Here is a 115,343-nt window from a genome sequence, read left to right on the forward strand (position 1 = left end):
TAGCATTCAACTTTATGTGTTTTCAGTCGAATGCACCTACTGAGGAAGATGTGAAAATGATTAATCAATTTGTAAACTCTATTGAAGAAGTGACCAATATAAGATTTAAAATCATATCAGGCGGGAATTCAAGTTTGTTAACGCAAATGGCTTATAGTGATTTAGGTAAAGTTAACGAACTGAGAATAGGCGAAACGCTCTTCAGAGGAATTGAGACCTCAACAAATCATCCAATTGCAATGTTATATCAAGATACAATTATTTTAGAAGCAGAAATAGTAGAGATTAAGCCACGTATAAACTATGATACAGGCAAACAATATTTACAAGCTATCATTGATATTGGTAGCTTAGATACGCATGTCGAAACAATTACGCCTGTGCATCATCAAGTGAAAATATTAGGCGCAACAAGTGATCATGTCATGATTGATTTATTAAATCAGGATTTTTATCAATTAGGAGACAAAATACAATTTAGTCTAGATTATAAAGCTTTAGCACAAAGTATGTATATGCCTAATATAGCAAAGGTATATATACATGATGAAGGTATTGAGCAAGCAATTACAAACATTAAAAATCAAGTGTTTAATTCATTGTAAAAAGCATTAAACATTAAAAAGATTTTATTATTTTCATCAGCTGCTTCAATTTCAGTCGTAGGAGGAATGCGTTTTTTTGGCTTATTGCATAGCATGGGGCACAAAAAATAGTCGAGCATAAGCACATCCATACCCTACTTATTTTAGGTTTGATTAGTGTACGCCTATTGACCATGAGTGATGTGTTAGCAAGAGATACGCACTAACTTATAGATATTACTGTCGATATAATTGTTGCTGCTGTCGGCACTCGATACGCTTTAATTTATTAAGAAAAATATAATTCAAAAATAAATTGCAAAAGTAAGCGTTTTCATATAAAGTGTAATTGACCCTAAATAAGATTAGGGTCAATTATTTTATTTATACATATACAAGAAGACAATAAAAACCTAAATTTATTGATTTACATATTTATACATAATAGGTTATAATTATTGCTGTTGCTTTTTTAAGTGTATATAAAAATATAAACACCTAAGGGGTGAATGAAATGAATAAATATAGTAAATCACAATTAGTGCGAGGTAGGTTAAAGTTCATAGTCATGTCATTGATTGGTATTATCTTGTTTTTGGTACCTATTACTGTGACTGAAGATGGTGTTAAACAAACCACATTACCCGTCGCGTTTTTAGCAGGACTATTGCAAGATGTACTCGGGGACGCCATGCCATTAATTATTGTTTTGATTATCACAATATCAGGCATATTATCAATTTTATGTTCCACAATATTGAAAAATAAATTAGAACCGGAAGGACTTTTATATAATGCATTTAATGTGAAAATCGTCTGGTTGTTATTAAGAATATTAGCAGTTGTTTTTGTATGGATGACTTATTTGAAAGTCGGTACTGAAGTAATTTATTCTGCAGATACTGGCGGGCTTGTATTTGAAAGTCTATTGCCAACATTAGTTGCTGTGTTCTTATTTGCAGCATTATTTTTACCATTACTTATGGAATATGGATTGTTAGAATTTTTAGGGCCAATCTTTAGACCTATTATGAGACCTTTATTCACATTACCAGGACGTTCTACAGTAGATAACTTAGCATCGTTTATCGGAGATGGCACAGTAGGGGTATTAATAACAAGTAAGCAATATGAAAGTGGTTTTTATTCTAGACGTGAAGCGACAGTTATTGCTACTACTTTCAGTGTAGTATCTATAACATTTGCAATCGTCATTGCAGAAACAGTACATATGCAAAACCATTTCTTCTATTTCTACTTCTCAGTTATTGTTTCGTGTATTGTTTGTGCATTGATTTTGCCAAGAATTTGGCCATTAAAATCTATCAAAGATGAATATTCAAAAGAAGTATCTGAAGAAATGAGAACTGAAAAATTACCAGAAAATAAAACTGCATTAGGTCACGGTTTTGACATGGCGACTGAAACAGGTATCAATGCGCCAGGATTCAAATCATTTTTCAAATCTGGACTTAAAACAGTTGTAGATATGTGGTTTGTTATTTTACCAGTTGTTATGAGTATTGGTACACTAGCGACAATCGTTGCGACATACACACCGATATTCGCAATTATTGGTAAACCGTTTGTACCATATTTAGAATTACTGCAAATTCCTGAAGCTGCACAAGCATCAGAAACAATATTAATAGGCTTTGCCGATATGTTTTTACCATCTATATTAATTGAAGGTGTAGGTAATGATATTACATTATTCGTTATCGGTGCATTAAGTATTAGTCAGTTAATCTACTTATCAGAAGTAGGTGGAGTGATACTAGGCTCAAAAATTCCAGTCAGTATCTTTAAACTGTTTGTTATTTTCTTAATCAGAACAATTATTGCATTACCAATTATAGCGTTGATGGCGCATCTGTATTTTAATTAGTTTAAAACAATATGAAATATGAATAAGCAACAATCGAATATGAATATAATAAAACACCCCAAAAGTTAGATGAAATCTAATTTTTGGGGTGTTTTGCAATATTGATTGTTTTCTTGATTTAAACTTACAAAATCATTTGATTAATTAAGTGTTGATAAAACATTAGCTTTAACAACTTTATTCCCTATGACTGGTGAATCTTCGCTTTTAGATTTTGACTTACCTGCGTGTGCTTCTTTAAAAGCATCACTCTCTAGCCATGCTTTGAAATTATCTTCAGAATCCCACCAAGTATTCACATACATCTGATCGTGGTCTGTTTCGTCTTCAATAAGCCAAACTTCAACTTTACGAAAGCCTTCTAATTCATTAATTTTGCCCTTTTTAGTAAAATTAGGCGCCATTTTCTCTGCAAACCCTTTTTTTACATCAATTCTATTCGTAACAACGTACATGATATGCACCCACTTTCTAAGATTTAGCTATAGTATATCATCATTGTGAATTAGAGGTTAATTGATATCCCTTATTCAAGTTAAATAGGTTTAAGACGTAATTAATATAAAAAAGACGAAATTCTAACGTGGGATTAGAATTTCGTCTTTTTGTTGTTAATTGTTTAATACTATTTTGTTACTTCATTATATACTTTTTGATCATTTTGCGTATAAATAATGTATTCATGGTCATTAGTGTCGATGATAACACGGTTCGTTTTTCCGAAAGTAGAACCAATTCTCGAAACTTTATTTCTATCTAATTTTGGAATTTCATGGATATTTTGATCTTGTGAAATGTTCTTAATATCACTTGTTGGAATCTTAATATCTGCAACTCTCCATTGAATTCTTACTTCATTGTTATCTTTTTTAACTGTCATTGCCATATCTAGAACACATCCTTTAATTAATTTATAGCTACATCATACAACAACATGCAATCGTTTTCAAGTAATTGTGTGATACTTTTTGTGAATATGTTATACTCAATGCTTTGTTACGAAAGTACGTTCGCATTGATATAAAAGATATGATAAAATATATTGCGATAAGGAGAAGTGAAAATGACAGGTAAAACCCACGCATCATGCGGTTTATTAGTAGGCGCATTAACTATAGAATATTTCCATACAGATTTGTTTACATCAATTACGGTTATAACGCTTGCAGTTATATCAAGTTTATTACCTGATATTTGTCATGCACAGAGTAAAATTGGTAGACGATTAAAAGTTTTGAGCTTTTTTATTAGAATATTATTTGGTCACAGGACATTTACACACTCACTATTATTTATTTCAATTATAATTTGTCTATTATATGCTATCCAAACACCAATTTATTATTTAATTACGATTATATTCGGATTGCTATCTCATGTTATACTAGATATGTTAACACCTAGGGGAGTTAAATTTTTATATCCTATCCCTATCAGTGTGAAATTCCCTTTGGTTTTTAAAACAGGTGGTCTCGTTGATTTATCACTTGCGAGTGCGTTAACTATAGGCGCAACTTATGTGTTTTTTCAACCGTTTATTAATCAACTGTTTTTTAAATGGTTATGATTAAGGTTGTGCATATAATCATAATAATATAAAGTACAAATAGTGAAATTATATATTCAAGTCAGTAATAAGATATTATTTTTATCTAATATTTGAATATTAAGGAGAGAGAACATGCTAGATAAGAAAGGTTTAGAAAAGTTTAATCAAGACCATTTAATTGAATTTGAAAAACTAATGAGTACAAATGAAAAAGAACAATTAGCTAATAAAGTAGACTCTTTAAACTTATCTGATATTCAAGATTTATATGAAGATTTATATGTAAATAAAAAAGTAATCGATGATGTTTCTTCTATTAATGAAGTGAAATATGAAGTTAAAAAAGAATTTACAGAAGAAGAAATCAAAAAATATGAAGAAGTTGGTTTAGACGCAATTCAAAAAGGCAAATTTGCAGTGTTATTAATGGCAGGTGGGCAAGGGACGCGTTTAGGTTATAAAGGACCTAAAGGTTCGTTTGAAATTGAAGGCGTTAGCTTATTTGAAATTCAAGCACAGCAATTAATAGCATTAAAAGAACAAACAGGTGTAGCTGTCGATTGGTATATCATGACTAGCAAAGTAAATGACAAAGAAACACAACTGTTTTTCGAAGCTAAAGATTATTTTGGATATGATAAATCACATGTGCACTTTTTCAAGCAAGAAAACATTGTTGCCTTATCTGAAGAAGGCAAGTTAGTTTTAGACGTAGATGGTAACATCCTAGAAACGCCTAACGGTAATGGTGGCGTGTTTAAATCACTCAAAAATTCAGGCTATTTAGATGAAATGACAGACAATGGTGTGGAATATATTTTCTTGAATAATATTGATAACGTTCTTGTGAAAGTATTGGACCCATTATTTGCAGGTTATACATTCCAAAAAAGTATGGATATCACTACAAAATCAATTCAACCTAAAGAGGGTGAAAGTGTAGGTAGATTAGTTACAGCTAATCAAAAAGATACTGTACTTGAATATTCAGAATTAGACCCTGAAGTTGCTAATGAATTTAATAACGCTAATATAGGAATACATACATTTAAACTTTTATTTATTAACAATGTGGTTGATCATGCATTGCCATATCATTTAGCGATTAAAAAATTAAAACAGCTAGATGATGATTTTGGCGTAATTGAGCAACCAACGCTTAAGTTTGAATTATTCTATTTTGATATTTTCCAGTATGCTAATAGCTTTATTACATTACAAGTACCGAGAGAAGAAGAATTTTCTCCTTTAAAAAATAAAGAAGGTAAAGATAGTGTTGAAACAGCTACAGCTGATTTGAAACGTATGAATTTGATTTAATAAAAGGGTGGTTACACTTATGTCTCATACAGTAGATGTAGATAATAGCAAAGTGGCTAAAACATTTAAAAATATTGTACCTTTAACGTTTGGTGAGGAAATTGGAAATGCAGTTTCACATGGGGTAGCTGCATTCATTGCTTTATGCGTATTGCCGTATGCAGCAATACAAAGTTTTATGGATCATGGCATATTAGGTTCGTTTAGCGTTTCACTATACGTGATCAGTATTTTTCTAATGTTTATATCTTCAACGGTTTACCATGCGATGCCTAATAATTCTTCACATAAATATATACTCAGAATTATCGATCACAGTATGATATATATCGCAATTGCTGGAACATATACACCAATATGTTTAGTGTTAATCGGTGGCTGGCTAGGATGGACTGCAATGGCAGTGCTTTGGGGTATTACACTCTGGGGCATTCTATACAAATCATTAGCTAAAAATGTTAGTCATAAATTAAGCTTAACAATGTATTTAGTTATGGGATGGATTGGCGTTTTATTTTTACCGACAATTATCTTCGATTCATCGGTAACATTTATGCTATTTATTCTATTCGGTGGGGTTGCTTATACGGTCGGAGCATGGTTCTATGCACAAAAAAATCGTCCATACTTTCATATGATTTGGCACTTCTTTATAGTGATTGCATCCGTATTTCATTTTATAGCTATTTTATATTTTATGTAATTTTTAAGAAAAATACATTGTGATTTAATAGTATCTAGAACATCAAGACAGGTTTTAGTCGCAGTTGTTATATTGGCGCTAGCTGTCTGATATCTAAATGAACTTATAACTAGTTTTTAAAGAACTACTGCTACATTTGTGAAGACGAGTAGTTCTTATGCAAGAACTTCAGTGCTTGTATTATTTTTTAGTAGGCTTTGTGGGGGCGGGAATATGAAATCAAATTTTAAATTTTGATTTCTATCCCGCTCTTTTTTTAAACAAATTATCATAAAGCATAGTTTTAATTTAACGAAGTAGATTTGAAACTGATTACAACATATTGATTTGATTATACTTGAAAGCATTTTAATTTGTTATGCAAGGAGGTAAATTATGAATGTTAAGTCTTTAGGTATCGTAGTTGCATTAATATTAATTATGTTTATGTCGGCCATAGAAACATCCATAGTTTCTTTGGCAATACCTACTATAAGAGATGACTTAAACGTTACTTCATCCATTTCACTGATTTTTGCAGTTTATTTTATTGCAATTGTCATAGCTAATCCGATTGTGGGAGAACTACTAGATAGAACGAAAATTATTTATATCACGCTTTTAGGATTATTGCTTTTTACTATAGGTAGTTTCTTATCCGGGATAAGTGGTACTTTCAGCATACTAATCATGTCCCGTTTCATACAAGGTTTAGGCGCCGGTGTAATGATGGCATTGAGTCAAATCGTACCTAAACTTGCCTTTGAAATTCCATTACGTTATAAAATTATGGGAATTGTTGGTAGTGTATGGGGGATTTCTAGCATTATTGGTCCAGTTTTGGGAGGAACTATTTTAGAATTTGCAACGTGGCACTGGTTATTCTTCGTGAATATTCCGATTGCAATCGCAGCTATGGTATTGGTGATAATCACATTCCATTTTGAAAATGAAAATACAACTACAACGAACAAATTAGACGTGAAGGGCTTAATGTATTTCTATGTATTAATCTTCTTTTTAATGTTTACAGTTATGAATAAAGCGAATTTATATTTAAACATAATTTCACTTATCTTAGCTTGTGTAATGGCAGTAGTTCTTTACAAAAATGAAAAAAACGTAAAAACACCATTTGTACCAGTTGCAGAATTTAATAAGACGATTATTTTAATATTCTTCACCGATTTTGCTTATGCAATTATTCTGATGGGTTACAACTTATATATGCCTATTTATTTACAAGAGGAAATGGGTCTCTCACCATTACAAAGTGGCTTTGTAATATTTCCAATTTCATTCGCTTGGTTAGCGCTTAATTTTTCATTAGATAAATTAGAGGTTAGAATGAGTAGAAAAGGATTATATATTTTTGCATTCACATTATTAATGCTATGTGGCATTTTAGTATTTATAGGCACCGAGTCGCCATTATTTATAGCATTTAGTTTATTACTTGCGGGAGTTAGCTTTGGCACAGTTTATACAAAAGACAGTGTTATTACTCAAGAAGAGACTTCATTAAATAACATGAAGCGGATGATGTCGTTCTATACATTAACCAAGAGTTTAGGTAACTCAATAGGTTCTACTGTGATGGGTTACATTTATGCACTATCATTTACTTTTATCAGTCTACAAATACACAATGTTATCTTACTTAGTTTAGTTATATTGATTATACTAATGGTTTTATGGGCTGTAATTTATAGAGAACAGAAATAAAACTCGCATTAGTAAGCTATATCTATATAATTAAAACATGATGTACTTCATTAATAAACGTTATAATTTGAATAGTAGAGCTTTGTGTTAATTTGTATTTGGTAGTGAGTTGTTATAATGGTAATATAGTTTATGCGATTATAGTTTTAATAATAAAAAACCAGCGAGATTGTAATAAAAGTTAGGTGATTATTAAGCGGAATATCGAAATAGAGTGAAAAGGGAGGACAGTAAGCAATGAAATATATAAAATATTTATTTACAACGCTTATTGTACTTTCGGTATTTATTATTTCTGGGGCTATATTTTTAACATTTTTAGGATTTGGATTATATGGCTTGAGTAGAATCCTTATTTATTTCCACCTTGCGTATTTTGGATATAATAAAAACTTTTACGATAACTTAATTTATTATGGCAGTTATATTGTATTAGGTTATTTTAATTTGTTTATAATAGAGAATTTAATGGATTACTTTAGAAAAAAAATACCAGATAACCCATATTTTAAAGGCATAACTTATCACTTAATTACTTTCACAGTAACAACTTTGTTATTTTACTTCATAGTGCATATCCATTATGCCTATATAAATATTGATTTTTGGGTGATTGTATTTATCATTGGACTCTTATTTATATGTAAGGAAATATTTTATCCAGATAGTGAAAACTTAAATGGAAAATAAGCAAGGTACTATAGAAAATCAATTCGGTTAATTGAAGTGTTTAAACTGTATTGATCATAAAGATTGAACATAGCATTAATATATATAGTAGAAACTGTAATATTGTAACCTTATCACTGATAATTAAAGTAACCATTTAAGAAGACAAGAATAATATCAATGAAATAGCAATTACTATAAGAAGTTAGTTTATTTATTCTTTAATAGAGAGTGAAGTGAGCTAACTTCTTTTTTAATAAGCTGATTATATTTATACTGAATATAAACTATTTAAAGCAAACTTAAGTTTTGTTTGTTAGAATATAAATAATGATTATTTTATAAAGAGGGGGACGCATTGTGTTAACGACTGAGCAAGTTAAAGAACTTGTTGGAGAATTAAAAGATCCAATAATAAATGTACCTTTAAAAGAAACCGATGGAATAGTAGAGGTTACTATTAAAGAAGAAATAGAGCATGTAAGTGTCAAAATAGCTATGGCTCAATTAGGGGGACAACCTCAATTAGATTTACAGATGGCCGTAGTTGAAGTGTTAAAAGAAAATGGGGCTAATACAGTTGGCATTAGATTTGAAGAATTACCATCTGATGTAGTAGAACAATATAGAGGTACGAGCGATGACGAGCAACAAACAATAGAAGGCTTATTATCTAAAGACAATCCTGTAGAGTTTATTGCCATCGCTTCTGGTAAAGGTGGCGTTGGAAAATCCACAGTAGCAGTCAATTTAGCAGTATCATTAGCTAGAGAAGGTAAAAAAGTTGGTCTAGTTGATGCTGATATTTATGGCTTTAGCGTTCCAGACATGATGGGAATTGATGAAAAACCAGGTGTACAAGGTAAAGAAATCATACCAGTTGAACGTCATGGTGTGAAAGTCATTTCGATGGCTTTCTTTGTTGAAGAGAACGCACCAGTTATATGGAGAGGCCCAATGTTAGGTAAAATGCTTACGAATTTCTTTGTTGAAGTGCGATGGGGAGATTTAGATTATTTGATTTTAGATTTACCACCAGGTACTGGGGACATTGCTTTAGATGTACATACGATGTTGCCATCAAGTAAAGAAATTATCGTAACAACGCCTCATCCTACTGCAGCATTTGTTGCAGCAAGAGCTGGAGCAATGGCAAAACACACTGAACACACGATTTTAGGTGTAATAGAAAACATGTCTTACTTCCAAAGTAAAGAAACTGGAAATAAAGAATATGTATTTGGAACAGGTGGCGGTGAAAAGCTTGCTGAAGAATTACAAACAGACTTATTAGGTCACCTACCATTAGAGCAACCATCATGGAATCCAAAAGATTTCGCTCCTTCTATTTATCAACCAGAGGATAGATTAGGAGAAATATACCAATCAATGGCACAACAAATCATTGAAAAGACTAGAAAATAGTAGCATTTAAGGAGTGGGTAGAAATTAATTTAATTTTTATCCACTTTTCTCTTGCAATTTTTTTGAATGGTGGTAGAATTATTTCTTGTGACCAACGAACGCATGATACAGCGTAAACGTAACAAATCACAATAAACAAAATAAAGTATTGACTTTCTCTTGTGAAATTGATATTATATAAAAGTCGTCAAAAACGACAAAAACATTATTTAATTCAATTTCGAAAAAGTGTAAAAAATATACTTGAAATTTTATAAGAAATACTTTAATATTATTAAAGTAATGTTAAATGATTGTTAAAGAATATTAATTTTTTATTGACACAACGTCAATTGAAATGGTATAGTAATAAAGCAATTATCCAAATGAACATTGAAAACTGAATTGCAATATGTCAACGTTAATTCCGAACGCAACATTAAATTGTTGGTTCAAACGTGTTAGAGATAACACACAAATTAGTATTTTATGAGCTAATCAAACATCATAATTCATTTATGGAGAGTTTGATCCTGGCTCAGGATGAACGCTGGCGGCGTGCCTAATACATGCAAGTCGAGCGAACGGATAAGGAGCTTGCTCCTTTGAAGTTAGCGGCGGACGGGTGAGTAACACGTGGGTAACCTACCTATAAGACTGGAATAACTTCGGGAAACCGGAGCTAATGCCGGATAACATTTGGAACCGCATGGTTCTAAAGTAAAAGATGGTTTTGCTATCACTTATAGATGGACCCGCGCCGTATTAGCTAGTTGGTAAGGTAACGGCTTACCAAGGCAACGATACGTAGCCGACCTGAGAGGGTGATCGGCCACACTGGAACTGAGACACGGTCCAGACTCCTACGGGAGGCAGCAGTAGGGAATCTTCCGCAATGGACGAAAGTCTGACGGAGCAACGCCGCGTGAGTGATGAAGGTTTTCGGATCGTAAAACTCTGTTATTAGGGAAGAACAAATGTGTAAGTAACTGTGCACATCTTGACGGTACCTAATCAGAAAGCCACGGCTAACTACGTGCCAGCAGCCGCGGTAATACGTAGGTGGCAAGCGTTATCCGGAATTATTGGGCGTAAAGCGCGCGTAGGCGGTTTCTTAAGTCTGATGTGAAAGCCCACGGCTCAACCGTGGAGGGTCATTGGAAACTGGGGAACTTGAGTACAGAAGAGGAAAGTGGAATTCCATGTGTAGCGGTGAAATGCGCAGAGATATGGAGGAACACCAGTGGCGAAGGCGACTTTCTGGTCTGTAACTGACGCTGATGTGCGAAAGCGTGGGGATCAAACAGGATTAGATACCCTGGTAGTCCACGCCGTAAACGATGAGTGCTAAGTGTTAGGGGGTTTCCGCCCCTTAGTGCTGCGGCTAACGCATTAAGCACTCCGCCTGGGGAGTACGACCGCAAGGTTGAAACTCAAAGGAATTGACGGGGACCCGCACAAGCGGTGGAGCATGTGGTTTAATTCGAAGCAACGCGAAGAACCTTACCAAATCTTGACATCCTTTGAAAACTCTAGAGATAGAGCCTTCCCCTTCGGGGGACAAAGTGACAGGTGGTGCATGGTTGTCGTCAGCTCGTGTCGTGAGATGTTGGGTTAAGTCCCGCAACGAGCGCAACCCTTAAACTTAGTTGCCGGCATTTAGTTGGGCACTCTAGGTTGACTGCCGGTGACAAACCGGAGGAAGGTGGGGATGACGTCAAATCATCATGCCCCTTATGATTTGGGCTACACACGTGCTACAATGGACAATACAAAGGGCAGCTAAACCGCGAGGTCATGCAAATCCCATAAAGTTGTTCTCAGTTCGGATTGTAGTCTGCAACTCGACTACATGAAGCTGGAATCGCTAGTAATCGTAGATCAGCATGCTACGGTGAATACGTTCCCGGGTCTTGTACACACCGCCCGTCACACCACGAGAGTTTGTAACACCCGAAGCCGGTGGAGTAACCATTTATGGAGCTAGCCGTCGAAGGTGGGACAAATGATTGGGGTGAAGTCGTAACAAGGTAGCCGTATCGGAAGGTGCGGTCGGATCACCTCCTTTCTAAGGATATATTCGGAACATCTTCCTTGAGAAGATGAAGAGGAATGACATTGACATATTGCATTCAGTTTTGAATGCTCATTACGAGTATTCATTGCGTTATTTTGTACATTGAAAACTAGATATGTAAGTAAAATTTATGATTTTACCAAGCAAAACCGAGTGAATTAGAGTTTTAAAAAGCTTGAATTCAAAAAAATAGAAATAATCGCTAGTGTTCGAAAGAACACTCACAGATTAATAACATTTTAGATTTTCAACCGATTTTTTTCGTGTTGAAGGTCGAAAAGATTAAGTTATTAAGGGCGCACGGTGGATGCCTTGGCACTAGAAGCCTACGAAGGACGTTACTAACGACGATATGCTTTGGGGAGCTGTAAGTAAGCTTTGATCCAGAGATTTCCGAATGGGGAAACCCAACACGAGTTATGTCGTGTTATCGATATGTGAATACATAGCATATCTGAAGGCAGACGCGGGGAACTGAAACATCTTAGTACCCGCGGGAAGAGAAAGAAAAATCGATTCCCTGAGTAGCGGCGAGCGAAACGGGAAGAGCCCAAACCAACGAGCTTGCTTGTTGGGGTTGTAGGACACTCTGTACGGAGTTACAAAAGAACAAATTAGACGAATCATCTGGAAAGATGAATCAAAGAAGGTAATAATCCTGTAGTCGAAAGTTTGTTCACTCTTGAGTGGATCCTGAGTACGACGGAACACGAGAAATTCCGTCGGAATCCGGGAGGACCATCTCCCAAGGCTAAATACTCTCTAGTGACCGATAGTGAACCAGTACCGTGAGGGAAAGGTGAAAAGTACCCCGGAAGGGGAGTGAAATAGAACTTGAAACCGTGTGCTTACAAGTAGTCAGAGCCCGTTAATGGGTGATGGCGTGCCTTTTGTAGAATGAACCGGCGAGTTACGATTTGATGCAAGGTTAAGCGACTAATGTGGAGCCGTAGCGAAAGCGAGTCTGAATAGGGCGTTGAGTATTTGGTCGTAGACCCGAAACCAGGTGATCTACCCATGACCAGGCTGAAGTTCAGGTAACACTGAATGGAGGGCCGAACCGACTTACGTTGAAAAGTGAGCGGATGAGTTGTGGGTAGCGGAGAAATTCCAATCGAACCTGGAGATAGCTGGTTCTCTCCGAAATAGCTTTAGGGCTAGCCTTAAGTAATGATTATTGGAGGTAGAGCACTGTTTGGACGAGGGGCCCTTATCGGGTTACCGAATTCAGACAAACTCCGAATGCCAATCAATTTTATCTTAGGAGTTAGAACGCGGGTGATAAGGTCCGTGTTCGAAAGGGAAACAGCCCAGACCACCGACTAAGGTCCCAAAATATATGTTAAGTGGAAAAGGATGTGGCGTTGCCCAGACAACTAGTATGTTGGCTTAGAAGCGAGCCATCATTTAAAGAGTGCGTAATAGCTCACTAGTCGAGTGACACTGCGCCGAAAATGTACCGGGGCTAAACATATTACCGAAGCTGTGGATTGTCCGTAAGGACAGTGGTAGGAGAGCGTTCTAAGGGCGTTGAAGCATGATCGCAAGGACATGTGGAGCGCTTAGAAGTGAGAATGCCGGTGTGAGTAGCGAAAGACGGGTGAGAATCCCGTCCACCGATTGACTAAGGTTTCCAGAGGAAGGCTCGTCCGCTCTGGGTTAGTCGGGTCCTAAGCTGAGGCCGATAGGCGTAGGCGATGGATAACAGGTTGATATTCCTGTACCACCAAATTTCGTTTTAAGCGATGGGGGGACGCAGTAGGATAGGCGAAGCGTACTATTGGATTGTACGTCCAAGCAATGAGACTGAGTGTTAGGCAAATCCGGCACTCTTAAGGTCAAGTTGTGATGGGGAGAGGAAATTGTTTCCTCGAGTCGTTGATTTCACACTGCCAAGAAAAGCCTCTAGCTAGAATTTTGGTGCCCGTACCGCAAACCGACACAGGTAGTCAAGATGAGAATTCTAAGGTGAGCGAGCGAACTCTCGTTAAGGAACTCGGCAAAATGACCCCGTAACTTCGGGAGAAGGGGTGCTCTTTAGGGTTAACGCCCAGGAGAGCCGCAGTGAATAGGCCCAAGCGACTGTTTATCAAAAACACAGGTCTCTGCTAAACCGTAAGGTGATGTATAGGGGCTGACGCCTGCCCGGTGCTCGGAAGGTTAAGAGGAGTGGTTAGCTTCGGCGAAGCTACGAATCGAAGCCCCAGTAAACGGCGGCCGTAACTATAACGGTCCTAAGGTAGCGAAATTCCTTGTCGGGTAAGTTCCGACCCGCACGAAAGGCGTAACGATTTGGGCACTGTCTCAACGAGAGACTCGGTGAAATCATAGTACCTGTGAAGATGCGGGTTACCCGCGACAGGACGGAAAGACCCCGTGGAGCTTTACTGTAGTCTGATATTGAAATTCGGTACAACTTGTACAGGATAGGTAGGAGCCTTTGAAACGTGAGCGCCGGCTTACGTCGAGGCGTTGGTGGGATACTACCCTTGCTGTGTTGGATTTCTAACCCGCACCATTTATCATGGTGGGAGACAGTGTCAGATGGACAGTTTGACTGGGGCGGTCGCCTCCTAAAGAGTAACGGAGGCGCTCAAAGGTTTCCTCAGAATGGTTGGAAATCATTCATAGAGTGTAAAGGCATAAGGAAGCTTGACTGCGAGACTTACAAGTCGAGCGAGGGTCGAAAGACGGACTTAGTGATCCGGTGGTTCCGCATGGAAGGGCCATCGCTCAACGGATAAAAGCTACCCCGGGGATAACAGGCTTATCTCCCCCAAGAGTTCACATCGACGGGGAGGTTTGGCACCTCGATGTCGGCTCATCGCATCCTGGGGCTGTAGTCGGTCCCAAGGGTTGGGCTGTTCGCCCATTAAAGCGGTACGCGAGCTCGGGTTCAGAACGTCGTGAGACAGTTCGGTCCCTATCCGTCGTGGGCGCAGGAAATTTGAGAGGAGCTGTCCTTAGTACGAGAGGACCGGGATGGACATACCTCTGGTGTACCAGTTGTCGTGCCAACGGCATCGCTGGGTAGCTATGTATGGACGGGATAAGTGCTGAAAGCATCTAAGCATGAAGCCCCCCTCAAGATGAGATTTCCCAACTTCGGTTATAAGATCCCTCAAAGATGATGAGGTTAATAGGTTCGAGGTGGAAGCATAGCGATATGTGGAGCTGACGAATACTAATCGATCGAAGACTTAATCAAATTTAAAAAGTGTTTTGTTTGGCATTATCAAATTTTACTTACTATCTAGTTTTGAATGTATAATTTTTATACAGTTCATTGTCTGGTGACAATGGCAAGGAGGTCACACCTGTTCCCATGCCGAACACAGTAGTTAAGCTCCTTAGCGCCGATGGTAGTCGGACTTACGTTCCGCAAGAGTAGGACGTTGCCAGGCAATTTAATTATTCCACAGTAGCTCAGTGGTAGAGCTATCGGCTGTTAACCGATCGGTCGTAGGTTCGAGTCCTACCTGTGGAGCCATATGGCCCCGTGGTCAAGCGGTTAAGACACCGCCCTTTCACGGCGGTAACACGGGTTCGAGTCCCGTCGGGGTCATACATATTGGAGGATTAGCTCAGCTGGGAGAGCATCTGCCTTACAAGCAGAGGGTCGGCGGTTCGAACCCGTCATCCTCCACCATTTTTAATTTAATAGCGGAGGGGTAGCGAAGTGGCTAAACGCGGCGGACTGTAAATCCGCTCCTTCGGGTTCGGCAGTTCGAATCTGCCCCCCTCCACCATTAATGGGCTATAGCCAAGCGGTAAGGCAACGGACTTTGACTCCGTCACTCGTTGGTTCGAATCCAGCTAGCCCAGCCATTTAGAGCCATTAGCTCAGTTGGTAGAGCATCTGACTTTTAATCAGAGGGTCAGTGGTTCGAGCCCACTATGGCTCACTCTATAGCATTTCTCATAAGAGAAATGCTTTTTTTGTGCTGAAAATTAAAACTTCTGAAAATCTTTAAATGATAATATAATAAAAAAAGTGAAAAAAATCCTATACATTTTTATGATTAGAATAGTATGTAAAAGGCAATATAAGGCCTTTTTATGAATTATAAATCATTATACTGGTTTTATATGTAAAATGATGATTTTATAAAAAAATGATGATATTACATTAACTTGAAACATAAAGCGCTTTCGATTATTCTAGTAACAGATGAAAACAAAGGGGTTTTTAACATGAATAAAAAAATAGAAATAATTGGAGCACCATCAACATATGGACAAAGGAAATTAGGGGTTAACTTTGGTCCAGATGCTATACGATACGCAGGCATTGTTGATCGTATTAGAGCGATAGGCTTATCCGTTGTAGATTCTGGTAATATTGAAGTACCAGCAATTGATTTAGATAAGTTTAATTCAGAGCAAGAGGGCTTACGAAATTTAGACGAAATTATTACTGTTTCTAACAACTTAAGTGAAGCAGTTTCAAATAGTATTGAAAAAAATAATTTTCCATTAATTCTTGGAGGAGATCATTCAATTGCTATAGGTTCAATATCTGGCGTAAGTAAACACTATGATAACTTAGGCGTTATTTGGTACGACGCACATGGAGATTTAAATGTACCCGAAGAATCACCATCAGGTAATATACATGGTATGCCATTACGTGTACTTGCTGGAGATGGGGATGAGCGCTTAGTTAATATTTCAAATTATACACCTAAAGTGAAACCAGAAAACATCGTTCTTATAGGGATGAGAGATTTAGACGATGGCGAACGCCGTTACATAAAAGAAAATAATATTAAAACTTATACCATGGCGGAAGTTGATAGATATGGTATTAACCAAGTTATAGATGAAACGATAGAATATCTAGAACCTAAAACAGATGGTATACATTTATCATTAGATGTTGACGCGTTGGATCCTGTTGAAACGCCAGGAACAGGCACTAGAGTCTTAGGTGGTTTGACATATAGAGAAAGTCATTTTGCATTAGAGTTATTACATAACTCGAAGTGTGTGACTTCTATGGATATAGTTGAAGTTAACCCATTAATAGATCACACCAATGATACAGCTAAACAAGCGGTTGGTTTAGTAGGTAGTTTCTTTGGAGAAACGCTTCTATAATTAGTAATGAAACTGATATGGATATAATCCATATCAGTTTTTTTAATTTTTATTATAAAATTAAATACTAAATATGACAGTTGGCTTTATGATTGGTATAATATATAACATGGGAACAGATAACCGGAGGAGATGTTATGGATTTATCCAACTTTTTTGATGACTGGAGTACAGTAAAAATAATTGCAAGTGTACTCGATTTGCTCATAGTATGGTATGTACTTTATCTTCTCATTACAGTTTTTAAAGGTACCAAAGCCATTCAACTATTAAAAGGAATTGTCGTAATAGTTATTGGTCAACAAGTGAGTAAAATGTTAAATTTAACAGCCACAGCCAAATTGTTTGATTTAGTTATTCAATGGGGTGTGTTAGCTTTAATCGTAATATTCCAACCAGAAATTAGACGCGCATTAGAACAACTTGGTCGTGGAAGTCTATTTAAACGCTATTCAACTAATTTAAATAGTGATGAAGGAAAACTTATATCTTCTGTATCCAAAGCAGTGCAGTATATGGCAAAACGACGTATTGGTGCATTGATTGTTTTTGAAAATGAAACAGGATTACAAGATTATATCGAAACTGGTATTGCCATGAACTCGGAAATATCACAAGAACTTTTAACAAACGTATTCGTGCCTAATACACCTTTACATGATGGCGCGATGATTATACAAGAAAATAAAATTGCAAGTGCTGCGAGTTATTTACCATTATCAGATAGTGCCAAGATTGCTAAAAGCCTAGGTACAAGACATAGAGCGGCAGTTGGTATTTCTGAAGTATCCGATGCTTTTACAGTTATTGTGTCTGAAGAAACAGGATCAATTTCTGTTACATTTGATGGTAAATTAAGAAAAGATATTTCTAACGAAGCTTTTGAAGAATTATTGGCTGAACATTGGTTTGGCACACACTTTAACAAGAAAGGTGTGAAATAATATGCTAGAAAGTAAGTGGGGATTAAGGTTAATCGCACTTGTATTAGCGTTAGTATTTTTCTTATCAGTTAATAATATGTTTGGTAATATTTTTAATGCTGATAACTTAGGACAGAAATCTTCAGAAACAATTGAAGATGTACCTGTTCAAGTGAAGTATGACAACACATCATTGTATGCGAGTGAAGTTCCAAATAAAGTAGATGTAGAAATATCTGGACCACAATCACAAGTACTGAAGGCTGAAAATGGTGAAAGTATCAAGGCCGTATTAGACTTGAGTGAAGAAAAAGCAGGTAAGCATACTACACAATTCCAAGTGAATGGGTTAAATAAAGATATTGATTATAATGTGAAACCGAAAGAAACAACAATAAATCTGGAAGAGAAAGTAAGTAAAACATTAAAAGTAGAACCAGATGTAAGTAATAATGATTTGGATCCGGAATATAAAGTAAGTGAACAGAGCGTGTCACCAGAAACTGTTAAAGTGACTGGCGGTAAAAATCAAATTGATAAAATTGCTTATTTAAAAGCAACATATAAAAACAAAAGTAAAATTTCTAAAGACACAACAGATGTTGCACAAATTACTGCATTTGATAGAAACTTAAATAAAATTGATGTGATGGTTCAACCAAATGAAGTCAATCTAAGTGTGAAAGTAGAAGACTATAGTAAAAAAGTGAAAGTAAAAACTAAAGCAGTAGGCTCATTATCAAATGGTCGTGAAGTAGATAATATCGAATTAGATAATGAGGAAGTTGAAATTTATGGTAATAAAGAAGATCTAGAAGATATTGATGAAATTACAGCCAATATTGATTTGGATAATGTGGCAGGTTCTACTGAAAAAGATATTACGTTTGAAGTGCCTGATAAGGTTACTAAAGTAAGTCCTAAAGATACAACTGCAACAATTACAGTCAAATAGATTTTTTTAAAATAAAGGAGATATATATAATGGCAAAATATTTTGGAACAGACGGCGTAAGGGGCGTAGCGAATAAAGAACTTACCCCTGAACTTGCATTTAAATTAGGACGCTACGGTGGTTACGTATTAGCACATAATGAAGGGGAAAAGCACCCTAAAGTACTCGTTGGTAGAGATACGCGTGTTTCTGGAGAAATGTTAGAATCTGCTTTAATTGCAGGACTTATTTCAATTGGTGCAGAGGTAATGCGTTTAGGTGTTATATCAACGCCAGGAGTTGCTTATTTAACTCGTGCAATGGAAGCTGATTTAGGTGTTATGATTTCTGCTTCTCATAATCCAGTTCCAGATAATGGTATCAAATTCTTCGGTTCAGATGGTTTTAAATTGTCAGACGATCAAGAACAAGAAATAGAAACACTTTTAGATCAAGAAAATCCCGACTTACCTCGACCAATTGGAGAAGATATCGTTCATTACTCTGACTATTTTGAAGGTAGTCAAAAATATATCAGTTATTTAAAATCAACAGTAGATGTAAATCTTGACGGTATGAAAATTGGCTTAGATGGAGCGAATGGCTCTACTTCATCATTAGCACCATTTTTATTCGGAGATTTAGAAGCAGATACTGTGACAGTTGGATGTAATCCAGATGGTTATAATATAAATAAAGAGGTTGGTTCAACACATCCTGAAACTTTAGCTAAGGAAGTTGTAGAATCTGAATGTGACTTTGGACTTGCTTTTGATGGTGATGGAGATAGACTTATCGCTATTGATGAAAATGGAGAAATCGTTGATGGTGATCAGATTATGTTTATTATCGGGCAAGCGATGTCTAAAAATCGTGAACTTAACAACAACATGATTGTTTCAACAGTGATGAGTAATTTAGGTTTTTATAAAGCTTTAGAAAATGAAGGTATTCAATCAAACAAAACTAAAGTTGGAGACCGCTATGTTGTTGAAGAAATGAGAAGAGGCAATTATAATTTAGGTGGCGAACAGTCTGGTCATATCGTGCTTATGGATTATAATACGACAGGTGACGGCTTATTAACAGGTGTACAATTGGCAAGTATTATTAAAATGACTGGTAAGAGTTTAAGTCAACTTGCAGGCCAAATGAAAAAATATCCTCAATCATTAGTCAATGTACGTGTTACAGATAAATATCGTGTAGAAGAAAATATTGATGTTCAAGAAGTAATGACAAGAGTTGAAGTAGAAATGAATGGCGAAGGCCGTATATTAGTAAGACCTTCAGGTACAGAACCACTTGTTCGTGTAATGGTTGAAGCTTCAACTGATGAAGATGCACAACGTTTCGCGCAAACAATTGCAGATGTTGTACAAGATAAAATGGGATTAGACGAATAAACAAATTCCAATTTTGATTAAAATAAAAAAGCTTGGAACAAGTGTTAAAACCCTTGTTCCAAGCTTTTTTTGTTACTATTTTACAGCAATTTCAAAATATTAAAGTACGTTGTATGCTTGAATAATTTCTGTAGTTAATTGATCATCGATTTTAGCATAATCTTTTAAGAATGATTCAACACCGTGTGCTTTAATATAATCATTTTTCTCTACTGTTTCTGGATCGTTTGTGTCATCATATTTTAACAACAATGCAGCTGCTTTAACTAAACCGTCATGGGCTAAATTATTTTGATATAAATAATTTAATGGTTTAATGATACGATCTTGAGGCCCTATTTTACGAATTGTGCCACGACCGACACGTGTAACTTCGTCCGATAAGTTAGGATTTTTAAAACGTCCAATAATTTTTTCAACGTACTGTGCTTGTTCATTTTCTGTGAAATCAAATTGACTTGTAATATACTGGCTTGTTTCTTTAAGAACTTTATCTAAATCATGTTTAATATGCTCATCGTTAATAGCATCTAATACTGTAGGTTGATTAAAGTATCGACCTGCGTAAGCTAAGTAAGCATGACCAGTATTTACAGTTAGCAGTTTTCTTTCAATATATGGTGTTAAGTTATCTACATATTTAATGTGATTTAATTCTGGACCGAACCATGCATCTTTTTCGATAACCCACTCATAAAATGGTTCAACTACGACATCTAAAATATTTTCATTCTTTTGCATTGGTACGATTCTATCAACTGCTGAATTAGCAAAATGGATATGGTCGTCTAAAGGACCAGTTATATCTAGAATCGCTTTTTTCAAAGTGTTCGTAGCCATAATAGCATTTTCGCAGGCCACAATATTTACAGGTGTTTCTTTTTCTTTTAAATAGGGCGCAAATGATTTAGCAATAATTGGTAAGATATTAACGCCAACAGCAGTTGTAATTAAGTCTGCTTCTAATACTGCTTCTTTCAAACTTTCGGAAAGGGAACCTGAATCAATTGCATCAACGTTATGCACGCGTGTTGTTGTATGAGCTTCATCAGCTAAAATGACATCATACTCTTGTTTTTCATCTAAAGCATTGATAATATCAGCGTTCACATCTGCAAATGTTACTTTAACGTCATTATCTGCTAAGATGTAACCGATAAAACCTCTACCTATGTTACCTGCACCAAAGTGTAATGCTTTCATTATGCATCAGCCTCCTCAAAGACTTGTTTAATTTCTTCTGCAGATGAAGCTTTAACAATACGCTCCACATTTTCTTCTTCACTAAACGTAATGGCAATTTTAGAAAGTAAGTCTAAATGTTCACCATCTTTACCTGCAATTCCGACCACGACTTTAACTTCTTCGCCATCCCAATCGACACCTTCAGGAATTTGAATTAATGTCAAACCTGATTTTAAGACACTTGCTTTAGCTTCGTCAGTACCATGTGGAATTGCTAAGCCATTACCCATGAAAGTCGTAACGACTTGTTCACGGTCTTTCATTGCTTGAATATAGGCTTCTGTCACGGCACCACTTGAAACTAAGGCTTGTCCCGCTTTTTCGATTGCTTCGTTTTGGTCTTTCATTGATTGGTTAATAAAAATGTTTTCGTTACTGAATAATTCGCTCATTTTCTTCACTCCAAGTTTAATAGATTTTGTAATTGTATAAGATAACTCTGCTTTAAAATATCTAACAATTGTTCTGGATGTTGCATAAATTCATCAATATTGTCTAAATGTTCAACCATTTTTCCTGATATGTCACTGACAAGTTGTGACATCGTATCATCATGCGGTACAAACATATTTAATAAATAATTTACTGATAGATCGTCATTTTGATTACTCTTTAGTGTGATAGGCTCATTTAAAATCGTAATTAAGATAAAAGGTTGTTGAATTATTTCATTCTTTAAATGAGGTATAGCTATCGGATATGGTTCCAAGACAAATCCTTGAGTATCCATATGATGCTTAATGAGTTCAGCGAATGACTGACCATCTGTAATAATTTGATGTGATAATAATGTTTCGGTTAAATAGGTGGTCCAATTAGAAACGCTTATATAGTCAATATATACTGAATCAATAAGTTCTAAACCTTTTCTGATATAAGATAGTTTAGCTTCAGGGTCTGGTATATTTTGATGTGTATAATCTAATGTGTCGCTTGGTTGTACGTCTTTTTGCATGTTTAGAAATGCAGCAACATGATTAATATCTGAATCAGGCAGTAGTGGATTTACAGTGATATAAGGTGTTGTAATGTCCAAATCTACCGTCGTGATAATCGCATCAAATTGTGTTGGATCTAATTCATTTAAATCTCCAACAGAAGCTTGTGTCGTTTTTTGAATCTCACTGAATGTTTGCTGTAATCGTGTAGCGAGCAGGCGACTTGTGCCAATACCACTACTACAAACAACTAAGACGCTATAAAATGGACTTCCTTGATTTTGAATAGCGCCACCAAAGTGCAACACAATAAATGCAATTTCACTATCTGGAAAATTAAAATCTGGCCAAATATGTGATAAACCTCGATGTACACTTTCAAAAAGTCTAGGGTATTTATGTTTAATCATTTCTGTTAATGGATTATATGTCTCAATGTTTGCGTTCAATCGATTAATTGCAGGGATAAGATGCAATTTCAAACCTTCACTCAGTGTATCCCAATCTTTAAAGTCTTGTTGTGAATATTTAGCAACAGAGTGAATAAGTTGATCTATACGAGCTTCGTCCTTATTATCTTTAAACACTTCTACGGATTCCTTACGTTTCGCACCGCGTAAATGGATTGTAATAAAGGTTACTTCTGCTTGATTAAACTGCACGCCATAAATGTGTTCTAAATGTAAGGCGAGTGCAGCAGCTACTTTATGTTCAAATGAATCTTTAACATTATTATAGATATCATTATTTAGCGCAACGTATTCACCATTGAGCATACGATCGATGCTTAATACGATATGCACAGTCAATGTGAGATAACTAGATTCAGTCAATGAATAGGGGAGTTGATCTAAATGATCCATAAGTATACGCTCTACTTGGAAAATCTTATCCATATCTACCATTGCCAGTTGAGATTGGTTAATGGATTGGTAGACAAAATGATTTTCAATCACTGAATAGACACTCGTACTATTTAAATTATTGACCATAAGTTGACTTAATAATTCACGTTTTTTTGATTCAGCACCATTTAAATGAATACCTTCACCGCGTTTTTTCTGTAATTTTAATTGATATTGGTCAAGCTCGATGTCTAATTCATCCAAAAGTTTGGTTAACGTCTGTGTAGATACACCAATTTCATGTGCTAAGCCATATTGCTTGATAGGTTCTTTAGCTTGAATCAAAGCATATAAAATAATAACTTTTTGTTCTTCTTGAGATAAATCAATTGTATTTTGTTGTGACAGTACATTTTTCAGTGAGGTCACTGCATGCTCATCTGCATCCAGTTGTATGCCTTTTTTAGTTACACGTTCTAAGTTAATATTAAAAGTATTTATAAATGACTCAATTGATTTTAACTCTCTATGAATAGTACGAGAGGATACAGCTAGATGTTGAGCTATGTCATAAATCGTGACATATTGACCGTGATACTTAATTAACATTTCGATAATTTCTTTTTCACGTGTACTCAAAAACATAGTCATACCCTCCAGTATTATTCTATATAGTTTTAATTAATTTTCGTCTTGTTTAAGATTTTCAAGTAATTCATCATATCTAGGTGAATTTAAGAAATTGTCTACTGAAATATGAATTGCATTAGGTGCTTGTTTAATTGCTCTATCAGTAAGTTTTTTCTGTGTAATAACAAGTTGTGCATCCTCAGGTAATTGATTGATTGCGGTATTTGAAACATCCACATCTTGGATACCTGCTTTTTTAAATTTATTACGTAACATACTTGCACCCATAGCACTTGAACCCATACCAGCATCACAAGCGAATATAGCATGGTTTACTTTACTATAATCATGCGCATGTACATTTTCTGTATCATAATTATCTAATAAGTCTTCTTCAGATTGTGCTTCACCGCTTTCAGTATCTGCAGATGTAGCTGCAGCACCAGAGCCAGTCGTTCCAACAGTATTATTATCTTTATTCCCTGTTAGTTTAGAAGATACACTTGATTTTTTACCTTTAGTAGATTCCATTTTTTCTGTCGCAGCTTCTAAATCTTCATCAGGTTCTTTTGTGAATTTCAAGATGATGGCAGCAACGATGAATGAAACTAAGGCTGCGAGTACTACACCGATAAGCATGTGTAAAAATTCGCCTTTAGGTGCGTTCAGAACATAGACAATAAAGGAGCCGGGTGAGGCTGGGCTCTTGAATCCAAAGTCAAATAGTGAATAAGTAGCAACGCCTGTCATACCACCTAAAATTACAGCTACGAATAGTAACGGACGCATTAATACGTAAGGGAAGTAAATTTCATGAATACCACCTAAGAAGTGGATAATACCAGCACCGTAAGATGTTGCTCTTGCAGTTCCAGTACCAAAAATCATATAAGCAACTAAAATACCTAAACCAGGTCCAGGGTTAGATTCAATTGTATATAAAATGGATTGACCAGCAGAAGCTGCCTGATCGGCACCAAGTGGCGTAAACACGCCGTGGTTGATTGCATTATTTAAGAATACGATTTTTGCAGGTTCTACTATAATACTCACTAATGGAAGTAAATGTGCATGTACTAATGTTTCAACTGCTAATGAAAGGATGTACATAATGAATTCCATAATTGGTGCTAAAAGTTTGAAACCTAGGATAGTCATTATAAAACCTAAAATACCAGCAGAGAAGTTATTGAATAACATTTCAAAGCCTTGTGGTGTTCTCGGTTGAATAAATTCGTCAGTTTTTTTCATTAACCAACCAACGAGAGGTCCCATAATCATTGCACCAAGTAACATTGGTGTATCCGGTAAAGCAACGATAACCCCCATTGTTGCTACAGCAGCAATAATACCGCCACGCATTTCATGAATTAAACGTCCACCACTATAAGCAATAAGTAATGGAATCAAGTATGAAATCATTGGTCCAGATAATTCACTTAAATCTTTATTTGGCCACCAACCACCATCAATGAAAATAGCAGCGATAAAACCCCATGCGATAAATGCGCCAATGTTTGGCATGATCATACTACTAAGAAACGACCCAAATGCTTGGACTTTGCGCCCAATACCTTTGTTTTCTTTAGTCTCTGTTTGTGACATAAATTGCACCTCTTTTTCTCTTTTTATTTATAAGTTCATTGTATGGCTGTTCACATTAATAAACAACTTAAAGTAATTTCAATTTTGTCATAGAGTTTTTGACAACTTTACGACAGTTATCTAATATGAAAAATAAAGTGAAATACGTAGTGTAACAACATATAAATAATTTTTTAAGTGGTTGTAAAAATAATGTTAATAAATGATTTGCAATCAGCATTGTTTACATTGTACAATAAGAATTATTGAGGGAAAGGAGGACAGTTAAATCGTTTAGTTCAATTATAGCGCCTGTGCAAGTGAAGTGATGAAATGTTAATTATTTAAGGTTTATAACAGAAATCTTAATAGACATGATATCAGTACTTGTAGACGAGGAGGATAGTTATCGAACCATCGGCGGATGCTATCCCGGATGTGGCTCATTCGTGAACTTATTAAGGAAAACATTAGGGCGACCTAGTGCACAAAGTTAATAAGATAGCCAAAAACAAAATAAAAATAATATTATAAGGTGTATGGGACTAATATGCCTATCTTAGACATGGATTCGCTTTTAAATAAACAAAGACACCAGTCCGTCTATGATGGCATATACGCAATTGAACAGGTTCGTACACGCTGAACGTTCGTTGCCCATCGCCATTACATTGGAGGAAAATTAAATGTGTGGAATTGTTGGATATATTGGGCATGATAATGCCAAAGAATTGTTATTAAAAGGTTTAGAAAAATTAGAATACAGAGGTTATGACTCTGCCGGTGTTGCAGTAGTGAATGACAAAGGTAATTCAGTATTTAAATCTAAAGGACGTATTGCTGAGCTTAGAAAAGTTGCAGATAGTGATGATACAGACGGTAATGTAGGTATCGGACATACACGTTGGGCGACACATGGTGTGCCGAATCATGAAAACTCACATCCGCATCAATCAACATCAGAACGCTTTACACTTGTACATAACGGTGTAATTGAAAATTATGAAGAACTTAAAAACGTATACTTAAAAGATGTTTCGTTTATCTCAGAAACAGATACAGAAGTGATTGTGCAATTAGTAGAATATTTCTCAAATACAGGACTTGCTACTGAAGCCGCATTTACAAAAGTAGTTTCTTTATTAGAAGGTTCTTATGCACTTGGCTTAATCGATAGTGAAGATAAAGATAAAATTTATGTAGCTAAAAACAAATCACCATTATTAATTGGCGTAGGCGATGACTTCAATGTGATTGCATCTGATGCAATGGCTATGTTACAAGTTACGAACCAATATAAAGAAATTCACGATCATGAAATTGTAATCGTTAAACGTGATGAAGTTATTATTAAAAATCAAGATGGCACTATTCAAGAAAGAGAAGCTTATACGGCACAAATTGATGCAGCTGATACTGAAAAAGGTGTTTATGACCACTACATGCTAAAAGAAATTCATGAACAACCAGCAGTAATGCGTCGTATTATTCAAGAATACCAAGATGAAGAAGGTAACTTGAAAATGGATGAAGACATCATCAAAGATGTTGCAGCAGCGGATCGTATTTATATTATTGCTGCAGGTACAAGTTATCATGCAGGTTTAGTAGGTAAAGAATTTATTGAAAAATGGGCTGGTGTTCCTACTGAAGTTCATGTTTCTTCAGAATTTGTGTATAACACGCCATTACTTTCTGAAAAACCATTATTTATTTATATTTCACAATCAGGTGAAACAGCAGACAGTCGTGCTGTATTAGTTGAAATGAACAGATTAGGTCACAAATCGTTAACAGTTACGAATGTTGCAGGATCAACGTTATCACGTGAATCTAACCATACATTACTATTACATGCAGGTCCGGAAATAGCTGTTGCTTCAACAAAAGCATACACAGCGCAAATTGCAGTACTTTCTATTTTTGCAAAAATCGTAGCCAGAGAACGTGGTAAAGAAGTAGATGTAAGTTTATTACGTGAATTAGCTAAAGTAACAACTGCAATCGAAGCGATTGTAGATGACGCAGATGTTATGGAACAAATTGCAACAGATTTCTTAAGAACTACGCGTAATGCATTCTTTATCGGTCGTACAGTAGACTATAATGTGAGTCTAGAAGGTGCTTTAAAACTTAAAGAAATTTCATATATCCAAGCAGAAGGATTTGCTGGTGGAGAACTAAAACATGGTACGATTGCGTTAATTGAAGAAGGCACACCTGTGATTGCATTAGCAACACAAGAAAAAGTTAATTTATCTATTCGCGGTAATGTGAAAGAAGTTGCAGCACGTGGTGCAAACCCATGTATTATTTCAATGGATGGTTTAAACAAAGACGGCGATACTTACGTTATTCCAAAAGTATATGAACTGTTAACACCATTAGTTTCTGTAGTAACAATGCAACTCATTTCTTATTACGCATCATTACACAGAGATTTAGACGTAGACAAACCACGTAACTTAGCAAAATCAGTTACAGTAGAATAAATAAAAATCAAATTATAAATCTTTGTTTATATAACAAAAGGCTGAATCTATTAGTGATTCAGCCTTTTTATTATGTAGTAAACTTAGTGAAATATATTGATTTTTTTCAAAAGAATTAGGCATAAAATAATTATAAACAATTGTAGCATAACTAAAACAAATGTAATGTTATTCCTGTATAATAGGAAATAAATAATATCATACAAAAATACATAAAAAGTTGTAAGTACTACAACGTTCGAGATTATAATTTTGAGGGTTTTGAATGATTAACAACTAACATAATAGGAGCGAACTAAAATGAAAAAAATAAAATATTTAGTCTTACTTTTAATGTCTGTTTTTATTGTTGGTTGTGCCAACGTAGAAAATACATCTTCTGCCGATAAAGAGACAGATGCTAAGGTAGTCACAGATTTAAAAAGTGAAAAAGAAGAAACAACTACTAAGGTAAAGAATGAAAACAAATCAGAAGAACCTCAAGTAGAAGGTGAAACGACAACTGAAGCTAGTGATGATACGTTTCCAGGCTACAAAAAAATTGAAGTCGATGGTGGTGATTTGTCTGGCAATCGTGACGCGAATGTCGTTGTAGATATCGGTTATGGCAATCGAAAATATTGGGCGTTCACTAACGAATACGGGCAATTGACACGAGTTATCGCAGATGAAATTAAAATACAAGATGATGAGACAGAGGATGTGTTATCCTCTGGTAGATATTATGCTGATGAGGCGAAGGTACCTGGTGTTGAAAGTGATGACTTAGACGAAGGACACATTATTGCTGACTCACTTGGTGGCGTGTCGAATGCTTATAATATTACTCCACAAGATAGTACGCTAAACCGACATGGTGATCAAGCTTATCTCGAAAAGACTATCCGAGAAGCGGGTGGAGCTACTAATTTTGAAGCTAATATTACTTATCCCGATACCGAAACACAAATCCCTTCTAGCTATCAATATACTTATACTATAAATGGAAACGAAGTAACAGATTCATTTGATAATGTGAACCCTGATGAATTAAATGAGTCACTTGGGTTAACTGGTAATAAGGAACCTGAGTCCGAGCCGGCAACTTCAACGGGGGATGAAGGAGCAGTTGCGGACGTTGATTCTGATGGTAATGGACAAGTGACAATAGCAGAGGCAGAAGCTGCAGGGTTCAGTATGCCAATAAATAGTGATCATTGGTTATATGCACATATGGACGATCGAGATAATGATGGGGTCGTAGGTGAATAGTATTTCATTGTTTTAGTGAAATATTAAATAAATGATATAAGTTTAATTCTATACTGATATTATAGTGACGATTAAAGAAAAGTTTGTTGCTGTATAGGCATTACTTTCATAAAAGGCTGGTTGCTTTTGCAAACCTGCCTTTTATTTTTGATTTTGAAAGGTATATAGTATTCATATTATTTTCAAATTATAAATTGTTCTATTATGCTAATATTATTATAAAAATTGTTAAGAGAAACTAAGAGAGGATTTTTAAAATGACGAAACCGAAAATATATACGATGGCTTTCGGCTCTGTATATCCGCATCTGATTAAAAAAGTTGAAAAGAAAGCAAGAACTAAAGCTGAAGCAGATGAAGTTATTCGTTGGATGACAGGATATACGCAAGCACAAATAGATAAACTTGTTGTTGACGGTACGGATTATGAAACATTTATTTTACAAGCACCAGAGTTAAATCCTAATAGAACTAAAATTACAGGTGTCATATGTGGTGATAGAATTGAAAATATGGAGCCGTCAGTTATGAAAGAAATTAGATATTTAGATAAAATGATTGATGAACTTGCTAAAGGCAAAACTATTGAAAAAATATTTAGAGTCTCTCAATCATAAAGTGATTTAAATAAGTGTTTTAAAAATCAGTTGAAGTAAATAGAATAGGGGTGATTTCATGCTTGTTGAGTTGAAAAACGTTGCAAGAAGAAAGCAAGGGAAAGAAATAATTGAAAATGTGAGTTGGCAAATAAACGAAGGTGAAAAATGGATGTTATATGGTTTAAATGGCGCAGGTAAAACAACATTACTAAACATCTTAAATGCTTATGAACCACATACATCAGGGACGCTATCATTGTTTGGTATGCAACCAGGGAACAAAGGTTATTCTGCAGATAATGTACGTGATCAAATCGGGTTTGTTTCAAGCAGTTTAATGAATCGATTTCAAGATGGTGAAATTGTATTAGATGTAGTCATCAGCGGTATTTTTAAATCAATAGGCGTTTATAAAGAAGTGAAACCGACTCATATTGAAATGGCTAAGCGATATTTAGAGCAAATGGGCATGCGTCAATTTGAAAATCAATATTATGGTTATTTATCAACGGGTGAAAGACAAAAAGTATTGATTGCTAGAGCATTAATGGGCGATCCTAAATTACTGATTTTAGACGAACCGGCTTCAGGATTAGACTTTATAGCACGCGAAGATTTGCTCAGTGCACTTGATAAATTATATAAACAAAATCCAAAACTTGCGGTGATTTATGTTACACATTTTGTTGAAGAAATCACACAAAATATTCAACGCGGTTTTTTATTAAAAGATGGTACATGTTATAAGCAAGGAGAACTACAGTCTGTATTGAACAGTGACACTTTAAGTGATTTTTTCAATAGAGATGTGAGTGTGGTGTATCAAAACCACCGCTACTCACTATTTTTAAAACGATAACGCGTTGCGGAAAAGGAAATATAATGCCATAATTTAATACGATAACATGTGATGGAGGATTATTTTAATGGATAATGTGAGAGCAATATTTTTAGATATGGATGGTACGATTTTACATAAAGATAACCGAGTAGATACGGAAACAACTGAAGTGATTCAACAATTACGAAACCTTGGTTATAAAGTGTTTTTAGCAACTGGTAGAGCACATGACGAAATTCATTATTTGGTGCCCGAAACTTTTGAAGTAGATGGCATTATAAGTTCGAATGGAACGTTAGGTGTAGTGGAAAAAGAGACTATTTTTAAACATGGTCTTTCATATAATACAGTAAGTGAAGTTATTAAACGTGCAAAACAAGAAGCTATATATTATGAAATCTTCCCATTTGGTAGTGACCGTGTCGTGCTTAAAGAAGACGAATCATGGGCGAAGGCATTATTTGAACCAGCAACACCACCAGGCAAAGTAGGAGAAAGTGAATGGACTTCTAGAAGAGAGTCTCTAAAAGGCAAAGTAGATTGGGAAGATGCTATTCCTGATACGTCATTTTCAAAAATTTATTTATTCTCACCTGATTATGAGAAAATTACTAATTTCCGTAACCAATTAATCGAGGATAAAACAGCATTACAAATCAGTGTATCAAATTCATCACGCTTTAATGCAGAGACTATGGCATTTAATACAGACAAAGGTACAGGCATTAAAGAAATGATCGAACACTTTGGTATTAATCAGGAAGAAACTTTAGTTATTGGTGATAGTGATAATGATAGAGCGATGTTTGAATTTGGACATTATACTGTTGCTATGAGAAATGCGAGACCTGAAATTCAGGCTTTAGCAAAAGATGTAACATCTTTAACAAATGAAGAAAATGGTGCGGCAGCATATTTAAAAGAACATTTCATAAAATAATTAATATAAAACAGATAGGTTTTCCTGAAAAAGGTTATCTATCAGTTTTTTAATATGTTCAAGAACTTTATAATACATGATATAGATAGAGCGCACATAATAGGGGTTTAAAACTCTGCGGATAAATAAGCGGTATGAATGTATCGAAATATAAAAATTGCCAATGTAGACATTTAAAATGCTACATTGGCAATTCGTGTTTGTGAAATATATTATTTATCTGTTTTGTTAATTTGATCTTTTAAATCTGAAGTTTTATCTTTTGTAGTATCTTGAATATTATTACTTTTATCGTTTAAGTTATCTTTTGCATTTTCTTGAATATTATTACTTTTATCACTTAGATTAGACTTCGTTTTTTCAGTAGTATTATTTACACTGTTTTCTATTTTTGAATCGTTGTTTGATTGTTTTTTAGAGTTCTTTTTATCTTTTTTAATTTCAGCTTTATCTATATCTTCACCATTGCGGTTATAATATTGAATAATCGCTAAAATATTCATATAGTAAACGGCTAATCTTACGATAATTACGATAATAGATACAATGTAAATTAAAATCATTGCGATAGTTTGGGAAATACCACCTGTTGAAATTGAAATTAATTGACTCACAGGGTTAGCAAGGATAATTACGATTAAGTTTAATAGTAATATACCAAGGTAGAATTTAAACCATGTTTTCTTACCATTTTTAACGCCCTTGAATCCACGTTTAACAGCTGCCCAAGCACCAACACTAGGATCTTTAACAAATGCTACAGTAAAGTTAATAATTACAATAGCAAAGAACCAGTAAATAAATGATTGAATAAAGACAGTGATTGTTGCTGCAATAATTTGGAATGTTAGTGAAAGACCAAGTGCATGATCAGAACTACTTAATGGACCTTGTAGTGCTTGGAATAATTGCATAATTCCTAAATTAAGCACTTGAGATATGAGTAAATTGAGCGCGAATAAAATTAGAATAAATAATAAAGTGAATAAAGCTAATTTTAAACTTTTAAGATATTTACCTTTTTTAAAGACAGAGAATAAATCTTTTAATTTAACCTTGTCTTTATTTAATGCTTTGTCTATAGTGTATATAGTTCCAGCTATTAAAGGGTAACCAATGAATACAAAAATCAACAGTGGAATCAGAATTGTTAGTATCAACATAAATATTGAACCACCAATTGGTTGTTGCATTGCCATCGACATTGCGAATTTATAAATTGCGGGTTGAACGGGTATAAACGATAAAATTGTTAAAGCAAATAATATGATAAAACTTACAATTGAAAACAGTATTGTTTTAGCATTTTGGGGTTTTACATTTTGCAAAGCTAGTTTATGATATTTAAACAAATTTTAAGCACTCCTTTTTAGTGATAACAATACGATATCAAAAAAATGAAGATTTTAAAATTAATAGGTAACAAATTGGCTATAAAATGTTAGAATATCCTAATGAGAAAAAGTTGAAAGGAGATATCATCATGAAATTTGCAATTATTACTGATGTACATGGAAATTTTGATGCATTAGAAACCGTTTTGGATGATATTGATAGAAGAGAAGGAATCAATAAAATATTTAATCTAGGCGATAATATCGGAGTTGGGCATGAAACAAATAAAGTGCTTGATGAAATTTTCGATAGAGATGATATGGAAGTCATTGCAGGTAATCATGATGAAGCGGTTATGTCGATCGTAAATGATACTCCTTATCCAGAAGACTTAAAGGATAAATTCTATGAGCATCATCAATGGATTGAAAGTCATTTAGATGAAGACTATTATGAGAAATTGGATGAATTACCACGCGTAATTGAGAAGACTTTTAATAATAAAAAAGTGTTGTTTATTCATTACGAAATCGCCAATGAGAAATTAAATACACCTATTGATGGGCAACCTTATAGTCCAATTGTTGAGCCGAGTGAAGAAAACGTTAAAGCATTATTTGAAGACAAGGATGCTGATTTAATTGTTTTTGGACATAATCATACAGTACATTTTTATGACGACAAATCTACTGTGTACTTTAACCCTGGTTCTGTAGGACTTAATAATGGCCCTTATGCAGTTTATGGTATTATAACGATTGATGAAAATGAATGCTCATGTGAACGTGTTAAAGTTCCATATGATAATGAAGAATTTATAAGAGGATTTAGTGAAAAGCAAGTACCAGCAAAAGATTTAATTTTTGATAAGTTCATTTAAATTATCAACGGTCTATTAAAAAATATAAGGTTTCATAAATAAAAAAGTGATTTTCCAATCGTATTTGGAAAATCACTTTTTTTAAATATTATTTAATATGAAAATTTAATGTGAGTGTGAATGATCAGTTGTTTGTTTTGAATAAATTGCAGAACATAAAATATTATTATCATGCAGATGATCAGTCGTTTCTAGTTGTATGGTCATATGTTGAATATTTAAGTGTTCTAATTTATGTTCTAATCTGTTTAAGAGCACTTCGCCTTCTTCAATAGTCATCGTATTTGGCACTACAGCATGACAACTTAAAGCATTCATTTCGTTTGAAATTGTCCAAATATGACAATCGTGGATATTTTTAATTTGTTCTTCTTTCGTAATCATAGAAAAGACTTGATTCAGATTAACATCACTTGGCGTACCTTCCATCAAGATATTGAGAGAAGACTTTGTGATGCCCCAGCTACTTCTAATAATCAGTACAGATACAATGATACTTGCAATAGGATCTGCGATTGTTAGGTTGAAACTCCATATAAGTACAGCAGCTATAATTGCACCAACTGACCCTAATAAATCTCCGAGTACATGGAGAAATGCGCCACGCATATTAATATTATGCGATGTGTCTCCGCCCTTAAACATTAAATAAGCGACTATAAGATTCACTATTAGTCCAGTAACACTAATTATAAACATTTCTGTGGATTGAACTTCTTGTGGATTAAAGAAACGACCAATAGCTTCAACAATAATAATAATTCCTATAACGAATAATGTGACTCCATTAAATAACGCAGCCAATATTTCAAATCTTTTATAACCAAATGTTTTATGACGATTAGCGTGTCTTTCAGCATAAATAAATGCAAGAAGCGCTACACCTAAAGAAATCGTATCACTAAACATGTGTAGACCATCGGAGAGTAATGCCAAACTATTAGAAACAAAGCCGCCAATAATCTCAACAATCATAAAGATTCCAATAATTAGAAAACTAATAAGTAATATTTTTTTGTTATTTGTGTGTACATGACCATGTGCATGATTGTGTCCATGGTGTTCAGATTCAGACATGTCAAACGCCACCTTTCCTTACTATTGATGTGTTGCGTGATGTATCGCTTGTTTTAATAGGGTAGTAACATGCGTATCATCTATGGCGTATATCATAGATTGACCATCACGATTTGCTTTCACTAAATGCGCTTGCTTCAGTACACGCAATTGATGAGAAACATTAGATTGGCTCATTTCTAATTTGTGAGCAATATGACCGACACTATTTTCGCCATGCGATAATAAGTGCATAATACGTAAACGATTGCCTTCACTTAATGCTTTGAAAATTTCAGTCACGTTATCAATTGTTTGAGAATCTAAGGATTCATTCATTATGTAACGCCTCCTTATATTAATATATGAACATTTATTCATATATTAATATAAGGAGGCGTTATTGTCAAAGTATAAATCGCTTTAGTTTTAAAATCCTACAGAAGTGGTAAACTTTTAAGTAGCAACTACCTTTAAGGAGGCAATAATTTATGAGTATATTAGTAATTGGAGCAAATGGTGGCGTTGGCCAACATCTAGTAAATCAATTAAAAGAACGTGGTGAAAGCTTTACAGCTGCTGTGAGAAAGCAAGAACAAGCAGACGCGTTAAAAGATAAAGGCATAGATGCAACTTTAATAGATGTAGAAACGGATGATATCAAAACATTGACTGAAAAGGTTAAAGGATTTGACAAAGTTGTCTTTTCTGTTGGATCCGGTGGTAACACAGGTGCAGATAAAACAATCAGTGTGGATTTAGATGGTGCAATTAAATCAATTAAAGCAAGTGAAGCCAACAACGTAAAACAATATGTGATGGTTTCAACTTATGATTCTAGAAGAGAGTCGTTCGAAGCAAGTGGAGGTTTAAAACCATATACAATTGCGAAGCACTATGCGGACGAATATCTTAAAAAAGCAGATGTAGGTTATACAATTGTGCATCCAGGCGGTTTATTAGATGATGCAGCTACGAATAAAATTGAAGTAGGTGCATTCTTTGAAGGTAGAGGATCAATTCCTCGTGAAGATGTAGCGTCAGTATTAACAGAAGTTTTGACTTCAGATGACTACTTAAATACTGAGTTCCAAATAGTTAGTGGCGATGAAGAAATTTCAAAAGCTTTATCAAATTTTAATAAATAATTATCAAAAATAGTACGGGTTTTAGAAGACCAATTTACATAAAAGTGTAAATTGGTTCTTTTTTTATTTGAAATATATAGCTTATAATATAAATATATAGCAAAAATTTGATACAATAATAGATATCGTTTGGAGGTAATTATGAAAATTTCAAACACGAAAATCTATGAACAAATCGCTGACATTATTTTAGAGAGTATAAAATCAGGGGAGTATCAAGTGGGTGATAAGCTACCTTCTATACAAAAACTTGGTCAACAGTATGGTGTAAGTGTTGCATCAGTGAGAGAGGCGTTAAATGCTTTAAGAACGATTGGCATTATAGAAATGAAACAAGGATATGGCACATTTATTAAGCAAATAGAACCTACCTTTTTTGAATTAGGTGATAAGTTCACGTCGTTAGATCAAATTACAGAACTTTTAGAGTTAAGAGAAATCGTAGAAAGCGCTACGGTAGAAAAAGCTGCCATACATCGCAATGAAGCAGATTTAGTAAGTTTAAAAAAAGCATTGGATGAAATGGGTGAAGCGGTAACGGATGGCACATCTGGTGAAAAAGCAGATTTACAATTTCATCTTTCGATTGCAAAGGCAGCAAAAAATTCATTGCTAGTTGAGCTACTAAATAACATTTCTGAATTAATGCAAGATTCAATGGAAGAAACAAGGAAGATATTTATTTATAGCAAACAAAAAACAATGAATAAATTACATGAAGAACATGTAATTATTTATAATGCAATCGTAGAACAAAATGCTACCAACGCAGTCAAAGCCATGGAATCTCACTTATTTGAAGTTAAAGAAACAATTTTAGCTAATTTTAAAGAGCAATAATATTTGATAAGTATCTGAGAGTGGGACAGAAATTTAATTTTTTAACCAGCTTTTGTTGTGTCAGTTTAGGTCGGCAAAGATGACTATAGATAAGAATACAAGAATTGAAATTTTTTAAATGCTTTAATATAGGCATATTTTCAATTTAGTCAGCTACTGCCAATATAACAATGTGGCTGAGACATGTATTTATGTTTCAGTCTTATTGAAAAAGCGCCAATTTCAATTTAAAAAATGAAATGGTGCTTTTATTATTAATTACGTTTATAGCACATGTTTTTCACTCTAGGTTGTTGAGCAATAATAAAAGCCCAAACTTCCGTAGTTTGGACTTTATCGCAAATTTTATATTTTTGAAAAAGTAATCAGCTTTTTCAAGTACATCATAACAATCTTTTAATAACCTTATATGTAAAACAGATAGAGTCCGTTTCCGTAACTCTATAGTAATTATAATATTTTTAGGTATATTATGGCAAGTATTTTTGTAAAAAATTTACAACAATACTATAAGTGTTCATTAATATGACTGAAAATGTAATTGAGTCAAATAAAATAATCTATTACGCTTTATAAAAACTTGATATAATAACAAGTGATTTTAGTATCGTTGAACGCTGAATTAGTCGTTTATAACGCGCATCGTTATATGATACAATCTTTATAGTTCAATTAAAAAATACAAAACTATACATAAAAATTTCCGTTGAAAGTATTTTATATAGAAAGACTTAAAATTTAAATGAAGCAACTTAAGAATTTGGAGGTGTGATTCATGCCATTATTTTTAAAACCAATTTTCCATGAAAAAATATGGGGTGGCAATAGATTAAAAGAATTAGGATATGATCTACCAAGCGATCGTATTGGAGAAGCATGGGGGATATCAGCGCACCCAAATGGCAAATGTGAGATATTAAATGGACCCTACCAAGGTCAGACTTTAGACCAAGTATGGAATAACCACAGAGAATTGTTTGGTGATTTTCCAAGTAAGGAATTCCCGTTAATGACTAAAATTGTCGATGCTAAAGAAGCATTGTCAGTACATGTTCATCCAGATGATGCATATGCTTATGAAAAAGAGAATGGTCAATATGGAAAGTCTGAGTGTTGGTACATCATCGACGCTAAAGAAGATTCAGAAATTATCTATGGACTTTCTGCAGAGACGAAAGAGCTGGCCATAGATAAATTAAATGACGAAGCGTATAATGGTTTATTTAATAAAGTTAAAGTTAAACCAGGAGAATTTTATTTTATTCCTGCAGGTACAATCCATTCCATAGGTGCGGGTATTCTTGTGTATGAAACGATGCAATCATCAGATGTCACGTATCGCGTGTATGATTTCGATCGTGAACATGACTCAGGTAATAAACGCGAACTTGACCAAGGAAAAGCTAAAGATGTCATTGAAATAGCCAATGAAAACATAAACATTTCTACAGATACTGAAATCATAGAAAATCACAAACGTACACAACTCGTATCTAACGATTTTTTCACAATAGTGAAATGGCAAATTTCAGGCACACTAAATTATATGAAACCAAGAGAGTTTGTTCTCGTATCAGTACTCAAAGGTGAAGGACAAGTGATTATTGATGGTGAAGTCTATGATTTAAATCACGGACAAAACTTTATTCTAACTTCAGACGACTTAGATACGATATTTGAAGGAGACTACGAACTAATAGTAAGCTACTTATAGAAAAAATGGAGTGTTTTGAAATGTATAAATTTTTGTATATCTCATTAGTTTGTGGAATGTTAGCAGGTGCAGGCATATTTTTAAAATTACCAATTTTTCCTTCTATGACATTTCCGGTAATTATAGGGGCAATTGGGATAATTTCAGCATTGATTACGATTCCTAATAAAGAGATAAGCGGATTATTAAAGCTTGGCGGGGTTATGATTAATATCATGCCGATTATGGCTGCGTTTGCAGTAGGTCAATAACCAGTAAGTTCAGTATCTTTACATTATTGTAGAAGATACTTTTTTTGATTTTATGAAAAGTATAAACATTTTAAAATTATTTTGAAATATATTTTAAGAAGCATCTTATGATTAGTTGTTTTTGTAGCTGTGGGAATTTAGCTGAAAATATTTAAATAAACATTATAAAATATAATATTTGTTTTTCCAGTTTTATGTCAAAAGAAATATGCTAAAATGGAACTAAATTAGGAGGTGGTAAGTGTGCACAATGTGCGAGGTATCATGATGACCTTGGTAATTGCAATGGTTGCAACAATATTAGGAAGTGAATTTCCAGTCATTGGCGGTGCAATTTTTGCTATTATTATAGGAATTATTATCAATAATATAATTTTAATTCCAAAAAAATATGAAGCTGGTATTAAGTATAGTAGCAAAAAGATTTTGCATTACAGTATTATCGTGCTTGGGTTTACATTGAGTTTTCAATCTATTGGAGCAATTGGATGGAAATCTTTACCAATCATTATCATTACTTTACTTGCTGCCTTTATAACTGTGTTCTTGTTAATGAAGTTATTTAAAATTAATGAACATCTAAGTATATTAATAGGGGTTGGAACAGCTATATGTGGTGGGTCAGCAATTGCTGCAACAAGTCCAGTAATTAAAGCGAAAGAAAGTGAAGTAGCATTCGCTATTTCTACGATATTTTTGTTCAATTTAATAGCAGTATTTATATTTCCACCATTAGGTCACGTATTAAATATGGGGCAAACTGCATTTGGATATTTTGGAGGTACAGCTATTAATGATACTTCAAGTGTGATTGCTGCAACTTCAAACTATGGCAATACGGCCTTAGAAACAGGCGCAGTTGTAAAGTTAACGCGTACGTTGATGATTATACCAGTAGTACTCTTTTTTACATATAGAACGATACGCAAAGAAAAAGCGAAACAAACTGATACATCTATCGCTAAAATATTTCCATGGTTTATTGTATGGTTTATCGTAGCATCTTTAATCAGTACTGTTTTTAATTTTTCACTTACAGTGATACATGTATTCCAACAAATTTCATTATTTTTAATTACAATGGCAATGGCTGGCATTGGACTAAGTGTTGATTTTAAACAATTTAAACAAGCAGGTATGAAACCGGTAATGCTTGGGCTAGTAACATGGATTGTCGTCATTATTTCAAGTTTAATTACGATGAAGTTGATAAACTTATTGTAATGTTTGTTCAGAAAGAATTTTTTGCATATAATAGGTAAGATAGAATTTTTATATGAGATAAGGAGTATCTAAATGGCAGAGGAAACAAGTTATTTTTGGTTAAACTGCGGATATAATCGTTGGAACCATAATGAACTATTAGTAGGTCAAACGACATTATTTGAATCAGGTGCACAATTTAATCCTTCACAAGGTTTCCGATCATTTAAACAAGCTAAAGTAGGAGACCGTGTTATCTTTTATCAAGTACAGATGGATACTGGTTTATTAGGTTTTGGTGAAATTACAAGTGTACAAACAGGTGCTCAAAATAAAATTCGTGTTCATTTTCAATTACAAGAACAGCTTAAACCATTAACTGCGGATTATTTGAAAAGAAGCGAACAATTAGAATTTAGAATGAGAAATATGAAAGAAACTTTATTTAATCAAATGACACAAGATGAATTTGAGTTAATTGTTAGTTTAGGTAAAGGAGAAACCAAAATTCCTCGATACTTTTTTATATCTGAAGAACAAGAGTTTGAACCTGAATCATACAATACAATATATACGCACACATATAACGGAATTAAACGAAATGGTTATCATTTTTACACGCAACTTGAAATAGGTGATCAACTTATTTTTTATAATAAAAATAGAGATCAGTCCGTCATTGGCGTAGGAGAAGTCAGCAAGCATATACATGAAAAAGCACCTATACCTGGAAGAACAAACAGTACTGCAATTGAGGTCTATTTTGAAAAAGAAATTGACCCTGTCTCATTGGGTACGTTAAACAAACATCCTAAATTAAAAAACTTATATTATCTTCAAGAAAACGCAAAGCAAGCTATTGCTAGCATGTCAAAAACACAATTTGATGCGATTCGTGAAATAAGTGAAAATGATGGTATGAAATCACAATTTGAAACTGTTAAAAGTGGTCAGATGATTGATGAACATACTGAAGATTTAAAGCCGTTTATCTTACTCGTAGTTGATAAAGGAGAAGGCTTAAAGGCAGCTGAAGATTTATTACAAAAAACGAATGCGAAACCAGTTATAACTTCTGGTCATCCTGACTTTTCCGAAGATATGTTGTATGGTAAATATTTACCAAATGAAACAGGTGCACTGTACTATAGAGAAGGATTCATAACGAATCTTATGCCACGTACAGATAAAAGCTATCTTGTTATAGATAACTTTAATCGCATTGATCCAGATATCTTCCAAACATATATCAATGTGCTAGAAGGTTATGAAATAACATTACCACGCTATAATAGAGACGGTAGTATGGTTAAATGGTCTAGAAAAAAAGATTCATTTTATCATTTTAATCCAAATTGGCATATTGTGGGTATCACATATGATGACTTAAATGAAATTAAGCAAAAATATACTGAGCAATTTTTGAAATACACAAGAATCGTGAAAGTAAATCAAGATTAATCTATCTTTAACTCATAGTGTATTTAAAGTAAATAATATAACAAAAGTGATGGGCGTGCCCATAGCTTAAAATAGAAGCATCAATTCATTACGTTTGATTAATGGATTGGTGCTCTTTTAAAATGCTTGGAGTTTTTAAGTGTTAGTCCAATTTAGTTTAAAATGTCCACATCGGTTATAATTAGAGTATAAATGACAATCAAATTGTAGAACGAGTGATATAATGATTTAATTTTATAATTTTAGGATATAATAATAGTGTGGAGAAATCATATTCACTTATGAAGTGACAATAAATTATTTTACTGTTAGGGGTGAAGTATATGCCAATAATATATTATGATGCCAATTGTGTATATTGCTATAATTATGCAATTTGGTTAATACAAAATGGTTTATCAAGACGTTATCAATTTGCTGAATTACAAGGTGAAACAGCACAAAATTTATTTGAAAATTATCCTGAAGCGAAACAATATGACAGTGTTATATTGCAAGAAGGGAATCATTTCGAATATAAATCTGATGCAATCACAACACTAATCACAACACTGACAAATTATAAATGGATCGGTATATTGCTACATTTGACGCCTAAACCACTTAGAGATTTAGGATATCAATTGTTTGCTGATAATAGAGATAAAATGTGGAAAACGCATTGGCATCAGCCTAATGCTTATGAGCAATCATTTTTTATTGATTGAATAGACGGAGGAAGCAAATATGGAGAACATTGTTGTAATAGGTAGTTCATCAATTGATTTAGTAGTGAAAACAGACGTGTTACCGCAAGCAGGTGAGACAGTTATGGGTAATTCATTTTTTACAACTACAGGTGGCAAAGGTGCTAATCAGGCTGTTGCAGCAGCACGTTTGAGTAATAAGGTCTACATGATAGGCGCTGTAGGTGATGATGATAATGGTAAACAGATTATTCAAAACTTAGAACAAAACAATGTAGATACAAGTTTTATGGACAAAATTGAAAATGAAACTTCTGGAACAGCGCATATTACACTGTTTGAAGATGATAATCGAATCATCGTTGTGCCTGCTGCTAATAATCATGTAACGCCTGAAAAAGTGTTGCCAAAACTCGAACACTTTGGTGCAGGAGATATTATTTTGATGCAACATGAAATACCAGAACAAACGATTAAAGAAGTGACAGACTATGCTGTGAAGCATGATATGAAAATAATATTAAACCCAGCACCATATCGTCATATTGACGAAGACATCATAGATAAAGTGACTTGGATTACGCCAAATGAATCAGAAAGTGAACTACTATTTGAAAACGGAGTAGATGAAGCACTGAAAGCATATCCGCGTAAGCTTATTGTAACTAAAGGCGCAGCAGGGGCTATGTTTTATAATGATTCTCAACAACTTGTCAAAGGATATACAAAGAAAGTTGTTGATACTACAGGTGCTGGTGACACATTCAATGGTGCTTTAGCTGTTGCACTAATTGAAAATAAACCTTTAGAAGAAGCTGTTGATTTTGCTAATTTAGCAGGTAGTTTTTCTGTAACTGGATTAGGTGCTCAAGGTGCAATGCCATACAGAAAAGAACTAGATTAATCCCCCTTAATTTGGGTATAATATAGTAAGGTTATGAAATGATGTCCTAGATTAAAATAATTCTAATTTAGGTAGCGAAATTACTTTACAGATTGTAATTATTATTATATAATAATAAATGTAATCAAGAACTCGAGTAGTCATTTTGTAATGATAATTAAACTTAAAGGAGAGATTTTAGCATGACAAACAGTAATAAAGACGTAGTAAAAGTATTAAATGAACAAGTAGCAAACTGGACAGTAGCATTTACTAAATTACACAATTTTCATTGGTATGTAAAAGGACCTAATTTCTTCTCACTACACACTAAATTTGAAGAATTGTATGATGAAGCAAGTCAATATATCGATGACTTAGCTGAACGTATTTTAGCAGCAGGTGGAAATCCAGTTGCAACATTAAAAGAAAGTTTAGACCTTGCAATCATTGATGAAGCTGGTAAAGGCTATAAAGCTGAAGAAATGGTAGAAGAACTATCTAAAGACTTTGAAAATATTACAAAACAATTAGAAGAAGCAATTGAAGTGGCTTCAGCTGCTGAAGATGATGTAACAGAAGATATGTTCATCGGTATGAAAACAAATATAGACAAACATAACTGGATGTTAAAATCTTATTTAGGTAAATAAGAGAATTCAGTCACATATATGAATATTATATTTTGATTGAGCAATAGGCTAGTGTATAACTAGCCTAATCTCAGATTAAAAGCAGTAATCTGTTGTTTTTAGTGGATTGCATAGTAGCTGTCTGTATCTGTATCCAGTCAGTATAATGAGAGCGGAAATAAGAAATCAAATTTTGATTTTTTTCGCTCTTTTTCTATTTAAAAAATCTGTACATTTATATAAAGGCTATGCATATAATTACTATCACAGTGAATCTATTTATTATCTATTCGAACTTTTTATGTCCCATAAATTTTTTCATTAAAAAACAGGTCCTCCAAAACAACGTATGTTTTGGAGGACCTGTTTTATTTAAATAATGATTTGAAATATCAATTACTCAGCCATTTCGAGTGCGACTTCCATCATTTGTGTGAAAGAATTTTGACGTTCTTCAGCTGTAGTTGCTTCATCGCGTAATATATGATCACTCACTGTAAATATACCTAACGCTTTTTTACCAGCGTAAGTTGCATTTAAATATAATGCAGCAGATTCCATTTCTATACCTAAGATGCCCATACGTTGCCATCTTTCATTAAACGTTGGATCAGCATTATAGAATGTATCAGACGATAATATGTTCCCTACATGTGTAGTTGCCCCAATTTCATCTGCTTTTTGTTTTGCTTTTAAAACTAAATCGAAATCAGCTAATGGTGCGTAATGACCTGGAATATTATATTGTTCTACATAACTAGAGTTTGTAGAAGCGCCTTGAGCAATAATTATATCGTAAAGGTTAACGTTTTCTTGTAATGCACCACAAGATCCAATACGGATAATTGTTTCAACATCAAAGAAATTATAAAGCTCATAAGAATAAATTCCAATACTAGGTACGCCCATGCCTGATCCCATTACTGATACTTCTTTCCCGTTATAAGTACCAGTATATCCAAACATATTTCTAACTTCGTTGAATTGTTCAACGTTTTCTAAATAGTTGTCAGCTATGTATTTTGCTCGAAGCGGATCTCCCGGCATTAATACTGTTTTTGCAATTTTAGTTCCATTGGGTTGAATATGAGGTGTAGATTTTGTCATAATCATCTTCTCCTTTATGTTCTTTTATCAATTTAAAGATAACATTTGTTTATTATTTTTGCGAATTTTTGTAATATAGCTAATAAGAGAGTGTTTATAAAGATATATATTCAATTTTGCTTTATAATAATAAGTGAAATGAATGTTTATTGTAAACAAAAATTAGGAGGATTTAATATGAATTATGCAAAATATATAGATCATACATTGCTTAAACCGGAGTCGACTAGAGCTCAAATCGACAAAATTATCGAGGAAGCTAGAGCATTCAATTTTAAATCAGTGTGTCTTAATCCTACACATGTAAAATATGCAGCTGAAAAACTTAAAGATACAGAAGTATTAGTTTGTACTGTAATAGGATTCCCTTTAGGCGCGTCTACTACAGAAACGAAAATGTTTGAAGTTGAAGACGCTGTGAAAAATGGTGCTTCAGAACTTGATATGGTTATCAATGTTGGTGCATTAAAAGATGGACGTTATGAAGACGTACAAAAAGACATTGAAGGCGTTGTCGGTGCTGCGAATGGTAAAACAGTTAAAGTAATTATTGAAACATGTCTATTAACAGACGAAGAAAAAGTTAAAGCAAGTGAACTAAGTAAAGCAGCAGGCGCTAACTTCGTTAAAACGTCAACAGGCTTTGCTGGTGGCGGTGCAACGCCAGAAGACGTGAAATTAATGAAAGATACTGTTGGAGATGACTTAGAAGTGAAAGCTTCTGGTGGCGTGAGAAACCTTGAAGATTTCAACAAGATGCTTGAAGCTGGTGCAACACGTATTGGTGCGAGTGCAGGCGTTCAAATTATTCAAGGCTTAGAAAGCGATTCTGACTACTAGAATAGTTAATATGCAAAAAAGGGATATATTATTAAGTTTGCATGATAGACAAACAGGGGAGGCCAACTCATATGAGAATGGTAGATATTATTGAAAAAAAGCGTGACGGACAAGTACTTACAAAAGAGGAAATTGAATTTTTTATAACTGGTTATACAAATGGTGATATACCGGATTATCAAGCTTCTAGTTTAGCGATGGCTGTATTCTTTCAAGATATGAATGATGAAGAGAGAGCTGCGTTAACTATGGCAATGGTTAATTCAGGTGATGTTATTGATTTATCAGATATTCACGGTACTAAAGTGGATAAGCATTCTACTGGTGGAGTTGGAGATACAACTACATTAGTACTTGCACCTTTAGTTGCAGCTGTAGGTGTACCTGTAGCTAAAATGAGCGGGAGAGGACTAGGCCATACAGGCGGAACGATTGATAAATTAGAATCAGTTGAAGGTTTCCATGTTGAAATCAGTGAAGAAAAATTCGTTAAGTTAGTTAATGAAGCAAAAGTTGCTGTCATTGGACAAACTGGTAACTTAACACCAGCAGATAAAAAATTATATGGTCTTCGTGATGTTACTGGTACCGTCAATTCTATTCCACTTATCGCTTCATCAATTATGAGTAAAAAAATTGCAGCAGGTGCTGATGCAATTGTACTTGATGTTAAGACAGGTAATGGCGCATTTATGAAGACGCTTGAAGATGCTGAAGCTTTAGCACATGCTATGGTAAGCATCGGTAATAATGTAGGTAGAAATACAATGGCTATTATTTCAGATATGGGTCAACCTTTAGGACACGCTATAGGTAATGCCTTAGAAGTAAAAGAAGCAATTGAAACATTACAAGGTAAAGGTCCTGAAGACTTAACCGAACTTGTAATGACTTTAGGTTCACAAATGGTTGTAGTGGGCGGCAAAGCAAAAGATTTAGAAGAAGCACGTGCATTATTAGAAACAGCAATACAAGATGGTTCTGCTTTAGAAAGTTTCAGAACATTTTTAGAGAATCAAGATGGAGATGGCTCAGTAGTAGACGACGTATCAAAATTACCACAAGCTAAATACCAAATAGAATTGCCAGCAAAATCATCAGGTTTCGTGACTGAAATTGTTGCGAATGAAATGGGTGTTGCCTCGATGATGTTAGGCGCAGGTAGACAAACAAAAGATGATGATATCGATTTAAGTGTTGGTCTTGTACTGCATAAAAAAGTAGGAGACAGAGTCGATGAAGGCGAACCACTATTAACAATACACAGTAATCGCGAAAACGTTGATGATGTAATAGAGAAATTGAACCAAAGTATCACAGTAAGTGAACAAGGTGCAGAACCAACATTGATCCATAAAATTATTACTGAATAGGAGTTGAGACAATGACTACACCATTTAAACGAGTACACTTAATTGTGATGGACTCAGTAGGCATAGGGGAAGGTCCTGATGCAAAAGCTTTTAACGATGAAGGCAGTCATACATTAAAACACACATTAGAAGATTTTAATCAGTCATTACCTAATCTTCAAAAGTTAGGTTTAGGTAATATTGAACCATTACCTGTAATTGAAAAAGAAGCAAAACCACAAGCATTTTACACTAAAATGAGTGAAGCTTCAGTAGGTAAAGATACCATGACAGGTCATTGGGAGATTATGGGCTTAAATATCATGCAACCTTTTAAAGTATATCCTGAAGGTTTCCCTAAAGAATTGATAGATGAAATTGAGTCTATAACAGGTCGCAAAGTAGTGGCTAATCGTCCTGCTTCTGGAACGCAAATTATAGATGAATGGGGAGAACATCAAATGAAGACTGGAGACTTAATTGTCTACACTTCAGCTGATCCAGTACTCCAAATTGCAGCACATGAGGATATTATTCCATTAGAAGAACTTTATGATATCTGTGAAAAAGTAAGAGAATTGACTAAAGATCCAAAATATTTAATTGGTAGAATTATTGCCAGACCTTATCTTGGTGAACCAGGTTCCTTTACAAGAACATCTAATAGACACGACTATGCTTTAAAACCTTTTGGTAGAACAGTTATGAATGAATTACAAGACGGCGGCTATGATGTTATTGCTTTAGGAAAAATAAATGACATTTTCGATGGTGAAGGTGTGACTGAAGCGGTTCGTACAAAAGATAATATGGACGGTATGGACAAATTAATAGAAACAGTACAACGTGATTTTAATGGACTAAGCTTTTTAAATCTTGTGGATTTTGATGCCTTATACGGACATCGTCGTGATAAAGCAGGTTATGCACAAGCGATTAAAGATTTTGATGAGCGTTTACCTGAACTTATGGAGCATTTACAAGAAGATGATTTAGTCATTATCACTGCTGATCATGGTAATGATCCTACTGCTGAAGGTACAGATCATACAAGAGAGTATATCCCAGTTTTAATGTTTAGTCCGAAAATTGCTGAATATCATGAATTATCGGTAGATACTACATTTAGTTCGCTAGGTGCAACGATTGCTGATAATTTTAATGTGAAATTACCAGAGTACGGAAGAAGCTATTTAAAAGAAATGGGCATTGAGTAATGAAGAAAATAATTAGAATTTTATTTGGCATTGGTTTTAGCGTAGCTGGCGTGCTTCATTTTAAAGATGAAGAAAATTTTAGAAATATTGTACCTGAATATTTACCATTTAGAAAAGCTGCAGTTTTAATCACAGGTGTGTTTGAAATCGTGTTTGGTTTATTATTATTAATCAAGCAGCCTTCAACATGTTTGAAAAAAACGATAAATGCTTTTTTATGGGCTGTATTCCCAGCTAATATTTATATGGCACGTAAAAATTTACCGCTAGCTGGTAAACAATTACCTAAATGGGCTTTGTATGGCCGTTTACCATTACAATTTATCATGATAAAAATGATTAGTAAGCTATGATAGGTTAAATAAAGAAAGTGGCTGTTAGTATCCTTATTGGAACTCTAACAGCCACTTTTTTATGCAACATAATTAAGTTTGGAATAAATGAACTCACAGTTATCTTAAGTTAATTATAGGATAGTATGATTATTTGTTTTCTCCGTATACATCTTGCCATACTGATTTTTGATCTAAGAAAGTTTGTGCAATTTCTTTAGCGCCTTCAAGAGAGTGACTTGCTGCCCAGCCACATTGTACTTCGTTACAAGCAGGTACTTCTGTAGCGTTTAATACATCATTGATTGTCTGTTCGATGATGTTTAAGACATCTTCATAATCATCATGGTTAATGAATGAAACATAGAAGCCAGTTTGACAACCCATTGGGCTAATATCAACTACTTTATCTGAATGGTTTCTGATATTCTCGGCCATCAAATGTTCTAGGGAGTGTAAACCAGGCATATCCATATGCTCTTTGTTCGGTTGTTTGAAACGGATATCATATTTATGAATAACATCACCGTTAGCGCCTTCCATTTTACCAGCTAGTCTGACAAATGGTGCAGATACTATCGTATGATCTAAATTGAAGCTTTCAACGTTCATTTTTGGCATGTCATATCCTCCTAATATTATAATTAAGTTAATTGTAACAAGACCGCAATGTATTTACAATTTCTGAAACGGGTATAAATATAAAGCGGTAAATACTAATTTATTTTAAAATTCAGAAAAGGAATGACAGAAGACGACAAACCCGATAGAATAAATAATAATTAAACACGATATAAATATTTAGCATGATATGTGGTGTTATCTATAAAATTACTTAATGCATAGCGTTTGGAAGTTGATAGTGTTTTGGTAATTCAGGAGGTAGAGTGCAAACGATGGAGAAAAAACAAATTATTTTAGATTATATAGAAAATGAAAATCATAAATACTTAGAAATGAGTCATCAGATACATCAAAGACCAGAATTAGGAAATGAAGAGATTTTTGCTTCGAGAACTTTGATTGAAGATTTAATAGCGCATGATTTTGAAGTAGAAACCGATATAGCAGGTCATGCAACAGGATTTATTGCACGATACGACTCAGGTATAGAAGGGCCGACAATTGGATTTTTAGCAGAATATGATGCTTTGCCAGGCTTAGGACATGCTTGTGGTCACAATATTATTGGCACTGCCAGTGTACTAGCGGGTGTTGCTTTGAAACAAGTGATTGATAAGATTGGTGGTAAAATTATCGTCTTAGGTTGTCCAGCAGAAGAAGGCGGTGAAAACGGCAGTGCTAAAGCGACTTATGTTAAAGCAGGTGTTATAGATGAGTTGGACATTGCGCTCATGGTCCATCCTGGGAATGAGACATATCGAACGATAGATACATTAGCAGTCGATGTTTTAGATATAAAATTTTATGGTAAAAGTACACATGCATCTGAAAATGCAGATGAAGCAAGAAATGCTTTAGATGCGATGATTTCTTATTTCAATGGGGTAGCGCAATTAAGACAACACATCAAAAGCCGCCAACGTGTGCATGGTGTGATACTGGATGGTGGTAAAGCAGCGAATATTATACCTGATTTTACACATGCACGTTTTTATACGAGGGCTACGTCTCGAAAAGAGCTAGATGTTTTGACTGAACGTGTTGGACAGATAGCAAAAGGCGCAGCGCTACAAACAGATTGTGACTTTGAATTTGGACCAATACAAAATGGAGTCAATGAATTTATTAAAACTTCTAAATTAGATGACTTATTTGCGAAATATGCCACTGAAATGGGTGAAGCAGTTATAGATGATGATTTTGGATATGGTTCCACGGATACTGGTAATGTCAGTCATTGTATACCAACAATTCATCCTCATATCAAAATTGGTTCACGAAATTTAGTTGGTCATACACATCGTTTCCGTGAAGCAGCAGGTAGTACCCATGGTGATCAAGCATTAATTAGAGGTGCCAAAATCCTCGCTTTAATGGGGCAAGAACTCATAGAAAACAAGCCATTGTTTGAAGAAATCATCGAACAATATCAATATACAAAGGGGCACAAAAAATGACAAATCAAAGCTCTCTAAGACCTACATTAACACTTAGTGATCTTTACGATTCACATATTGTTTATACTTCTAGACCATCTTATATATCAAATCCTTGGTTAGAACCCGAAGTACATCAATCTAATTTTTTGACTGGTAGAGAGCTGATTATTGCTAATGAGATGCCTGTAATCGTACATGAAGCAAGCGTAACGGATAAATTAAAAATGCTATTTGAAGCAATTGGTAAAGGTATGCCAACAAATATTCTTAAGTTTGAAGATCAAAGTAGCTATGAACAATTGATACAAGATTTGGCACATGATTATAAAAAAGTTTACTTTCAATACATTCATGGTGAAGATATTTTGAATAAAAAGTATTATGCCTTGGATAAGGATATTTTTGTAGCTTTAAATAATAAAGCACGCATACCAGAATGGACAAACCATAAATATCTACCTACAAGAGAAGTTGTTGATATAGATGATTTTGTAAAAGCAGTAGCAAAATGGGAGTATCCATTTGTATTGAAACCTGGAGACGACCTACCAACAGCGGGTGGATATGGTGTGATGATTTGTTATAATGAGGCTGATTTAGAACAAGCAAAGTTGCGCATTGAAAATGCTAAAAACGAAACTGATACGATGATCATCGAACAAAAAGTAGAAGCAGTTGCAAATTATTGTGTTCAATATGCATATTCAAAGTATACTGGTGTGCGTTATATTGGTACTTCTGAACAGTTAACCAATGAATATGGACATTATAATGGAAACGAAAATGTACAAGATGTGCCTGACGCTGTAATTCAAGCAGGGAAAGAGATTATGGAGGTCGGTGTGTCGAATGGATATTTTGGAATAGCGGGTTTTGACCTTTTGGTAGATAGCAACGATGACATTTTTGCGATAGATTTGAATTTTAGACAAAATGGCTCAACAAGTATGTTGTTGCTAGAACCGTTTCTTCAAGAAGGTTATCATAAATTTTATAGTTATTTGTCACAAGTAGATAATTCAAAATTTTTCAATACAATTATGAAGTATGTTAATAAAGGTGTATTATTCCCGTTATCTTATTATGACGGAGATTGGTTTGATAATGAAGTTGTTAAATCAAGGTTTGGTTGCATATGGCATGGGGAAAATAAAGCAAGTGTAGAAAAAATGGAGCAGCAATTTTTAAAAGATTTAGAAGCAAATTAGAACAACTATTCACAAATATAATGAATAACTCTAGTGAATTGCATTAGACGTTAATTGACTAGAGTATAAGAGTCATTTATATTTTAAGTATAGGTAAATATTATAAATGAATTGAAGGTGCTATGATGTCTTATAAACAAAATTCATTTTTCCAAGAAATTTTAGTCAATGAAGTCTTTTACGTAGCTACAAAATCAAAAGAATTAATTAGACATGAAGTATTGGGAAAAAACGTAGTGTGTGCGTGGTCAGAAAAATCAAAGGCGGAAACTTTTTTGAAGAAGCTTAATATTGACTACACCCATATAAAGAAAATTGATATAGACCGTTTTGTAACATATGAAATGGATAACTTATTTGAAGAAGGCGAAGAAGTACTCATTGATGCTACTAGTACTACAGATGGAGAATTGATTAATATTGTAGAAATTACAAATGAGTTAATGTCTGATTTAGACAATATTCGTTTGAAAGAATTTGTGAAAGATGTTTCTAAAGAGGATGCAGTATTTGGTTTATCTAATCAAAAAGAAAAACATTTTATATTGATTAGTGATGATGAACACCAAAGACCACAAATTATGCCTGTTTGGAGCATTAAAAGTAGAGCTGAAAAGGTAAGGGACGAAGACTTTGAAGAATGTGAAATTATCGAAATCGAAGGGGAAGTATTCGCTGAATGGTTGGATAATTTACGAGATGATGATAAAGCTGTAGCAATAGACTTAAAATCTGGGGTCGTAGGCACAGTTGTATCTGCTCAAAAAGTGATTGATCAACTTACATTTTAATTATTTCTAAATGCGTTTGAATACGCTAGTATTTTGTTTTTATATTATTTGAATAATGGTAATTATGATGGTTTGTTTTGAAAGTATAAATAGTAATTTGAACCATAAATATTTTGAATTACTAATAAAAGCAGTTTCTACTGAACAAGTAGGAAACTGCTTTTTTATGTTTAAATTTATAAATGAATTGCACCTAATGCACCAGAGAATGCACCATGTTCAATATAATAAGGTTTAAATCCACGAAGTATTGTATAATCTGTAACAACTTTTTTTAATAGATCGTTATTATGAAAAGATGAGCCAATATAAGCTACATTTTCAGTATTGTTTTCTCTAGCAACAGTAATAGACATTGTAGTAATAACTTCCCCGACAACACCTATAACAGAGGCTAATTTATCAGCATCTGTAAAATCAGCGTCCAAATTATGTAGGACGTGGCCAAAGTTTGCCGCTGTAAGGTCACCTGAAATCGGCGGTTCGCTGTCCTTATAAATATGTTTAACCTTCAAATCAATAATCTCTCTATTGCCGTTTTGAGCTGTATCAGTTAATTGCTTATAATCTTTAATACCAGTTAATAAATAACCAAGCCCTTGAATCATTCCGCCACCAGCGCCAACACCACCTACACGTTGTTGATGCTTACCGTCGGAAAAGTGTAATGAAGTGCCAGTACCGACGTTAGTGAAGATGTAATCATCTAATAAGTGCTCTTGTTCTACTAAAAGTATTTCTAAACCTTTTGCAGCTGCATCAAATTCGACAAAAATACGCGAAGGACAAGTCAAGTGTTCTTGTATTACTGCAGCTTGTCCACCGGTTAAACTAATGCTTTCACAATCTTGTTGATTTAACCATGAGATAACATCATCAATTTCAGTTGTTGATTTTGTTGTGTATACACGTTCCCCGTTATTGTCTTGAACTATTTTAATTAGAGTTCCACCAGCATCAATGCCAATCTTCATCTCTATTTCCCCCCAAATAAATTTACATTATAACTAATATTATAATAAAATGGGGGAAAATCAAATATGAAATTAAAAGGAGCGTTATTTCATGATGCAATTAAGCCCATTTATTAAAGTAGACGACGTTGATGAAGCGGTAAAATTTTATAAAAATGCGTTTGGTGGAGAAGAAAAAATATTAAACGAAACGAATGGACGACGACTACATGTAGAATTGCATATGAATACAACAGTGATATTACACATATCAAGTACATACGGAAAAGAATGCCGTAATGATAATACTAATATTATTTTGACCTTTGACGATTTAGAAGCGCAACAACAAGTGTATGAAGCTTTGAGTCAATCAGGTGACCCTCATATGCCACTTAAAAAAACATTCTTCAATGCCATTCATGGTCAAGTTAAAGATCAATTTGGCGTGAATTGGCTCATGAATTGCTTTTTAAACTAAACTGTTTAATATAGGTTATAATTAGTTAGAAAGTGGTATTAATAAATAATTACTAAGTTTTAAATAGGGGATTAGATATGTTTATTAAAAAACAATTTGAAGGAATTACAGTTCAAGTGTATGAAGATAAATATAAAGACGCACTTTATAATTTTAAATTGAACGAGCGCCAACAAATTTATTCATCTTTACCGAGTGAAGTATTGGAAGATGCATTGCAAGATAAAGATAGAATTGCAAACATTGCATTGAATAAAAAAGGGGAAGTTGTAGGATTTTTCGTTTTACATCAGTATTATCAACATGAAGGTTACGATACACCAAAGCAAGTGATTTATGTTAGATCATTATCTGTTAACCAAAATTTTCAAGGTTATGGTTATGGTACTAAAATGATGATGTATCTGCCACAATATGTACAATCTTTATTTCCGGATTTCAATCACTTATATTTAGTTGTTGACGCAGAAAATGAAAGTGCGTGGAATGTTTATGAACGTGCTGGGTTTATGCATACTGCAACTAAAGAAGAAGGGCCACTTGGGAAAGAAAGATTATATTATTTAGACTTAGATTCAAACCATGTATCGTCATTGAAGTTAAAGCCAAATACGGAAGATGTGCCTTTCAATATTCATATTATTGATTTATATAAAGATGGGAACAAAGTAGGATTTATCGCAGTAGAAAAACATGAGCAACGTATGAATATTTCTTCTGTAGAGGTTAATAAAGCAGAAAGACATCATGGTATTGCGGAAAGTGCTTTGAGACAACTTTCAACATATATTAGAAAACATTTTGACGATGTCAGTCTATTGACAATTACGCTATATGGTGAGAATAATGAATTAAAACCGTTATGTATCAATAGTAATTTTGTTGAAATTGAGTCTGCGGATGATTTTAAGGTATTTGAAAAACATATAAATTATTAATAGAGATTGCGAAATCACGAATTGTCATTTATAATTTACATTTGTTATTATTACTTAAGATGAACTTAGTACGGATTTGGATAAATGCCTTTGAAAGGAAGAATAAATAATGAGAATTCAAGATTATACAAAAGAAATGGTTGATGAGAAATCATTTATCGATATGGCCTATACGCTATTAAATGAAAAAAACAGTACTATGAATTTATACGATATCATCGATGAATTTAAAGCACTTGGACATTATGAAGACCATGAAGTAGAACAGAGAATTGTACAATTCTATACAGACTTAAATACTGACGGTCGTTTTTTAAACGTTGGAGAAAATATTTGGGGATTACGCGATTGGTATTCAGTAGATGATATTGAAGAAAAAATTGCGCCAACGATTCAAAAATTCGATATTTTGGATGATGATGCAGAAGAAGATAAAAATTTAAAATTACTTGGTGAAGATGAAGCTGATGACGATGATGACATCCCTGCTGTAACTGATGATCAAGAAACTTTAAATGATCCCGAAGAGCCAAAAGAGGACGAAGTTGAAGAAGAAGGCATTGTTATTGATGAAGAAGATGAGGACTTCGATGATGATGACGAAGAAGACGAAGAGGCCGAAGAAGAAACTAAAAAATAATTATTAGAGATTTAATTGACTTTTCTCGTGAAAATGATAAAATTTTATTCGGGCTCCTTTAATTAGGACGACGTGTATAAATATTATACGCTCCCCCTTACAACGATGTGAGAGGGAGCGATTTTTTTATTTAAATGACTATAAAAAATTTATAAATTCTTTGAAATTTGGTAGTTGCATAGAGCAACAATTTATACATATGAAAATAATAAATGATAATTATAATATGTAAAACACGCTATTACACAAAAAAATTAAGCAATTGAGTTTAAAAATTCGATGTCAATATCGGTATTGATTGAAAAAAACTGTTTTAATAACTAGGAGGCAGAACATGACAAAATTTATTTTTGTAACTGGTGGAGTTGTTTCTTCATTAGGAAAAGGTATCACAGCAGCATCTTTAGGAAGACTATTAAAAGATAGAGGGTTAAAAGTAACAATCCAAAAATTCGACCCATATTTAAACGTAGATCCTGGAACGATGAGTCCATATCAACATGGTGAAGTTTTTGTTACAGATGATGGTGCAGAGACAGACTTAGACTTAGGACACTATGAACGATTTATCGATATTAACTTAAATAAATATTCTAATGTTACAGCTGGTAAAGTGTATTCTCACGTATTGAAGAAAGAACGTCGTGGTGATTATTTAGGAGGAACAGTACAAGTTATCCCTCATATCACAAATGAAATTAAAGAACGTTTACTTTTAGCAGGTGAAAGCACAAATGCTGATGTTGTTATCACTGAAATCGGTGGAACAACAGGGGATATAGAATCATTACCATTTATTGAAGCTATTAGACAAATTCGCAGTGACTTAGGTCGCGAAAATGTAATGTATGTACACTGTACATTATTACCGTATATTAAAGCTGCTGGAGAAATGAAAACGAAACCAACACAACATAGTGTAAAAGAATTACGCGGTTTAGGCATTCAGCCTGATTTGATTGTGGTTCGTACAGAATATGAATTAACACAAGATTTAAAAGATAAGATCGCTTTATTCTGTGATATCGACAAAGCAAGTGTAATAGAGTGTCGCGATGCTGAATCACTATATGAAATTCCTTTACAGTTAAGCAAACAAGATATGGAAAACATCGTGATTGATCGTTTAGAGTTAAATCCAAAATACGAAACACAGTTAGATGAATGGCAATATTTACTAGATACAGTGAATAATTTAGATGGAAAAGTGACAATTGGCTTAGTAGGTAAATATGTTAGTCTTCAAGATGCTTATTTATCAGTTGTTGAATCATTAAAACATGCAGGTTATCCATTTAAAAAAGATATTGAAGTAAGATGGATTGATTCTAGTGAAGTGACAGACGAAAATGTCTCAGAAATATTATCAGATGTAGATGGTATTTTAGTGCCCGGCGGATTTGGCTTCCGTGCAAGTGAAGGAAAAATTTCTGCGATTAAATATGCACGTGAAAATAACGTACCGTACTTTGGTATCTGTCTAGGTATGCAATTAGCAACAGTTGAATTTGCTAGAAATGTACTTAACCTTGAAGGTGCTCACTCAGCAGAGTTAGATCCAAACACGCCTTATCCAATTATTGATTTACTACCTGAACAAAAAGATATTGAAGATCTAGGCGGTACATTACGTTTAGGACTTTATCCTTGTCATATTAAAGAGGATACATTAGCACACTCAATTTACAATGAAACTAATATTGAAGAAAGACATCGTCATCGTTATGAGTTTAACAATGAATACAGAGAACAGTTAGAAGCAAACGGTATGGTATTCTCAGGTACAAGCCCTGATGGTCGCTTAATTGAAATGGTAGAAATTCCTGAAAATGACTTCTTTGTAGCTTGTCAATTCCATCCTGAATTTTTATCAAGACCTAACCGTCCACAACCAATTTTCAAAGCATTTATTGAAGCTTCTTTAAAAAATAAACAAGCTAAATAAAAACATAAAATAAAAATGACGCATGTTAGCTAAGTAATTAAAGGTTATAGTTAGCAATGCGTCTTTTTTATATCACTTAATTGTTGAATAGCATTATGCATTAATAATTGAAGTTTTTATAAATGGTTCAAAATTCATATTATTTATTTTAAATGATTTCATAATTATATATTTATAATTACTGTAAAATAAGATGTATACTATAACAAATTCACAAAAATCAGCAGAAAAACGTCTATTTTTATGGTTTTAAAAAGAAAAAACAATTAAAAGCGCTTACAATTGTTTAGAATAATGCAAAAGTTTTCTAATTTTGATATAATTAGATTGTAAAAATATGTGCTTTAAGCACCAAGGAGGAACTTTCATGCCTTTAGTTTCAATGAAAGAAATGTTAATAGACGCAAAAGAAAATGGTTATGCAGTTGGTCAATACAACTTAAATAACTTAGAATTTACACAAGCTATCTTAGAAGCTTCACAAGAAGAGAACGCTCCAGTTATTTTAGGTGTATCTGAAGGTGCTGCTCGCTATATGGGTGGTTTCTACACTGTAGTTAAAATGGTTGAAGGGTTAATGCACGACAAAGAAATCACTGTTCCTGTAGCAATCCACTTAGACCATGGTTCAAGCTTTGAAAAATGTAAAGAAGCGATTGATGCTGGATTTACATCAGTAATGATCGATGCTTCTCATGGTTCATTTGAAGACAACGTTGAAATCACTTCAAAAGTGGTTGAATATGCGCATGAACATGGCGTATCAGTTGAAGCTGAATTAGGTACTGTAGGCGGACAAGAAGACGATATTATCGCTGAAGGTGTTATCTATGCAGATCCTAAAGAGTGTCAAGAACTTGTTGAAAGAACAGGCATTGATACATTAGCACCAGCATTAGGTTCAGTACACGGACCATATAAAGGTGAACCTAAATTAGGATTTAAAGAAATGGAAGAAATTGGTGCTTCTACAGGATTACCGTTAGTATTACACGGCGGTACTGGTATCCCAACTAAAGATATCCAAAAAGCTATTCCTTTCGGCACAGCAAAAATTAACGTTAACACAGAAAATCAAATCACTTCTGCTAAAGCAGTACGTGAAGCATTAGACAAAGATAAAGAAGTGTATGATCCTCGTAAATATTTAGGACCAGCACGTGAAGCAATCAAAGCAACGGTTATTGGTAAAATTAAAGAGTTTGGTACATCTAACCGAGCAAAATAATTTAATCTATATTACAAATGAGGCTGAGACATGTAATTATGTCCCAGTCTCATTTTTTTATGTTATAATTGCTATCGTTTGGTAAAGAGGTTATTATTAAAGCCAAACTATTTACATAAATCTCAAACAAAATATATATAATTATGATTTAAAACATAAAATAATGGGAAATAAAAACTATAGTAAATAATTTATATGTAACTTGCATCACTTAATTTTAATTTTAAAAAGTTTTAGTAGACTGATGTACTTTGCAAACTGGAAAAAAGTAATTTATAATGCAAATAATGATTGCAAGTCAAAGGAGAACAAGCGAATGGCTCAAGAAGTAATAAAAATTAGAGGTGGACAAACACTTAAAGGTGAAGTGGACATCCACGGTGCTAAAAACAGTGCAGTAGCAATTATACCTGCAGCCATCCTGGCTGAAGATAAAGTAACAATTGAAGGTCTTCCAGAAATTTCTGATGTAGAAACATTGGTTAGTCTATTAGGGGATTTAAATATTAAAACAGAATTAGATGGTATGACATTAAAGGTCGATCCTACTGACATTGAAAATGCACCATTACCTAATAATAAAGTCGAGTCTTTACGTGCCTCTTATTATATGATGGGTGCAATGTTAGGTAGATTTAAAAAATGTGTCATTGGTTTACCTGGAGGTTGTCCATTAGGACCAAGACCGATTGATCAACATATTAAAGGTTTTAAAGCTTTAGGAGCGAAGATTGATGAATCTAGTGAGACTTCTATGAAAATTGAAGCTGACAAATTAACTGGTGCAAATATCTTTTTAGATATTGTGAGTGTTGGTGCCACAATTAATATTATGCTTGCAGCTGTGCGAGCTGAAGGTCATACTGTCATTGAAAACGCAGCTAAAGAACCAGAAGTTGTAGACGTAGCAACATATTTAATTGGTCTAGGTGCTGATATTAAGGGTGCAGGTACAAGTACGATTAAGATTAATGGTGTGGATCATCTTCAAGGTTCTCATCATCAGGTTATCCCAGATAGAATAGAAGCTGGAACGTATATGTGTATCGCTGCAGCTTGTGGTGAGGATATTCAAATTAATAATATTATCCCAACACATGTTGAACCATTAACTGTAAAGTTAAAAGAATTAGGTGTTGATATTCAAGTCGGCGACGATAGTGCTAAGATTAAACGTAGTACGCCTTATTCAAGCGTTGACATTAAAACTTTAGTTTATCCTGGATTTGCTACAGACTTACAACAACCGATTACGCCGCTATTATTTATGGCAGATGGTGTATCATTTGTGACTGAAACTATATATCCAGCGCGTTTTAGACACGTTGATGAACTAAAAAATATGGGTGCCAATATCAATGCAGATGATGGTACAGCAACTATTAAACCATCTAAATTAACAGGAGCAGAAGTATATGCAAGTGACTTACGTGCAGGCGCATCTCTTATCGTTGCTGGTCTATTAGCAGAAGGTGTTACCACAATTTACAATGTAAAACATATTTATCGTGGCTACACTAATATTGTGAGCACTTTAGAATCATTAGGTGCAGATATTTGGACTGAAGAAATTTAAAAAATGTGGTATACTTAATATACTAAGTACTTGAAATATATTTTAGTAACTCAGATTATAGAATAAAAACGATATGAGGTGATGACCATGGAGGTTTGCCCTTATCTTGAAGAGACCTTTAAAATAGTAGGTAGAAGTTGGAATGGTCTTATTATTAATTATTTGTCTAGGTGTCCAGAAGAATCTGCTCATTTTTCGGATATGAAACGTGATTTGAAAACAATTACACCACGTGCACTTAGTATAAAATTAACAGACTTAAGTGAATGGGGTCTTGTAGAGAAAAAAATAGTTTCTACAAGCCCGATGAACATATTATACCAACTTACGGATAAAGGTGATGCACTAGCGGCAGCATTAGTACCAATGGAAAAGTGGGCGCAAGATTTTATTGAACTTGAAAATCAATAATATCAAAGTCTATGAACGAAGATTTAAAGCGTTATAATAAGAAAAGAAGTCTATGACATGTCATAGACTTCTTCAGAGTGTCGACAAAGTCTCCGACTTTGTTGGCACTTTTTTTGTGCACGCTTTCCGCGGGCACAGCCTCAGCCTGTAGTCTTCGGCTAGTGCTTTTCCCGCAGGAGTCGGCACAAATTACTGCCATTTTTTAAACAAAAATAATATAATATATTTAAATTAAACAGTGGTGGTGTTTGTAATGTTGAATAAATCAATCGATAAAAGAGATCAATATGAAATGATTTCAATATCGGAATTAGTTCCTAGTAATCACTTATTACGTAGAGTAGATAGTATATTGGATTTAAATTTCATTTATGAACTTGTCGAAGACAAATATTGTCTTGATAATGGAAGACCATCAATTGATCCTGTAATTTTAGTTAAGATATTACTTATTCAAAGATTATTTGGAATAAAGTCAATGAGACAAACGATAAAAGAAATAGAAACGAACGTAGCTTACCGTTGGTATTTAGGTTATAGCTTTTTAGATAAAGTACCTCATTTCGGTACATTTAGTAAAAACTATACACGTCGTTTTCATGATACAGATTTATTTGAACAAATATTTGAAAGAATTCTTAAAATCGCAATCAAAAATAATTTAATAGATCATTCATCTTTATTCATTGATTCAACACATATAAAGGCAAACGCAAATAAAAATAAATATATAACTGAATTAGTGAAAAAAGATTCACTTCATTTCCAAGAAGAATTAGATAATGAAATTAATGAACAAAGATTATCTCAAGGAAAAAAGCCTATAAAAAAGAAAAAGAAGGAGGAATACAAAAGTAAAAAAGTAAGTACGACTGATCCAGACTCTGGTTACTATGTAAAAGGAAAACGCGAAAAACAATTTGCTTATAGCTTACATGCTTGCGTAGATAGAAACGGCTTTATCATCGATAAACACGTGACACCTGGTAATGTTCATGATAGTACACAACTCAAAACAATGATTGAAAGATTAGAAGTGAAAAATATGTTGCCAATCACATTAGCTGTTGATTCTGGATATAAAACACCTTTTAACGCGCATTACTTACTTGAAAAAACGATTATCCCAGCAATGCCTTACACGAGACCTAAAGGAAAACCAGGTTATTTTAGAACTAAGGATTTCATCTACGATGAATACTATGATAATTATATTTGTCCTAACGATGAAACATTGATATTTAAACGAACAATGCCAACAGGTCACAGATTGTATGTATCCAATCCTAATAAATGCCGTCATTGTCCTTTGTTAAATCAATGTACAGAGAGTAAAGATGCTATCAAACAAATAAGACGACACGTATGGCAAAATGATTTAGATATAGTTGAAGATTTGAGATTTGTTGATACTATAAAAACTCAATATAAATTGCGAAGCCAAACAATTGAAAGAAGATTTGGAGATGCAAAAGAGCAGCATGGTATGAGATGGACACGATATAGAGGTATAAAAAAAGTTTCCATGGATACCACGCTGATTTGTGCTGCCATGAATCTTAAGAAAATGGCAATGTGGCTCATAAAAGGGCCAGAAATGGTCTGAAAGACCACTTTTTATTTTTAAAATTACGCTATATTTATAAAAAAATAAACCAAATGCCTTTACAGCAAATGGTTTGTCTACGTTCTGAAGAAGTCTATGACATGTCATAGACTTCTTTTTTGTTTCCAAAAAAAGAAAAAATTTTGTAACTTATAAATTGTGAGGTTCAAGGTTATTGTTAAGACTAATCATTAATGAAAAATGATTAGAAAACGCTTAATAACAACGTTTGTAGTCATATAGCGTGAGCATTAATGTTTAAAAATATAGAATCTCGGTTAGAATATAATTATCAACACAAATTAGGGAGTGAATTATTGATGAGAAATTTCACTAAACAATATATTAACGGAGAATGGATTGAAAGCACTAGTGGAGAAACACTAGAAGTGATTAATCCAGCAACAGAAGAAGTAGCAGGTACAATTGCGAAAGGTAATAAAGAAGATGTTGATAAAGCAGTAGACGCTGCAGAAAATGTGTATCTAGAATTTAGACACAGCTCAATAGAAGAAAGAAGAACATTATTAGATAAAATAGTACAAGAATATAAGAATAGAAAAGATGATCTTATAGAGGCAATTACTGACGAATTAGGTGCACCTCTATCAGTATCAGAAAAAGTACATTATCAAATGGGACTAGATCACTTTGAAGCAGCACGTGATGCATTAGATAATTTTGAATTTGAAGAACGTCGTGGCGATGATTTAGTTGTGAAGGAAGCAATTGGTGTTTCTGGCTTAATTACACCTTGGAATTTCCCGACAAACCAAACTTCATTGAAATTGTCTGCCGCTTTTGCAGCAGGTAGTCCAGTCGTATTAAAACCATCTGAAGAGACGCCGTTTGCCGCAATTATTTTGGCTGAGATTTTTGATAAAGTAGGTGTGCCAAAAGGTGTGTTTAACTTAGTGAATGGTGATGGACAAGGTGTAGGTAATCCATTAAGCGAACATCCGAAAGTAAGAATGATGTCATTCACTGGCTCTGGCCCAACTGGTTCAAGCATTATGAAAAAAGCAGCTGAAGACTTCAAAAAAGTATCACTTGAATTAGGTGGTAAATCACCATATATTATTTTAGATGATTCAGATATTGAGGGCGCAGCAAGTGCAGCAACTGGTAAAGTTGTTAGCAACACTGGTCAAGTTTGTACTGCAGGTACAAGAACATTAGTACCAGCAAGTCTAAAAGAAGAATTCTTAACAGCTGTAAAAGAAAAATTCAGCCAAGTTAAAGTCGGTGATCCACGCGAAGAGGGCACTCAAGTTGGTCCAATCATAAGTAAAAAACAATTTGACCAAGTACAATCATATATCGATAAAGGTATTGAAGAAGGTGCAGAATTATTCTATGGTGGACCTGGTAAACCTGAAGGCTTAGAAAAAGGTTACTTTGCACGCCCAACAATATTTAATAATGTTGATAATAGTATGACAATCGCACAAGAAGAAATTTTTGGTCCAGTAATGTCAATTATCACTTACAATGATTTAGATGAAGCAATTAAAATTGCAAATGATACTAAATATGGCTTAGCTGGATATGTTTACGGTAATGACAAAGACACATTACACAAAGTAGCACGTTCAATTGAAGCTGGTACAGTAGAAATTAATGAAGCTGGTCGCAAATCAGACTTACCATTTGGCGGTTATAAACAATCTGGTATTGGACGCGAATGGGGCGACTACGGCATCGAAGAATTCCTAGAAGTTAAGTCTATTGCTGGCTATTACAAATAATAAATTTTAGCAGTAATTAAATAATTTAAATGAAGCAAGGCAGTTTAACTGCCTTGCTTTTATAATTTATAAAAACTGAAATACATTTTGTAATTAAATAAGAAATTTGCTATAGTTATAAAAGTAAGTAGCGTAGCACGCTGCGTTATTTAAAAACTTATTTATGAAATGGGTGCAAGATAATGCCTGATAAAGTACGAACATCACCTCAGTATGAATCGTTCCACGAATTATACAAAAATTACACTACAAAAGATCTCACTCAAAAAGCAAAATCTCTAAAACTAACAAATTATAGTAAACTTAATAAAAAAGAACTTGTTCTTGCCATTATGGAAGCGCAAATGGAAAAAGACGGTAATTATTATATGGAGGGTGTATTAGATGACATCCAACAAGATGGTTATGGTTTCCTTAGAACAGTTAATTATTCAAAAGGTGAAAAAGATATTTATATCTCTGCCAGCCAAATACGTCGTTTTGAAATCAAACGCGGCGATAAAGTTACTGGTAAAGTAAGAAAACCAAAGGATAATGAAAAGTATTATGGTTTACTACAAGTTGATTTTGTAAACGACGAGAATGCAGAAGAAGTTAAAAAAAGACCTCACTTTCAAGCGTTAACACCATTATATCCTGAAGAGCGAATCGTTTTAGAAACAACGAAACAAAATTTTTCGACTCGTATTATGGATTTAATTACGCCAATTGGTTTGGGTCAACGTCGACTTATTGTTGCACCGCCAAAAGCTGGTAAAACGTCTCTATTAAAAGAGATTGCTAACGCTATTGCTATCAACAAACCAGATGCAGAATTATTTGTATTATTAGTCGGAGAACGTCCAGAAGAAGTAACAGATATTGAACGCTCTGTTGAATCTGCTGAAGTTGTGCATTCTACATTTGATGAGCCACCACAACACCATGTTAAAGTTGCAGAGCTTTTATTGGAACGTGCAAAAAGACTTGTTGAAGTAGGGAAAGATGTCATTATATTAATGGATTCAATTACAAGGTTAGCTCGTGCATACAACCTTGTCATACCACCAAGCGGACGTACATTGTCCGGTGGTTTAGATCCTGCGTCATTACACAAGCCAAAAGCATTTTTCGGTGCTGCTAGAAATATTGAAGCTGGTGGCAGTATGACGATATTAGCTACCGCGTTAGTTGATACAGGGTCGCGTATGGACGATATGATTTATGAAGAATTTAAAGGTACTGGTAACATGGAATTACATCTAGACCGTAAATTGGCAGAACGTCGTGTATTTCCAGCTATTGATATCGGTCGTAGTTCAACGCGTAAAGAAGAATTACTTATTTCTTCAAAAGATTTAGAGTCATTATGGCAATTACGTAATATGTTTACTGATTCAATTGATTTTACAGAAAGATTTGTACGTAAATTAAAACGTACAGAAAATAATGCAGAATTTTTTGAGCAATTACAAAAGGCTGCTAAAGAAAGCACTAAAACAGGCAAACCAATTATTTAAGTTGAAATTAGCGAAGTGTTATCAAGCTAATATATGATTTAGGGTTGCGTTTTGGTTTTAAAGCAATTATAATTATCAAGTATTGGGTAAAAACTCACAAACAACTCTGTTCCAGATGGTTCAGGGCAAAGGAGCTGAAAATAATGAGAAAAAATATTCATCCTGAATACCACAATGTAATCTTTTTAGATACAACTACGAATTTTAAATTCCTAAGTGGTTCAACAAAATCTTCAAAAGAGACTATGGAATGGGAAGATGGCAACGAATACCCAGTTATTCGTTTAGATGTTTCATCTGATTCACATCCATTCTACACAGGACGCCAAAAATTCGCTGCTGCGGATGGCCGTGTGGAACGTTTCAACAAAAAATTCGGAATCAAATCAAGCGACGAGTAATCGTTGTTATAAGGCATTCTCATTATATGAGAATGCTTTTTTGTTTTAGTTAGCGTTTTATAAATATAAGTCCCTAATTGAGAACATTACAATTTTAATAATTTTTATACATAAAATAACTCAATATCTTGAAGAAATAGCATATTTCAAATTAAAAAATATGCTATAATGAATCGATTATGTTTTGAAAAAGGTGGAACGCATAATGTATGAAACTTATCATTCCGGGTGGATTGAATGTATTACTGGAAGCATGTTTAGTGGTAAATCTGAAGAGTTAATTCGTCGATTAAGACGAGGCCTTTATGCTAAGCAAAAAGTAGTTGTATTTAAACCAGCTATAGATGACCGCTATCATAAAGATAAGATTGTTTCTCATAATGGCAACGCTATTGAAGCAATTAATATTTCGACAGCGGCTGAGATACTTAAGCACGATTTGTCAGATACAGATGTTATAGGCATCGATGAAGTGCAGTTTTTTGAAGAAGGTGTAGTTAATATTGTTGAACAATTAGCTAAAAAAGGCCATAGAGTCATTACAGCGGGATTAGATATGGATTTCCGAGGGGAACCGTTTGAACCTATTCCACACCTACTAGCAGTAAGTGAAGAAGTGACTAAACTACAAGCTGTTTGTGCTGTTTGTGGTGCATCTTCAAGCCGCACGCAAAGGTTGATTGATGGTAACCCAGCAAAAATAGATGATCCAGTTATATTAGTTGGTGCAAATGAAAGTTATGAACCAAGATGCAGAGCGCATCATATTGTCGCACCAAGTAATAATATGAAGGAGGAAATGTAGTGTTTGATCAATTAGATATCGTAGAAGAAAGATATGAACAATTAAATGAATTGTTAAGTGATCCAGATGTAGTAAGCGATCCAGATAATTTAAGAAAATATTCAAAAGAACAATCAGATCTACAAAAAACTGTAGAAGTATATCGCAATTATAAACAAGTTAAAGAAGACATCGTTGAAATAGAAGAAATGTTGAAAGAAACAAAAGATAGTGATGAAATTGAGATGTTAAAAGAAGAACATCAATCACTTAACAATCAAGTTCCTGCACTAGAAGAGAACCTTAAATTTTTACTTATTCCTAAAGACCCTAACGATGAGAAAGACGTTATTGTTGAAATACGTGCTGCTGCTGGTGGAGATGAAGCTGCAATTTTTGCAGGGAATTTATTTAGAATGTATTCTAAATACGCTGAAGCACAACGCTATAAAACAGAAATTGTAGAAGCTGCTGAAAGTGACCATGGTGGTTATAAAGAAATTAGTTTCTCAATTTCAGGATCAGGCGCATATAGTAAGTTGAAATATGAAAATGGCGCCCACCGTGTACAACGCGTACCTGAGACAGAATCTGGCGGACGTATCCATACATCAACTGCTACAGTCGCAGTACTACCAGAGGTTGAAGATGTAGAAATTGAAGTACGTAACGAAGATATTAAGGTAGATACTTATCGTTCAAGTGGCGCGGGTGGACAACATGTCAATACTACGGATTCAGCTGTACGTATTACACATATTCCGACTGGAATCATTGCAACATCTTCAGAAAAATCACAAATTCAAAACCGTGAAAAAGCTATGAAGGTTTTGAAAGCACGTTTATTTGATATGAAATTACAAGAAGAACAACAAAAATATGCAGCGCAACGTAAATCGGCAGTAGGTTCTGGTGATCGTTCAGAGCGAATTAGAACGTATAATTATCCTCAAAGTCGAGTGACTGACCACCGTATTGGTTTAACGATTCAGAAGTTAGATCAAGTAATGGAAGGGAAATTAGACGAAGTGATAGATGCATTAACATTAGCTGAACAAACTGATAAATTGAAAGAACTTAACAATGGTGAATTATAAAACACGACTGACTAATGCAAAAAATAAATGCATTGAACTAGACATTGAAACTACTCGAGCAGAATGGTTGATGTTAGATCTATTGCAATGGAGTAAAGCGGATTATTTGATGCATAAGGATGAAGTAATGTCGGATATACATTTAAATTTATATGACGACGCTGAAGTTCGAATGTTAAAAGGTGAACCGATTCAGTATATTGTTGGAAGCCAATCATTTTATGGTGAAACATTCAAGGTGACTGAAGATTGTTTAATACCTAGACCTGAAACTGAGGAAGTCATGTTACACTTTTATCACGAAATTCATTCGAATGATACAATTGTTGATATTGGTACAGGCAGTGGCAATATTCCAATTATACTCAAGAAGATGAATCGTTCATTAACTGTCTATGCTACAGATTTATATGATGCGGCATTAGCTGTAGCGCAAGAAAATGCGCTTAATCATCAAGTAGATATTCACTTTTTGCAGGGTGATGCATTAGAACCTTTAATAGAACAAGGTATAAAAGTAAATGGTTTAATTTCTAATCCGCCTTATATTGATGATAGTGAAGCTGCCCTGATGAATGACACAGTATTGAAGTATGAACCGCATTCTGCATTATTTGCAGAAGATAATGGGTATAAGGTTTATGATGCAATATTAAATCAATTACCGGAAGTACTTCTGCCGAATGCAAGGGTCGTTTTTGAAATTGGCTATAAACAAGGTCAAACATTGAAACAAAGAATACAATCTAAATATCCTTCATTAGATGTTCAAATTATAAAAGATATTAATAATAACGATAGAATTATTTCTTTCGAGTGGTAATAAGAAGTTATGTACTGAACATGATAAATCATGAGAGTGCATAACTTTTTATTTTATTCTAAAATGGATCATGAGAAGAAATGGAGGGACTAAATGGAAACGAAGATTTGGGATTTACAACAGTATAAAAATGAAATCAATCAATTTCCAGATATAAATGAAATCAAGCACATCTTTGAACAAGGAGGCTTGATTGCAATACCAACAGAAACAGTATATGGTCTTGGTGCAGACGCGAGAAATGCTGAAGCAATCAAAAAGATATATGAAGCGAAAGGTAGACCTTCAGATAACCCGTTGATTGTACATATACATGACTTAAAACAAATAGAGCATTTTACACAAGATATAACAGACGAAATTAAATTATTGATGAAACATTTTTGGCCTGGACCAATTTCTTTTATATTACCGCTTAAAAAAGGATACTTATGTGAAAGTGTAAGTGGTGGTTTATCATCAATTGCTGTTAGAATGCCAAGCCATTCAATCGGCAGACAAATTTTACAATTTGTAGACATACCAATAGCAGCACCGAGCGCAAATTTAAGTGGTAGACCTTCTCCTACAACATTTGAGCACGTTTATTCAGACTTAAATGGTCGTATCAATGGCATGATAAACGGTGATCAAAGTGAAGAAGGTTTGGAAAGTACTGTGTTAGATTGCACACAGTTTCCATTTAGAATTGCTAGGCCGGGTTCAATAACAAAACCGATGATTGAAGCGGTGTTACCTAATAGCGTATCTACAGCAAACACTTTTGATAACGATAAACCAATCGCACCAGGAATGAAATATAAACATTATGCGCCAGATACACCGTTACAAATTGTTCAAGCATTCAATGTAAAACCTTCAGAAGAAAAAGATTGGAGTCAAACAGCATTTATCGTTCCAAGTGATAAGCGAGCGCTTGTCCCTGAAGGGTCCGTTTTTATAGAATTGTGTAAAAATGAAAATGATATTAGAGGTGCGAATCATAACCTTTATAAAATATTGCATCATATCGACCAAAATGAACAAATTAAAACAGCATTTATTTATGGCTTTGATATCACTGATCATACCGTAGCGATTATGAATAGAATGATGAAAGCTGCAAGTCAAACCATTGTTAAAGGAGATCAACTATGAGAATAATTTTTGTTTGTACTGGTAATACGTGTAGAAGTCCAATGGCTGAAAGTATTGCCAAAGCAAAAATGCCTGAATATATCATAGAATCACGAGGTGTTTTTGCTCAAGAGGGTCAGCCTACGTCTCAGAACGCACTGAGCATTATAAATGAACATCATTTACCATTACCGAATAATGCTAAATGTTTTACTGTAGAGGATTTAAATGCTGATTTAATATTAACAATGTCACAATCGCACAAAGAAACGATACAACAAATATATGGAGAAGCAGGAAAAGTGTATACAATCACGGAATATGTTCAACAAGAAGGAGAAATCACTGATCCATATGGTGGAACGTTATATGATTATAATAAAATATATAATGAATTAAATTTGTTGATAGATACTTTAAAAAATAAAATATTAAAGTAATAATTTTGTTAAAGTAGTATGAGTGAGTAGCTAAATACGTTATAATAATATACGTATAGCGAAATTGCTATCGTCTAATCTTGTATGTCTCATAGCATCAAGGTGTTTAAATACTTTTTTTAAATCATTATTTTAAAAGGGGTGGGAGAATGGAAGATCTAAAGTTATTGTTAAATGAGTTAAAGACTAAGTCTTTCTTTAAAGCAGATGAATTATGTGTGATTGGTTGTTCTACATCCGAAGTAATTGGTGAGCGTATAGGTAGTGTAGGTTCTATGGATGTAGCACAAGAAATATTTGAAGCATTAAAGGAAATTGAGAATGATACAAATGTTTCTTTTGTATTTCAAGGCTGTGAACATATTAACAGGGCAATAACGATAGAAAGGTCTAAGTTCAATCCCCTTACAATGGAAGAAGTGTCTGTTATACCAGATGTTCATGCAGGTGGTAGCTTAGCAACTTATGCTTACCAACATATGCAAGATCCAATGGTTGTTGAACAAATAACAGTGCCAAAAGGTATTGATATTGGTCAAACATTAATTGGCATGCATATTGCGCATGTAGCCATTCCAGAACGTACAAGTATTAAACAGATTGGTGAGGCAGTTGTTACAATCGCTTCTTCAAGACCTAAGAAAATTGGTGGCGAAAGAGCAAAATATAACTAATACAGAACGAGGGGGATTTACCTATGTCATTTATTCAAGAGCAAGATAAAGAAATATATGAAGTGATTCAAAATGAATTTAACCGTCAAAATAACAATATCGAGCTGATTGCTTCAGAGAACTTTGTTTCTGAAGCAGTTATGGAAGCGCAAGGTTCAGTATTAACGAACAAATATGCTGAAGGCTATCCAAACAGAAGATACTATGGTGGATGTGAATACGTGGATGTGTCTGAAACATTAGCTATCGAACGTGCCAAACAACTTTTTGGTGCTGAACACGTTAACGTACAGCCACACTCTGGGTCACAAGCAAATATGGCTGTTTATCTAGTAGCATTAGAACACGGTGATACTGTATTAGGTATGAATTTAAGTCATGGTGGTCACTTAACACATGGTTCGCCTGTTAACTTTAGTGGACAATTTTATAACTTTGTTGAGTATGGCGTAGACAAAGAAAATGAACAAATTGATTATGATGAAGTGTTAAGAGTAGCTAAAGAAAATAAACCTAAATTAATTGTCGCAGGCGCATCTGCTTATTCTCGAACTATTGATTTCAAACGATTCAAAGAGATTGCAGATGAAGTAGGGGCAAAATTAATGGTAGATATGGCGCATATTGCAGGTTTAGTTGCAGTTGGTTTACATCAAAACCCTGTTGAATATGCAGATTTTGTAACTACTACAACACATAAAACATTACGCGGCCCTCGTGGTGGAATGATTTTATGTAAAGAAGAGTACAAAAAGCAAATTGATAAAAAAATCTTCCCTGGTATTCAAGGCGGCCCGTTAGAACACGTTATTGCTGGGAAAGCAGTTGCTTTTGGTGAAGCACTACAAGACGACTTCAAAACATATCAGCAACAAGTAGTTAATAATGCTAAAACGTTAGCAGATACATTAACTAAAGAAGGCTATAGAGTCGTTTCAGGCGGCACAGATAATCATTTAGTATCTGTAGATGTTAAAGGTTCAGTAGGTATCACTGGTAAAGTAGCTGAAGAAACATTAGATGCTGTAGGTATTACATGTAATAAAAATACAATTCCGTTTGATCAAGAAAAACCATTTGTAACAAGCGGTGTTCGTTTAGGTACGCCTGCTGCAACAACACGTGGATTTGATGAAGCTGCTTTTGAAGAAGTTGCAAAAATCATCAGTTTAGTTTTAAGAAATCCAGAAGATGAAAAAGCATTAGAAGAAGGAAAAGAAAGAGTTAAAGCATTAACTACAAAACATCCTTTATACAATTAAAATTGGAGGAAGTAAATTATGGGCAAAGTACATGTTTTTGATCACCCACTTATTCAACACAAATTAAGTTACATTCGAGACGTACATACAGGGACTAAAGAATTCAGAGAATTAGTAGATGAAGTAGGTATGTTAATGGCATACGAAGTAACAAGAGATTTAGAATTACAAGATGTAGAAATAGATACACCGGTTACTAAAATGGTAGCTAAAAGATTAACGGGTAAAAAATTAGCATTTGTACCAATTTTAAGAGCTGGGTTAGGTATGACACAAGGTATTTTAAACTTAGTACCAGCAGCGAGAATAGGTCACGTGGGTCTATATAGAGATCCTGAAACACTTGATGCAGTTGAATATTTTGTGAAATTACCCCAAGATATCGAAGAAAGAGAAATTGTAGTCGTAGATCCAATGTTAGCGACAGGTGCTTCAGCAATTGAAGCAATCAATTCTCTTAAAAAACGTGGTGCGAAAAACATTCGTTTTATGTGTTTAGTTGCTGCGCCTGAAGGTGTAGAAAAATTACAAGAAGCACATGAAGATGTAGATATTTTTATAGCTGCATTAGATGAGAAATTAGATAATCATGCATACATTACACCTGGTTTAGGTGATGCTGGAGACCGTTTATTCGGAACAAAATAGTTTTACCCAGGAGTGGAGTAGAATGAAGAAAATAATGACTGTGTTCGGGACACGTCCTGAGGCAGTGAAAATGGCGCCGCTTGTATTAGCATTGCGAGATGATGCTGAGTTGGAACCGATAGTAGTAGTTACTGCACAGCATAGAGAAATGTTAGATTCTGTATTGGAAAGCTTTCATATTACGCCAGATTACGATTTGGATATTATGAAACAAGGCCAATCATTATCTGAAATTACTTCTCGTATTTTGACTAAATTAGAGGACGTTATTAAGGAAGAGCAACCAGATATGATACTTGTGCATGGTGACACCATGTCAACTTTCGCTGGAAGTTTGGCAGCATTATATAATCAAATTCCTATTGGCCATGTGGAAGCAGGGTTAAGAACTTGGGATAAATATGCTCCATTTCCTGAAGAAATGAATAGACAAATGGTAGGGGTAATGGCAGATTTGAACTTTGCCCCTACTAATAATGCTGCAGAAAATCTTATTGCGGAAAATAAACCGTCAGATACTGTAGTAGTTACTGGGAATACTGCAATTGATGCCATGAAGACTACCATACATGAACATTATCAATCTGATATTATCGACAGACATAAAGATAAACGTATTATTTTACTAACTGCCCACAGACGTGAAAATATTGGATCGCCAATGGAGCACATTTTTAAAGCAGTAAGAGATATTGTTGATAAATATGAAGATGTAGTAGTCGTTTACCCTGTACATAAAAATCCAAAAGTAAGAAGCATTGCAGATTTATACTTATCTAATCATGATCGAATTGAATTGATCGAACCATTAGAAGTAGTTGATTTTCATAATTTTGCGCATCAATCTTATTTGATATTAACGGATTCAGGTGGAGTTCAAGAAGAAGCACCATCTCTAGGTAAACCGGTATTAGTTTTAAGAGAAGCAACTGAAAGACCAGAAGGTGTAGAAGCAGGCACACTGAAAATTGTTGGTACAAATACGCAAATGATTTTTGATGCTACGCAAGCATTATTGGAAGACAAGCAATTGTACAAATCAATGAGTGAAGCGCGCAACCCTTATGGTGATGGAAATGCATCAAATAGAATTTGTGAAAATATAAAGTATTATTTTCATCTAATTCCAAAAAAACCTAGTTTTTTTAAATATTAATAGTGGTAAATGTGTCGTTTTTGTGACAAGTGTATAAAAAATTAAACTACATTTTGAATAGAATTGACACCTTTACCGCCCTATATTATTATTAAAACTGTATGATTGAAATGGTTTTCATCATTGAATGAAAAAATGAAGTGAGGCACAGTAATGAAACGTTTCAACATCATTTTTCAACAGTATATACAATTTTATTTATATGGTATAGTTGTACTGTTATTTGTGTTTATTTTCACAAGTTCGCCATTTATTTTAGGACTTATCATAGGCATGATTGGATCACTTATTAATACTTTTACTTTCGAGTTTTACTTAGCGAAAGCTAAACAAAAAGATAATATACATATTTCAACGGGCAACGTTTGGAGATATTTGGTTGTGATTCTTGCATGTTGTATTTGGTATTTTTATAAGGACTATATAAATATAATTGGTGTGGTTATTGGTTTAATGATTTCTTATGTGTTAATGGTTTTGAAACCGTTTTTACACAAGGAATAAAATCTTAATATGAAAGAGGTGAGAAAGCATGGATCATAAAGACCCTCTAGTCAGTTGGAATGTATTCGGTCTAGACATCGTGTTTAACCTATCATCAATTATGATGTTGGTTATTACAGCGCTTATTGTTTTTGTCATAGCTATTATTTGTACACGCAACCTCAAGAAACGTCCATCTGGTAAGCAAAACTTTATAGAGTGGGTTTTTGACTTTGTAAGAGGAGTTATCGAAAGTAACATGGCATGGTCTAAAGGTGGTCAATTCCATTTCCTTGCTGTTACATTAATATTCTTCATATTTGTCAGTAATATGATTGGATTACCTTTTCAATTAATTTCAGGTCATACACTGTGGTGGAAATCACCAACAGCTGATGCAACTGTTACTTTGACATTGTCAACTTTAGTTATCCTTTTAACACACTATTACGGTGTTAAAATGAAGGGTCCAAAAGGATACTTCCAGAACTATACTAAGCCTATATTCTTATTACCTATTAATATCTTTGAAGAATTCACTTCAACATTGACATTAGGTTTACGACTATACGGTAATATCTTTGCAGGTGAGTTACTGCTTGGTTTATTAGCAGGTTTAGTTATCGGTTTCCCAGCATGGGGATGGTTGATAGGTATCCCAGGTTTAATTGTTTGGCAAGGGTTCTCAATATTTATTGGTACGATTCAGGCTTATATTTTTGTAATGCTTTCAATGGTATACATGTCCCATAAAGTTCAGGACAGTCATTAATTAAAAAATTTTAAAAAGAAAAATTAGGAGGATTTATAAATGAATTTAATCGCAGCAGCAATCGCAATCGGCTTATCAGCACTAGGTGCAGGTATTGGTAATGGTCTTATCGTTTCAAGAACAGTAGAAGGTGTAGCACGTCAACCAGAAGCACGTGGTCAATTAATGGGTATTATGTTCATTGGTGTTGGCTTAGTTGAAGCACTACCAATCATCGGTGTAGTTATCGCTTTCATGTCACTATAATTAAACCAGTTTTATGGCGAAGTCTTGTTGACTTTCGCCGTTCGTTTTTATCCATATGACTTATAATTATAATGAATGAAAGGAGTGTCTATGTAAGTGACTGCTACGACAAATATGTTCGTACTTGGTGCGGCTGACACTAGTGGTGTTCAGTGGGGAACAATTCTTGTTACCCTTGTAACTTTTCTTATATTAGTAGCTTTATTGAAAAAATTCGCTTGGGGTCCGTTAAAAGGTGTAATGGATCAACGTGAACATGATATTAATAAAGATATAGATGATGCTGAACAAGCTAAATTAAATGCACAGAAGTTAGAAGAACAAAACAAACAAACGCTAAAAGAAACACAAGATGAGGTTCAAAAGATTTTAGAAGATTCTAAAGTCCAAGCCCGCAAACAACATGAAGAAATTATTCATGAAGCAAACATTAGAGCAAATGGCATGATTGAAACAGCACAGAATGAAATCAACAGTGAAAAAGAACGTGCAATTGCTGATATTAATAATCAAGTTTCTGAACTTTCAGTACTGATTGCATCAAAAGTACTTCAAAAAGAAATTTCAGGCAAAGATCAAAAAGAATTAGTTGAAAAGTACATTAAAGAGGCAGGCGATAAATAATGGCTATCATAGCAAAAAAATATGCCAAGGCTTTATTTGATACTGCTAAAGACACAAACAATCTTGAAATGATGTACGAAGAATTTTCAACAATCAACGAAGCAGTACAACCTGAAACAAAAAAATTACAAGCATTGGATGCAGATCCACAAAAAGATGTACAACAGCGTCGTAGTTTTGCAAAAGTAGTGTTTGGTCATGCCAATCAATACTTACAAAACATGTTAACGATTCTTGCAAGTAACCGTCATCTTTCTTACATTCATGAAATATATATAGAATTTGAAGCTTTATTTAATCAACATCACAATCAGGAATATGCTGTAGTTGAATCAGTATATGAATTGTCAGATGAAGATTTAGAACGTATTGATACAATAATTAAATCACGTACAAATTACTCTAAAATCATGATTACAAATAAAATCAATCCAGACCTTATCGGTGGTGTCCGAGTTAAAGTTGGAACGAAAGTCATGGACGCAAGTATTAAAAATGATCTTGCACAATTAGAGAAACAATTTATTAGAGTGAAATAAAAATTTAAGGAGTGACATAGATGGCCATTAAAGCTGAAGAAATCAGTGCATTACTTCGCTCACAAATAGAAAATTATGAGTCAGAAATGGCTGTTACTGATGTAGGTACAGTACTACAAATAGGTGATGGTATAGCATTAATCCACGGATTAAATGATGTTATGGCTGGTGAGCTAGTAGAATTTAATAGCGGCGTTCTAGGTTTAGCACAAAACTTAGAAGAGTCAAATGTAGGTGTCGTAATTTTAGGCCCTTACGGCGACATTAAAGAGGGGGACGAAGTAAAACGTACTGGACGTATTATGGAAGTTCCTGTTGGTGAAGAATTACTTGGCCGTGTTGTTAATCCATTAGGACAACCAATAGATGGACAAGGACCTGCTAACACAACAAAGACACGCCCAGTTGAGAAAAAAGCAACTGGTGTCATGGATCGTAAATCAGTTGATGAACCATTACAAACAGGTATTAAAGCGATTGACGCATTAGTACCAATTGGCCGTGGTCAACGTGAATTAATTATAGGCGACCGTCAAACTGGTAAAACGACAGTTGCAATTGATACGATTTTAAACCAAAAAAACCAAGATACGATTTGTATTTATGTTGCAATCGGTCAAAAAGATTCAACTGTACGTACAAACGTTGAAAAATTACGTCAAGAAGGCGCGTTGGATTATACAATTATTGTTTCTGCTTCTGCAGCCGATCCAGCACCAATGCTTTATATTGCACCGTATTCTGGTGTAGCTATGGCTGAAGAGTTCATGTTTGATGGTAAGGATGTATTAATTGTTTATGATGATTTAACAAAACAAGCTGCGGCTTATCGTGAATTATCATTACTATTACGTAGACCTCCAGGCCGTGAAGCTTACCCTGGTGACGTGTTCTACTTACATAGTAGATTATTAGAAAGAGCAGCAAAATTAAACGATGAATTAGGTGGCGGTTCAATTACTGCATTACCAATTATCGAAACACAAGCTGGCGACATCGCAGCATATGTACCAACAAACGTTATTTCAATTACTGATGGACAAATTTTCTTACAATCAGACTTATTCTTCTCGGGTGTAAGACCTGCAATCAATGCTGGTCAGTCAGTATCACGTGTTGGTGGTTCTGCACAGATTAAAGCAATGAAAAAAGTTGCGGGTACTTTACGTTTAGACTTAGCGTCGTTCCGTGAATTAGAATCATTTGCTCAATTTGGTTCTGATTTAGATGAATTTACTGCACAAAAATTAGAACGTGGTAAACGTACAGTTGAAATTTTAAAACAAGATAAAAACCAACCACTACCTGTAGAGAACCAAGTATTAATTATCTATGCTCTAACTAAAGGTTATTTAGATGATATTCCAGTTGAAGATATCACTCGTTTTGAAGCAGAATTAAATCAATGGGCGAAATCAAATGCCTCTGAATTATTAGACGAAATCAAAACTTCTGGTGCTTTACCTAACGAAGATGCATTTGAATCAGCTATTACTGAATTCAAAAAAAAAGTTTCAGTAAAACAGAAGCATAATAGTTATAGTAAATAAAAGGTGGTGAGATAATGGGATCTCTTAAAGAGATTGATACACGTATAAAATCAACTAAAAAGATGAAACAAATTACGAAAGCAATGAACATGGTTTCAAGTTCGAAATTGCGTCGTGCTGAAAGAAATACAAATCAATTCAGACCTTATATGGAAAAAATGCAAGATGCAATTACTGCGGTTGCTGGTGCAGATAAAAATTCAAATCATCCAATGTTACAACAACGTGAAGTGAAGAAAAGTGGCTATATTGTCATTACAAGTGATCAAGGCTTGGCCGGCGCGTATAATGCAAATGTATTGAAGCATTTAGTTAACGATATTGAGAATAAACATGCTAGCAAAGATGAATATTCAATTTTAGTATTAGGGCAAACTGGTGTGGACTTCCTTAAAAATAAAGGTTATGAAATTCATGATTCACTTGTTGAAGTACCTGATCAACCTTCATTTAAAGAAATACAAGCGATCGCTAAAAAAGCGGTAGATTTATATAGCGATGAAGCAGTAGATGAGGTTAAAATCTACTATAGTCATTTCGTCAGTGTATTAGAAAATACACCTTCCATGAAAACCGTACTTCCATTGTCTCCAGAAGATTCAAGTTTAGGACATGGTCAAATGTCTTCTTATGAATTTGAGCCAGACAAAGAAGCAATCTTAAGCGTTATTCTACCTCAGTATGTAGAGAGTTTAATATATGGAACGATTTTAGATGCAAAAGCAAGTGAACATGCGACGCGTATGACTGCTATGAAAAATGCATCTGATAATGCGACAGAGATTATTGATGATTTATCAATTGAATATAACAGAGCTAGACAAGCAGAAATCACTCAACAAATTACTGAAATTGTTGGTGGATCAGTTGCGCTTGAATAATTATTAAAGGAGGCAAAAAAGCATGGGATTAGGCCGTGTAACACAAATTATGGGTCCAGTAATTGATGTTCGCTTTGAGCACAATGAAGTTCCAGAAATTAACAATGCTTTAACAGTCGACGTTGAAAGAGATGAAGGTACTGTCACGCTTACATTAGAAGTTGCATTACAACTTGGCGATAATGTAGTACGTACGATTGCAATGGATTCAACTGATGGTGTTAAACGTGGTACAGAAGTTCGAGATAGTGGTGAAAGTATCAGCGTACCAGTTGGAGATATTACACTAGGTCGAGTATTTAATGTACTTGGCGACACAATTGATTTAGATGAAAAAATTGAAGATTCAGTTCGACGTGATCCAATTCATAGAGAAGCACCTGCATTCGATGAATTATCTACTAAAGTTGAAATTTTAGAAACAGGAATTAAAGTCATCGATTTATTAGCACCATATATCAAAGGTGGTAAAATCGGTTTATTCGGTGGAGCCGGTGTTGGTAAAACTGTATTAATTCAAGAATTAATTAATAACATTGCTCAAGAACATGGTGGTATTTCTGTATTTGCGGGTGTTGGTGAACGTACACGTGAAGGTAATGACTTATACTTCGAGATGAGCGAAAGTGGTGTTATTAAGAAAACTGCAATGGTATTCGGTCAAATGAATGAACCGCCTGGTGCACGTATGCGTGTAGCATTATCTGGTTTAACAATGGCAGAATATTTCCGTGACGAACAAGGACAAGATGTATTACTATTCGTTGATAACATTTTCAGATTTACACAGGCTGGTTCAGAAGTATCAGCATTGTTAGGTCGTATGCCTTCAGCTGTTGGGTACCAACCAACATTAGGTACAGAAATGGGACAATTACAAGAACGTATTACATCAACAAACAAAGGTTCGGTTACTTCAATCCAAGCGGTATTCGTACCTGCCGATGACTATACTGACCCTGCGCCAGCAGCAGTATTTGCTCACTTAGATGCAACTACAAACTTAGAACGTAAATTAACTGAAATGGGTATCTATCCAGCGGTTGATCCGTTAGCATCTACTTCAAGAGCACTTGACCCAACAATTGTTGGACAAGATCATTATGAAATAGCACGTGATGTACAATCTACTCTACAAAAATATAGAGAGTTACAAGATATCATTGCTATTTTAGGTATGGATGAATTATCGGAAGAAGATAAACAAACTGTAGAACGCGCACGTCGTATTCAGTTCTTCTTATCACAAAACTTCCACGTAGCAGAACAATTCACTGGTCAAAAAGGTTCTTACGTTCCAGTTCAAAAAACTGTAGAAGGTTTCAAAGCAATTTTAGATGGCGAGTATGACCATATCCCAGAAGATGCATTCCGTCTTGTTGGTAGTATGGAAGAAGTAATTGCTAAAGCTAAAGACATGGGTGTTGAAGTTTAAAAATTAGGAGGTATGGATAATGAACACATTAAGCCTAAATATTGTCACTCCTAATGGTTCTGTTAACAACCGAGAAGATGTTAATCTTGCAGTGTTCCAAACAACTGCAGGTGAGATCGGTGTCATGTATGGACATATTCCAACAGTTGCAGCACTTGAAATTGGCTATGTCAAAATTAACTTTGATAATGGTTCAGAATATATTGCAGTGAGTGAAGGTTTTGTTGAGGTTAGACAAGATAAATTATCGGTTATTGTACAAACTGCAGAACCTGCTAACGAAATAGATGTAGCTAGAGCAGAATTAGCTAAATCTAGAGCAGAATCTCATATAAATAATGAAGAAGATAATAGTGACATTAGTAGAGCTAAGCGTGCGTTAGAACGCGCTAACAACCGTATTCGTGTCGCTAACTTACAATAAATATTATTTGAAATTTGAAGTTCCTAACAACAGGGACTTCATTTTTTTATTATAAAAAATTTCAACATGCTCATAGTTCGTAAATTTTATTGAAGGATGACCTATAAATAAATTGGCTTAATTACTATATAGAAAATTTTATCACGCGATATACATAAAATATTTTTATCTTTATATTTAATATGAATATCTTTTATGCTATTAGGGAATAGCAAAATATAACATTTAGTTATATTAGGGGTTTGATCGCTGTTCTTAAGTATCTTTTAGAGCCAATTTCGTGTAAAATAGTTGAATAGTATCAAGTGAGGAGTATGGCTTATGGAGTATTTAGGACAATTTTCAGTTGTACATCTTATCTTACATGTGCTTTGTATTTGTCTTGCTTATTGGGCACTTAACTCAATAAGGTTAGAGCAATTTTTTAAAAAAGGGTATCCAGCTCAAGTACAAATATGTATGATATTTTTAGCAATATTGTTAGGTACAGCAGTAAGTAATTTTATTGTAGATTTACTACAATTTTCAACTCAAATAAAATATTTAGCACAATAATTCAAATATCTGTATCTTTGTTTGGTTTACAGATATAATAATTTAAGAGTACATAAAAAAAGATGAATTTTAATGAAATATAAAAGTAGTTAAGTGGAGGATTTAAGATGGATATGATAGAGATTAATGGTGGAAATAGATTAACTGGTGAAGTGAAAGTATCAGGTGCAAAAAATGCTGTATTACCAGTATTAACTGCTTCACTATTAGCATCAAAAGGTGTTAGTAAACTTATGAATGTACCAGCACTTAGTGATGTGGAGACGATTAATAATGTGATTTCAACATTAAACGCAGATGTTTCATACAATAAAGAAGAAGAATCTGTCACTGTTGATGCTACAAAGGAATTAAATGAAGAGGCACCATATGAGTATGTGAGTAAAATGAGAGCAAGTATACTTGTAATGGGTCCATTATTAGCTCGTCTAGGTCATGCAAAAGTTGCATTGCCAGGTGGTTGTGCAATTGGTTCAAGACCTATCGAACAACATATCAAAGGCTTTGAAGAGTTGGGTGCCGATATCCATATGGACGGTGGTTTTATTTATGCCAGCACTGAAAATGGATTGAAAGGTACTTCAATTCACTTAGATTTTCCAAGTGTAGGAGCGACTCAGAATATCATTATGGCTGCATCATTAGCTGAAGGTAAAACAGTATTAGAAAACGTAGCACGTGAACCAGAGATTGTTGATTTAGCAAACTATATCAATGAAATGGGCGGTAATGTAGTAGGCGCCGGTACGGATACGATAACTATTCATGGTGTTGAAGCATTACATGGTGTGGAACATTCGATTATTCCTGACAGAATTGAAGCAGGAACGTTACTTATTGCAGGTGCAATTACACGTGGTGATATAATTGTAAACGGAGCTATCAAAGAACACATGACAAGTTTAGTTTATAAATTAGAAGAAATGGGCGTAAATTTAGATTATCAAGGTGATACGATCCGTGTTACAGCAGATGGTCCATTAAATCCTGTAGATATTAAAACACTTCCTCATCCAGGTTTTCCAACAGATATGCAATCACAAATGATGGCACTGTTACTTACAGCAGACGGCCATAAAGTAGTGACTGAAACAGTATTTGAAAATAGATTTATGCATGTTGGAGAATTCAAACGCATGAACGCTAAGATACAGGTTGAAGGTAGAAGCGCAAAAATTGAAGGTAAAAGTGAGCTTCAAGGCGCTCAAGTAAAAGCAACAGATTTACGTGCAGCTGCGGCACTTATTTTAGCAGGACTTGTAGCTGATGGCACAACCCAAGTTACTGAGTTAATACACTTAGATAGAGGTTATGTAGATTTACATGGTAAATTAAAATCTTTAGGTGCCGATATCAAACGTACACAAAAATAATACTTCAATGTATTAATATAGAACTCGCAACGAAAGAAGATTTGGAGGAAGCAAACGATGGAGACAATTTTCGATTATAATCAAATTAAAGATATTATTCCACACAGACAACCTTTTTTATTAATTGATCGCGTGATTGAATATGAAGAGGGCAAACGTTGTGTTGCTATTAAACAAGTTTCTGGGAATGAGCCATTTTTCCAAGGACATTTTCCTGAATTTGCAGTTATGCCAGGCGTATTAATTACAGAAGCCCTAGCACAAACAGGTGCGGTAGCTATTTTAAATAGTGATGCAAATAAAGGCAAGCTTGCATTATTTGCGGGTATCGATAAATGTCGATTTAAAAAACAAGTCACACCAGGTGACACTTTGCAGTTAGAAGTTGAAATAACGAAGATGCGTGGACCAATTGGAAAAGGGACTGCGAAAGCAACTGTTGATGGTCAACTTGCATGTAGTTGTGAATTAACATTTGCAATACAAGATAAAGCATAAATAAAGTGCCTTAAGGATTTGTGAATTTCACTAAATCCTTAAGGCATTTTTGCGTTTAGTATTTACTTTTCGAATCTTTCATCTTTAAGTCTTGGTTTAGATTGCATCATACGATTAAATGATTTTTTCAATTCTTCACCAGTTAGGCCTTCATCAATCAATTGTTCTAATAAACTTTCTGCATAAACTTGTCTCAAAGTATAGATGTGACACTCAAAAACTACAGAAATAGTGCCATCTAATTGACTAATGTTTTTAATCGTTGCGTCAAATAGCGCAGGGTCATTAGCAGGACGTGTAATGACAACGCGAATATCCAAGAGATCTTCATTGTTCATATGCTGTTTCATAGTTTCATAATGGAAGTCTGAAATGACGATTTCAAGCAACCAGCCAGTACCACTATTTTCTTTATTTATAATGACTCCATCTTCTAATTCATATTCAGTAACTCCGCCATTTTCTGATACGATTTGAAATCGAACGGCTTTAAATGTTTTCATCGTCTTCACATCCAATTGATTAATTTAAAATCTACTATAATTGCATTTATATAATCATTATAACGTAATTTCAAAAGAGAAAGGTGAAATTTGTAGAAATTAGTAGTAATTTACTTTTTAGTTTATGGAAAAGTGAGTTTTGACTCAATTTATAAATTTAATTATGATTAAAACACAAAGGAGGTGACCTATGATTAATAACATCGTCATTGTAGGACGATTAACAAAAGATCCCAAAATTTATGAAAAGGAGGGCAAGAAATTAGCTACCTTTTGTGTAGCGGTAAATAGAAACTATAAAGATAAAGATCAAAATACAGTCTGTGATTACTTGTATTGTAAAGCATTTGGTAAAATTGCTGACAATATTGAAAAGTATATCAATCAAGGATCACTTGTAGGTATTACGGGACAAATGCAATCACGTAAATTTGAAAAAGAAGGACAGATGCATTTTGTATCAGAACTTTATATTGAAACAATTAAATTCATGTCTCCACGAATTAAAAATGAAACTGATGAACTTTTTGAACCATTCCCATTAGAGCAAGAACATGAATCATTCAACGAAATTAATATTCAAGAAAATGATATATACGAAATTGTATAAACTCCCACTTAAAATTTATCCCACATTAAACTATTCCAATTAATATACATTAAATCCTACTATCAATTATACTTCTTTCAGGCTATTCCTCTTAATAATGCCCAATCTAGAGGAATAGCTTTACATATTATATCCATAAATATATGCGACAAAAAATAAAGGAATGTAAAAGCACTGTAAATTTCAATTCACAAAACATCTTAAAAATGCGAGTTATAGCATTTATATAATACAGAATAATCAGTTTAATTACGAAGATGTTACAAGGTTATAGGGCCAATAATAGTACAAAAGGTTATCATGATAGTGCTTATATGCTTAAATATACATAAAAATGAGTATTGTTGATGTAATTAGGTTGTAAAAAAAAGCTTATTTTTTTTATTTCACTGTAACCTACAAAGAATTTTTGAATGGTATAATTGTACTTGCAAATTAATCATAAAATAAATTAATCACCTTATAGGAGGACTTTTTAACAATGAAAAAAACAGTAATCGCATCAACTTTAGCACTAGGATTAGGCGTAACAGGAGCAGTAAATTCAGCTGACGCTTCAGAACAAGGCGTAGACAAAGCAGAATTAGCTCAATTAGCGCAATCAAATTCAGAACAATTAAATGAAGCACCTGTACAAGAAGGCGCTTATGACATAGATTTTAATTATAATGGTACAGACTATAGCTTTGAATCAGATGGTACAAACTTTAGCTGGAGCTTTGGTGGAGGATCAACTGAAGCACCTGCACAACAAGAAGCACCAGCAGAACAAGCAGCTGAGCCAGCTCAACAAGAAGCACCAGCTGAACAAGCTGCAGAGCCAGCTCAACAAGAAGCACCAAAAACTGAAACAACTCAACAACCACAACAAGAATCTGCTTCAAAAGAATCAAGTGAAGCTTCAAGTGGTTCATCAGTAAATGTTAACTCTCATTTACAAGCAATTGCTCAACGTGAATCAGGCGGCGACCTTAACGCTGTTAACCCATCATCAGGTGCAGCAGGTAAATACCAATTCCTACAAAGTACTTGGGATTCAGTAGCACCAGCAGCTTACCAAGGTGTATCTCCAACAGAAGCACCTGAATCAGTACAAGATGCAGCAGCAGTTAAACTTTATAACACTGCAGGCGCTTCACAATGGGTTACTGCATAATTTAGTCAGTAATTAATTATTAATAATATAGAACAGTGCCAACAAAGTCAGAAACTTTGTTGGCACTTTTTTGTGCATATTTTCTGCTGAGATAACTACACCTTCTAGTTAGTTAATGTACAATTTCTATGATATATACAACATAGACTTTTTATTGAAGTACGTTCTTTTGCAATGTCATACTACATTTGTTATGTTTAAAGAAATAATAATATATGAAAATCTACTAGGGGAGCCTTTATGGCTGAGATGATTTAGTTCAGACCCTTACGACCTGATTTGGTTAATGCCAACGTAGGAAAGTAGTTTAATTTATAATTGAATTGCTTAGCCTTTCTATTAATTAACTACATTCTTACTTGGAATGTAGTTTTTTTATATTTAGGAGGACTTAAAGTGTTATTTTCAAAAGAATTAAAAACAGATGCCAAGCCTATTATTGATGACATCTATAATGATCCATTTATACAAGAAATGTTACAAGGTCATTTATCGAAAGATGCTACTAAATTTTATTTAAGAGCAGATGCATCTTATTTAAAGGAGTTTGCTAATATTTACGCATTACTTATACCTAAAATGGAGCAAATGGAAGATGTGAAATTTTTAGTTGAGCAGATCCAATTTATAGTTGATGGAGAAGTAGAGGCACACGAAATATTGGCTGAATATGTAAATGAACCTTACAATGAAATAGTAAAAGAAAAAGTTTGGCCACCGAGTGGCGATCACTATATTAAACATATGTATTTTAATGCTTTTGCTAAAGAAAATGCAGCATATACAATTGCTGCCATGGCGCCTTGTCCATATGTGTATCAAGTTATTGCACAACAAGCGTTACAAGACAATACTTTGAATACCAATTCTATTTTGGCAAAATGGTTTGAATTTTATAGTACCGAAATGGATGAACTTGTGCATGTTTTTGATAATTTAATGGATAAATTGACACAAAATTGTACGAAACAAGAGAAAGATGATATAAAAGATTGTTTCTTACAGAGTACAGTTCATGAGCGTAAATTTTTTAATATGTCATTCACGGAAGAAGAATGGCCTTATGGAGGGGTTAATAATGAATAAACCTAAAATTGCTTTAACTATAGCAGGCACTGATCCAACGGGTGGCGCAGGCGTCATGGCAGATTTAAAATCATTTCATGCTTGTGGCGTATACGGTATGGCTGCGATTACGAGTATCGTAGCGCAAAACACAAAAGGCGTTCAACATATTCATAACATAGAAACAAGTTGGTTATCCGAGCAATTAGAAAGTATCTTTGATGATGAGTTGCCTCATGCGTTGAAAACAGGCATGATTGCTTCAAAAGAAATGATGGAATTAATACAATATTATTTAAAGCAATATCCAGAGATCCCTTATGTGATAGATCCTGTAATGTTAGCTAAAAGTGGTGACTCGTTGATGGATGAGGATGCTAAAGCTGACTTGCAAAACATTTTATTACCTTATGCTACTGTGGCAACACCAAACTTGCCTGAAGCAGAGGAAATAACAGGATTAACGATACAAGATGAAGCATCAATTTATAAAGCAGGTGACATTTTCATTAATGAAATTGGCAGCAAAGGTGTTGTAATTAAAGGTGGACATTCAGAGGATTTAGACTTCGCTAAAGATTATTTATTCACTAAAGAAAATGTATATACTTTTGAAGAACCTCGATATGATACAAAACATACGCATGGTACCGGATGTACTTTTTCGGCAGTGATTACTGCAGAATTAGCAAAAGGCAAAACAATATATGAAGCAGTGAATAAAGCAAAACAGTTCATTTCTTTAAGTATTAAACACACACCTGAAATTGGTCAAGGTAGGGGACCAGTTAATCATTTTGCATATATGAAAGAGGTAGGATTAGATGATGAATAATTTAGAAGCACTCAGAAATAATAACCCGTTAGTTATTTGTTATACAAACGATGTTGTTAAAAATTTTACCGCAAATGGCTTATTAAGTTTAGGTGCAAGTCCTGCAATGAGTGAAGCACCAGAGGAAGCGTCAGATATGTTAACACACGCAAATGCTTTACTGATTAATATTGGCACGCTGACTAAAGATAAAGAGTCAGATATTTTAAAAATTGCGAAGGTAGCTAATCAAATTGGAACACCAATCGTCTTTGATCCTGTTGCTGTAGGGGCATCACAATACCGCAAAGATTTTTGTGAGACATTTTTAAATGAAGTAAAGGTAGCAGTTATCAAAGGTAATGCATCAGAAATTTTAACACTTATTGATAATGATACACAGATGAAAGGTACAGATAGCGAAATGAATCTGGATGCTGTAAATATTGCTGAAAAAGCTCATAAACAATTTGGGACAGCAATTGTTATCACAGGTAAAGAAGATATTGTAGTGCATGAAGATAAAATTGTGAAACTGGCTAATGGTTCGCCTATGCTTGCAAAAGTGACAGGTGCAGGTTGTTTATTAGGTGCTGTGATAGCTAGCTTTTTAAAATCTAACCAGCAACCACAATTAAATCAATTGGTAGAAGCAGTTACTGTATATAATATTGCTGCTGAACAAGCTGAAAAAATTTCGGATAATCGAGGGCCTGGCGCATTTATGGTTGAATTAATGAATGCATTATATCAAGTCACATATGATGATTATTTGAATTTAATACGCAGTCAAGAGGTGCAATAATGTTTGATAAAAATAAACTAAAACTTTATTTTATTTGTGGAACGCAAGATGTTGCAGAAGATAAATCGATTATTGATGTTGTAACTGAAGCTTTAGAAGCAGGTATAACGCTATTTCAGTATAGAGAGAAAGGGGAAACTGCATTAGTAGGTGATGATAAAGTGAAGTTAGCACAACAATTACTTTCTTTGTGTCATCAATACGATGTACCTTTTATAGTAAATGATGATGTGAGTTTAGCTAAAGACATTGATGCAGATGGTATTCATGTAGGGCAAAATGATTTAGAAGTAAATGAATTTGCACAACAATTTGAAAATAAAATCATTGGTCTGAGTGTAGGTGATGTAGATGAGTACTTAAATTCTGATTTGAAATATGTTGATTATATAGGCGTCGGTCCAATGTTTGCAACGACATCTAAAGATGATGCAAGTTTGCCGGTTGGTCCAGAAATGATTACACAATTAAGACATTACGTTAATGATTTTCCTATTGTTGCGATTGGCGGCATCAATTTAGATAATACACCATCTATAATTCATGCCGGGGCAGATGGTATATCAATTATTTCGGCAATTGCTAAAAGTCAAAATATAAGTGAATCAGTGAGACAATTTTTACAAACTGTTGAATAATGTATAAAAATTTCTTTTTTTGTTTTCTACTTCCCTATGAGTATGATAAAATAAATTCTATGTGAATAAATCATTAGAGGTGGAAAAATGAAGAAGAAAGCGCTACTCCCTTTATTATTAGGTGTAATGGTCTTTTTAGCAGGTTGTGACTATTCTAAACCTGAAAATAGAGATGGGTTTTTCTATAATACGTTCGTAAATCCAATGGACAGTCTTATACATTGGTTAGGAACTAGTTTTAATAACGACTATGGACTAGCAATTATTGTCATTGTATTGGCGATGCGTATCATATTATTACCATTCATGTTATCGAATTATAAAAACAGTCACATGATGCGTGAAAAAATGAAAGTTGCTAAACCGGATATTGATGCAATTCAAGAAAAGGTTAAGCGTTCACGTACGCAAGAAGAAAAAATGGCAGCTAACCAAGAAATGATGGAAGTTTACAAGAAATATGATATGAATCCGATGAAGAGCATGTTAGGTTGTTTACCAATCTTGCTTCAAATGCCAATCATCATGGGTCTTTTCTTCGTATTGAAATATCCTTCAAGTGGTGGTTTCACTGAACACCCAGATTTCTTATGGTTTAACTTAGCTCAACCAGATATTTGGATTACGATTATAGCAGGTGTCTTATACTTCTTACAAGCTTATGTTTCAAGTAAGAGTATGCCAAACGAACAGCGTCAAATGGGTTATATGATGATGATTATTTCACCAATTATGATTGTGTGGATTTCATTAAGTTCTGCATCAGCATTAGGTCTATATTGGTCAGTCAGTGCCGCATTCTTGATTGTACAAACACAAGTAGCGAATATGCATTATTCTAAACTTGCTAAAAAAGAAGTTGCACCTATGATTGAAGCAATGGAGAAAAACAAAGCTGAAGCAGCAAGTAAAGGTAAAAACACACAAGTTGTTTCTAAGAAAAATAAGAAAAAATAAATTGTTTGAATTTTAAACAAATTTGTAATAAAAAGGCGTCGTAGTATAACTACGACGCCTTTTTTGTATTATTTGAAATACCATTCATTAAAAAATTGAGTTACAAATACTTCCATATACTCATGTCTTTGTTGTGCAAGCTGTTTAGCGGTTGGTGTATGCATTAATGCTTTAAGTTTAAACAGTTTTTCATAAAAGTGTTTAATAGCTGATGCTGGAACAGTATTACTATCGATTTCTTTGTTAGACAAAGTATCATTGTATTCTCCTTCTATCCACATGGGTTCTCCGAAATGGCCAGCAAATTGGAAAGTACGAGCAATGCCAATTGCACCAATAGCATCGAGGCGATCAGCATCACGTACAATTTGGCCTTCTATTGATAATGAAATATCATTATTTTCTCCATTTTTATAACTCATATGTTCAATAATATGTAGAATAGCTTCTTGCTGTTGTATTGGCAGCTGAAGTTGAGTCAGAAATTGTGTTAATTTAGGTTTTGCTTGGCTGGCATCAGTTAGTTTTGCGTCAATCGTATCATGTAATAAACTAGCTAGTTGAATGGTTAATAAATTTCCAACTTGCTCTTGTTGCGCAATGTATTTTGCCATTTTAACGACACGCAATACGTGAGCGACATCGTGGCCAGTTGCATCATCTTTATGAAATGCTTCCATATATATCTGCGCTGAATTGACTATCTCTTGTGGATTCATTTAAACGCCTCTTTTCATAGAAATAAAGTTATTTAAGCTAGTGATTTAATATGATTATTCACTTTATAATAAAGAAAGCCCAAAGCAATATTGATGTTAATCGATTACTTTGGACAGAGTTAAATTATTATAAAATAGGTGATAAGAGTCTTGCAATGCCTTCTTTAAATTTAATCCACAAACTTCTCTGCTCATAACGCTCTTTTGTTAGTCGATAGGATAAGGCTAAATCTTTTTCAAAAGTGGCTTTAAGTTCTTTCGTTATGAAAGTGTCATAAATAAAAGCATTAATTTCAAAGTTTAAAGTAAAGCTTCGGTGATCCATGTTTGTAGTACCCACACTTGCAACTTCGTCATCGATAAGCAGTATTTTTGAATGTAAAAATCCATTATCATAATGGAAAATATTCGCACCTGCATCTAAAAGTGATGCTACGTTATTATAGGTAGCCCAATATACAAACGGATGGTCAGGTTTATTAGGAATCATGATATTCACCTCGACGCCACCTAAAGCTGCGATTTTTATCGCGTCTAAGAATGATTGATCTGGAATAAAATAAGGAGATTGAATATGAATAGATTGTTTAGCAGAAGTAATCATTTTCAAATAACCATATTTGATTTGTTCCCACTCTTCATCTGGCCCACTAGATGCGATTTGGACACCTATTGTACCTCCAGAATCCACATCAGGAAAATAACGTTCAGCATATTTCAAATTATCACGTGTTGATTGAACGTTCCAATCGAGCATAAAACGTAATTGAAGTGCGTTAACAGCATCGCCAACGATGCGCAAATGTGTATCTCTCCAGTAACCAAATTTTTTCTTTAATCCTAAATATTCATCACCAACATTAAAACCGCCGATGTAGCCAATATGTCCATCAATGATTACTAACTTTCGGTGATTTCGATTGTTCATTCTTAAATTGATTAATGGCAATTTAGAAGGAAAAAAGGCTTCAACTTTGCCACCTTTTTTTCGAAATGATTTAAAATCTTTAAGTGATAAACTACGCGAGCCCATGTCATCATAAAGCATCTTCACTTCTAACCCTTGTTCAAGTTTTTGCTCGAGCGCTGTTAAAATTCGTTTACCTAAGTCATCATTTCTAAAGATATAGTATTGGATATGGATATAATCTTTTGCCTCATTTATATCTTTAATAAGTGCATCAAACTTTTCTTTACCGTCTGTAAAGATATCAATATCATTGTCTGTTGTTAAAAAGGCAGCATTATTGTATAACAACATTTGAACCATATCTTTAAATTTAACAATTTGATGATTACCTTTTGAAAATTCATCGTTCTTTAAGGCTTCTAATTGTTCATTAACAATCATTTCAATACCTATTTTATCTTCTTCATCTAAAGTGAAGATACGGTTGCGCTGAATTTGTCGCCCAAACAATAGATAGATGATAAAGCCTAATATAGGTATGAAAACTAACACTAACAGCCACGCCCACACGGCGCCTGCCGAACGTCGTTCCATAAAAATAATTGTGAAGGCAAAGATAAGGTTTAATATAAATGCGCCAAGAAAAATGATGTTAAGAATAACGTTTGTATTGTTAAACGTTAAAGAAAATATATCTATCATATTAAACCTCCAAAATGCGTTTCAGTTATTTAAAGTACTATAAAAGTCTTAATTATTGTAACATGAATATAAGGTTTTATCATTTGACTAATACCGCATAGGGGTATAACATATAATTGAAATTATTAGGAGGCGTGTAATATATGGCGGAAATACAAAAAGCGCATCACTCAGAACAAATTAAATCTAATTTAAAATCAAGATTAAATCGTATAGAAGGCCAAGTGAGAGCGATTAATCGCATGGTAGATGAAGATGTTTATTGTGATGACGTACTCACACAAATTAGAGCTACTCGTTCTGCTTTAAATAGTGTTGCTACTAAATTACTAGACCATCATATGAAAAGTTGTATTATGGATAAAGTAGAGCAAGGACAACAAGAGGAAGCTATGGAAGAACTATTGGTTACATTTCAGAAATTAATGAAGGATTAGGCAAGGTGAACGTAGTGGAAACAAAAGTGATTTATATTTCTGGTATAGAAAATGAAACACAGCAAAAACATATCAAACAGCGGCTTATGCAATTACACGGTGTAGACCAAGTTAATATCGAAATCAAGAGCAATAATGGCAAAATTTTCATTGATTTTGAAACCCCTGCAAGTTTAAATAATCTAGAAAAAGAAGTTTATGATTTAGGATATGAAATTTTATATTAAACTGAAATGCTGAAAACAGATTATAGTTTCACTTTAAGTGGTGTTTGTTATTTTTAAAAACTTATTTTACAAAGAAAAACTATTTTTACGATGTAATTATACAATAAAATTGACTAAATATTTGATTATAATAAAAAAATTTTGAATATAATGTAGTATTTAGTAATTAAATAGGGTAAGATATAGTAGAAGCAAGTAATTTAGGGGTGATGATATGAGTAAAGATAACGAAAAGATTCAAAATGTAGTTAAACTATTATCATCATTAGGGGTAAACATAAAGAAAACAAAATCAAGATTAGAAGTTATGCAGACTTTGCCGACAACTGTGAAAGCCGCTAACGAATTGAAATAGTAAAGTTACCCAACTAAGCGATTGGAGCAGTGTGTTCTAGTCGTTTTTTGTTATACAGAAAAGCTGTTTTATTAAATAATTGGTATAAAAAAAGAACTGTTATGATCATTGAGATGATTGTAACAGTTCTTTTTGTTGGAAGTAGAAATTAAAATGTAATCATTCTTTATTTTGTTTTTTGAATGTCAGGTGAGTACTGTTTCGGTTGATGATAAGAAATGGATAATAACACACCAACACCACACATTAAACTCCATAAGGAACTACCACCGTAACTTATAAATGGTAATGGAATACCAGTAATAGGTAATAACTGTATTGTCATACCTATATTTTGTAATACGTGGAATAGAATAAGTGCCGTGTAACCAATAATAAATAACTTGCTGAATGGTAATTCTATTTTAGTCGCAAGTCTAACTAAGTGGAACATAAATCCTAAGAACACTAGAATTAAAACGACTGAGCCAATGAAGCCAAACTCTTCTCCAATAACAGAGAAAATGAAATCAGTATGATTCTCAGGTATATATACTTCACCTTGATTGAAGCCTTTACCAAACAGTTGACCAGATCCAATGGCTTTAAGTGATTCTGTTAAATGATAGCCGTCGCCACTGCTATAAGTATAAGGATCTAGCCATGAACTAATACGTCCGAGTTGATAGGTCTTAATGCCCAAACTATTCTCAATAAGCGAGGGCTTGAAAATAATAGATAAGATGATACTTGAAGCTAAGACGAATACTGCAATAAACAATGGTGCAATTATTTTCCATGTGATACCACTTACTATAATTACACCAACAATAATGGCACATATAACAAGCGTTGTACCTAAGTCATTTTGTAGTAGAATTAGCCCCATAGGGATAACAGAAATACCAAAAATTTTCAGTAGTAATTTAAAATCTGTCTCCAATGATTTATTGAAAGTGAATTGATTATGCTTTGAAATTAGTTTAGCAAGCGCCAATATCAACACTATTTTCATAAATTCTGAAGGCTGTACACTGATTGGACCTAGTTTATACCAACTTTTCGCACCATTTATAATAGGTGTGAACGGTGTTTCTGGAATAATGATTAATATAAATAAGGCTGCACAAAGAAGAAAGTACAATAAATATGTATATTTCATTAGTTTCTTAGGTGAAATTAACATGATTAAAAATGCTATGAATCCACCAAAGACATAATACAGAATTTGTCTAATGCTAAAGTTGGCGCTATATTGGCCACCACCCATAGCTGAATTGATTATTGTTACACTAATAATTGCTAACAATACGAGGAAGCCTACTAAAGTCCAGTCGACCCGCCGTATCCAATGGTTGTTTTTTAATTGACGTGAAGTACTCATTTCTTACTCCTTTGAAAAGCTTAGTTTTCTTTAACTTTGTAATATATATAGATTTTACCGAACTTTTATGTATATTGCTAGAAGTAGGGTGCTAAATTGAAAAATTATAATAAGATAACCGTATATTGATAAGTTAAAGTTATTACTTTTAATCCATTGTAAAGTGCCATATACTAAATTGAAAAATAAAAAGTTTTTATACTACTAAACAAATGCAAAAAAATATTGAATCGTGATATGATGTAGTTTAAGAATTGTATATGGAGGCTAAAGTATGGCTAAAGAAAATGTATGTATCGTATACGGAGGAAAAAGTGCGGAACACGATGTTTCAATATTAACAGCACAAAATGTCTTGAACGCGATTGATAAAGATCAATATCAAATAGACATCATTTACATAACAAATGAAGGTGACTGGAAAAAGAAAGAAAATATCGTAGACACTATAAATGAAATAGACACTTTACGTTTAACAGATGTTGCTGCAGGTGAAATCTCTCAACTACTTAGTATTGGTAGCACAGGGAACGCCTATAGTGCAGTTTTCCCAGTATTACATGGACCGAATGGTGAAGATGGTACAATTCAAGGTTTATTTGAAGTATTAGATATACCATATGTAGGAAACGGTGTTTTAGCTGCCTCAAGCTCGATGGATAAACTTGTTATGAAACAATTATTCGCGCATAGAGGATTGCCTCAACTACCTTATGTGAGCTTTTTAAGAAGTGAATATCATAAATATGAAAATAACATTTTGAAACTTGTACATGACAAGTTAGAATATCCAGTATTTGTAAAACCAGCAAACTTAGGTTCTAGTGTTGGTATTAGTAAATGTAATAACGAAGAAGAATTGAAAGTTGGTATTGAAGAAGCATTCCAATTTGATCGTAAATTAGTAATTGAACAAGGTATTGATGCGAGAGAAATAGAAGTAGCTGTACTTGGTAATGATTATCCTGAAACGACTGCGCCAGGTGAAGTGATTAAAGATGTAGCATTCTATGATTATAAAGCGAAGTATAAAGATGGAAAAATAAAATTAGATATTCCTGCTGATTTAGATGAAGAAGTGCAAACAACATTAAGAAATATGGCTGTCGAAGCATTTAAAGCAACAGATTGTTCTGGTTTGTTACGAGCTGATTTCTTTGTCACTGAAGACAATCAAATTTTTATTAATGAAACAAATGCAATGCCAGGCTTTACTGCTTATAGTATGTACCCAAGACTTTGGGAAAATATGGGCGTAACATATGCGGAATTAATTGAAAGATTAATTGAATTAGCGAAAGAAAAACATGAAGATAAGAAACAAAATAAATACAAAATTGACTGAGGCGAATGAATAATGATTGAAGTAACTTTAGAACAAATCCAAGACTGGATTCCATGTGACATTGATAATGAATATTTAGATCATACGATTAAAGGTGTTTCTATTGATTCACGTGTAATCAACAATCAAAATTTATTCATCCCATTTAAAGGTGAAAATGTAGATGGACACAAATACGTCGCACAAGCATTGAAGGATGGCGCAGGTGCAGTATTTCATCAAAAAGACGTAACATTAGATGAAAATATAAACGGTCCAGTGATATGGGTAGAGCACACACTCAAAGCATTACAACAATTAGCTAAAGCTTATTTAGAATTTGTTGGGCCACAAGTCATTGCAGTGACAGGTTCAAATGGTAAGACCACGACCAAAGACATGATTGAAAGTGTTTTAAAGCCACAGTTTAAAGTTAAAAAAACACAAGGCAATTATAACAACGAAATTGGGTTACCATTAACAATATTAGAATTAGATCAAGATACTGAGATTTCAATTTTAGAAATGGGGATGTCAGGTTTTAATGAAATTGAGCTATTGTCAAAATTAGCGGAACCTAATATAGCGGTAATTACTAACATTGGTGAATCACATATGCAAGATTTAGGTTCTAGAGAGGGTATTGCCCAAGCTAAAGCTGAAATTACAATAGGATTAAGAAAGAATGGTGTCTTTATTTATGATGGTGATGAACCATTATTAGAATCTCACGTTGCGAAAATAGAAGATGCAGATATAGTAAGTATTGGTAAAGACAAAGACAACACACTCGTTTGTCAGATTGAAGATATTGAAAACGCAGGTATCGCATTTAATATTAACGGAGAAGAGAGATTCGAATTACCAATATTAGGTGAACATAATATGAAGAACGCAACAATCGCAATTGCTGTTGGTAAAAGATTAGGCTTAAGTTATGACACAATATTTAACAACTTACGTAAAGTAGAACTTACTGGTATGAGAATGGAACAACATTATACCAGTGACAATAGATTAGTCATTAATGATGCATATAACGCGAGCCCTACAAGTATGAAAGCAGCGATTGATACCCTTTCAGCTATGAAAGGGAGAAAAATCATCGTACTTGGAGATGTGTTAGAGTTAGGTCCTGATAGTCAGATGATGCATGAAAATGTAGGTCGATATTTAGAAGATAAAAATATCGATGCATTATTTACTTTTGGTCAAGCCTCAAAATATATTAGTAACGCGGCCAAAGCTTATGTAACGTATGCAGAGCATTACGACGATAAGCAGGCTTTGATAACAACTTTACAAGCTTATGTTCAACCTGATGATAAAATTTTAGTCAAAGGTTCTAGAGGAATGAAATTAGAAGAGGTTGTCGAAGCTTTAATTTAAACATTAACCAAAAACGAGCAGTTAGAATTCGATTAGAAATCTAACTGCTCGTTTTTATTTTGCTAAAACGGGAAAACTTATATAAGACAACAATTATAAATGTAACTCATATACTCTTGTTGAAAAAACGATGTTTCAAAAAGAACTTAGAGTTAAGCTTAACAACGATACCAATGCATTGTTCAGTTAAAGAAGATTTAAAATTTAAGTTAAATAAGGGGTGAATAAGCCATATCTTACAAGTAAAATATTCTGACAATTAACAGAATAAATAAATTAATAAATTTTTTTAAGAGAGTATAAAGTAAGTTTATGAAAGAAAGTTAAACGCTTACAACCTATATATTTCGGTATTTTTGCTGTTTTAAAAGATTTTAAAACTAGTAAAGTTATTGCATTTAATCAAATTTGGTTTATTGCGATTATATACTTGAGGTGGTACTATTAAGAAGTTGAATAAACTTAAGTGAACATATATGTATATAAATACAGATAAATAAAGGAGAATTATATTGCAAAAATTTAAAGAATTAGGGCTCTCAGATAAGATGGCAGAAACCCTAGCATCAATGGGGTTCGATGACGCCACTCCTATACAAAAAGAGAGTATCCCTCTTGCCTTAGAAGGCAAAGACGTTCTTGGTCAAGCGCAAACAGGTACAGGTAAAACTGGCGCGTTTGGTATTCCACTAGTTGAAAAAGTGACAGGCCAAGAAGGCGTACAATCATTAATCCTTGCACCAACAAGAGAATTAGCTATGCAAGTAGCTGAATCAATCAGAGAATTTGCTAAAGGTCTAAACGTACAAGTTGTTACTGTATTTGGTGGTATGCCGATCGACCGTCAAATCAAATCGCTTAAAAAAGGACCGCAAATCGTTGTAGGTACGCCAGGTCGAGTGATTGATCACCTTAACCGTCGTACATTAAAAACTAATGACATCCATACGCTTATATTAGATGAAGCGGATGAAATGATGAACATGGGCTTCATCGATGATATGAAATTTATCATGGATAAAATTCCAGCTTCACAACGTCAAACAATGCTATTTTCAGCTACAATGCCAAAAGCTATTCAAACATTAGTTCAACAATTCATGAAAACACCAGTAATTGTTAAAACAATGAATAATGAAATGTCTAATCCACAAATCGAAGAATACTATACAATCGTAAAAGAATTAGAAAAATTCGATACATTTACGAATCTATTAGATGTACACCAACCAGAATTAGCTATTGTATTCGGCCGTACAAAACGTCGTGTAGATGAATTAACAAGCGCGTTAATCTCTAAAGGTTACAAAGCTGAAGGTTTACATGGTGACATTACTCAAGCGAAACGTTTGGAAGTATTGAAGAAATTCAAAAATGATCAATTAGATATCTTAGTTGCGACAGATGTTGCAGCACGAGGACTAGATATTTCAAACGTAAGCCATGTTTATAACTTTGATATTCCTCAAGATACTGAAAGCTATACACACAGAATCGGCCGTACTGGTCGTGCTGGTAAAAAAGGTGTAGCAATCACATTTGTGAACCCAATTGAAATGGATTATATCCGTCAAATTGAACAAGCAAATAAGAGACAAATGACTGCAATGAGACCACCTCATCGTAAAGAAGTGCTTAAAGCACGTGAAAACGATATTAAAGGTAAAGTTGAAAAGTGGATGTCTAGAGAAAATGAACCAAGATTACAACGTATTGCTTCAGAATTAATTGAAGAATATAGTGATGTTGATTTAGTTGCTTCATTATTACAAGAATTGGTTGAATCAAATGACGAAGTTGATGTTCAATTAACATTTGAAAAACCATTATCTCGTGGTAAAGGCGGTCGTCAAGGTCGCGGACCAAAACGTGGCGGTCAAGGCAACAATAAACGTGGCAACAAATTTGATAATAAAAATCGTCGTTCAAAAGGCGGATTCAACAATAATAAGAAGAACGAAAAATCTTCTGACAGAAACAATAACAACAAGAAATCAATGAAAGGTCGCACGTTCGCCGACCACCAAAAATAAAAAATAATTTATCATATATGAAATTTAGGTTTAATCATTCCACTTACGTGGGATGATTTTTTTTGCATTTTTTAAGAAAAGCGTCATAAAAGCTATGATGAACAATAAATATTAAGCGCAATATATTTAAAACAAGAATAGTTATTTATACGTTTTAAATGGATAATGAAATGACTATAAAAGCTATGTTATAATAAATTGAAATCTTAATTAAGGAGTGTGTATATGACTAACGACCAACTATTTAACAGAAGTCCTAAACAAGCTATGAAGTATTACTACATAATCGAAGGACTGGAATTTATTGTTAGTTTGATCGTTTCGGTTATTTTAATATTTTTATGGAGTCACTTTAATTGGTGGCATTTCATTATATATTTAATCGTTGCTTTTATAGCGTTTAACTTTGTGCGTTTATTGATCAGACCCTGGATTAAGTTTAAATATACATTTTATAGAATTAAAGAAAATTATATAGAAGTAAAATACGATTTCTTCTTTAAATCTAAAAAGATAGTGAAATTAGAACGCACACAGCTTATTGAAAGACAGAACAACCCAATTTTAAAAAAAATGAGACTTTCTAAAACTACATTAATTACTGCTGGTCACAGGGTTAGTTTTCCGCTGATGTATACAGATGATGCGAAATCATTTGAATTACTAACTCTCAACTACTTGAGAGGAGCTGATTTTGATGTATAATCCTCAAAAATTACATCCTATTTCTTATTTAACGGGTGTTATTGAAGCTATAAAGCAAAATATCTTTTTGATTATTATTTTTTTAGTCTTTAATATTCAGGATTTTGATTTTACAAATATAACTTCATACATATTCCCGGCTATCGTTTTTGCCTTCTTTTTATTTTCATTTGTAGCACAAGTATTAAAAGTTTATAACACGACATATTGGATTGAAAATGATCATTTTATTTTAGCAACTGGTATCTTTACTAAAGAAAGAAAAGAACTTAACATACGTCGTATACAAACATTAGATACATCACAAGGCATTATAAATCAAATCGTAGGTGGCGTGAAATTACAAATCAAAACACCGAGTGATGGTATTGATTTGGACACTGTTTCTAAAAAACAAAGTGAATTAATACAACTTACAATTAAAGCAAAACAGCAAGAATTAACTAGTCAAAATGAAGAACTGGATTTAACTAGAATTCCTGAACAAGAGGACAATGAAGATATTTCGAAGCAACAATCGCAACCTGTGCGCTTATATAAACTTAATTTTAAAGAATTATTGTTTATGGCATTAACGAGTGGGGCGATAGGCGTGGCGTTTGCAGCAATTTCACCGATAATTGGTGCCTTTTCAGAAGTAATACCATGGGAATGGATCACTGGTGAATTTGCGCGGATTTCTCAAGCAATTTTTGTGATTGTGTTAATAATGGTTGCGACTATTGTTGTCGCAAGTTATATATTGGGTACATTGATTGTAATTATAAAAAACTATAATTACACTGTGACACAAAATGATAATCAATTAAATATCCGATATGGTTTATTTAATGTTAAAAGCATCACAGTGCCAACTGATAGAGTCCAAGCTGTAGTCGAAAAACAATCTTTCTTAAGAAAACTATTCGGTTTTACGTCTATACATTTTGTGATTACGAGCGATATGAATGGTAATGATAAAGACGATATTTCATTAGATGGAAATGTTATGATCTTACCTTTTATTAAACGTAAAAAAGCATTCGAAATCATTAAATCACTTATTCCTAGTATGGCGTTTGAAAATGCGGAACAGGGCATGCCTTGGAGAGGTTTCCATAGGTATTTTTGGCAAGAAACAGTCATATTGCTAGTGATTGCAACTATCGTTAATCATTTCTGGTCACCATGGTCATTTGTTATCGCAGCAGTTATTATTTTACTGCTAATTATCCATAGCCTTATAGTTATTAAATCATCTGGATTAAAAGTACGAAATGATGAACTTGTAGTACGTAATGTAACTACATTTGGATTCAAAAACACGTATTTCAAGCATGGAAAAATACTAGGTATGGAAATTAAACGAAATCCATTTTTAATTAATAGTGATTTAGGTCATTTTAATTTTATCATTGCAAAAGCTGCGGGAAATGAAGCTGTGGGTTTGAAATTTAATAATTACAAAGAAGTTGAAACACTTCAAAATTGGTATTTGAGAGGTGAGCATCATGAATGAATATAATTATATGGATAGATCTGGAAAAACAGTCATGCGCCTCTCGGCATATATCATGACGACGATATTTGTATTAATTTTAGCAGCGATATATATTGTTAATACAATGTGGTTGGAATGGCTTAATTCCAATACGATGATATGGGTCTTAATTATTGGTGTGATTATTATCGTAATTCAATTGCTGCTGGGTGCTATTTTAATTCCAATGTACCAATATCAAATCTTTAGATACAAACTAGATGAAAATGAAATCATTGTAAGAAATGGTTTGTGGTTTGTTTCAGTAATCAAAATTCCGTTATTCAGAATTCAAAATGTCGATACACACGAAGGTATTTTAATGCGCAAATATAAATTAGCAAGTTTAACGTTGTCGACAGCAGGTGGAAATACTGAGATTAAACTTATCGACAAAGATATAGCGGCTACATTAAAGTACAAAATAAAGAATGTTAATAAAACAATTGAAGTAACAGAAAATGAAGCTTCAGATATTGAGTATTCTAAAGATAATAGTGATTTAAAATAAATTACAGGCTTTATATGATTGGGGGAGACTTATGATACACGGTATAGGTGTAGATTTAATAGAGATAACAAGAATAAAAAAACTTTATAGCAGACAAGATAAATTGCTAGAACGTATATTAACTATCAATGAACTACAAAAGTTTAATTGTTTCAAAAATGAACAACGTAAAATGGAATTTCTTGCAGGTAGATTTGCTTGTAAAGAGGCTTTTAGTAAAGCACTAGGTACGGGTCTAGGTAAAACAGTAGCATTTAATGATATTGACTGTTTTAACGATGAAAATGGTAAGCCTTGTATTACCTATGAAGGCTTTAAAGTGCATGTAAGTATTACACATACGGAACATTATGCTATGAGCCAAGTTATTTTAGAAGTTTAATTTATTGAATTTTTTCTATATTCCAGTATGTTTAATTTGGTTATCCTATCATCATTGTTATAAAATTGATTTATTGTAGAAAACTAGCGAAAGCTATTTATTGAAATAGGAGGTACATACTTAATGTCTGATAAGTATTATAGATCGACGTACTTGAATGTAGATTTAAATGCTATTGTTTCAAATTTTCAAGTATTTCAAACATTACACCCAAATAAAACAGTTATGCCGGTAGTTAAGGCGAATGGTTATGGTCTTGGTAGCATTAAAATAGCACGTCAATTAATGGAAAATGGAGCTGAGTTTTTCGCAGTTGCAACACTGGATGAAGCAATTGAACTTCGTATGCATGGAATCAATGCAAAAATACTTGTACTTGGAGTTATTCCAACATATAACATAAACAAAGCAATTCAACATCGTGTAGCAATTACGGTGCCATCTAAAGCATGGCTCGCTGAAGCTATTGAAGAAATTCCAACTGATAATAAAAAAGATTTATGGCTTCATGCTAAATTAGATACTGGCATGGGCAGGTTAGGAATAAAAAATGTAGATGAGTACAAAGAAGTCATTGAATTAATTCAATCACATGAGCATTTAGTTTTTGAGGGCGTGTTTACACATTTTGCATGTGCTGATGAGCCGGGTGATTCGATGAATAAACAACAAGCATATTTTGAAGAAATTGTTGAACAGGTAGAAAAGCCTAATTACATACATTCTCAAAATTCTGCAGGTGCATTGATGAAAGACAGTCAGTTTTGTAATACAGTCAGAATAGGCATATCATTATATGGTTATTATCCTTCAGAGTACGTTAAATCAAATGTGAAGGTACACTTAAAACCAAGTGCACAATGGATTAGTGAAGTCGTGCAAACTAAAGTATTACAAACTGGAGAATCTGTGAGCTATGGAAGTATATATACAGCGAAAGAACCTACAAAAATCGGAATTATCCCAGTAGGTTATGCAGATGGTTATCCGAGAATGATGACAGGATTTAGTGTAAACGTGAATGGACACCAATGCGAAGTAATTGGAAAAGTATGTATGGATCAAACAATAATTAAAATTCCTGAAGAAGTTAATGCAGGTGATAAAGTCATTTTAATGGATCACCATAGTGACAGTCCACAATCAGCAGAAGCTATGGGGCGACAGCAACAGACTATTAATTATGAAGTATTGTGTAGACTAAATAGAAGGCTTCCTCGAATTTATCATGGGACGCAAGACCTAGAAATTCGCAATGAATTACTAAAATAGTATAGTCACTTAATGTAAAATTTGTTATTATGAGTCTAACAACGAATCTCAATATATTCTATTTTAGTAACATGGAGGTCTTTATTCATGGCAAGTTTTAATCAAAGCAGAAACCATAGTATTGAACAACTATTAAAAGAAGGCTATTCTCAAATGGCCGATTTAAATCTCTCCCTTGCAGCAGAAGCATTTCCATTTGAATGTGAAGCTTGTGATTGCAATGAAGTTTACCTCAGCTCTAAGAATAACAATGAATGATGAGAAGAGGAGACGTTTATTTAGCTGATTTATCACCAGTTCAAGGGTCTGAACAAGGGGGAATAAGACCTGTCGTTATCATACAGAATGATACTGGAAATAAATATAGTCCTACCGTAATTGTAGCTGCAATTACTGGTAGGATTAATAAAGCTAAAATACCTACACATGTAGAAATAGAAAAAAGTAAGTATAAGCTTGATAAAGATTCTGTAATACTGCTTGAGCAGATTAGAACTTTAGATAAAAATAGGCTGAAAGAAAAATTAACATACCTTTCTGAAAGTAAAATGAAAGAAGTTAATGTTGCTATTGATATAAGCTTAGGATTACATAATGTTAGAAATAGTAAATCCTGATTTTCAAAGGTTTAAAAAACAGTTAATAAAATAGTGAATTATATATCGATTCCCTATAACATGTAATTACCACTTAATTAGCAATATTATTGTTATTGGAAAATTAAGGATTTTAGTTTTGTGGTTTAATACCTTTGAGTGGGATGTTTTAAGTTGAAAAGCTTTAGGTTATCCTAAAGCTTTTTTAGGTATTTGGAGCGAGTTTATCATTTATAGCAAGTAACACATACAAACACGTAAAAAATTTGAATAAGCGCGTTCATTATAAAAGATATTTTTACTTACATACATAGTACATTTAAACATGTTATAACCGATGTATGCGGTTTATATTTGTATTTTTAGGAGGAATTACTATATGGAAGAATTCAAAAATCAATATAAAGCGCTAATTGACGAAAGTTTGCACACTATAGATGCTACTGATTTTATGAAAAAGTGTGAAAGCTTTACAGATGAAGTGATAAAAAGAGATTTATTACCAGAAGATATAGTTGAAGTTCATAGAGATTATGTCAGAGTGCTAAATTTAAATGAAACTCAAATTTTAGAAACTTTTAATGTGCTTAAAGAAGTAGTCAGAGGGTTTGGGTATAGTTATAGAGATTATCAACAATTAGTAAATCGTCTACAATATCACGATAAAGAGATTGATTTAGCCTCTCGTTTGCAGCAAACAATGCTTAAAACGGATATTCCTCAATTTGATAGCATACAAATCGGTGTTATATCAGTAGCAGCGCAAAAAGTAAGTGGTGACTATTTTAACTTAATAGACCATAAAGATGGCACGATGAGTTTCGCAGTGGCAGACGTTATAGGTAAAGGTATACCAGCTGCACTTGCAATGAGTATGATAAAATTTGGCATGGACTCTTATGGTCATTCTCAACTTCCGAGTGATGGCTTAAAGCGCCTCAACCGAGTAGTAGAGAAAAACGTCAATCAGAATATGTTTGTAACGATGTTTTATGGACTATATGAAGAGTTAAATCATTTATTATATTGTAGCTCTGCTGGGCACGAACCAGGATATGTATATAGAGCAGAAACTGAAGAATTTGAAGAAATCAGCGTTAGAGGTAGAGTGTTAGGTGTCAGCGAGCAAACGAGATATAAGCAACAAGAAATCCCAGTATTTTTAGATGACCTAGTTATTATATTTACAGATGGAGTCACAGAAGTTAGAAATGAAGCGGGCGATTTCTTAGATAAAAACCATCTTTTAACGATGATTCACAAGTATAAGCACATGCATCCACAAGATATCGTTCAACTTTTATATGAAGCGATTTTGAAAATACAAAACCCTGACAAGAGAGATGATTTAACGATTCTAATTATAAAAAGAGTTAATTAGTTTTATCATAGTTAAGGTTAAGTTATTTGATTTAAGGGTATGGAAGTTATTATGAGACTATAATTAGGAGTGTAATGTTATGAATCTTAATATCGAAACGGTAACACATGATACTCATTACGAGGTTAAAGTTGGCGGAGAACTAGACGTTTATACTGTTCCAGAACTAGAAGAAGTTTTAGTGCCGATGAGACAAGAAGGAACTCATGATTTACATGTAAATTTAGAAAACGTGAGTTACATGGATTCAACGGGATTAGGCGTATTTGTTGGTACACTAAAAGCGTTAAACCAACATGATAAAGAATTATATATATTAGGTGTTTCAGATCGAATAAGTCGACTATTTGATATAACAGGATTAAAAGATTTGATGCATGTTAATGAAGGAACGGAGGTCGAATAACATGCAACTTAAACAAGATTATATAGAAATGCGTTTACCAGCATCTGCAGAATACGTGAGTTTAATACGTTTAACACTGTCAGGCGTTTTTTCACGTGCAGGCGCTTCATATGACGACATAGAAGATGCGAAGATTGCAGTGAGCGAAGCAGTAACGAATGCAGTAAAACATGCATATAAAGACAACCCAGAAGATGTGGGTATGATTAATCTATGCTTTGAAATTTTCGATGATAAAATCAAGATTGTAATTTCAGATCAAGGTGAAAGTTTTGATTATGAAGAGACAAAAGCACAATTAGGGCCATATAAAGAAAACGAAAACATAGATTTCCTAAGAGAAGGCGGTCTTGGTCTGTTTTTAATTGAATCTTTAATGGATGAAGTTACAGTCGATAAACAATCAGGCGTAACAATCAGTATGATAAAGTATATTAAAAAAGAGCAGGTGCGAAATAATGGCGAAAGAGTCGAAATCAGTTAATGATGTATCACCTGAACAAATTAACCAATGGATAACGCAGCATCAAAATGACGAAAACAAAGATGCTCAAGATAAACTCGTAAGACATTATAGAAAGTTAATCGAATCATTGGCATATAAATATTCAAAAGGTCAATCTCATCATGAAGACCTCGTTCAGGTTGGTATGGTTGGTTTGATTGGTGCAATAAACCGATTTGACTTATCCTTTGATAGAAAGTTTGAAGCCTTTTTAGTACCAACGGTCATTGGTGAGATTAAGCGTTATTTACGTGATAAAACATGGAGCGTCCATGTACCAAGAAGAATCAAAGAGATTGGACCTCGTATTAAAAAAGTAACTGATGAATTAACAAATGAGTTAGAACGTTCTCCTTCTATTGCAGAAATAGCGGATCGACTTGAAGTAAATGAAGAAGATGTGTTAGAAGCAATGGAAATGGGTCAAAGTTATAACGCATTAAGTGTTGACCATTCGATTGAAGCAGACAAAGATGGTTCTACAGTTACTTTATTAGATATTATGGGTCAGCAAGATGACAATTATGATTTAACTGAAAAACGTATGATATTGGAAAGAATTTTACCAATATTAAATGAAAGAGAAAGACAAATTATTCAATGTACATTTATTGAAGGTTTAAGCCAAAAAGAAACTGGAGAAAGAATTGGTTTAAGCCAAATGCATGTTTCAAGATTGCAAAGAACAGCAATCAAGAAATTGCAAGAAGCCGCTAATCAATGATTGAATAAAATATAAGGCAGCGTTCCTATAAATTAGGGAGCTGTCTTATTTTAATTTATATACGAGTTGCTATCACTTTAATAAAGCATGACGTTTTGAACAGTGGTTACTATTAAATATGTTAAAATGTTAAAGAAAGTAAAATAAAAAGAGAAATAAATGAGCGGAGGATTCTATGGATAGTAATCTAATACAATCTATAAGAGAGAAATACAATTTCACAACAAAACAAATTAATTCAGTGTTATCACTCCTAGAGGATAAAAACACGGTACCTTTTATAGCTCGCTATAGAAAAGAGCAAACAGGTGGATTAGATGAAGTAGAAATTAAACAAATAGATGATGAATATCAATATATGGTTAACCTTCAAAAAAGAAAAGAAGAAGTTATACATAATGTAGAAGAACAAGGTTTATTAACAGCAGACTTAAAAAGTGATATTTTAAAACAAACAAAACTCCAACGTGTTGAAGATTTATATAGACCATTCAAACAAAAAAAGAAAACGAGAGCTACGGAAGCTAAGAGAAAAGGCTTAGAACCATTTGCAAAATGGCTGAAACAATCTAACTTAGACACAACAATCGAAAATAAAGCGCAACAATTTTTAAACGAAGAAGTAGAAACTATTGAAGCTGCTGTAAAAGGTGCGCAAGATATTATTGCAGAATTAGTTTCGGATGCGCCTAAATATAGAACTAAAATTCTTAAAGATACATTTCAACATGGCAATATCATTACACAAAAGAAAAAGAATGCTGAAGACGAAAAAGAAACATTTTCTATGTATTATGATTACAGCGAACCAGTGAAAAAAATTGCTAATCATAGAGTCTTAGCTGTGAACCGTGGAGAAAAAGAAAAAGTATTATCAGTAAAATTAGAAATGGATACACAAGGCATTGAAAACTTCATTCGCAAAAATGAAATAACTACAAATCATGAAGGTAATTATATAATTGAAGATGCCATTAAAGATAGTTTGAAAAGATTAATAATGCCTTCTATCGAAAGAGAAATAAGAGGGGACTTAACAGAAAAAGCTGAAAACCATGCTATCGATGTCTTTAGTGAAAATTTAAGAAATTTATTGTTACAACCACCAATGAAAGGTAAACAAATACTTGGGGTGGATCCAGCATTTAGAACAGGGTGCAAACTTGCAGTTATTAACCCGTTCGGTACATTTGTTGCAAAAGGCGTGATGTATCCGCACCCTCCAATTAATAAAAAAGCAGATGCTGAAAAAATATTCGTTAAATTTGTTAAAGATTATGACGTAGAACTTATCGCAATAGGCAATGGGACAGCTAGTCGTGAAACTGAACAATTTGTAGCATCTATGATCCAAGAACATCATTTGAAGGTGCAATTTATTATTGTGAATGAAGCGGGCGCATCAGTATATTCTGCATCAGAAGTCGCTAGAACAGAATTCCCGGATTTCCAAGTTGAAGAACGTAGTGCAGTTTCAATTGGTAGAAGAGTGCAAGATCCATTGAGTGAACTTGTTAAAATCGATCCTAAATCAATAGGTGTAGGTCAATATCAGCATGATGTTAATCAAAAAGCACTTGAAGCGGCGTTAACATTTGTGGTTGAAACAGCAGTGAACCAAGTAGGTGTGGATGTTAATACAGCTTCACGCTCACTACTCCAATATGTTTCTGGTTTATCACCAACGATTGCACAAAACATAATCAACTATCGTGAAGAAAACGGAGCAATCAAACATAACAAAGATATTGCAAAAGTTAAGCGTTTAGGTGCTAAAACATTTGAACAAAGTATCGGTTTTTTAAGAATTGTCGATGGTAGTGAACCATTAGATAATACTTCAATTCACCCTGAAAGCTACAGAGCAACGTATCAATTATTAAATGAAATCAATATGAAAGCTGAAGATCTTGGCACAGAAAATTTAAAATCAGCATTAAATCACTTAAGTATAGAGGAAATGGCTGAAAAATTGAATATAGGTCAACCAACATTAGAAGATATTATAAAATCGTTGATTGCCCCAAATAGAGATCCGCGTGATGAATTTGAAACACCTATTCTAAAATCAGACGTTTTATCAATCGAAGATTTATCAAAAAATATGAAGCTAAGCGGTACAGTTAGAAACGTTGTAGACTTTGGTGCCTTTGTAGACATTGGAGTCAAACAAGATGGGCTTGTACATGTTTCAAAACTATCTAAGAAGTTTGTGAAGAATCCAATGGATATTGTTAGTGTTGGAGATATTGTAGATGTTTGGATACTTGATATCGATGATAAAAAAGGTAAGGTATCATTAACTATGATTGATCCACATGGATAATGAAACGCTCCAAAGGTTAACAGAGACGATATCTGAATCATACTTTAAGCGTTCATTTAAACATAAAGCTTATTTTAATAAACGCTTAAAAACAACTGGCGGTCGCTACTTATTAAAATCTCATAATATTGAAGTTAATGATAAGCAGTACACTAAATTTGGTGAAAAAGCAGTTGAAGATATTATTAAGCATGAATTGTGTCATTATCATTTACATATACTAGGAAAGGGATACCAGCATAAGGATAAGGACTTTAAAGCGTTGAGTAAGTTAACAGGCGCTCCAAGATTTTGTTCAGCTGTAGAAAAATATGAAGATCGTGCGAAGTATATGTATAAATGTAATACATGCGGTGCCCAATTTCCGAGAATAAGAAAAGTAAACACGAAAAAAATGATGTGTGGACATTGTAAAGGTAAATTGATTGAACATGATATAGTGCAATAATAGGAGTTATTATAAAAGGGCGAGCTAAAACGATTGATTTTAGCTCGTTTTTTTATTTTGAAGTAAAATATAAGTAGAATTTAAGTGAAAAAGACTTATTCAGGTGATTTTTAATGTGTATTTTAACATCAATAGTTAAATCCAACTTATAACTAGATCATTTTACTCATTTTTGTTTGTTTTTTCTGTTGACGATGAGTCGATTATATTATAAGATAATAAACGTTGCGAAATTAATAGGTAATTGAGTTAAGTAAGTATTAACTTTATTAAATTAACTTTAAAAACGTGTTGACAAGACATTAAAAGTATATTACAATATATAATGTTAACTTAACAAACAAACCGTTTTGCGAGCGGCCGTGGCGGAACGGCAGACGCGCTAGGTTGAGGGCCTAGTGGGAGAAATCCCGTGGAGGTTCAAATCCTCTTGGCCGCACCAAAAATATTACATATTATTAATATGCGGGTGTAGTTTAATGGTAAAACCTCAGCCTTCCAAGCTGATGTTGTGGGTTCGATTCCCATCACCCGCTCCAATAGAAACATTAATGAACATTGAAAACTGAATTGCAATATGTCAACGTTAATTCCGAACGCAACATTAAATTGTTGGTTCAAACGTGTTAGAGATAACACACAAATTAGTATTTTATGAGCTAATCAAACATCATAATTCATTTATGGAGAGTTTGATCCTGGCTCAGGATGAACGCTGGCGGCGTGCCTAATACATGCAAGTCGAGCGAACGGATAAGGAGCTTGCTCCTTTGAAGTTAGCGGCGGACGGGTGAGTAACACGTGGGTAACCTACCTATAAGACTGGAATAACTTCGGGAAACCGGAGCTAATGCCGGATAACATTTGGAACCGCATGGTTCTAAAGTAAAAGATGGTTTTGCTATCACTTATAGATGGACCCGCGCCGTATTAGCTAGTTGGTAAGGTAACGGCTTACCAAGGCAACGATACGTAGCCGACCTGAGAGGGTGATCGGCCACACTGGAACTGAGACACGGTCCAGACTCCTACGGGAGGCAGCAGTAGGGAATCTTCCGCAATGGACGAAAGTCTGACGGAGCAACGCCGCGTGAGTGATGAAGGTTTTCGGATCGTAAAACTCTGTTATTAGGGAAGAACAAATGTGTAAGTAACTGTGCACATCTTGACGGTACCTAATCAGAAAGCCACGGCTAACTACGTGCCAGCAGCCGCGGTAATACGTAGGTGGCAAGCGTTATCCGGAATTATTGGGCGTAAAGCGCGCGTAGGCGGTTTCTTAAGTCTGATGTGAAAGCCCACGGCTCAACCGTGGAGGGTCATTGGAAACTGGGAAACTTGAGTACAGAAGAGGAAAGTGGAATTCCATGTGTAGCGGTGAAATGCGCAGAGATATGGAGGAACACCAGTGGCGAAGGCGACTTTCTGGTCTGTAACTGACGCTGATGTGCGAAAGCGTGGGGATCAAACAGGATTAGATACCCTGGTAGTCCACGCCGTAAACGATGAGTGCTAAGTGTTAGGGGGTTTCCGCCCCTTAGTGCTGCAGCTAACGCATTAAGCACTCCGCCTGGGGAGTACGACCGCAAGGTTGAAACTCAAAGGAATTGACGGGGACCCGCACAAGCGGTGGAGCATGTGGTTTAATTCGAAGCAACGCGAAGAACCTTACCAAATCTTGACATCCTTTGAAAACTCTAGAGATAGAGCCTTCCCCTTCGGGGGACAAAGTGACAGGTGGTGCATGGTTGTCGTCAGCTCGTGTCGTGAGATGTTGGGTTAAGTCCCGCAACGAGCGCAACCCTTAAACTTAGTTGCCGGCATTTAGTTGGGCACTCTAGGTTGACTGCCGGTGACAAACCGGAGGAAGGTGGGGATGACGTCAAATCATCATGCCCCTTATGATTTGGGCTACACACGTGCTACAATGGACAATACAAAGGGCAGCTAAACCGCGAGGTCATGCAAATCCCATAAAGTTGTTCTCAGTTCGGATTGTAGTCTGCAACTCGACTACATGAAGCCGGAATCGCTAGTAATCGTAGATCAGCATGCTACGGTGAATACGTTCCCGGGTCTTGTACACACCGCCCGTCACACCACGAGAGTTTGTAACACCCGAAGCCGGTGGAGTAACCATTTATGGAGCTAGCCGTCGAAGGTGGGACAAATGATTGGGGTGAAGTCGTAACAAGGTAGCCGTATCGGAAGGTGCGGTCGGATCACCTCCTTTCTAAGGATATATTCGGAACATCTTCCTTGAGAAGATGAAGAGGAATGACATTGACATATTGCATTCAGTTTTGAATGCTCATTACGAGTATTCATTGCGTTATTTTGTACATTGAAAACTAGATATGTAAGTAAAATTTATGATTTTACCAAGCAAAACCGAGTGAATTAGAGTTTTAAAAAGCTTGAATTCAAAAAAATAGAAATAATCGCTAGTGTTCGAAAGAACACTCACAGATTAATAACATTTTAGATTTTCAACCGATTTTTTTCGTGTTGAAGGTCGAAAAGATTAAGTTATTAAGGGCGCACGGTGGATGCCTTGGCACTAGAAGCCTACGAAGGACGTTACTAACGACGATATGCTTTGGGGAGCTGTAAGTAAGCTTTGATCCAGAGATTTCCGAATGGGGAAACCCAACACGAGTTATGTCGTGTTATCGATATGTGAATACATAGCATATCTGAAGGCAGACGCGGGGAACTGAAACATCTTAGTACCCGCAGGAAGAGAAAGAAAAATCGATTCCCTGAGTAGCGGCGAGCGAAACGGGAAGAGCCCAAACCAACGAGCTTGCTTGTTGGGGTTGTAGGACACTCTGTACGGAGTTACAAAAGAACAAATTAGACGAATCATCTGGAAAGATGAATCAAAGAAGGTAATAATCCTGTAGTCGAAAGTTTGTTCACTCTTGAGTGGATCCTGAGTACGACGGAACACGAGAAATTCCGTCGGAATCCGGGAGGACCATCTCCCAAGGCTAAATACTCTCTAGTGACCGATAGTGAACCAGTACCGTGAGGGAAAGGTGAAAAGTACCCCGGAAGGGGAGTGAAATAGAACTTGAAACCGTGTGCTTACAAGTAGTCAGAGCCCGTTAATGGGTGATGGCGTGCCTTTTGTAGAATGAACCGGCGAGTTACGATTTGATGCAAGGTTAAGCGACTAATGTGGAGCCGTAGCGAAAGCGAGTCTGAATAGGGCGTTGAGTATTTGGTCGTAGACCCGAAACCAGGTGATCTACCCATGACCAGGCTGAAGTTCAGGTAACACTGAATGGAGGGCCGAACCGACTTACGTTGAAAAGTGAGCGGATGAGTTGTGGGTAGCGGAGAAATTCCAATCGAACCTGGAGATAGCTGGTTCTCTCCGAAATAGCTTTAGGGCTAGCCTTAAGTAATGATTATTGGAGGTAGAGCACTGTTTGGACGAGGGGCCCTTATCGGGTTACCGAATTCAGACAAACTCCGAATGCCAATCAATTTTATCTTAGGAGTTAGAACGCGGGTGATAAGGTCCGTGTTCGAAAGGGAAACAGCCCAGACCACCGGCTAAGGTCCCAAAATATATGTTAAGTGGAAAAGGATGTGGCGTTGCCCAGACAACTAGTATGTTGGCTTAGAAGCAGCCATCATTTAAAGAGTGCGTAATAGCTCACTAGTCGAGTGACACTGCGCCGAAAATGTACCGGGGCTAAACATATTACCGAAGCTGTGGATTGTCCGTAAGGACAGTGGTAGGAGAGCGTTCTAAGGGCGTTGAAGCATGATCGCAAGGACATGTGGAGCGCTTAGAAGTGAGAATGCCGGTGTGAGTAGCGAAAGACGGGTGAGAATCCCGTCCACCGATTGACTAAGGTTTCCAGAGGAAGGCTCGTCCGCTCTGGGTTAGTCGGGTCCTAAGCTGAGGCCGATAGGCGTAGGCGATGGATAACAGGTTGATATTCCTGTACCACCAAATTTCGTTTTAAGCGATGGGGGGACGCAGTAGGATAGGCGAAGCGTACTATTGGATTGTACGTCCAAGCAATGAGACTGAGTGTTAGGCAAATCCGGCACTCTTAAGGTCAAGTTGTGATGGGGAGAGGAAATTGTTTCCTCGAGTCGTTGATTTCACACTGCCAAGAAAAGCCTCTAGCTAGAATTTTGGTGCCCGTACCGCAAACCGACACAGGTAGTCAAGATGAGAATTCTAAGGTGAGCGAGCGAACTCTCGTTAAGGAACTCGGCAAAATGACCCCGTAACTTCGGGAGAAGGGGTGCTCTTTAGGGTTAACGCCCAGGAGAGCCGCAGTGAATAGGCCCAAGCGACTGTTTATCAAAAACACAGGTCTCTGCTAAACCGTAAGGTGATGTATAGGGGCTGACGCCTGCCCGGTGCTGGAAGGTTAAGAGGAGTGGTTAGCTTCGGCGAAGCTACGAATCGAAGCCCCAGTAAACGGCGGCCGTAACTATAACGGTCCTAAGGTAGCGAAATTCCTTGTCGGGTAAGTTCCGACCCGCACGAAAGGCGTAACGATTTGGGCACTGTCTCAACGAGAGACTCGGTGAAATCATAGTACCTGTGAAGATGCGGGTTACCCGCGACAGGACGGAAAGACCCCGTGGAGCTTTACTGTAGTCTGATATTGAAATTCGGTACAACTTGTACAGGATAGGTAGGAGCCTTTGAAACGTGAGCGCCGGCTTACGTCGAGGCGTTGGTGGGATACTACCCTTGCTGTGTTGGATTTCTAACCCGCACCATTTATCATGGTGGGAGACAGTGTCAGATGGACAGTTTGACTGGGGCGGTCGCCTCCTAAAGAGTAACGGAGGCGCTCAAAGGTTTCCTCAGAATGGTTGGAAATCATTCATAGAGTGTAAAGGCATAAGGAAGCTTGACTGCGAGACTTACAAGTCGAGCGAGGGTCGAAAGACGGACTTAGTGATCCGGTGGTTCCGCATGGAAGGGCCATCGCTCAACGGATAAAAGCTACCCCGGGGATAACAGGCTTATCTCCCCCAAGAGTTCACATCGACGGGGAGGTTTGGCACCTCGATGTCGGCTCATCGCATCCTGGGGCTGTAGTCGGTCCCAAGGGTTGGGCTGTTCGCCCATTAAAGCGGTACGCGAGC

General features: G+C 34.4%; 108 protein-coding genes, 8 tRNA genes, 5 rRNA genes and 1 riboswitch (2 of these 122 only partly in view). Of the genes, 105 read left to right on the top strand and 16 right to left on the bottom strand.

The window, feature by feature from the left end:
* Together AAA453_RS05395 and AAA453_RS05400 are read left to right on the top strand one after the other, a co-directional pair.
* Positions 1–605 carry the 3' portion of an alanine/ornithine racemase family PLP-dependent enzyme gene (locus AAA453_RS05395; protein ID WP_427706764.1) on the top strand. 457 nt of this gene lie to the left of the window's left edge, so only the last 605 of its 1,062 coding nucleotides appear in the window; the start codon falls outside the window, past its left edge; its stop codon occupies positions 603–605.
* Positions 606–1,098: 493 nt separating this feature from the next.
* Positions 1,099–2,472, top strand: coding sequence for a YjiH family protein (locus tag AAA453_RS05400; RefSeq protein ID WP_285323800.1), 1,374 nt, complete (start codon positions 1,099–1,101; stop codon positions 2,470–2,472).
* 140 nt (positions 2,473–2,612) lie between these two features.
* Here AAA453_RS05400 and AAA453_RS05405 read toward each other — a convergent pair whose 3' ends face one another.
* A complete protein-coding gene (locus tag AAA453_RS05405) occupies positions 2,613–2,927 on the bottom strand; it encodes a heme oxygenase (RefSeq protein WP_046465798.1) in 315 nt (104 codons plus the stop codon).
* Positions 2,928–3,097: 170 nt separating this feature from the next.
* Entirely contained in the window at positions 3,098–3,358 is a 261-nt protein-coding gene (locus AAA453_RS05410; protein ID WP_002507009.1) for a hypothetical protein, read from the bottom strand.
* Between the two features lie 177 nt (positions 3,359–3,535).
* On the opposite strand from AAA453_RS05410, the gene AAA453_RS05415 reads away from it, so the two are divergent.
* From AAA453_RS05415 to glmM, 19 genes are all read left to right on the top strand, one after another.
* On the top strand, positions 3,536–4,039 hold the full coding sequence (locus AAA453_RS05415; protein ID WP_285323802.1) for a metal-dependent hydrolase: 504 nt from the start codon (positions 3,536–3,538) through the stop codon (positions 4,037–4,039).
* 114 nt (positions 4,040–4,153) lie between these two features.
* The gene (locus AAA453_RS05420; protein WP_427706766.1) at positions 4,154–5,341 is read left to right on the top strand and encodes a UTP--glucose-1-phosphate uridylyltransferase; all 1,188 of its coding nucleotides are present in this window, start codon (positions 4,154–4,156) and stop codon (positions 5,339–5,341) included.
* A 19-nt stretch (positions 5,342–5,360) separates the two neighbouring features.
* A complete protein-coding gene (gene trhA, locus AAA453_RS05425) occupies positions 5,361–6,044 on the top strand; it encodes a PAQR family membrane homeostasis protein TrhA (protein ID WP_427706768.1) in 684 nt (227 codons plus the stop codon).
* A gap of 375 nt (positions 6,045–6,419) precedes the next feature.
* A complete protein-coding gene (sdrM, locus tag AAA453_RS05430; protein WP_427706770.1) occupies positions 6,420–7,748 on the top strand; it encodes a multidrug efflux MFS transporter SdrM in 1,329 nt (442 codons plus the stop codon).
* A 237-nt stretch (positions 7,749–7,985) separates the two neighbouring features.
* Positions 7,986–8,438 carry a SepA family multidrug efflux transporter gene (locus AAA453_RS05435; RefSeq protein WP_046465793.1) on the top strand — a complete coding sequence of 151 codons (453 nt, stop codon included), beginning with the start codon at positions 7,986–7,988 and terminating at the stop codon, positions 8,436–8,438.
* Between the two features lie 339 nt (positions 8,439–8,777).
* Complete coding sequence (locus AAA453_RS05440) at positions 8,778–9,842, top strand: Mrp/NBP35 family ATP-binding protein (RefSeq protein WP_277582589.1); 1,065 nt, start codon at positions 8,778–8,780, stop codon at positions 9,840–9,842.
* Between the two features lie 494 nt (positions 9,843–10,336).
* Positions 10,337–11,889 (top strand): 16S ribosomal RNA (locus AAA453_RS05445).
* A 289-nt stretch (positions 11,890–12,178) separates the two neighbouring features.
* Positions 12,179–15,106, top strand: a 23S ribosomal RNA gene (locus AAA453_RS05450).
* 81 nt (positions 15,107–15,187) lie between these two features.
* Positions 15,188–15,302: ribosomal RNA gene (rrf, locus tag AAA453_RS05455) — 5S ribosomal RNA — on the top strand.
* The 16S, 23S and 5S rRNA genes sit together here with 6 tRNA genes alongside, the layout of an rRNA operon.
* 11 nt (positions 15,303–15,313) lie before the next feature.
* A tRNA-Asn gene (locus AAA453_RS05460) sits at positions 15,314–15,388 on the top strand.
* 3 nt (positions 15,389–15,391) lie between these two features.
* Positions 15,392–15,463, top strand: a tRNA-Glu gene (locus AAA453_RS05465).
* Positions 15,464–15,471: 8 nt separating this feature from the next.
* Positions 15,472–15,547 (top strand) — tRNA-Val (locus tag AAA453_RS05470).
* A 16-nt stretch (positions 15,548–15,563) separates the two neighbouring features.
* Positions 15,564–15,647 (top strand) — tRNA-Tyr (locus tag AAA453_RS05475).
* A 4-nt stretch (positions 15,648–15,651) separates the two neighbouring features.
* Positions 15,652–15,726, top strand: a tRNA-Gln gene (locus tag AAA453_RS05480).
* Between the two features lie 4 nt (positions 15,727–15,730).
* Positions 15,731–15,803: transfer RNA gene (locus AAA453_RS05485), tRNA-Lys, on the top strand.
* Between the two features lie 289 nt (positions 15,804–16,092).
* Positions 16,093–16,998, top strand: a complete 906-nt coding sequence (rocF, locus tag AAA453_RS05490) for an arginase (protein WP_046466187.1) — start codon at positions 16,093–16,095, stop codon at positions 16,996–16,998.
* A gap of 137 nt (positions 16,999–17,135) precedes the next feature.
* Positions 17,136–17,942 (top strand): diadenylate cyclase CdaA, encoded by an 807-nt coding sequence (cdaA, locus tag AAA453_RS05495; RefSeq protein ID WP_002507018.1) that lies wholly within the window; start codon positions 17,136–17,138, stop codon positions 17,940–17,942.
* 1 nt (position 17,943) lies between these two features.
* Positions 17,944–18,876: a CdaR family protein gene (locus AAA453_RS05500; protein ID WP_427706772.1), complete on the top strand. Its 933-nt coding sequence runs from the start codon at positions 17,944–17,946 to the stop codon at positions 18,874–18,876.
* Positions 18,877–18,905: 29 nt separating this feature from the next.
* Positions 18,906–20,261: a phosphoglucosamine mutase gene (gene glmM, locus AAA453_RS05505; protein WP_427706774.1), complete on the top strand. Its 1,356-nt coding sequence runs from the start codon at positions 18,906–18,908 to the stop codon at positions 20,259–20,261.
* 99 nt (positions 20,262–20,360) lie between these two features.
* Here the strand turns inward: glmM and AAA453_RS05510 are convergent, their stop codons facing one another.
* The 4 genes from AAA453_RS05510 to AAA453_RS05525 are packed head-to-tail and all read right to left on the bottom strand — an operon-like array spanning position 20,361 to position 25,524.
* The gene (locus tag AAA453_RS05510) at positions 20,361–21,464 is read right to left on the bottom strand and encodes a mannitol-1-phosphate 5-dehydrogenase (RefSeq protein WP_427706776.1); all 1,104 of its coding nucleotides are present in this window, start codon (positions 21,462–21,464) and stop codon (positions 20,361–20,363) included.
* Positions 21,464–21,898, bottom strand: a complete 435-nt coding sequence (locus AAA453_RS05515) for a PTS sugar transporter subunit IIA (RefSeq protein ID WP_046466182.1) — start codon at positions 21,896–21,898, stop codon at positions 21,464–21,466. The genes AAA453_RS05510 and AAA453_RS05515 overlap by 1 nt, the downstream gene beginning before the upstream one ends.
* 5 nt (positions 21,899–21,903) lie before the next feature.
* On the bottom strand, positions 21,904–23,934 hold the full coding sequence (locus AAA453_RS05520) for a BglG family transcription antiterminator (RefSeq protein WP_427706778.1): 2,031 nt from the start codon (positions 23,932–23,934) through the stop codon (positions 21,904–21,906).
* Between the two features lie 36 nt (positions 23,935–23,970).
* On the bottom strand, positions 23,971–25,524 hold the full coding sequence (locus AAA453_RS05525; protein ID WP_427706780.1) for a PTS mannitol transporter subunit IICB: 1,554 nt from the start codon (positions 25,522–25,524) through the stop codon (positions 23,971–23,973).
* 665 nt (positions 25,525–26,189) lie between these two features.
* Between AAA453_RS05525 and glmS the strand changes: the two genes are divergently transcribed.
* The 5 genes from glmS (at position 26,190) to AAA453_RS05550 (ending at position 31,626) form a co-directional block, all read left to right on the top strand.
* Positions 26,190–27,995, top strand: coding sequence for a glutamine--fructose-6-phosphate transaminase (isomerizing) (gene glmS / locus AAA453_RS05530; RefSeq protein ID WP_427706782.1), 1,806 nt, complete (start codon positions 26,190–26,192; stop codon positions 27,993–27,995).
* 300 nt (positions 27,996–28,295) lie between these two features.
* The gene (locus tag AAA453_RS05535) at positions 28,296–29,246 is read left to right on the top strand and encodes a DNA/RNA non-specific endonuclease (RefSeq protein ID WP_427706784.1); all 951 of its coding nucleotides are present in this window, start codon (positions 28,296–28,298) and stop codon (positions 29,244–29,246) included.
* A 257-nt stretch (positions 29,247–29,503) separates the two neighbouring features.
* On the top strand, positions 29,504–29,863 hold the full coding sequence (locus tag AAA453_RS05540; protein WP_427706786.1) for a DUF2200 domain-containing protein: 360 nt from the start codon (positions 29,504–29,506) through the stop codon (positions 29,861–29,863).
* Positions 29,864–29,921: 58 nt separating this feature from the next.
* A complete protein-coding gene (locus tag AAA453_RS05545) occupies positions 29,922–30,704 on the top strand; it encodes an ABC transporter ATP-binding protein (protein WP_285324263.1) in 783 nt (260 codons plus the stop codon).
* Positions 30,705–30,771: 67 nt separating this feature from the next.
* Complete coding sequence (locus AAA453_RS05550; protein WP_427706788.1) at positions 30,772–31,626, top strand: HAD family hydrolase; 855 nt, start codon at positions 30,772–30,774, stop codon at positions 31,624–31,626.
* A gap of 212 nt (positions 31,627–31,838) precedes the next feature.
* Here the strand turns inward: AAA453_RS05550 and AAA453_RS05555 are convergent, their stop codons facing one another.
* Positions 31,839–32,978 (bottom strand): hypothetical protein, encoded by a 1,140-nt coding sequence (locus tag AAA453_RS05555; protein WP_427706790.1) that lies wholly within the window; start codon positions 32,976–32,978, stop codon positions 31,839–31,841.
* A 131-nt stretch (positions 32,979–33,109) separates the two neighbouring features.
* On the opposite strand from AAA453_RS05555, the gene AAA453_RS05560 reads away from it, so the two are divergent.
* Positions 33,110–33,841, top strand: coding sequence for a metallophosphoesterase family protein (locus tag AAA453_RS05560; RefSeq protein WP_046466173.1), 732 nt, complete (start codon positions 33,110–33,112; stop codon positions 33,839–33,841).
* A 105-nt stretch (positions 33,842–33,946) separates the two neighbouring features.
* Here the strand turns inward: AAA453_RS05560 and czrB are convergent, their stop codons facing one another.
* Together czrB and AAA453_RS05570 are read right to left on the bottom strand one after the other, a co-directional pair.
* Positions 33,947–34,918, bottom strand: coding sequence for a CDF family zinc efflux transporter CzrB (czrB, locus tag AAA453_RS05565; protein ID WP_427706792.1), 972 nt, complete (start codon positions 34,916–34,918; stop codon positions 33,947–33,949).
* Positions 34,919–34,939: 21 nt separating this feature from the next.
* The gene (locus AAA453_RS05570) at positions 34,940–35,236 is read right to left on the bottom strand and encodes an ArsR/SmtB family transcription factor (protein ID WP_046466171.1); all 297 of its coding nucleotides are present in this window, start codon (positions 35,234–35,236) and stop codon (positions 34,940–34,942) included.
* Positions 35,237–35,388: 152 nt separating this feature from the next.
* On the opposite strand from AAA453_RS05570, the gene AAA453_RS05575 reads away from it, so the two are divergent.
* From AAA453_RS05575 to AAA453_RS05615, 9 genes are all read left to right on the top strand, one after another.
* Positions 35,389–36,045, top strand: coding sequence for an SDR family oxidoreductase (locus AAA453_RS05575; protein ID WP_427706794.1), 657 nt, complete (start codon positions 35,389–35,391; stop codon positions 36,043–36,045).
* Between the two features lie 141 nt (positions 36,046–36,186).
* Positions 36,187–36,885 carry a FadR/GntR family transcriptional regulator gene (locus tag AAA453_RS05580; RefSeq protein WP_046466169.1) on the top strand — a complete coding sequence of 233 codons (699 nt, stop codon included), beginning with the start codon at positions 36,187–36,189 and terminating at the stop codon, positions 36,883–36,885.
* Positions 36,886–37,660: 775 nt separating this feature from the next.
* Complete coding sequence (locus AAA453_RS05585; protein ID WP_427706796.1) at positions 37,661–38,599, top strand: type I phosphomannose isomerase catalytic subunit; 939 nt, start codon at positions 37,661–37,663, stop codon at positions 38,597–38,599.
* A gap of 20 nt (positions 38,600–38,619) precedes the next feature.
* The gene (locus AAA453_RS05590; RefSeq protein WP_427706798.1) at positions 38,620–38,850 is read left to right on the top strand and encodes a hypothetical protein; all 231 of its coding nucleotides are present in this window, start codon (positions 38,620–38,622) and stop codon (positions 38,848–38,850) included.
* A 243-nt stretch (positions 38,851–39,093) separates the two neighbouring features.
* On the top strand, positions 39,094–40,074 hold the full coding sequence (locus tag AAA453_RS05595) for a YeiH family protein (protein WP_427706800.1): 981 nt from the start codon (positions 39,094–39,096) through the stop codon (positions 40,072–40,074).
* A 72-nt stretch (positions 40,075–40,146) separates the two neighbouring features.
* On the top strand, positions 40,147–41,514 hold the full coding sequence (locus AAA453_RS05600) for an EVE domain-containing protein (protein ID WP_046466166.1): 1,368 nt from the start codon (positions 40,147–40,149) through the stop codon (positions 41,512–41,514).
* 323 nt (positions 41,515–41,837) lie between these two features.
* Positions 41,838–42,221 carry a thiol-disulfide oxidoreductase DCC family protein gene (locus tag AAA453_RS05605; protein WP_427706802.1) on the top strand — a complete coding sequence of 128 codons (384 nt, stop codon included), beginning with the start codon at positions 41,838–41,840 and terminating at the stop codon, positions 42,219–42,221.
* 19 nt (positions 42,222–42,240) lie between these two features.
* Complete coding sequence (rbsK, locus tag AAA453_RS05610; RefSeq protein WP_427706803.1) at positions 42,241–43,104, top strand: ribokinase; 864 nt, start codon at positions 42,241–42,243, stop codon at positions 43,102–43,104.
* Between the two features lie 182 nt (positions 43,105–43,286).
* Positions 43,287–43,736 (top strand): Dps family protein, encoded by a 450-nt coding sequence (locus AAA453_RS05615; RefSeq protein WP_046466163.1) that lies wholly within the window; start codon positions 43,287–43,289, stop codon positions 43,734–43,736.
* Positions 43,737–44,111: 375 nt separating this feature from the next.
* Here the strand turns inward: AAA453_RS05615 and deoD are convergent, their stop codons facing one another.
* Positions 44,112–44,822 carry a purine-nucleoside phosphorylase gene (deoD, locus tag AAA453_RS05620; RefSeq protein WP_002507045.1) on the bottom strand — a complete coding sequence of 237 codons (711 nt, stop codon included), beginning with the start codon at positions 44,820–44,822 and terminating at the stop codon, positions 44,112–44,114.
* Positions 44,823–44,999: 177 nt separating this feature from the next.
* On the opposite strand from deoD, the gene deoC reads away from it, so the two are divergent.
* The 4 genes from deoC (at position 45,000) to AAA453_RS05640 (ending at position 48,584) form a co-directional block, all read left to right on the top strand.
* Positions 45,000–45,662 carry a deoxyribose-phosphate aldolase gene (gene deoC / locus AAA453_RS05625; RefSeq protein WP_427706805.1) on the top strand — a complete coding sequence of 221 codons (663 nt, stop codon included), beginning with the start codon at positions 45,000–45,002 and terminating at the stop codon, positions 45,660–45,662.
* 71 nt (positions 45,663–45,733) lie between these two features.
* Positions 45,734–47,035 (top strand): pyrimidine-nucleoside phosphorylase, encoded by a 1,302-nt coding sequence (locus AAA453_RS05630; RefSeq protein ID WP_285324277.1) that lies wholly within the window; start codon positions 45,734–45,736, stop codon positions 47,033–47,035.
* Between the two features lie 11 nt (positions 47,036–47,046).
* Positions 47,047–48,231: a phosphopentomutase gene (gene deoB, locus AAA453_RS05635; RefSeq protein ID WP_427706807.1), complete on the top strand. Its 1,185-nt coding sequence runs from the start codon at positions 47,047–47,049 to the stop codon at positions 48,229–48,231.
* Positions 48,231–48,584 (top strand): DoxX family protein, encoded by a 354-nt coding sequence (locus AAA453_RS05640; protein ID WP_002507049.1) that lies wholly within the window; start codon positions 48,231–48,233, stop codon positions 48,582–48,584. Before deoB ends, AAA453_RS05640 begins: the two co-directional genes overlap by 1 nt.
* Before the next feature lie 129 nt (positions 48,585–48,713).
* On the opposite strand, the gene AAA453_RS05645 is transcribed toward AAA453_RS05640, so the two are convergent.
* Positions 48,714–49,184: an S-ribosylhomocysteine lyase gene (locus AAA453_RS05645; RefSeq protein ID WP_427706809.1), complete on the bottom strand. Its 471-nt coding sequence runs from the start codon at positions 49,182–49,184 to the stop codon at positions 48,714–48,716.
* 275 nt (positions 49,185–49,459) lie between these two features.
* On the opposite strand from AAA453_RS05645, the gene AAA453_RS05650 reads away from it, so the two are divergent.
* The 3 genes from AAA453_RS05650 (at position 49,460) to AAA453_RS05660 (ending at position 52,625) form a co-directional block, all read left to right on the top strand.
* Positions 49,460–50,644: a M20 family metallopeptidase gene (locus AAA453_RS05650; RefSeq protein ID WP_427706811.1), complete on the top strand. Its 1,185-nt coding sequence runs from the start codon at positions 49,460–49,462 to the stop codon at positions 50,642–50,644.
* Positions 50,641–51,834, top strand: coding sequence for an L-aspartate--L-methionine ligase LdmS (gene ldmS, locus AAA453_RS05655; RefSeq protein ID WP_427706813.1), 1,194 nt, complete (start codon positions 50,641–50,643; stop codon positions 51,832–51,834). Before AAA453_RS05650 ends, ldmS begins: the two co-directional genes overlap by 4 nt.
* A gap of 125 nt (positions 51,835–51,959) precedes the next feature.
* Positions 51,960–52,625 carry a DUF2750 domain-containing protein gene (locus AAA453_RS05660; protein ID WP_427706815.1) on the top strand — a complete coding sequence of 222 codons (666 nt, stop codon included), beginning with the start codon at positions 51,960–51,962 and terminating at the stop codon, positions 52,623–52,625.
* Between the two features lie 176 nt (positions 52,626–52,801).
* Here the strand turns inward: AAA453_RS05660 and coaW are convergent, their stop codons facing one another.
* Positions 52,802–53,599, bottom strand: a complete 798-nt coding sequence (gene coaW, locus AAA453_RS05665) for a type II pantothenate kinase (RefSeq protein ID WP_427706817.1) — start codon at positions 53,597–53,599, stop codon at positions 52,802–52,804.
* 91 nt (positions 53,600–53,690) lie between these two features.
* Here coaW and AAA453_RS05670 point away from each other — a divergent pair, with 91 nt between their 5' ends.
* The 32 genes from AAA453_RS05670 to fabZ all read left to right on the top strand — a co-directional run bounded on the left by AAA453_RS05670 (position 53,691) and on the right by fabZ (position 83,431).
* Positions 53,691–54,059 carry a VOC family protein gene (locus AAA453_RS05670; RefSeq protein WP_427706819.1) on the top strand — a complete coding sequence of 123 codons (369 nt, stop codon included), beginning with the start codon at positions 53,691–53,693 and terminating at the stop codon, positions 54,057–54,059.
* 77 nt (positions 54,060–54,136) lie between these two features.
* Positions 54,137–54,997 (top strand): GNAT family N-acetyltransferase, encoded by an 861-nt coding sequence (locus AAA453_RS05675; protein ID WP_046466153.1) that lies wholly within the window; start codon positions 54,137–54,139, stop codon positions 54,995–54,997.
* 109 nt (positions 54,998–55,106) lie between these two features.
* Positions 55,107–55,637: a DNA-directed RNA polymerase subunit delta gene (rpoE, locus tag AAA453_RS05680; RefSeq protein WP_427706822.1), complete on the top strand. Its 531-nt coding sequence runs from the start codon at positions 55,107–55,109 to the stop codon at positions 55,635–55,637.
* Positions 55,638–55,971: 334 nt separating this feature from the next.
* A complete protein-coding gene (locus AAA453_RS05685) occupies positions 55,972–57,582 on the top strand; it encodes a CTP synthase (protein ID WP_427706824.1) in 1,611 nt (536 codons plus the stop codon).
* Positions 57,583–57,949: 367 nt separating this feature from the next.
* On the top strand, positions 57,950–58,810 hold the full coding sequence (gene fdaB, locus AAA453_RS05690) for a class IIb fructose-bisphosphate aldolase FdaB (RefSeq protein WP_046466150.1): 861 nt from the start codon (positions 57,950–57,952) through the stop codon (positions 58,808–58,810).
* A gap of 316 nt (positions 58,811–59,126) precedes the next feature.
* Positions 59,127–60,386, top strand: a complete 1,260-nt coding sequence (locus tag AAA453_RS05695; protein WP_427706825.1) for a UDP-N-acetylglucosamine 1-carboxyvinyltransferase — start codon at positions 59,127–59,129, stop codon at positions 60,384–60,386.
* An 87-nt stretch (positions 60,387–60,473) separates the two neighbouring features.
* On the top strand, positions 60,474–60,797 hold the full coding sequence (locus AAA453_RS05700; protein ID WP_427706827.1) for a winged helix-turn-helix transcriptional regulator: 324 nt from the start codon (positions 60,474–60,476) through the stop codon (positions 60,795–60,797).
* A 253-nt stretch (positions 60,798–61,050) separates the two neighbouring features.
* On the top strand, positions 61,051–62,403 hold the full coding sequence (locus AAA453_RS05705) for an IS1182 family transposase (RefSeq protein ID WP_427706829.1): 1,353 nt from the start codon (positions 61,051–61,053) through the stop codon (positions 62,401–62,403).
* A 320-nt stretch (positions 62,404–62,723) separates the two neighbouring features.
* Positions 62,724–64,151 (top strand): aldehyde dehydrogenase family protein, encoded by a 1,428-nt coding sequence (locus tag AAA453_RS05710; protein WP_069817676.1) that lies wholly within the window; start codon positions 62,724–62,726, stop codon positions 64,149–64,151.
* 182 nt (positions 64,152–64,333) lie between these two features.
* Entirely contained in the window at positions 64,334–65,650 is a 1,317-nt protein-coding gene (rho, locus tag AAA453_RS05715) for a transcription termination factor Rho (protein ID WP_427706831.1), read from the top strand.
* A 143-nt stretch (positions 65,651–65,793) separates the two neighbouring features.
* The gene (locus tag AAA453_RS05720; RefSeq protein WP_046466146.1) at positions 65,794–66,051 is read left to right on the top strand and encodes a type B 50S ribosomal protein L31; all 258 of its coding nucleotides are present in this window, start codon (positions 65,794–65,796) and stop codon (positions 66,049–66,051) included.
* A gap of 205 nt (positions 66,052–66,256) precedes the next feature.
* Complete coding sequence (locus AAA453_RS05725; protein WP_002507065.1) at positions 66,257–66,856, top strand: thymidine kinase; 600 nt, start codon at positions 66,257–66,259, stop codon at positions 66,854–66,856.
* Positions 66,856–67,932: a peptide chain release factor 1 gene (gene prfA, locus AAA453_RS05730; RefSeq protein WP_285324348.1), complete on the top strand. Its 1,077-nt coding sequence runs from the start codon at positions 66,856–66,858 to the stop codon at positions 67,930–67,932. The genes AAA453_RS05725 and prfA overlap by 1 nt, the downstream gene beginning before the upstream one ends.
* Positions 67,919–68,755 (top strand): peptide chain release factor N(5)-glutamine methyltransferase, encoded by an 837-nt coding sequence (gene prmC, locus AAA453_RS05735; RefSeq protein ID WP_427706833.1) that lies wholly within the window; start codon positions 67,919–67,921, stop codon positions 68,753–68,755. The genes prfA and prmC overlap by 14 nt, the downstream gene beginning before the upstream one ends.
* Before the next feature lie 93 nt (positions 68,756–68,848).
* Complete coding sequence (locus AAA453_RS05740; protein WP_427706835.1) at positions 68,849–69,892, top strand: L-threonylcarbamoyladenylate synthase; 1,044 nt, start codon at positions 68,849–68,851, stop codon at positions 69,890–69,892.
* Positions 69,889–70,311: a low molecular weight protein arginine phosphatase gene (locus AAA453_RS05745; RefSeq protein WP_427706837.1), complete on the top strand. Its 423-nt coding sequence runs from the start codon at positions 69,889–69,891 to the stop codon at positions 70,309–70,311. Before AAA453_RS05740 ends, AAA453_RS05745 begins: the two co-directional genes overlap by 4 nt.
* Positions 70,312–70,460: 149 nt before the next feature.
* Complete coding sequence (locus tag AAA453_RS05750) at positions 70,461–70,985, top strand: TIGR01440 family protein (RefSeq protein ID WP_069817680.1); 525 nt, start codon at positions 70,461–70,463, stop codon at positions 70,983–70,985.
* 23 nt (positions 70,986–71,008) lie between these two features.
* Entirely contained in the window at positions 71,009–72,247 is a 1,239-nt protein-coding gene (gene glyA, locus AAA453_RS05755) for a serine hydroxymethyltransferase (protein ID WP_069817681.1), read from the top strand.
* Positions 72,248–72,265: 18 nt separating this feature from the next.
* A complete protein-coding gene (gene upp / locus AAA453_RS05760; protein ID WP_427706839.1) occupies positions 72,266–72,895 on the top strand; it encodes a uracil phosphoribosyltransferase in 630 nt (209 codons plus the stop codon).
* Between the two features lie 22 nt (positions 72,896–72,917).
* A complete protein-coding gene (gene wecB, locus AAA453_RS05765) occupies positions 72,918–74,051 on the top strand; it encodes a non-hydrolyzing UDP-N-acetylglucosamine 2-epimerase (protein ID WP_427706841.1) in 1,134 nt (377 codons plus the stop codon).
* Positions 74,052–74,204: 153 nt separating this feature from the next.
* Entirely contained in the window at positions 74,205–74,555 is a 351-nt protein-coding gene (locus AAA453_RS05770) for an ATP synthase subunit I (protein WP_427706844.1), read from the top strand.
* A gap of 28 nt (positions 74,556–74,583) precedes the next feature.
* On the top strand, positions 74,584–75,306 hold the full coding sequence (gene atpB / locus AAA453_RS05775; RefSeq protein ID WP_046466137.1) for a F0F1 ATP synthase subunit A: 723 nt from the start codon (positions 74,584–74,586) through the stop codon (positions 75,304–75,306).
* 39 nt (positions 75,307–75,345) lie between these two features.
* Positions 75,346–75,552 carry a F0F1 ATP synthase subunit C gene (gene atpE / locus AAA453_RS05780; RefSeq protein WP_002507076.1) on the top strand — a complete coding sequence of 69 codons (207 nt, stop codon included), beginning with the start codon at positions 75,346–75,348 and terminating at the stop codon, positions 75,550–75,552.
* A 96-nt stretch (positions 75,553–75,648) separates the two neighbouring features.
* On the top strand, positions 75,649–76,176 hold the full coding sequence (locus tag AAA453_RS05785; protein ID WP_021339776.1) for a F0F1 ATP synthase subunit B: 528 nt from the start codon (positions 75,649–75,651) through the stop codon (positions 76,174–76,176).
* Complete coding sequence (locus tag AAA453_RS05790) at positions 76,176–76,715, top strand: F0F1 ATP synthase subunit delta (protein WP_046466136.1); 540 nt, start codon at positions 76,176–76,178, stop codon at positions 76,713–76,715. Before AAA453_RS05785 ends, AAA453_RS05790 begins: the two co-directional genes overlap by 1 nt.
* A 20-nt stretch (positions 76,716–76,735) precedes the next feature.
* A complete protein-coding gene (gene atpA, locus AAA453_RS05795; protein ID WP_427706846.1) occupies positions 76,736–78,265 on the top strand; it encodes a F0F1 ATP synthase subunit alpha in 1,530 nt (509 codons plus the stop codon).
* Between the two features lie 14 nt (positions 78,266–78,279).
* Positions 78,280–79,146, top strand: a complete 867-nt coding sequence (gene atpG / locus AAA453_RS05800; protein ID WP_046466134.1) for an ATP synthase F1 subunit gamma — start codon at positions 78,280–78,282, stop codon at positions 79,144–79,146.
* 22 nt (positions 79,147–79,168) lie between these two features.
* Entirely contained in the window at positions 79,169–80,581 is a 1,413-nt protein-coding gene (gene atpD / locus AAA453_RS05805; protein ID WP_427706849.1) for a F0F1 ATP synthase subunit beta, read from the top strand.
* A 19-nt stretch (positions 80,582–80,600) separates the two neighbouring features.
* Positions 80,601–81,005 (top strand): F0F1 ATP synthase subunit epsilon, encoded by a 405-nt coding sequence (locus AAA453_RS05810; RefSeq protein ID WP_002507082.1) that lies wholly within the window; start codon positions 80,601–80,603, stop codon positions 81,003–81,005.
* 321 nt (positions 81,006–81,326) lie between these two features.
* Positions 81,327–81,560 (top strand): DUF1146 family protein, encoded by a 234-nt coding sequence (locus tag AAA453_RS05815; RefSeq protein ID WP_046466132.1) that lies wholly within the window; start codon positions 81,327–81,329, stop codon positions 81,558–81,560.
* Positions 81,561–81,667: 107 nt separating this feature from the next.
* Positions 81,668–82,933, top strand: a complete 1,266-nt coding sequence (gene murA, locus AAA453_RS05820) for a UDP-N-acetylglucosamine 1-carboxyvinyltransferase (protein WP_046466131.1) — start codon at positions 81,668–81,670, stop codon at positions 82,931–82,933.
* Positions 82,934–82,990: 57 nt separating this feature from the next.
* Positions 82,991–83,431, top strand: a complete 441-nt coding sequence (gene fabZ, locus AAA453_RS05825; RefSeq protein ID WP_046466130.1) for a 3-hydroxyacyl-ACP dehydratase FabZ — start codon at positions 82,991–82,993, stop codon at positions 83,429–83,431.
* A gap of 62 nt (positions 83,432–83,493) precedes the next feature.
* On the opposite strand, the gene AAA453_RS05830 is transcribed toward fabZ, so the two are convergent.
* Entirely contained in the window at positions 83,494–83,934 is a 441-nt protein-coding gene (locus AAA453_RS05830; RefSeq protein ID WP_046466129.1) for a YwpF-like family protein, read from the bottom strand.
* Between the two features lie 190 nt (positions 83,935–84,124).
* On the opposite strand from AAA453_RS05830, the gene AAA453_RS05835 reads away from it, so the two are divergent.
* The 7 genes from AAA453_RS05835 to yidC all read left to right on the top strand — a co-directional run bounded on the left by AAA453_RS05835 (position 84,125) and on the right by yidC (position 89,979).
* Complete coding sequence (locus AAA453_RS05835) at positions 84,125–84,544, top strand: single-stranded DNA-binding protein (RefSeq protein ID WP_069817686.1); 420 nt, start codon at positions 84,125–84,127, stop codon at positions 84,542–84,544.
* Between the two features lie 481 nt (positions 84,545–85,025).
* Complete coding sequence (locus AAA453_RS05840; protein ID WP_069817687.1) at positions 85,026–85,700, top strand: transglycosylase family protein; 675 nt, start codon at positions 85,026–85,028, stop codon at positions 85,698–85,700.
* A 218-nt stretch (positions 85,701–85,918) separates the two neighbouring features.
* Positions 85,919–86,018: riboswitch (TPP riboswitch) on the top strand.
* 78 nt (positions 86,019–86,096) lie between these two features.
* The gene (gene tenA / locus AAA453_RS05845; protein WP_427706851.1) at positions 86,097–86,786 is read left to right on the top strand and encodes a thiaminase II; all 690 of its coding nucleotides are present in this window, start codon (positions 86,097–86,099) and stop codon (positions 86,784–86,786) included.
* Positions 86,779–87,600, top strand: a complete 822-nt coding sequence (gene thiD / locus AAA453_RS05850) for a bifunctional hydroxymethylpyrimidine kinase/phosphomethylpyrimidine kinase (protein WP_427706853.1) — start codon at positions 86,779–86,781, stop codon at positions 87,598–87,600. Before tenA ends, thiD begins: the two co-directional genes overlap by 8 nt.
* A complete protein-coding gene (thiM, locus tag AAA453_RS05855) occupies positions 87,593–88,384 on the top strand; it encodes a hydroxyethylthiazole kinase (RefSeq protein WP_427707048.1) in 792 nt (263 codons plus the stop codon). Before thiD ends, thiM begins: the two co-directional genes overlap by 8 nt.
* Positions 88,384–89,022 carry a thiamine phosphate synthase gene (thiE, locus tag AAA453_RS05860; protein ID WP_427706855.1) on the top strand — a complete coding sequence of 213 codons (639 nt, stop codon included), beginning with the start codon at positions 88,384–88,386 and terminating at the stop codon, positions 89,020–89,022. The genes thiM and thiE overlap by 1 nt, the downstream gene beginning before the upstream one ends.
* An 87-nt stretch (positions 89,023–89,109) precedes the next feature.
* Positions 89,110–89,979 carry a membrane protein insertase YidC gene (yidC, locus tag AAA453_RS05865; RefSeq protein WP_427706857.1) on the top strand — a complete coding sequence of 290 codons (870 nt, stop codon included), beginning with the start codon at positions 89,110–89,112 and terminating at the stop codon, positions 89,977–89,979.
* A gap of 68 nt (positions 89,980–90,047) precedes the next feature.
* Here yidC and AAA453_RS05870 read toward each other — a convergent pair whose 3' ends face one another.
* Together AAA453_RS05870 and cls are read right to left on the bottom strand one after the other, a co-directional pair.
* Positions 90,048–90,698, bottom strand: a complete 651-nt coding sequence (locus AAA453_RS05870) for an HD domain-containing protein (RefSeq protein ID WP_285324331.1) — start codon at positions 90,696–90,698, stop codon at positions 90,048–90,050.
* 127 nt (positions 90,699–90,825) lie between these two features.
* Positions 90,826–92,310, bottom strand: a complete 1,485-nt coding sequence (gene cls / locus AAA453_RS05875; RefSeq protein ID WP_427706858.1) for a cardiolipin synthase — start codon at positions 92,308–92,310, stop codon at positions 90,826–90,828.
* 143 nt (positions 92,311–92,453) lie between these two features.
* On the opposite strand from cls, the gene csoR reads away from it, so the two are divergent.
* The 3 genes from csoR to AAA453_RS05890 all read left to right on the top strand — a co-directional run bounded on the left by csoR (position 92,454) and on the right by AAA453_RS05890 (position 93,329).
* On the top strand, positions 92,454–92,747 hold the full coding sequence (gene csoR / locus AAA453_RS05880; protein ID WP_069817693.1) for a copper-sensing transcriptional repressor CsoR: 294 nt from the start codon (positions 92,454–92,456) through the stop codon (positions 92,745–92,747).
* A 5-nt stretch (positions 92,748–92,752) separates the two neighbouring features.
* Positions 92,753–92,974, top strand: coding sequence for a putative copper chaperone CsoZ (gene csoZ, locus AAA453_RS05885; protein WP_427706861.1), 222 nt, complete (start codon positions 92,753–92,755; stop codon positions 92,972–92,974).
* A 214-nt stretch (positions 92,975–93,188) separates the two neighbouring features.
* Complete coding sequence (locus AAA453_RS05890) at positions 93,189–93,329, top strand: Lmo0850 family protein (RefSeq protein ID WP_002507098.1); 141 nt, start codon at positions 93,189–93,191, stop codon at positions 93,327–93,329.
* 166 nt (positions 93,330–93,495) lie between these two features.
* Here the strand turns inward: AAA453_RS05890 and AAA453_RS05895 are convergent, their stop codons facing one another.
* Complete coding sequence (locus AAA453_RS05895) at positions 93,496–94,692, bottom strand: FtsW/RodA/SpoVE family cell cycle protein (RefSeq protein WP_046466118.1); 1,197 nt, start codon at positions 94,690–94,692, stop codon at positions 93,496–93,498.
* Between the two features lie 274 nt (positions 94,693–94,966).
* On the opposite strand from AAA453_RS05895, the gene AAA453_RS05900 reads away from it, so the two are divergent.
* The 20 genes from AAA453_RS05900 to AAA453_RS05995 form a co-directional block, all read left to right on the top strand.
* A complete protein-coding gene (locus AAA453_RS05900; protein WP_427706863.1) occupies positions 94,967–96,037 on the top strand; it encodes a D-alanine--D-alanine ligase in 1,071 nt (356 codons plus the stop codon).
* Positions 96,038–96,049: 12 nt separating this feature from the next.
* On the top strand, positions 96,050–97,405 hold the full coding sequence (locus AAA453_RS05905; protein WP_427706865.1) for a UDP-N-acetylmuramoyl-tripeptide--D-alanyl-D-alanine ligase: 1,356 nt from the start codon (positions 96,050–96,052) through the stop codon (positions 97,403–97,405).
* 512 nt (positions 97,406–97,917) lie between these two features.
* Positions 97,918–99,438, top strand: a complete 1,521-nt coding sequence (gene cshA / locus AAA453_RS05910) for a degradosome RNA helicase CshA (protein WP_069817696.1) — start codon at positions 97,918–97,920, stop codon at positions 99,436–99,438.
* 225 nt (positions 99,439–99,663) lie between these two features.
* Complete coding sequence (locus AAA453_RS05915; protein ID WP_285324326.1) at positions 99,664–100,143, top strand: PH domain-containing protein; 480 nt, start codon at positions 99,664–99,666, stop codon at positions 100,141–100,143.
* The gene (locus AAA453_RS05920) at positions 100,136–101,641 is read left to right on the top strand and encodes a PH domain-containing protein (RefSeq protein WP_427706867.1); all 1,506 of its coding nucleotides are present in this window, start codon (positions 100,136–100,138) and stop codon (positions 101,639–101,641) included. Before AAA453_RS05915 ends, AAA453_RS05920 begins: the two co-directional genes overlap by 8 nt.
* On the top strand, positions 101,634–102,173 hold the full coding sequence (locus AAA453_RS05925) for a PH domain-containing protein (RefSeq protein WP_069817699.1): 540 nt from the start codon (positions 101,634–101,636) through the stop codon (positions 102,171–102,173). Before AAA453_RS05920 ends, AAA453_RS05925 begins: the two co-directional genes overlap by 8 nt.
* 31 nt (positions 102,174–102,204) lie before the next feature.
* Positions 102,205–102,555: a holo-ACP synthase gene (gene acpS / locus AAA453_RS05930; RefSeq protein WP_069817700.1), complete on the top strand. Its 351-nt coding sequence runs from the start codon at positions 102,205–102,207 to the stop codon at positions 102,553–102,555.
* 123 nt (positions 102,556–102,678) lie between these two features.
* Complete coding sequence (gene alr / locus AAA453_RS05935; RefSeq protein ID WP_427706869.1) at positions 102,679–103,827, top strand: alanine racemase; 1,149 nt, start codon at positions 102,679–102,681, stop codon at positions 103,825–103,827.
* Between the two features lie 87 nt (positions 103,828–103,914).
* On the top strand, positions 103,915–104,085 hold the full coding sequence (gene mazE / locus AAA453_RS05940; RefSeq protein ID WP_002507108.1) for a type II toxin-antitoxin system antitoxin MazE: 171 nt from the start codon (positions 103,915–103,917) through the stop codon (positions 104,083–104,085).
* On the top strand, positions 104,082–104,444 hold the full coding sequence (locus tag AAA453_RS05945) for a type II toxin-antitoxin system PemK/MazF family toxin (RefSeq protein WP_002511418.1): 363 nt from the start codon (positions 104,082–104,084) through the stop codon (positions 104,442–104,444). Before mazE ends, AAA453_RS05945 begins: the two co-directional genes overlap by 4 nt.
* 358 nt (positions 104,445–104,802) lie before the next feature.
* Entirely contained in the window at positions 104,803–105,804 is a 1,002-nt protein-coding gene (locus AAA453_RS05950; RefSeq protein WP_285324321.1) for a SpoIIE family protein phosphatase, read from the top strand.
* 79 nt (positions 105,805–105,883) lie between these two features.
* Positions 105,884–106,210 carry an anti-sigma factor antagonist gene (locus AAA453_RS05955; protein WP_002511417.1) on the top strand — a complete coding sequence of 109 codons (327 nt, stop codon included), beginning with the start codon at positions 105,884–105,886 and terminating at the stop codon, positions 106,208–106,210.
* A gap of 1 nt (position 106,211) precedes the next feature.
* Positions 106,212–106,694, top strand: coding sequence for an anti-sigma B factor RsbW (rsbW, locus tag AAA453_RS05960; RefSeq protein ID WP_046466108.1), 483 nt, complete (start codon positions 106,212–106,214; stop codon positions 106,692–106,694).
* On the top strand, positions 106,669–107,439 hold the full coding sequence (gene sigB / locus AAA453_RS05965) for an RNA polymerase sigma factor SigB (protein ID WP_002507114.1): 771 nt from the start codon (positions 106,669–106,671) through the stop codon (positions 107,437–107,439). The genes rsbW and sigB overlap by 26 nt, the downstream gene beginning before the upstream one ends.
* A gap of 175 nt (positions 107,440–107,614) precedes the next feature.
* Complete coding sequence (locus AAA453_RS05970) at positions 107,615–109,765, top strand: Tex family protein (RefSeq protein ID WP_427706871.1); 2,151 nt, start codon at positions 107,615–107,617, stop codon at positions 109,763–109,765.
* Entirely contained in the window at positions 109,758–110,213 is a 456-nt protein-coding gene (locus AAA453_RS05975; protein ID WP_427706873.1) for a SprT family protein, read from the top strand. The genes AAA453_RS05970 and AAA453_RS05975 overlap by 8 nt, the downstream gene beginning before the upstream one ends.
* Positions 110,214–110,569: 356 nt before the next feature.
* Positions 110,570–110,655, top strand: a tRNA-Leu gene (locus tag AAA453_RS05980).
* Between the two features lie 23 nt (positions 110,656–110,678).
* Positions 110,679–110,752 (top strand) — tRNA-Gly (locus AAA453_RS05985).
* A 141-nt stretch (positions 110,753–110,893) separates the two neighbouring features.
* Positions 110,894–112,446: ribosomal RNA gene (locus AAA453_RS05990) — 16S ribosomal RNA — on the top strand.
* Between the two features lie 289 nt (positions 112,447–112,735).
* A 23S ribosomal RNA gene (locus AAA453_RS05995) occupies positions 112,736–115,343 on the top strand; it runs 317 nt beyond the window's last position.

The sequence above is a fragment of the Staphylococcus parequorum genome (assembly GCF_039237145.1).
Lineage (GTDB): Bacteria > Bacillota > Bacilli > Staphylococcales > Staphylococcaceae > Staphylococcus > Staphylococcus equorum_A.

Bases quoted from the DNA above. Each gene is read 5' to 3' on its own strand.
- thiE (WP_427706855.1), top strand. From the start codon at position 88,384: ATGTTTGATAAAAATAAACTAAAACTTTATTTTATTTGTGGAACGCAA.
- AAA453_RS05745 (WP_427706837.1), top strand. From the start codon at position 69,889: ATGAGAATAATTTTTGTTTGTACTGGTAATACGTGTAGAAGTCCAATG.
- thiD (WP_427706853.1), top strand. From the start codon at position 86,779: ATGAATAAACCTAAAATTGCTTTAACTATAGCAGGCACTGATCCAACG.
- AAA453_RS05975 (WP_427706873.1), top strand. From the start codon at position 109,758: ATGGATAATGAAACGCTCCAAAGGTTAACAGAGACGATATCTGAATCA.
- AAA453_RS05550 (WP_427706788.1), top strand. From the start codon at position 30,772: ATGGATAATGTGAGAGCAATATTTTTAGATATGGATGGTACGATTTTA.
- AAA453_RS05840 (WP_069817687.1), top strand. From the start codon at position 85,026: ATGAAAAAAACAGTAATCGCATCAACTTTAGCACTAGGATTAGGCGTA.
- AAA453_RS05415 (WP_285323802.1), top strand. From the start codon at position 3,536: ATGACAGGTAAAACCCACGCATCATGCGGTTTATTAGTAGGCGCATTA.
- AAA453_RS05810 (WP_002507082.1), top strand. From the start codon at position 80,601: ATGAACACATTAAGCCTAAATATTGTCACTCCTAATGGTTCTGTTAAC.
- AAA453_RS05670 (WP_427706819.1), top strand. From the start codon at position 53,691: ATGATGCAATTAAGCCCATTTATTAAAGTAGACGACGTTGATGAAGCG.
- prmC (WP_427706833.1), top strand. From the start codon at position 67,919: ATGGTGAATTATAAAACACGACTGACTAATGCAAAAAATAAATGCATT.
- glmS (WP_427706782.1), top strand. From the start codon at position 26,190: ATGTGTGGAATTGTTGGATATATTGGGCATGATAATGCCAAAGAATTG.
- AAA453_RS05605 (WP_427706802.1), top strand. From the start codon at position 41,838: ATGCCAATAATATATTATGATGCCAATTGTGTATATTGCTATAATTAT.
- AAA453_RS05920 (WP_427706867.1), top strand. From the start codon at position 100,136: ATGTATAATCCTCAAAAATTACATCCTATTTCTTATTTAACGGGTGTT.
- AAA453_RS05870 (WP_285324331.1), bottom strand. From the start codon at position 90,698: ATGAATCCACAAGAGATAGTCAATTCAGCGCAGATATATATGGAAGCA.
- AAA453_RS05705 (WP_427706829.1), top strand. From the start codon at position 61,051: ATGTTGAATAAATCAATCGATAAAAGAGATCAATATGAAATGATTTCA.
- AAA453_RS05615 (WP_046466163.1), top strand. From the start codon at position 43,287: ATGACAAACAGTAATAAAGACGTAGTAAAAGTATTAAATGAACAAGTA.
- AAA453_RS05710 (WP_069817676.1), top strand. From the start codon at position 62,724: ATGAGAAATTTCACTAAACAATATATTAACGGAGAATGGATTGAAAGC.
- yidC (WP_427706857.1), top strand. From the start codon at position 89,110: ATGAAGAAGAAAGCGCTACTCCCTTTATTATTAGGTGTAATGGTCTTT.
- sdrM (WP_427706770.1), top strand. From the start codon at position 6,420: ATGAATGTTAAGTCTTTAGGTATCGTAGTTGCATTAATATTAATTATG.
- atpA (WP_427706846.1), top strand. From the start codon at position 76,736: ATGGCCATTAAAGCTGAAGAAATCAGTGCATTACTTCGCTCACAAATA.
- AAA453_RS05790 (WP_046466136.1), top strand. From the start codon at position 76,176: ATGGCTATCATAGCAAAAAAATATGCCAAGGCTTTATTTGATACTGCT.
- alr (WP_427706869.1), top strand. From the start codon at position 102,679: ATGTCTGATAAGTATTATAGATCGACGTACTTGAATGTAGATTTAAAT.
- upp (WP_427706839.1), top strand. From the start codon at position 72,266: ATGGGCAAAGTACATGTTTTTGATCACCCACTTATTCAACACAAATTA.
- AAA453_RS05420 (WP_427706766.1), top strand. From the start codon at position 4,154: ATGCTAGATAAGAAAGGTTTAGAAAAGTTTAATCAAGACCATTTAATT.
- coaW (WP_427706817.1), bottom strand. From the start codon at position 53,599: ATGAAGATTGGCATTGATGCTGGTGGAACTCTAATTAAAATAGTTCAA.
- rbsK (WP_427706803.1), top strand. From the start codon at position 42,241: ATGGAGAACATTGTTGTAATAGGTAGTTCATCAATTGATTTAGTAGTG.
- AAA453_RS05950 (WP_285324321.1), top strand. From the start codon at position 104,803: ATGGAAGAATTCAAAAATCAATATAAAGCGCTAATTGACGAAAGTTTG.
- rsbW (WP_046466108.1), top strand. From the start codon at position 106,212: ATGCAACTTAAACAAGATTATATAGAAATGCGTTTACCAGCATCTGCA.
- AAA453_RS05410 (WP_002507009.1), bottom strand. From the start codon at position 3,358: ATGGCAATGACAGTTAAAAAAGATAACAATGAAGTAAGAATTCAATGG.
- AAA453_RS05645 (WP_427706809.1), bottom strand. From the start codon at position 49,184: ATGCCAAAAATGAACGTTGAAAGCTTCAATTTAGATCATACGATAGTA.
- murA (WP_046466131.1), top strand. From the start codon at position 81,668: ATGGATATGATAGAGATTAATGGTGGAAATAGATTAACTGGTGAAGTG.
- rho (WP_427706831.1), top strand. From the start codon at position 64,334: ATGCCTGATAAAGTACGAACATCACCTCAGTATGAATCGTTCCACGAA.
- ldmS (WP_427706813.1), top strand. From the start codon at position 50,641: ATGACAAATCAAAGCTCTCTAAGACCTACATTAACACTTAGTGATCTT.
- deoC (WP_427706805.1), top strand. From the start codon at position 45,000: ATGAATTATGCAAAATATATAGATCATACATTGCTTAAACCGGAGTCG.
- AAA453_RS05500 (WP_427706772.1), top strand. From the start codon at position 17,944: ATGCTAGAAAGTAAGTGGGGATTAAGGTTAATCGCACTTGTATTAGCG.
- AAA453_RS05515 (WP_046466182.1), bottom strand. From the start codon at position 21,898: ATGAGCGAATTATTCAGTAACGAAAACATTTTTATTAACCAATCAATG.
- mazE (WP_002507108.1), top strand. From the start codon at position 103,915: ATGGCAAGTTTTAATCAAAGCAGAAACCATAGTATTGAACAACTATTA.
- atpB (WP_046466137.1), top strand. From the start codon at position 74,584: ATGGATCATAAAGACCCTCTAGTCAGTTGGAATGTATTCGGTCTAGAC.
- AAA453_RS05815 (WP_046466132.1), top strand. From the start codon at position 81,327: ATGGAGTATTTAGGACAATTTTCAGTTGTACATCTTATCTTACATGTG.
- glmM (WP_427706774.1), top strand. From the start codon at position 18,906: ATGGCAAAATATTTTGGAACAGACGGCGTAAGGGGCGTAGCGAATAAA.
- AAA453_RS05435 (WP_046465793.1), top strand. From the start codon at position 7,986: ATGAAATATATAAAATATTTATTTACAACGCTTATTGTACTTTCGGTA.
- AAA453_RS05890 (WP_002507098.1), top strand. From the start codon at position 93,189: ATGAGTAAAGATAACGAAAAGATTCAAAATGTAGTTAAACTATTATCA.
- AAA453_RS05835 (WP_069817686.1), top strand. From the start codon at position 84,125: ATGATTAATAACATCGTCATTGTAGGACGATTAACAAAAGATCCCAAA.
- AAA453_RS05695 (WP_427706825.1), top strand. From the start codon at position 59,127: ATGGCTCAAGAAGTAATAAAAATTAGAGGTGGACAAACACTTAAAGGT.
- czrB (WP_427706792.1), bottom strand. From the start codon at position 34,918: ATGTCTGAATCTGAACACCATGGACACAATCATGCACATGGTCATGTA.
- atpD (WP_427706849.1), top strand. From the start codon at position 79,169: ATGGGATTAGGCCGTGTAACACAAATTATGGGTCCAGTAATTGATGTT.
- deoB (WP_427706807.1), top strand. From the start codon at position 47,047: ATGACTACACCATTTAAACGAGTACACTTAATTGTGATGGACTCAGTA.
- AAA453_RS05640 (WP_002507049.1), top strand. From the start codon at position 48,231: ATGAAGAAAATAATTAGAATTTTATTTGGCATTGGTTTTAGCGTAGCT.
- AAA453_RS05580 (WP_046466169.1), top strand. From the start codon at position 36,187: ATGAAAATTTCAAACACGAAAATCTATGAACAAATCGCTGACATTATT.
- AAA453_RS05740 (WP_427706835.1), top strand. From the start codon at position 68,849: ATGGAAACGAAGATTTGGGATTTACAACAGTATAAAAATGAAATCAAT.
- AAA453_RS05400 (WP_285323800.1), top strand. From the start codon at position 1,099: ATGAATAAATATAGTAAATCACAATTAGTGCGAGGTAGGTTAAAGTTC.
- AAA453_RS05685 (WP_427706824.1), top strand. From the start codon at position 55,972: ATGACAAAATTTATTTTTGTAACTGGTGGAGTTGTTTCTTCATTAGGA.
- rocF (WP_046466187.1), top strand. From the start codon at position 16,093: ATGAATAAAAAAATAGAAATAATTGGAGCACCATCAACATATGGACAA.
- AAA453_RS05660 (WP_427706815.1), top strand. From the start codon at position 51,960: ATGTCTTATAAACAAAATTCATTTTTCCAAGAAATTTTAGTCAATGAA.
- AAA453_RS05575 (WP_427706794.1), top strand. From the start codon at position 35,389: ATGAGTATATTAGTAATTGGAGCAAATGGTGGCGTTGGCCAACATCTA.
- AAA453_RS05770 (WP_427706844.1), top strand. From the start codon at position 74,205: ATGAAACGTTTCAACATCATTTTTCAACAGTATATACAATTTTATTTA.
- AAA453_RS05675 (WP_046466153.1), top strand. From the start codon at position 54,137: ATGTTTATTAAAAAACAATTTGAAGGAATTACAGTTCAAGTGTATGAA.
- csoR (WP_069817693.1), top strand. From the start codon at position 92,454: ATGGCGGAAATACAAAAAGCGCATCACTCAGAACAAATTAAATCTAAT.
- trhA (WP_427706768.1), top strand. From the start codon at position 5,361: ATGTCTCATACAGTAGATGTAGATAATAGCAAAGTGGCTAAAACATTT.
- fdaB (WP_046466150.1), top strand. From the start codon at position 57,950: ATGCCTTTAGTTTCAATGAAAGAAATGTTAATAGACGCAAAAGAAAAT.
- AAA453_RS05945 (WP_002511418.1), top strand. From the start codon at position 104,082: ATGATGAGAAGAGGAGACGTTTATTTAGCTGATTTATCACCAGTTCAA.
- AAA453_RS05900 (WP_427706863.1), top strand. From the start codon at position 94,967: ATGGCTAAAGAAAATGTATGTATCGTATACGGAGGAAAAAGTGCGGAA.
- glyA (WP_069817681.1), top strand. From the start codon at position 71,009: ATGTCATTTATTCAAGAGCAAGATAAAGAAATATATGAAGTGATTCAA.
- AAA453_RS05570 (WP_046466171.1), bottom strand. From the start codon at position 35,236: ATGAATGAATCCTTAGATTCTCAAACAATTGATAACGTGACTGAAATT.
- deoD (WP_002507045.1), bottom strand. From the start codon at position 44,822: ATGACAAAATCTACACCTCATATTCAACCCAATGGAACTAAAATTGCA.
- fabZ (WP_046466130.1), top strand. From the start codon at position 82,991: ATGGAGACAATTTTCGATTATAATCAAATTAAAGATATTATTCCACAC.
- AAA453_RS05650 (WP_427706811.1), top strand. From the start codon at position 49,460: ATGGAGAAAAAACAAATTATTTTAGATTATATAGAAAATGAAAATCAT.
- AAA453_RS05540 (WP_427706786.1), top strand. From the start codon at position 29,504: ATGACGAAACCGAAAATATATACGATGGCTTTCGGCTCTGTATATCCG.
- AAA453_RS05520 (WP_427706778.1), bottom strand. From the start codon at position 23,934: ATGTTTTTGAGTACACGTGAAAAAGAAATTATCGAAATGTTAATTAAG.
- atpE (WP_002507076.1), top strand. From the start codon at position 75,346: ATGAATTTAATCGCAGCAGCAATCGCAATCGGCTTATCAGCACTAGGT.
- AAA453_RS05535 (WP_427706784.1), top strand. From the start codon at position 28,296: ATGAAAAAAATAAAATATTTAGTCTTACTTTTAATGTCTGTTTTTATT.
- cdaA (WP_002507018.1), top strand. From the start codon at position 17,136: ATGGATTTATCCAACTTTTTTGATGACTGGAGTACAGTAAAAATAATT.
- cls (WP_427706858.1), bottom strand. From the start codon at position 92,310: ATGATAGATATATTTTCTTTAACGTTTAACAATACAAACGTTATTCTT.
- AAA453_RS05590 (WP_427706798.1), top strand. From the start codon at position 38,620: ATGTATAAATTTTTGTATATCTCATTAGTTTGTGGAATGTTAGCAGGT.
- AAA453_RS05525 (WP_427706780.1), bottom strand. From the start codon at position 25,524: ATGTCACAAACAGAGACTAAAGAAAACAAAGGTATTGGGCGCAAAGTC.
- AAA453_RS05905 (WP_427706865.1), top strand. From the start codon at position 96,050: ATGATTGAAGTAACTTTAGAACAAATCCAAGACTGGATTCCATGTGAC.
- AAA453_RS05895 (WP_046466118.1), bottom strand. From the start codon at position 94,692: ATGAGTACTTCACGTCAATTAAAAAACAACCATTGGATACGGCGGGTC.
- sigB (WP_002507114.1), top strand. From the start codon at position 106,669: ATGGCGAAAGAGTCGAAATCAGTTAATGATGTATCACCTGAACAAATT.
- AAA453_RS05560 (WP_046466173.1), top strand. From the start codon at position 33,110: ATGAAATTTGCAATTATTACTGATGTACATGGAAATTTTGATGCATTA.
- AAA453_RS05750 (WP_069817680.1), top strand. From the start codon at position 70,461: ATGGAAGATCTAAAGTTATTGTTAAATGAGTTAAAGACTAAGTCTTTC.
- AAA453_RS05725 (WP_002507065.1), top strand. From the start codon at position 66,257: ATGTATGAAACTTATCATTCCGGGTGGATTGAATGTATTACTGGAAGC.
- rpoE (WP_427706822.1), top strand. From the start codon at position 55,107: ATGAGAATTCAAGATTATACAAAAGAAATGGTTGATGAGAAATCATTT.
- acpS (WP_069817700.1), top strand. From the start codon at position 102,205: ATGATACACGGTATAGGTGTAGATTTAATAGAGATAACAAGAATAAAA.
- AAA453_RS05830 (WP_046466129.1), bottom strand. From the start codon at position 83,934: ATGAAAACATTTAAAGCCGTTCGATTTCAAATCGTATCAGAAAATGGC.
- atpG (WP_046466134.1), top strand. From the start codon at position 78,280: ATGGGATCTCTTAAAGAGATTGATACACGTATAAAATCAACTAAAAAG.
- wecB (WP_427706841.1), top strand. From the start codon at position 72,918: ATGAAGAAAATAATGACTGTGTTCGGGACACGTCCTGAGGCAGTGAAA.
- AAA453_RS05720 (WP_046466146.1), top strand. From the start codon at position 65,794: ATGAGAAAAAATATTCATCCTGAATACCACAATGTAATCTTTTTAGAT.
- AAA453_RS05405 (WP_046465798.1), bottom strand. From the start codon at position 2,927: ATGTACGTTGTTACGAATAGAATTGATGTAAAAAAAGGGTTTGCAGAG.
- AAA453_RS05970 (WP_427706871.1), top strand. From the start codon at position 107,615: ATGGATAGTAATCTAATACAATCTATAAGAGAGAAATACAATTTCACA.
- AAA453_RS05630 (WP_285324277.1), top strand. From the start codon at position 45,734: ATGAGAATGGTAGATATTATTGAAAAAAAGCGTGACGGACAAGTACTT.
- AAA453_RS05925 (WP_069817699.1), top strand. From the start codon at position 101,634: ATGAATGAATATAATTATATGGATAGATCTGGAAAAACAGTCATGCGC.
- AAA453_RS05700 (WP_427706827.1), top strand. From the start codon at position 60,474: ATGGAGGTTTGCCCTTATCTTGAAGAGACCTTTAAAATAGTAGGTAGA.
- AAA453_RS05510 (WP_427706776.1), bottom strand. From the start codon at position 21,464: ATGAAAGCATTACACTTTGGTGCAGGTAACATAGGTAGAGGTTTTATC.
- AAA453_RS05955 (WP_002511417.1), top strand. From the start codon at position 105,884: ATGAATCTTAATATCGAAACGGTAACACATGATACTCATTACGAGGTT.
- AAA453_RS05600 (WP_046466166.1), top strand. From the start codon at position 40,147: ATGGCAGAGGAAACAAGTTATTTTTGGTTAAACTGCGGATATAATCGT.
- AAA453_RS05585 (WP_427706796.1), top strand. From the start codon at position 37,661: ATGCCATTATTTTTAAAACCAATTTTCCATGAAAAAATATGGGGTGGC.
- AAA453_RS05915 (WP_285324326.1), top strand. From the start codon at position 99,664: ATGACTAACGACCAACTATTTAACAGAAGTCCTAAACAAGCTATGAAG.
- thiM (WP_427707048.1), top strand. From the start codon at position 87,593: ATGAATAATTTAGAAGCACTCAGAAATAATAACCCGTTAGTTATTTGT.
- AAA453_RS05545 (WP_285324263.1), top strand. From the start codon at position 29,922: ATGCTTGTTGAGTTGAAAAACGTTGCAAGAAGAAAGCAAGGGAAAGAA.